Consider the following 110,042-nt stretch of genomic DNA (forward strand, 5'->3'; position numbering starts at 1 on the left):
GCTTCAACAAACTGAAAAACTGGCGCCGCTTGGCGACCCGCTACGACAAGACCGCCGAAAGCTACCGCGGCTTCGTCCTCATCGCCGCCGTCCGACTATGGATGAGGGTATTTGTCAACAGGACCTAGTTCAATTGAACTATTTAGGTGACATCAATCATCGCGCAGCCGCTTGATTTAATGGTGCTGCGAGACAGGATTGAACTGTCGACCTCTCCATTACCAATGGGGTTATTTAAAACGTGTATGTACTGGAAATATAACCATTATTCGGGCAAGAAATTTTTTGCGTGTCAGAAATCTGACGCAACTCAATCAAAATCGAAGGCAGACTGTCGTCGCGTTCGGATCTTTGAGACGATTAGCTCTGACGCCTTCTTTGCATCTCCCTCAGCCGCCGTATAAGTGACGCCGATCGCCTCCTGGTCGAAGGCCGCGAAGATCGCGCGCGTTTCCGGCGCGTCATTGATGGAGAGAATGAAGCCGCCGGCGATCGCCGCGAGCTGATCGGCGAGGCGGCGGAAATCGGCTTTCGTGAAGGCGTCCGCACCGTAAAAATCCTCGGTCCCGAAATAGGGCGGATCGAGATAGAACAGCGTCTCCGGCCGGTCATAGCGCGTAATGAAATCGCCATAGGGCAGGTTTTCGATCACGACGCCGGCGAGGCGCTCGCTAAGCGCCGTCAGGATCTCCCCCAGCTTCGTCACGTCGAATCGGCCGCTAACGCCCGGCGAGACGCCAAAGGAGCGCCCGGCGACCTTGCCGCCGAAGGCCGTGCGCTGGAGATAGAGGAACCGGGCCGCGCGCTCGAGGTCGGTCAGGGTGCGGACATCGGTCGCGATCAGACGCTCGAACTCCCGCCGGCTGGTCAGCTGGAATTTCAGCATATCCATGAACGGCGCATAATGGCGCTGCAGGATTCGAAAGAAGGTCGCGACGTCGCCGGAAAGATCATTGATGACCTCGGCCGCCGGAGCGAGCCGCCTGCGCAGGAAGACGCCGCCCATGCCGACGAAGGGCTCGGCATAAGTCTTGTGCGGCGCCGATTCGATCCGGGCGACGAGCGCGGCGGCGAGCTGCTTCTTGCCGCCGATATAGGCGGCCGCCGGCCGCGTCGGCTCGACGCGGCGAAAATCCGAAAAATCCATAATTTGGAAACCTGCGCGCGGGCATGGTCGCCGCGCGTGATTCGTCACGCCGGCGGCAAGCCTATTCGCAGTTGTGAAGGCTTCGCGGACTCGCTTTGCCGTGGAGACCGCGTTCGAAAGGCGCGTCAACGCCTTAGATGCCGTCGTCAACGGCTCTCTTGCTGCGACGACAAGGGGGGATCATTTGGGGAGTCCAATCAGGCAACGAGGTATCGTCTACCTAGGGCTCCTGGCCGTGCAGACTGCAGCAGCCACATTCATGGTCTGGGTCGCCTTTCCGCTTTTTCAGCAGGTGATCGCGCGACCGGGCGAATTGCAGGAAGCCGGCCTGCGCGACCAGGTCGCGATCATATCCGCCACGCTCGTCCTGCATTGCGCCTACTGGTCGAGGTATCGCTGGATCGCCGTACAAGCGCCTATTCACAGCGCCTTTGTCGGCCATGTCATCCAGTTTGCCGGCCGGGCAAGCTTCTTCTTCGGCGGCGCGGTGTTCTCGGCAATCTTTTTCAGGCATTTGCCCGAACTCGATGCGCTTCCAGCCCCGGGGCAGGCCGCAATCAAGGGCCTCATCTTGATGTGGGGCTTATTCTCGCTGTTCTGCTATTCGCTTGAGCTTGACCGACTCGGGAAGGCGATTGAGCAAGCGCGGGCAGCGAAGTGACCTTAGAGGCCGCCGTCAGGCTACTTTCTTGCCGCCGTCGACGACGCGCAGGCGGCGGCGCTGGCCTTCGGTCGGCAGGTCCGGCGGCGGCGGCGGCCAGTCGAGATCGACAAAAAAGGCGCCGCAGCGATGCGCGAAGGGCCGGCGCGGGTTGATCAGCTTGCAGTCGCCGACGAGCTGGCGCAGCAGATCGTCCATGCGGCAGTTCGCGCCATATTTGTCGGCGAGCCGGGCCAGCCGATAGCTGCCCTCCCGGCTGCATTTATGGCAGGCGAGGCGCACCCTCACATAGGGATAAGAGGCCAGCGTGTCCTCGTTCATGATGAGAACATAAACGGAACAAAAGACCCGGCGCAAGCCTTGACGGACGGCCGCCGAACCGCTCTGCTCGGGCTATGTGCAACCTCTATTCGATCACACGCGGCCAGGAAGCGATGCGGCGTCTCTTCCGGATCGGCCGCGACCTGACGGGCAATCTGGCTCCGATGCCCGGCGTCTTTCCCGATACGATGGCGCCCATTGTCCGGATCGCCCCCGATGGCGAGCGCGAGCTGACGATGATGCGCTGGGGCTTTCCGCCGCCGCCGAACCTCGGCAAGGTTCCGGTGACCAACGTGCGCAACACCGCCTCGCCCTATTGGCGCGCCTGGCTCAAGGCCGAATGGCGCTGCCTCGTGCCGGCGACGTCATTTTGCGAATGGACCGACAGCCGGCCGAAAGTCACGCATTGGTTTGCCCTCGACGAAAGCCGCCCGGTGTTCTGCTTTGCGGGGATCTGGCGGCTTTGGACCGGCGAGCGAAAAGGAGAGACGCGCGAGCATCGGCTGTTCTCGTTTCTGACGACGGAGGCCAATGACATCGTGCGGCCGATCCACGCCAAGGCGATGCCGGTCCTGTTGACGACGCCCGAGGAATGGGACGCCTGGCTGTCCGCGCCGGTGGCGGAGGCGCTGGCGCTGCAGCGGCCTTTGCCGAATGACTCGCTGAGAATCGTGGCGAAGGGCGAGAAAAGCGATAGCGACCTGGCTTGAAAAACTCATGCAACGCCAAGCGCCGGCAGAGACATGCCAGAGCGAGTTTTTCTGGGTCGAACCCTGCAACTAATGCTTAAGAAGCATGCGAGCCCACCTGCTTTTCTAGAGCCTAAGCTTAAATAGAATATATCAATCTGCCTCGCCGCGATTATTATAACCTTGACGTGCCTATATCAAATTCCTATATACAATCTATCGTTGAAATAAAAACGCACAATATACGATATACATACGCTAAATAAGCACAAAATATTACAACATAAGCGCACTTAATACTGCGCTTTAACGAACAGTGCTGCGTCTGCAGTCGTAATGTGTTCATAGAAAAACAACAATGGAGCTTAAATGTCTGATACTTTTGATAATACAATCAAAGCTGTACAAAATAAACTTGCAACGGTTGGCGCCCCAAATGTCATCTTAAATGAGAGCGTCCTCGCGATAGTCGCCGAAGTGACGGACTATTCGAAAAAGTCACTGGACGATCGTCGTGATTTCATCGGGAGCCTGTTCGAAGCCAAGTCGCTCAACAGTGTCTTTCAGATCCAGTCCGAATATGCCAAGACGGTTCTTGAGCGATCCCTCGCCGAGGCAATGAAGATTGGAGCGCTCTATTCCAATGTCGCCAAGGCGGCCTCGAGGCCAATTGAAGGGGCGATGCTCAAGCCCAAGGAATGAAGCAATCGGCTTCCCGTTCTCTTTCTGACAACGGAGGCGAACGACGCCATAGGGCCGATCCACGCCAAGGCATGCCGGTGCTGCTGACGACGCCCGAGCTGTGGGACGCTTGGCAGTCGGCGACGTCACCCGAAAGCGAAGGCCATTCGGGGGCGTTGCCCCCAGCGAGCTGATTTTAACGTCGGGGCGACGCAATTTGTCAGCGGAGAAAATCCCCTTCGTGGAAAATTTTTTCCTGATCGCCCCGAGGAGGTTGTAGAAGCTTTGCGGCAACTAGCCGCCTAGTGGGGTTTCCAGCCGGTCAGCCGGTGATAATGCGCATTTATCGCCGCGTAGCATTCGCAGCAGATCTCGCTTAGGCCGTCGCGATCGACGATATGAATTCGGCCGCGCCGATAGCTGATCAAGCCGGCCTCTCGTAGCGAGCGCGCAAGTGGCGTGACACTGCTTCGCTGAACCGCAAGGATCTGCGACAAGGCCTGTTGTGTCAAAGGCAAATGGTCGCTGTGCAGCAAATCACGCGTTTGCAGAAGCCATCGGCTGAGGCGCTCCTCAATCGTGTGTACGGCGTTGCAGGCCGCGACCTGCTGGATTTGCGCAACCATGATTTGCTGATATCCGGCGAGGGCTTCGCGAAGCGATTCACTTTGCTTGACCAGATGCTCCAGCGCTGCTGCGTCGCCGACAAGGCCGGCGCCCGACACCTGCGCAATGGCATGATGGATGGCGGTGGGGCCATCCAGTAACGCCCCGACGCCGATCACGCTATTTCTGCCGAACATGGCAACTTTGATGAATTGGCCGGAGCCAAGCTCGACAACGATCGAAACGACGCCGCTTTCCGGGAAATAGATTCGGCTGATCGTTTCCGCGGCGCTGAACAGGGCGGCGCCCATGGGAAGCTCCATCGGCCGCAGGTGCCGCGCAAATAACGCGCTGTCCTCACCCGAAAGCGAGGACAAAAAATGATTGCGAGAACGAGCAAGGGTTAGCACGGCTGCACCCAGCGACAATTATAGTAAAGCTTAGCAGTCGCAATTTCTCTTGTCCGTCGTGATCCCGACGCACGGGTCTAATAATCTGTGCCGATCCCGGAGTTTCTTTCCCAATACGCGATGATGAACGCTTCGAGGTCGCGAATGATTTCCCAATCTCGGTTGCAAATCCTGATGCTCGGCAACCGAGCGGTCGCAGGCTTGTTTCAAATCCCGAAGCCGCGCTGCGTCCGCGCGGCGGCGAGTTCCTTCGTAAGCGCTTCGACCTTGCCTTCCAGCGCCTCGATCTCCTCTTTTAGCTCCTTGATCTGCCGTGCCTGCGCGTCGATCAACAACTTCAACTGATCGTTGACCAGCGCCGCGAGCGGCGATTTGCGGCTGAGGATCGCGACGATGACGGCGCCGATGAGCGTGAGCCCCGCGCCGATCGACCCATCGCCGACTCGGCCAAGAATGTCCTGCGGATCGCTCAATGCCATCATCCGTCCAATCTGTAAGCTGGGTTTCGGGGCCGCGCGGGATGGCGCGGCCCCGGATGATGATCAGGCCGAAGGCGCGGCGGGCGTGGCGGCGGCGGCGGCCGCGGCGGGAACGACGGCGATGGCGGCCGCCGCTTTGGTCTGGATCGCCGTCAGGCTGTCGAGCATCGAGGTTTTGAACACGCCGATGTCGGCGACGATGGCGTCGAGCGCGGTCGCGTCGCTCGCGGAAGCCTCGAGGCCGGTGATCGCCGCGGCGACCTGCGCGGTGAGGGCCTGGACCTCGGTCGCGATGGCGGATTTGGCGTCGGCGAAAACGGCGGCGACGTCGGAAGCGGTAGCCATATTATCCATCCTTTGATTGAGGGCGGTGAGCCCGGTTTTGAGGTCTGCGACCTCGGAAAGGAGCACCTGCGCAGCGCGCAGCAGCTCCAAAAGCAGGTCTTTGGACATCACGCGCCTTTCCGACCGAGCCAGGCCGCCGTCGCCGAAATGATCGGCATGGCCGGCGCGACGATGAAAAAGGAAAGCGCGATCTGCATTTCGGCGCCGGCGTATTGACCGGGCAGCGCCGGAACAGCCCAGCCGAAGCGGAACGTCGAATCGAGAAAGACGGCGGACCAATGGAGCGCCGCCGGCAGTCCGAAGGCGAACACCATGATGCGGGCGCCCATCCATGAATTCGCCGAAGCGCGCAGCCTCGCGATCTCGATTTCCGCGTTGAGATGCGCCTGATAGGCGGCGGCGTCGATCCCGGCGGCTGTCTTGAAGCCGTCGAGGCTGACGTCCTCGCGCTTGCCGAGATAGCCGATCAGAGGGCCGGCAATGCCTGACACGATGCTCTGGATCGCGCCGAGGATCATGGAGAGCATCGCTCAGCCCTCCTTATCTTGCTTCGGCTTCGGCTCGATTTCGGCCGCCTTGGCGAGGCCGAGGATGTGCGTCACCGTCATCGCCAGCATGATCGCGCCGGAGATTTTCAGCGCGACCTCCGGAGCGAAGAAGGCCGAGAAGTCGACAAGATGCAGGCTTTCCAGCGCGCCGGGCGCGATATGGGCCAGCCCGTCGAGCAGCTGCGGCAGCGCGGCGACGCCAATTCCGGCGACGCCCAGAATCCACGTCTTGAGGCCGAGCACGCGCAGCTTGATCCGCGCCCAGCCGGCGAGCGCGTAATCGTCGAGCTCATCGATGATCCCCGTCGTCAGCCGAAATTGCTTCAGCTTCGGCCGGATGATCGAAAAATAGACGGCGAGCGTCGCCGCCGAAAACAGCGCGAACCAGAACATGGGATGGCTCCGAGATAGGGATCAGGATTTGACGGGCGTCTTTGCGACGGCCTGCGCGGCAGCGGCGGCGCGCGTCGCCTCGGTCGCGGCGGTTTGCTGCGCAAGATCGGCCGCGGCCTTGGCGAGCTCGTCCGCGCGCTGGCGCTGCCGCCAGGCGGCATAGGCGGCGACGCCGGCGGCGGCGAGGATCACCACGATGATCGCAACAGTGAGCCAGGCATGGCCGCCCGCGACATGCGCGCCGGCCGCGCTGGCGGGCACGGCGGCGGCTCCGCCCTTGGCGAGTTTGGCTTTCGCCTTGGCCTTCGATGCGGCGGCGTAAGCGCTCGGCTGGATCGGCAGGCCCGCCATCTTCAGGCTCGCTGCCTCGATCCGCGCGACGCGCGCGCCCCAGCCCTTGCCAAAAGCCGCCGAGGTCGAAAGCCCATGCAGAAACGAAAGCCGCAGATCTGCGATTTTCCCGATCGTGTCGCCGGTTGAGCCGCCGATCGCCTTGCGGAGGATCGCCATGGCCCGGGCCGGCCCGGAATTGACCGCGAGATCAAAGGCCGAGAGATCGACGCCGTCGGCGAGCGTCTCGGCGCCGACCATATCCCAATAGCCCGATCGATAGAGCGTCTGCAGCTCCGTCTCGCTCATCAGCCGAACGTCCCGCTTCGGGAGCCCGGCGCTCTTGCGAAACTGATCGTAGCGGGCCTGCGTCACGCCCTTGTAGGTCGATCCGCCGGGATCGCGCGGGTCGTTGGAATAGCCGCCTTCCTCGCGTAGGGTGTAGGGTAGGCAAGTGAGGAATTTTCCATTGGCCATGGTGAGCTCCGGGCATAAAAAAAGCCGCCCGGCCAGGGCGGCGGAATAGGTTGTGGGGCCACTTAAATCTGAACGCAGTCATCGATACTGGCTGACCAGCGCTACTCGGTGTGATTAACAGCCAAGAGCTTAGCGTTTTAGAAAAATGAGGCAACGAAACAGAATGAGTAACGCGGTAGAAATGTTACAATCATTGTGCGCGACAATATTCGCTTTTACTCAAACTCAGTATTGGCAGACTCTCAAGGATTTCTTTAACTCAAATTTCATTACTGCTGTCTGCGGCTCTCTTGCCGGAGCATATTTTGGCGCTACGGCCGCCCAGAAAATAGCCGAAAATAGTAAAACCAAAGATGACCTAGCAAAAGAGATCCGTGTAACCAATACATCGATCATGCTATCAGTTAACATTTGCGAAAGCGTAATAGGATTGAAAAGACAGCATTTCAAGGTGCTCAAGCACCAGTATGATGAAGAAAGAGGCCGGGTGTTAATGGAACAGCAAGAAACAAACAGAACTCTTATTGAGTGTAGCGCAAATCTTTCCAGTCTTCCTTGCCTTCTACTTCCATTTACAGTTCTTCGACCTCTTATCTTCGAGCAACTGACATTGCATGGGCGACCAATCGCAATGTTAAACGGCCTTGAGCAATCGGCAGATTCGCTAAATGTTTCTCTCGCAAACCGAAACAGTCTGATTGAGAAATTCAAGTCTGACCCCCCAGTTGATCCCTTATTTGTGGCCAAATACTTTGGGATCCCGATGCAGAACCGAACATATAACGAATATTTTGATATAATGAATTCGATCGAAGGTCAGATTGACGACTCAATATTTTTTGGAATGCAGCTGTATAATGCGCTTAATGAACACGGAAATACTTTGAAAACAAGATTTGAAAAATCATTTGGAAAAAGTCATTTTAATATTATTAGCGCGGATTTTTCTCACTTGGTGAGTGAGGGTGTTATTCCTAACGACGATAACTATCGCCAATGGTTTGATAATTTCGGTAAAGCCTAGATTAGATTTGTCCCATGAGACGCTTTTAGTTGTAGCCGGGTGCTGCAGCTTGCGATATCCAATTCTCGGCTCGTGACAACGGTATATCGCATTGAAAAAAGGCTGCTCGCGTAGTCGCTGATGAACACATTAAAACGCCTCGATCAACCCAATCTCCGGATGCGCAATCACATTGGCCTCGAGATCGAGCTTGCCCTCGCTGTCGCTGGTAAAGCGCATCGTCGTGACCGGGTTGACGAATTCGCACGCAACGCCGGCCGCGATCGCGCCACGCAGCCAGGGCAGAATGTTGACGGCATAGGCTCCGGCGCCGAGCGGCGTTGATTGCTGGATCTCATAGAGCCGGCCGGCGATCGAAAAGCGCATGCCGGCGGTGATTGCACCGCGGCCGCCGACCGTGAGCGTCAGGGCCGTGGCGTTGAGCGCCGCCGCCGCGGCCGTGACGCCTGTTGTGTTCTGGCGGTTTGATTCAAACGCCGGGATCAGCGCCGTCCCGTAGCGCCCGTTCATTCCCGCGACAAAGCCGCGCCAGGCGAGGATTTGCTTTGCGCTCATTGCCGGCAGCGCGATTTTGCCTTCCCAGCGCGCCGCAGGCGAGGTGACGATCATCTCGGCGCCGGAGATCGCCTGACCGCCGGACCGCGAGGAATTGTTGACGTTGAGCAGCACGCGCGCCGGGCGCAGATCGGCCGGCCAAGAAAGAGGGTAAGCCATCGGCACTCCTGTGGTCAATTTTCCTTCGAGCCAGAAGCCGGTCGGCCAGTTGCTCGAATCGCCCCATATGTCAGTGCTCAGAGACGAGAAGGTGGGATAGGGCCGCGCGTCCCAGTTCCACACCGAGCAAAAGGCTGCTTCAACCATGGCGACGCCGGCCGCCTCGTCATTGTGGCCGTCGACGAACCAATATTCGTAAATCGCCTCAAGCCCGATCGCGCGGATGCTCGGATCGGTGACCGGCACATAGGAAGCGATATCGTCGCGGTCGCCGATCGAGGCCCAGCGCGACCAATAGGCCGTGGCGCTGCCGCTCGATTTGACGTCGTAAAAGACATTCGGCTGATTGGTCGAACGGTCGATCGTCGCGAAGCCATATTCCGTAAATGTGGTCGACTTCGACCGCGCGGCCCATGTCGTCGGCGGCCCATGCGCGACCCAGCCCGCGCCGTCGCCGGCGTCATAGACCGCGTGATGCGGATTGCTCCACCACCAGCGCAGCTGCTTGTTGGCGAGGATCTCTTGACCGGCATAATAGCGTTGGCGCGTTTGCGTCAGGCGGTCGCCGGAGGGCAGCGAGACGGTATGGCCGGAGCCGTCCGGGTAGACGCCGGGCGCAGCATTGTCGCTGTCATAGTAAAACCAGTTGAATTTCTCGCCGCCCTCGATGTTCGCCTTGAGATAATCCTTGCGGTAGATCGACGGCGTTCCCGCGAGCCCGAAGCCGATCGAAGCCGGATCCTCGACGGGCCAGGCGGACGCTGCCCCGGCGCTCCAGTTGCGCGCGTCGAGCCCGCCGTCGCCCTGCGCCCAATCGCTGAGCGGCAGATAATTGTCGAAGCAGACGAGGTCGATATTCGCCCGGCTCCAGAGCTGGTCGAGGTGCGGCGTCTGGCCATTGGCGTCCGCATGCTGATAGCCCATCCACGTCGACCAGTCGGCGGCGTAGGAGACAAGGTTGTGCAGGCCAGCGAGGTCTTTCGTCAGGCCGGCGGCGTCGAACACGCCGCGGACGTCGTCGGCGAGCTTTCCCATCGCCGTGACGAAGGGATAATCCCAAACCGGATTGGCGCCGGCCGAGACCGTGACCGCGCTCGATGCGAGGCCGTAGTCGGCGCTGTCGACGATGGTCGCGCTGGCGAGGCCGAAATCCAGCGCGCCGATCGGCGCATCGGAGGCGAGGCCATAATCGCCGATGATCCCCATTTTCGACCAGGCCGGCCCGCGCAGCGTCTCGATCCCGCGCAGCTCGGAGCCGAGCAGGAACAGATCGACGCCGCCCGCGAGCACGCACAAATTGGCGTAATGCAGGATCATGCGCCGGTAGGTCCAATCCGTCGCCGCGCCGGAATAATTGACCGTCGAATTGACCGCGTCGCGGGAAAACTGCCCCGCCGAGGCCGAGCCGAGGAAGGCGGCGACGGCGCTCGCCGCCGCGCTGGAAACATCCGATCCCGAATAGGTGATGAGGCCGCGCCATGGAAAGCTGCCCGGAATGTCGCCGAGCAGGAACGGATAGAACACCGTGCGCAGACCGCGCGATTTCAGATATTGGATGCAGCGGACAAGCGAGCCGTCCGAAGGCGTGCCGCCGTAATTATAGGACGCGCCGTTCTTGGACAGCGGGATCAGGCCGGACGAGGCCTCGGTCAGGCCGGAGCAGCGCCAGTGATCGGCGACATAGGCTGCGCCGTTCCAATATTGGAAATCGCCGCCGATGTAGGTTGTCGACGGATAGATATTGGTTGAGCCGGCCGACGTCGAATTGAAGAACCAGGCGACGACGAGCGCGACGGTCGTGCATTCGGGATGCTGGTCGATCAGATGATCGATCGCCAGCTCCATGTCGGTCCGATGCGCGGCTTGCCCTGCATAAATATTGATGTCGCTCAGCACGCGCTCGGTCGCGCGCCGGCCGCGATGGGCGATCGTGTCGTAGGTAAACTCACCCGTCGAGGGGAGAAGGTTGACGCCCGGGATATAGCCCACTGCCGTGCCCTATGACGTCGGCGCGCTGATCAGAATGTAGTGGATCGCGAAATGCACCACGCCGCCGGTGAAACTCGCCGCGGCCGTGTCGCCGGCGTTGCGGCCGGTCAGGGTGATGGTCGAATTGGCGTACCAGGCGGTCGGGCCGATCACGCCCTTATTGTTCGAGCCGAGCGCCGCGCCGAGGCCGGTTCCGAACTGACCCGCCGTCGTGCCTGCGCTGCCGCCGGACGCCGTCGTCGCATCGACGCGAAAACTGCCGGCGCCGGTGATCGCCGTCGCGACATAGGTCGAGACGCCGAGGACGAGCGCGCCGTTCGGAATTTGCACTGTGGAAACGCTGGTCGCGCCCGCGCAGGCGATCGACCCTTCGAGGCAGCCGACTTCCACCTTCGCGCCATAGGACGCGCCCTTGGCGGCGATCATCAGCGCCGAGAGCGGCGAGACTTCGGAGAGTTTCGCGACCGGAAAGCCGCCGGCCGTCGCGCCGTCATGAACCTGCAGGCGCTTGTTGGTCGTGTCGAACAGCAACTCGCCGAGAGCGCCGACAAAGGTCGACAGAAAGCTCGCCGCCTCACGGCGGAGTTGGACTTGAACGCTCATGATGATCCTTTAGGAAGCGAGGCCGAGGTCGATCGACGCGATCGAGGCGACCGAGGCGAGGCCGAAGTCGTCGGAAATCGTGGCCGCCGCGCTGGCGAGGCCGTAATCCTGATTTGCGCCTTCCGATAGCGCCAGCGCTACCGGACCGAGACTTCCGCCCGGCGTCGTGATGCTGACCGGGGGGCAAAATGTCCCGATGTTGGATGCCGAGGCCTTGAACGCCGCCTGCACCTGACAGGCCGTCTCGGAGGCGATAATGCCGGAGTTCGCCGACCAGACGCCATCTGGCGACATGTCGGCCCAGGTCACGCCGCCGTCGAGACTGATCTGAAACAGCGCGCCGAAGGACGCGTCATCGGGCGCCGTGACGCTCGCCCCGATCTCGAAAGCAATGAGGTTCGAGCCCAGCTGCAGTTGGACGATGTGGAGCGCCAGCCCCGTCGGGACCGGGATGGTAAAACCGTCCTCCGCATCCGTCGCCGGCGGCGGGCTCCAATATTCCTCCGACGTGGTCCATTCATAGGCGTCGGAATTCAGCGACGCGAGCGTCATCGAACAGCTTTTCAGATCGCCGGCGATCTCGAATTTCTGCACGTAAAATGTGGCGTCGATGCCGAGGTCGTCGAGCTTGCAGCGGATGATGCGCTCGCCCAACGCATTGAGCCCGGCCATGCTGGTCGTGAGCGTCAGCAACCATTGCGGATTGCCCTTGTGCATGGCGATCTTGGCGAGCCGGCGCGCCTGCATATAGGAGGCGCACATCGTCCCGTCGAAATCCTGCGGGATGATTTGCCCCGACTCCGTCTGCGCCGCCGTATCGTTCCAGGCGCCGCCCTCCTGCACCTGATAATCATTGTTCTTCGCCGTGTAGCGAATGCGCAGCTGATTGAAGGCGCTAAGTTTGTCGCGGCCGGTCTGGACCTCATAGCCGAGGATCATGTCGTCTGTGATGGTGACGGTCGGGTCTTCCCAAACGCCGCCGCGAATGCCGATCGTCCCGTCCGGCAGCGGATAAATCTCGCCGTCGCAGGACGCCAGCAAGCGGCGCAGCACGTCGCTCGGCTGCTCATCCAGCGTGTAGGTCATCCAGACGCGATAGCGCTGCTCATGGCCGCCGGTCTCCTGCGTATTGGCGACGAGGATATCGCACATGGTCGCGAAGGCCATGAAGCTCGCGTCATTGATGCGCGAGGCCGGAATGTTGAAGCCGCGCGAAGACGTCAGATAATCGCGGATGCACAGCCCCGGATTGTCCGACCATTCTGTTGCGCCGCTGCGCGGATCATAAACCAGCGAGAGCCGCGCGACCACGCGCAGCGCCGGGACGCCGTTCTGGTAGGTTTTCGTGAAATTGGTTTCGGCGTTATTCGGCAAATAGCAGCGCATCACCGCATTGGCGAGGCCCTGATTTTGATGCGTCCCATCCCACCAATAATGATCGATATGATCGAAAGCCGGGTTGCGCGACTGGCCGACCGCGCCGATTTGCAGATCGACCATGACATAATTGGTCCAGCTCCATCCGGCGAAGCAGAAATTCGAGCCCTCCGTGTAGATGATTTTCTTGTCGGCGAGCCAGACTTCCTCATAGGCGTCGATCGGCCCCTCGCAGAAGATAAAGCCCTGCGCCAGCGTCCGCGTCGCGCCCATATAAAACATTGCGCCGCCCATCTTCGCCCGGCCATAGCCGCGCACGCGCGCCGTGATCGCCTGGCGCACCGTGATCTGCTGGTTTGACGTCGCCTTGCGCTTTTCGAGCGAGCGCAGAAGAAGATTGGCGCCCATCGTCGCGCCAAGCGAGACGCCATAGGCGGCGATGCTCGCAAATGAGACGATCGTCCCGCCGATCGCAATCCCGCCGGAGACGCCGGCGGCGACGAGAGCGGGCGCAATAACCATCGGCATCAGATCGACCATGCTCCGATGACCCGGAACGGCGATGCGCCGATGCCTTCGGGCGTTTTGCAGATCCAGCCGCGCCCGCCGCGGATCGCCGCCGTCGCGCCGGCCGTCGCCTCGACGACGCCGATATCGCCCGGGCGCGGCGTATCGGTCGGCGCAAGGCCGTGCGCCTGCATCCGCAGCGACATGAGGCGGACGAGGCCGCCGGACATGACAAGGGCGCGCCGCGCGCCGCGCTCATCGCTATAGGCGCCGCGCCAGCCATTGGCGACGTCGAACCCATGCACGGCCTTGATCCAGTCGGCGACAAAGAGGCAGCAATCGCATTCGCCCCAGCGAAACGGGCGCGCGGCGGCGGCGCGGAGATAATCTTCGAGCGTCACAGCCACGGCCAGCCCGTCGTCACATTTTGCATCGCCGACATGTAGTCGAGGCCGGCGTCGGACGGATAAAGCCCGCGCTGGCTCGACGAACTGAGGTAGCCCCAGGGCGCGACGCCGCGCCGCGTGAACAAAGTTTCCGACGTCAGCTCGACAATGCGCTGCGTCGGACTGTCCGCCTTGACTTTCATGACGTCCATCAACCCGAGATAGATCGCATAGGGGCAATCGAGCGGCTGCATCGCGGAATCGAAAAACTGCAAATACACCGTGACGTTGCGGCCCTTGACGTTGCCGGAATTGGCCAGCGCCTCGGCGATCAGCGAGGGATCGACGCCGGACAGGCTGAACGTGACTTGCGGCGCGACGTCGCCGATCGCGCTTTCGATGTTCGAGATCGAGCCGAGCTCGCCGATTCCCGACCAGGTCTCGCCGCCGGCGGCAAGATCGCCGAGGCCAGACCAGACGCGCACCGTCTGATCGGCGAACTCAAACGCGACAAGCAAGGCCGCCTGGACGATCTGGCCGCTGACATAGGCGGCGACCGTATTGACGAAAAAGGCCATCAGGCGTAGCGCCCATGCGCTGCGGCCACCCGCGTCGGCAGCGAGCGATTGAGCTGGGCGTCATAGGATTTCAGCGCGGCGACGATCTGATCCGAGACGCCCGCCTGCGCGCCGCGCGCGTCGATATGAAAGCTGCGGCGATTGTCGACGGCGGCGCCGCCCCGGCTCCCGCCGGCATTCAGCGCGGCGTTGATCTGTTTCATCGGCGTCACCGTCGCCGGGCCGTTGATAATCTCCGCGCCCGCCTCGCCGGCGATGCCCCAGCCGCCGGCCGGAATCGTCCCGCCGGCGGCGTGGAAGCCCGAAAACCCCTTGACGATCTGCCCGAAAATCCCGCCGACCGAATCGGCTCCCTTGGCGTCAGGCGAGGCCGCCGTGCCGAACAGGCTGGCGAGCGGCCCTTCGCCGAGGATCAGCGCCTTGAGCGAGGCCTGTTCCAACGATTGCACGACGCCCTTCAGCACGTCCTGCAATTTCGCGCCGGGCTCGATTGCCTTTTCGATCGCGCTTTCCAGCGACTGCCCGAAAAATTCGGCCGTCGCCTTGGCGTTTTCCTGCGCCCTGGCGTAATCGTCGATCTGCTTTTTGGCGTCGACATAGGCGTCGGCGAGCTGCTTGACCTTTTCCGCCTCCGCGGCGGTCAGGGGCGTCCCGCGAATCTTTGCCGCCTCCTGCGCCTTGGCAAGATCGACCGCCTCTTCTCTGGCCTTGTTGCCGAGGCCGAGCGTCTTTGCCTCCGCTTCCTCGGCCGCCGTCTGTTTCTTGAGGCTGTTGATGTAGGTTTCGACCTGATCGGTCTTTTCCGCCGGCGCTGCGAGTTTGGCCGGCGTCAGGCTCGGCAAGGCTTTCGACCGGTCGCCGCGCACCGTGATCGCCGGAAGCGAGGCCGGCTGATCGGGGCCGAAAACTTCGGTCCCGATGGAGCCGCCCTTTTCGATGAGGTCCATGAGCTGGCCGCTGGTCAGCCCGCCTTGTGCGCCAAACAGTCCGTTGCCGACGCGCGGACCAAGGCTCATGCTCGGCATGAGACTGCCGATCTTGCTCATCCAGTCCCACGCCGTGCCGAGCACGCCGACGATATCGGCCCATGCCGATTTCAATTGGATGACGTCGCCCAGAATTCCTTGCTGCCAGGCCGCAATATCGCGCAGGAAGGGCTCCGAGGCTTTGGACAGCCGATCATTGATGTCGTCGAGTTCGGCCTTCATCCGCGTCGCGTTGGCGATTTCCGCCTGCGGAATAATGCGCTCGCCGCCGGCCGTTTGCAGGCCGTCGAGCGCGGTTCGCATCTGCCCGATCATGTCGACGCCGTTGCGGAGCTGCGCCTCGAACTGGTCGCCGAAAAAAGTCTTGCCGAGATCGAAGGCGGCGAGCTGATCGCCCTTTTGCCGCAGCTGTTCGATCAACCCGAGCACGATTCGGATGCGGGCTTCCTGATCCCCGGCGCCATTGTAGGACGAGAGCGCCGAGGAGCCGAGATTGCCGGCGAGGACGTTCTGCTTGATCCGGTCGGCGCCGGGGCTTGACGACGTGCCGCCCTTGTCGCCGATGGTTTGGGTCGCCGCCGCGCGGGCGCGATCGAGCATCCCGACCAGCGTCGACGTCTCGACATTCAGCGCCTTGGCCTGGCCCGTCCAGCTTTGAAAAAAGGAAGCGCTCACGCCGGCGCCTTGCGAATCGGTTCCGATTTTCACCAGTCGCGCCAGACTGGCTTCGGCTTCCGTCGCGGCCGAGTTGAGCAGGTTGATCGACCCCCGGATAGCCTCAAAGCCAATAAAGCCGATCACGCCGACGGCGATTTTGCCCGAGAAGGAATTGAGAAAATCGAGCTGCTTTTTTGCCTCGATCGCCTTGTCGGCGATCGACAGCAGATTCACGGCGGCGTTCTTGGCGAACTCCGTCAGGCCACGTTGCGCCTGGCTGAGATCGGTCGAGAATTTGAGGACGAGCGGTTGGCCAGCCATGGGAGCCTCGTCTTAATCCGCCTTGGGCAGCGTATAGGCCTGCACGGTGACAGTCGTCACGGCCGAATAGGACACCTGCACCTGACCGTTGGCGCCGATGTAGTCGGCCGGGAATGGGCCCAAATAGGCGTCGCCCGCCGCCGCGATGGCGCTGCTCAGCGCCGGGACTGCAATCGAGCCGAGGCCGGGAACCTTTTCGGTCGCCGTCTGCGCCAGGATCGTCACCGTGATCGGCGAAGCCGAACCGTTCTTGACGTGCAAAAAGGTGCGCTGATCCGACGTCGACGGGAAGGAGTCGCCGGTAAGCGTCGCGGCGGCATAGGCGACGCTGGGCAGGCCAGCGCCAATGATCGTTTTGGGGGTGAGGACAGCCATGGGATTTTCCTTTCGAAGGTGTGGAGATCAGGCGCGGCCCTGGGCCATCGCGTCCGCGAGATCGCGATAAAAATCTTCGTCGGACGGGGCTTCGCCCTCATCCTTCGCGCCGTGGAATCGCGCGAAGCCGCGCGCGACGGCCTCGAATTCCGCAAGCGTCATGTCGTCGATTTGTCGGGGGCTGAATCCTGCGGCGCCGCCGAACTCATAGAAGGGGCTGAGGTCTCCGGGACGCCGCTCTGATCCGTCCCGTCCGGTTTTTTTGGGCGCACGCCCTCGAACATGGCTTTGATGATGGCCAGCGCGAGATCGAAATAGTCGTTGACCGGCCGCGCATCGATCGAAAAGCGAACGATCGCCTCGGCCTCCGGCTCGGGCGTCCCGCCGCCGATCAGGCCGAGCCGGATCGTCTCGCGAAGATCGTCGACCCTGAATTCGAGCATCGCCATGCGCCGCCAGATCGCGCCGATCCCCGCATTGCAAAGCCGCTCTAGCTCGCGCATCTCGCCGAGCCGGAGCTGGAAGCGATAATCGCGACCGCCGAGCGTGCGATAGACCGCCGTCGAGAGCGCCTCCTCACTCATGGATTGGCCGTCCATGTCGGATAGTCGCCCTGGCCGCGCAGCGTGCCGGAAAAGGTCACGAGGCCGTTCTCGTTGCTCTCGACCTTGAGCGTCTCGGGATAGGCCTGCCCCTGCCAATTTCCGCCGCCCTGCGCGCCGGAAAGGTTGATCCCGAGTTGATAGTTGTTCTTCTGGATCTGGACCTGATCCTGATAGAGCGATTGGAAGCGCGACGCATCCGCCTTGCCGGAAAAGCTGATCGACCAGTTTTTGCTTTTCGGCGTCGAGACGCGAACCGGCAACGCGCTGATCGAATCGCAGTCCTGCAGCTCCGCGTCGTCGAAATTATTGGTCATGTCGAGACCGCGCGTCGTCACGGTGCAAAGGAAAATGAAGTTTTCCGGCGAAGCGCCGTCGCCGCGCGCCAGCGTATATTTATATCCGGGGATCAGACTGGGGACAGCCATGGCTCAAACCTCACTGGAAAGGCGTGTTGCGGTAGATCGTGCATGTAAAATCGCAATAGGCGAGCCGCGGGCTCAAAGGATCGATGACGTCGCCGCTCTCGACGGCGCGCAAGGCCGACGCCATGGTGAAACCATTGGCGAGCGTCAGCGTCTTTTGATCCAGCGCCGCGTCGACGGCGTCGGCGAGGGCCCACACCGACTGCCGATCGAAATCCGTCGTCGCGCAATAGATCCGGACACGCGGCGCCCAGGCGCGGAGACATTCGTCTTCGCTGCGCGGCGCCGAGACCGGTCCGATATAGATCCACGGCGCCAGCGCATCGTCCGGCATGCCGCGCTTGTCGCCCGGCACGACGTCAAAAACCTTGGCGCCGACGATCGCCGCGACGCCGGCGTCGGCCTTCAACGCCGCGCGCAGGGCGATGACAAATTCCCCGATCGCGCTGCTCATTGCCAGCCGTCTTCCTGCGCCGATTGCGCAATGACGTCATCCATGGCGAGGCCGCGCTTTTGCAGGGCTTCCTCCGCGGAATTGAAGAAAAACGGCTGCGGCTCTACCTGCGTCTGGCCCTTCGTTGGCCGCGCGCGCGGCGCGCCGGCGCCGGAAAAGAAGGCGTCATCGGCGACAGCGGGAGCGGCGGCGCGGCGGGCGGCGGTCAGATGACCGAATTCGACGAAGCGCGCATAGTCGGCCCCCGGCTTTCCGCTGGCCTTCTCATGCACAGCCGAGGCGCGGAACTCGAAACCCTCATCCGTGACTTCGCCTGTGATGCCGTTGAGCAGGAGGCCCGTATCGACCGGGACGCGCGACCGCGCGAGGCTCACCATATCATCGAGCGCGTCATGATCGACCTTGGCTGATTTGGCGGCCATCTTTCGCGCGATCTTGGCGAGCGCCTGCACAACATCGGGCCAGCCGACGACGCCGGTTTTTTCATAGCTGTGATAAAGGCCATAGCCTTGCCAGGCGATGGTGAAAATCGGCAAGCTCATCTCAGTTTCCGATGCTTAGGCCGCAGGCGATTTCGATGTATCCGCCGCGACGTTCGGGCAGGCCGACGCTGCGGATGGCGTAATTGCGCCCGCCGATGTTGAGGCGATCTTCCGAGGTGATGGCGAGCGTCTGCGCCGTGATCGACACGCGCACAACAATGTCGATCTGATCTTCCGGCAGCCCCGCCTCGACCAGCTCTCGCCCTGTCGTCTGGCGCAGCGAGCCCATCAGTGTCTGCGCCTTGGCGAAAGCGCCGCGCACGGAATTGGCGTCGGTCGATCGCCGCATCACGTCGATCAGGACCGGGTTCGGGCCGTAGCGCATCAGAAGTTCGGCGTGCGGTTGGACGACAGGATGCGCTCGACGGCCGGATTGACGCCAGCATTGCCGGGGTTCATGGCGTCGCGATTTTCATAACCGTCTTGCGTCAGCAATAAGATGACGCGGATAATCTGCGCCGGCACGTCCGACGCCGCGCCATAGCCGGTCGTAAACGTGACGCGCCAGGCCGCATCGTCGACATCGGCGGTCGGCCATGTCGCGCCCGCCGCCGGCTTGACGCTCATGCGCGAGCGAGCAAGCCAGCGCCAGGCGTAGAGCGTCGGGCTAAGCGTCTGCCAGGAGCCGGAAACGAGGGCCTGCACCGATGGCGCGACATTCTGGATCGGTCCGCCCTCGATCGTGAAGCCGCCGCAGCTGTCGAGCCCGGAGGCCGTCATGGTCCATTGCTGCGTCAGCAGCCCGCGGCCGAGGACATCCTCGACCTCCTGCGTCGCGGCGGCGAGATAGAGCGCGATGGTCGCGTCCTCGGCCGTGTAGGCGTCGGCCGAGGCCGCGTCATAGCAGCCGCCGGCGCGCAGATGCAGCTTGGCGAGCTGCAGCGTGACGGGCGATCCCGCGCGCGCCGCCGGCGGCAGATAGGCGACGACCCTGCGGCGCTGCGGAAAGATGATCATCGGCCGGCGATCGCCGACCCGATGGCCGCCGCGTAGCGCAGGCCAAGATATTGATGGCCGATCGTCGGCGGATGCGCGCCGGAATTATCCCAGTAATAGTCCCGGTTGCCGTCGCCGATCGGCGCGGCCGAATTGCCGGTTCCGGTGATCCACGGCCCGTTGGGGTCGGTGATGATCGGGATGAAAATGATATTCGGATCATTCAGGCTGGCGATATAGGCGGCCTGCGCCGTCTCCCACGTGACGGCCGTCGCGACTGCGGAGCTCATCAGCACGCCGGTGACGAAAATGGGAATGGTCGCGGAATAGGCCCGCGCCTGCGCGATGCAGGACGCAAGACCCGGCTGGGCAAGACTAAAAGCGGACGCCTGGTCATTGACGCCGGCGGCCAGCGAAATCACATCTGGATTATAGTTGACCACATCGAACATATGCTCCTGCAACCGGTAATTGACGCCGCCGTTGTTGGCGTAATAGCCGGTGCCGCCGATGCCCGCCGCGCGATAATCGGATATGCCGAGATAATCGGCCATGACTTCGCTATAGCCGTCGCCGACCACGACGCCATTGCCGGAGGATTGCGTCAGACTGTCGCCCATCTGGATCCAGCGCAAATTGTCTCTGGACGGCGGCGCCCAGATCGTCTCGGTCGGTCCGACCCACGCGCCATAGAACGTCGTGGCGGTGATCATCTCGATCTCGATCTGTCGCACTTCCCGGCCGCCCACAGCGGTAAGGTCAACGAGCGAGTAGGACGGTGTCGTTCCGGACGGGGCGTAGGCCGCCAGGGAGACGTAGCGGCCGTTCACGATCAGCCGGTAGGTGCCGGTAACGCCGAGTACGAATTTCGGCGAGTCGGTCATGAATTTCACGCGGGGCGCGAGCGCCTGCAATGGCGGATTATTGCCGGCGTTGCCATTGCCCGTCGACCAGGTCGTGGCTGAAGGCAGGTTGAGATAGACGCTGGCGTTGATGTGGGGCCAGCCGCCGGCGCAATAATAGACCGGATTGGCGTTTCCGCCGACGATGGCGGCAAAGAGCTTGCTATAGCCTGCCGCCACAACAGCGGCCTGATTGGCGAAGAGGCTCGCCGTGGTCGTCACGGTCGGCGGGTTTGTCATGAGCTGCGGCAGGCCCGTCGCCGGGTCGATGAAATGAGGATTGGCGGCGCCCGTCGCCGCGCGATCGGCGAGCCGGCGCAGCGTTCCATAGATATCCGCCGAGCCGCCCGACGACGGCTCCGCATAGATTTCCGTAAGCGTGCTCGACGCCGCAATCGCATAGATGCTGGCCGACGCCCGCAACGTCAGGACGTCGCCCGCCGGCGCATAATCGCCCGTGCTTGTGCCGGAAGTAATGCTGGCGTCCGGAGGCGCGCTCGCCGCCAGCACGCGCGCAGGCCCGCCGATGGCGCGGATGTTGAGCGGCCCGCGGCCGAGGCTGACCCAGCTCTGCGGGTTGAGGACGTGGATCGCCATGGACCGCCCCTTATTGTTGCGCGGCCGCCGGGGCCGCAGTCGTCGTCGTGGCGGCGGGCGTGGCGGCAGCCTTCAGCGTCTCGATCTGCGCCAGCGCGTCGGCGAGCTGCTTGCCGAGCTCGTCGGCCTGCGTCTTGAAGTCGTCGCGCTCCTTGCTGACGGCGGCGAGATCGGTTGCGGTTTTCACCGCCGCATCGGAAGCTGCCTTCTGTGCGGCGGACAGGGCCGCCTGCGCATCATCGGCGGCTTTCTTTGTCAGCACCTTGTCCGCGATGGCGCCGGCCTTCTCAGCCTTCGCATTTGCAAGCTGGCCTTCGAGATCCGACTTGGCCTTGGCGAGGCCGTCGCGGGCGCCGGTTGCGTCCGCGAGCTGCGCCGTCAGCGTCTCGATTTGAGCCGCCGCCACCTCGCCGTCCGGCGCGGGCGTGGAGAGGCCTGCCTCCTGCCACGCTTGCGCAATGGCCTCGTCGAGATCGATGATGTCGCCGGGCGCGTAGGAATAATTGTCGCCGGCGATCGACGAAATGATTTTGACTTTGACTGTGGCCACTCCGGCCTCCCTTCAATTTGGAGAGTTGGCCGATCAGGTCGCCGAATTGGCGAGATAGGCCAGCGACGCATTGGAGGCGTCGATGAGGCGGCCGTCCGCGCGCGCCCAGCCCAAAAATCCGATCTGGCCCTTTGAGGTGTAGGCGCTGTCCGTGAAGCGCAGGATCTGCACTTCCATGACGTCGCGGATCATATATTTCGAGAAATCGCCGAACAGGACCGGCTTGGCGTTGGCCGCCATGTTCGGCATGTCCTGATTGATGACGAGGCGCTTGCCGTTGAGCGTGTCGAACCCGCCGTCGCCCGCGAAGGCCTCGACCGTCGACTGCGGCAGCCAAAGGGGACGATTGGAGGTGTCCTTGAGCTTCTTGACCGCCTTGAAGGTCGAATCATTCATCATGTAGGAGCAGTTCGGCGAGACGCGGTAGGCGGGATCGACGGCGTGATAGAGGTCCATCAGCCCGTCGAAGGTGATCGACGTCGTGTTGCCGGCGGCGAGCGTCACGCCCAACGCCGCCGCCGTCAACGCGCCCTGCGGCTGGCTCGTCCCGGTGCCGATCGTGAAATAAGTATTCTGGCCGCGGGCGATGCGGATTGCGATGGCGCCGAGGACGAAGGACTCGACGTCGACCGAACTGTCCTGCAGCACCTCGAACGAGACCGGGATGATCTTGCTCGAAAATTTATAGGCGTTGATGGTGACCTGGCCGAAGGTGGCGTCGCCCGTCGACGCCGCGACATTCTCGGCGACCAGCTCGCCGGCGTTGGCGGTTTCATCCGTCGTCGCCCAGGCGATCGGATAGCCGCCCGAGGTCGCCATGATCGTCGCCACATCGCGCATGCCGCCGAAATATTTGAGCTTCTGCAAAAGGTTCGGCATGAGGATGGTCGGGACGAGATAGCCGCCCGCCGTATTGGTTCCTTCGGCGATGTTGCGGATGCCGCGGCCATTGGCGTCGGCCGGCAGCACCAGGGCGCGCTCTTCCGGCGACAACACGCTCGGGCCGTTGCGGAGGAGCTTGACGAAGGCCTTGCGCGCCGCGACGATCTGATGCGCGTTTTCATCGGTCGAGCGGCCGTTCTCATCGCCAAGATTATGGGCGCGCTCTTCGAGATCGTCGGACATGGCGACGCTGCGCTCGATGCGGCTGATCTGGCCGTCGAGGACAGTCACCTCGGCATAAAGCCCATCGACCTCGATTTCGACTTCCTTCGTATATTTCGTCACCGCGGGATCGAGAAGGTTACGGATTTTTTTGGCAATGGCGGCGCGGGCTTCCCGCAAGGCCTGTAGGGATTTCATGATGCTTTCCTTCCGGGGTTAAAATCAGAGCGCCGCGTAAAGGCGCAGACGTTGCTCATGCCGCACGCGGGCGGCCTCAAGTTCGGCGAAGGCTTTTGCCTCATCGCTCGCGCGCTCGGCATAGGCTTTGGGCGCGTTGGCATAGGCGGAAAGATCAAAGGCGCGAGCCTGCGCCGCCGCCTTGGCGGGCTTCGGCATCAGCGAGGTCGCGAAGCCGCGCGCCACGGCGTCATTGGCCTCAAGCCAGGTCTCGTCATCCATCATCTTGGCGATGGTCAGATCGTCGAGGCCGGTTCGCGCCGAATAATCATTGCGGATCGAGGCCGTGACCTGATCGAGCAGCTGCGCCGTCGCGCGCATCTCGCGCGCATCGCCGATGGCGAGGCCCCAGGCGTTGTGAATCATCACGAAGGCGCCGGGCGCGATCTGGATTTCATCGCCCGCCAGCATCAGGAAAGACGCCGCCGAGGCCGCGAGGCCGTCGACATAGGCTGTTACTTGCGCCGGGTGTTGATCGAGCGCGGTCTTGATCGCCCGCGCCTCGAATACGTCGCCGCCGGGGCTGTTGATGCGAAGGTTGATGCGGCTTGCCTTGATCGCCGCGATGGCCTTGACCGCATCCGCGGCCTCGACGCCGCCATAGCCGATCGCGTCATAGACATAAATCGTCGCCGCGCCGTCGATATCCGGCGCGCCGGGTTGATCGCGGTCGCCGTCCTGATCCGGGTCGTAATCGACGACGCGCAGGCCGGCGCCGCGCCCGCGATTGGCGTTGAGAAGATTGAGCAGCGCGCGGGTCATGGGGTTCCTTTCGGCGCGGGCGCCGGTTTCGGTTCGGTCTCAGCGGACGGCGACGGCTTCGGCTCGGGCGCGTCGACGCTCGGATCGGCGTTGCCGCCGGCGTCAGGCTGTGTCGCGGTCGGGCTCGACGGCCATGTGATCAGCCGGTCGGCGTTCGGGTCTTTCGAGCGGCCGAGGTTCATTTTCTGGCGCACCTCATTCGCCGTCATCGAGCCAGGGCCTTGCGCGCCGCCCATGGCGATCTGAAAGGCTTCCATGCGGCTCTTGAGATCGCCGCGGACGAAGCCTTCGCGGTCGAATTCGGCGACCTTGGTCGACTGGCGAACGAGCTTGTAATTGACCTCATCCTCGATCGCCTTCAGATGCTGCCCAAGCGTGAAATCGACGAAGCTTTGCGTCAGCTCCTCGAGCCCTTTGCCGAAGCTGGTGGCCTTGTCGCTCATGTTGAGCATATGGTCCGGCACGCCCATGATGCGGCCGATGTCGGAGACGCCGATCTTGCGGGCGTCGATCAGCTGCGCGTCTGCCGCATTGATCGGCGAGACGGGCACATATTCGCCGCCATCATTCAGGATGGCCGGCCCGAGAAACCGGTTGCGGCCGCCGAAGCGCGCCATCCACGTCTGCCGGATTTCGTCGGCCTGATCCTTGCCGTGTTTGAATGACGCTGGATATTTGAGATAGCCGTCCGGCGACGAACCATTGTCGAAATAGGCTTTGGCGAAAGCGTCGGCGCTGATCGCGATGCCGACGCTCATCGCATAGGCTGTCAGCGGCGACATCGCCCGAAACAATTGCCAAACCGGCGAGCCAGGGATGTGCAGAACGTCGTCGCTATGCGCCAGCACATATTGTCCGCTGTCGCGCGTCAGCCCGTAGATCTGGACCGGCTCGCCGTCGATCGAATCGAGCCGGATCGCCGTGCGCAGCCAGGGGATATATTCGAGCGCGATCGGCGTTCCGTCGCGCTTGCGCTGAATCCAGACGATGCCATTGCCGTGGCGCAGCATGTCGGCGACGACGGAGCGCCAGAGCATCGTCGTGCTGTAGCGATCGTTCGGCCGCACCGAGATCAGCCGCGCCGCCGGAGAGGCGATATCGCGCTCGCGATGCCCGTCGTCAGGATTGACGCGGAAGGTGTTGAAATCCAGCATCGCGATCGAGCCGGCGATCAGCGAAATGCAGCGGTAAAACGCGCCATGCGCCATCGCCGATTCCGGCGAAATGCCGGGCTGTTGCTTGCCGAACAGAATGTCCCAGGCGTTCGGATCGCCGATCGGCACCGTCGCAGTCGCGGCCATCACCGGCGCCCGCATCGCCTCGAACTCGCGCGTGCTGAGCTGGCGCGGCGCGGCCAAAGCCGGGCGCTGTTTTTTCCGGGCGCCAAAACCAAACACTCAGTAGCATCCCTGTTTGATCGTTTCGTCGCCTTCGTCAGACAGGCGGCCAGCCAGCGCAATGATCGTCGCGACGATTCCGTCGATCTTTTCGCGCGACTTTTGCTTGTCGGGCGTGAAATTCATGTTGCGGTCGAAGCGGATCAGCGCATTGCCGATCATCCAGCGCAGCACCGGATGGCCGCCATGATCGAGCTGGCCGGCGAAGACGAGACGCTCGAATTCCTTCGAGGCCTCGCCCATGCTCTGCACGCCCTGGCGCACCTTCAAAAAACGTTCGCCGTCCGCGCCCTTGTTGACGAGATCCGTGTAGAGCTTGGTGGCGTTCCATGGATCGAAGCCGACGCGCTCGACGTCGAACAGCTCGAGCCCTTCCTCGATCGCCGCCTGCACATAGGACTGGTCGACATAGTCGCCCGGCGTCGGCTCGACGGCGCCGATCGTTGCCCAGCGGTCATAGGGCACGCGGTCGCGCTTTGAGCGGAGCTCGATGTTGACTTCCGGAACCCAGAAGCGCGCGAGGAGACGCCATTTTTCGCCCTCCTTTTCCGGCGGAAACAGCCAGACGAGCGCCGTGATGTCCTGCGTCGACGAGATGTCAAAGCCGGCATAGCAGCGCCGGCCCTTGAGCGCCTGGGCGCCCGTGCGCCAGGCTGTCTTCTCCGACGCGCAATCGTCCCATTTCTTGACCGGGATCCAGCGCGAAATCGCCTCGACCCATTGGTTGAGGTGATAGCGCCGGAAGTGGCTTTCCGCGCGCGGCGAGACCCTGGCGATCGCCGCCTCGCGCTTCAAAAAGTCCAGCGTCGGCGAGAGGCCGAGATTCGGATTGGCGGCGCGCCAGACCGCTTCATCGAGCCAGTCGTCATCCTCGCCGGCGGCGAACATGACGACGAGGCTCGAGGGATCATAGATGCCCTCGCCGCTGTCCTGCGCGTCTGGCGGCTCGATCGGCCCGGCGAGGATCTTGCGCGACTCGTCGAAGAGGCCGAAGCCGACTTGCGCCGATTTGAGGCCGGCCGTCGAGGCGAAGAGCTCGATCGGCTGCAGCCGCGCGCCCATGCCCTGGCGGATCGTGGTCGCGAGATCGAGCGTCGTCCATTCATGCATTTCGTCGCCGACAGAGACGGTCGGCGAGCGGCCATGCTTGCCCTCCGGCCGGCCCGAGAGGAGAGCAAAGGCGGCGCGCTTCTCGGCGATCCACAGGCTCTTGCCGAGCGCCCTGACGGCGCGCGCCAGCCGCTCGTCCTGCGCGACGATCGCCTTCATCTTGTCGAGGACGATCTTCGCCTGCTTTTCGTCGCGGGCGAAGACATAACCCTGGCCGCCGACGACGCCTTCGAGCGCAAAGAACAACAGCGCCAGCGCGGCGAGGAATTCGCTCTTGCCGTTCTTGCGGGGCACCCACAGGAGGAGCCGGCGGAACAGGCGCACATGGGCGACGCCGGTTTGCCCGGTCGCCGGATCGAGCACCTCGATCGGAACTTTCCAGCCGACGAGGAGACGGACGACGCACTCCTGCCAGAACGCGAGGTAAAAGGGCTGGCCGGCGAAGCGGTCTTCCGTAAGCCGGAAGATCGTCGGCCAGAGCGCCACAACGGCGTCGGCCTTGGCGGAATCGTACCAGGCGCCGGGGACGTTGGTGGCGCGCGACCAGGCGACGCGGACCCAGGACCAGCCGAGGGAGTCGGCGCGGGTGACGAAGGCTGGCTCGGGCTGCCGCATGCGTGCGGAAATGGCTGTGGAGATGTCCATGCGCCGACGAAAATAGTTAGGAGAGCGCATTGGCGTATGCCAAGCATCGAAAATGGCGCTTTCTATGCTCGCCTACGATGGCAAATCCACTTTGATGATCTGCGATGAAACTATCAGGATGTCCTTGGATCAGATTGCGACGGAGCAAATTGTGATATGATTGATGACTCCATATCTAATGGATCTCTACCTTTGGCGTTGCCCACCTTAGAGGAGAAAATATCAACTATTCTTGGGTTTCAATTTCATTTACCCTATCTTCCGCAAACGTTAAAGAATGCAGACAAGGCCGTCGCGCGACTGCTTCATGCTGGTAGTGAGTCTCTCAGCTCTCGCTTTGAGCGAGACACCGCCTTGCGCCGCGCAAAAACTAAATTTGATGAGAGATTATTGGAGGCGACCGGTGATTATGTCTCTACGGCAATTGTGTCCGGGCATCCAATCGTCGAGCGCGCCTTGGACTACACAATTCAAGAGAGTATTTTAAAGCAAAGCAATCGAGAAAGAATTACTCGGTTGGCCCTCGAACATGCCATGCAACAATCTACATCAACTGCAGGGGACGCTGAACAAGAAATTGATGACGACTGGCTTAACGCGTTCAGCAGCTTCGCCTCAACGAAAAGTAGCGAGGACATCCAGATTCTATGGTCGAAGATTCTCAGTGGTAAAATACGAGGGGCGAATAAATTTAGCGTCAAATCACTTAACCTTCTCGCATCTATTGACAGAGACGACGCACGGACAATCCATAAGGTCATATCATCGACAATCGCTGGAATGTTTATTTTTAAAAGGCCAGATCTAACAGATCTAAGAGAATTTATTACTTGTGATCATCTTGGCGTATTGTCGGGGTCAACGAGCAGCTTAGAATTTAACGCAGATTTATCACAGGGCATTGGTAATTTATTGACGTTGAGTAAATCCACTCTAAGGATCACGAGCTCAATCTCTACAATTGTCCCGATTCCATGCTTTTTTCTGACCCGCTTTGGACGGGAGCTATATTCATTTTCTGATGACCTCGAGTGCGATCAAATATACGAGCATAGTTTAATAGCATTTCTGAAGGCGCGCGGACTCCATGTCCAACGCGTGATGAGATCAAAAATATCTGCGCAACATGCTAATTCTATCCAATGGGAACAACTCTAAATTTTCAGATCCGCGCGCCGACTTTATTGAATGCGATTGGGGGGAAGCGAATCAAATTGATTAACGATCCCAACTACGTCGCATACCGCAGGTTGAGTCGCCGAGGCGCCGGGCGTCTCGCCAGCCGGACGCGGCGGTGGCCCGAAGAGCCCGCCAACGGGCAAATTTACCGAGGCTTGACGCCCGGTTAGAGAGAGATAATCGAGCGCGGTCAGACCGAAGCGCTTGGCCATTTCAAGGATGATCTTTTGCGCGTTATCGCGGCGATCAACGCTCGGATTGAGGCGCGGCATGAGATCGCCGGAGACGGTGCGGACATTGCGGCTATAGCCGTTGTCGAGGATATCCTGCTGGGCGGCTGTGAACTCTGCGCAGTAGACACAGAAGATCGCGAAGGTGTGGCGATCCAGCACGTCAAAGAAATTCAACTTCGCGAGGCGCGGGGTGTACTCGCGCCAAACCGCGAGCGCGTCGGCGCAGCGCGGGTCGACGAGGAGCGCGGGCGGCGCGAGGCGATCGCCCGACTCGGCGGGCGCGGCCGCGAGCAGCGCCGCCAGGCGCTCGGCCTGTTCGATCTGGCGCTGCGTCTTGGATTTCCGCTTTCCGGGGAAACCCTGCGCTTTCTGATCGTCCGCGTTGGCTGGCCGGCGTCCCATGGGGCAAAAAAAACTTTCTGAGAATATCGCGGGATTTTTCGGAATATTGAGTCACCGGTCCCAGGCGTCGTCGCCCCAGGGTTTTAGTACCCCCCGCCTCTCGGCGGATTGTTTGTCGCGGTCATGGCACGGCGCGCATAGCGACTGCCAATTCGCCTCATCCCAAAACAGCTGCAAATCGCCACGATGCGGGCGAACGTGGTCTACAACCTCAGCGGCTTCGATCTTGCCTTTAGCCTCGCACATCACACAAAGCGGATGAGCCGCGAGATAGGCGAGCCGCGCGGCGCGCCACCTTGCGCCGTACAGGCGTTGAGCAGCCGATCCTCTGCGCTGATCAGCATCGCGTCGCTGCTCATACCGGCTGGGCTGCTGGGCTGGTCGATAGGTTAAAGGACGCTTCATTCGGGCATGAAAAAGCCCGGATGCTGGATGCTCCGGGCTGTGCTGCGGGCAATAGAAACCCTTCGCGGCGATCAGCTTGCCCTACGGCTCCCCGTCGCCTGGATCGGCAGATGTCCTAAAGACACGTTAGCTACCGGTTGTCCTATTGCGGAAGATGGTCCGAGACTGATCAATCCGTCAAGCCTCATTTTCACAATCGTCGGCCGATTGAGGAGATCGACTAGTATATCGGCCCGCTTGTTGCCGTGCACCGCTTCGCAGATGCCTTCAAATCCAGCAAACGGACCGCCTTCAATCCGTACGCGCGCGCCAGCCTCAACTAGCGCAGGGGCGCGTTCGTTATACGCGCCTTCGCTCACCGCAGCTCGCAAATCATCGATAAGTGATTCGCTGATTGCCAAAGGCTTGCCTTCGTTCGCCAGCACCGCCTCAACACCGTCGGCATTGCGAAAATCGAACCAAGTGCAGATTGGCCGCATGCCGACGAACAGATAGCGGGGAAACAGCTTCCCACGCCGCTCAATGTATTTCCCCTGGCACCGCACGCGCCTAGCTACTTCCGGCAAAAACGTCTCAAACCCGACCCGCTGCAAGGCCGCAGCCGCTCGCTGCTCGCACTTCGGATTGGTGTAGGCCACATACCAGATCGTCGCACTCATCCGTCATTCCCCACAACCCGCCGCTGTCCGACCTGTCCGACCTTTTTTAATCAAATAAAAAGGTCGGACACGCTAATTCGCCTGCAATATCAATGCGCCGTCCGACCTGTCCGACCTGTCCGACCTTTTTTCGCCATCCGGCGCATGCCATTTTCAAAGAGCGAGAGCCCTTCGCTGATTTTGGCTATTCCGACTCCTCACGCGCGCGAAAAGGTCGGACAGGTCGGACAGGTCGGACGCAGCCTTGAAATCATTGGGCAATTCGCTTCGCCAATTTTTGTCCTTCATCCAAAAGGTCGGACAGGTCGGACAATTTCCTAAAACTCATCAGGCGGAACGGGTTCTTCGGACGCCGCGCCTTCATCGGCGACGCCATACAGCGACCAGTCGATCGGCTGTTTCACCGCATCGACAAAGGCCGTGCGGCAATCGGCGAGCGGCGGGAACAGCCAACAGGGGACGCGGCGCACGCCGGACGTTCCATCGCCGAGATCGATCGTTTCCGACGCCTTGCGATTGCCGAGGCCAGGCACGAGCTTTCGCAGCAACATGCCGAGGCTGGTCTTTTCCGATTTGCGCCGGACGCCGATCTTTTCGGCATGATGGACGTAATCGTCGAACAGCACGTCGACCGGAACCTGCCGGCGCCACGCGCTCCCGCGCCGCGTCGGCGCGCCATCGCACAGCCGCTCGAACCACCAGGCCGAGACGGTATCGAGCGAGCGCAGCTTTTGCTCGAGAAGCGCCTCGGTTTTCGGAATGACGCGCAGACTGGGTGCGTCCGGCGCATCGAGATCGGTCGCGAGCAAATCGGCGAGCAGCGCCTCGCGGCCGCCGGCGTCCATCTCCGCGTCCATTTCGGCGAAATACTGCCCGTTCTGGGCAACATGCGCGGCGACGTCGATGACGCAAAAGCGCCGTTCGTCCATGCCGGCCGGAACAACCCAACCCTCATTCGAGGAAAACAGCAGCCGCACGTAATTATCGAGGCGGATCGGATCGACGCCCTTGGCTTCGATCATCTGTTTCGGCGCGGTCACAAGCCCCTTGAGCCGGCCTTCGGCCGCTTTGTCGCCAGCCCAAAATCCCTCATCAACCTGCAGCAGCAGGCAGCTCGCCATATGGGCGTTGAACTGGCCGGTCACATAGCGTGGATCGTCGACGAGGAAATAATGCGAGGCGAACAGCGAGCCCATGATCTCGCCGATCTTGGTCTTGCCCGTGCCCATCTTGCCGCGCATGGCGATCGCGGTGCCGATGCGCTCGCGCGGCCGCTGCAAAATATGCGCGAACCAGTTCCACACCCAGCGGAACAGCTCGGGATTGCCGTCGCAGATGTTCGTGGCAAGATGGTCGTAAAAGGTCCTGTATTTGAGCCGGCGCCCTTCCGCCGGCGACGGGTCCGGCGTCACCGAATATCCCCGCCAGAGGTTGAAATAGCCTCGCGTGCCGGCCGCATCATCCTTGTCGGGAAAAAATTCGATCCCGTCATAGGTCCGGCGGCGTCTGGAATTGAGCCAGAGCGGCGCCAGCTTGAGGTGCCGCGTGACCGTTTTCCAGCTGCCGTCCGGCTGGCGCTCGCGGCCCTTGATGACGCAGGTCTGATTGGACAGATAGGCGCGGAAGGCGTCGATCGAAACGACACGCGTGCGATCCTCGACCGGGGCGTGCGGCATTTCCCGCATGATCACGGCCCGCGAGCCCATAAGCACCAGTGCCCATTCGCTGTTCATACCGCCGACAATCCCGTCGACGCCGTCGTCGTCGTCAAAACCATCTCCGTCCGGCGGCGGATCACCGGGCGGCGGCGCGCCGCTTCCGCCGCCATCTTCCGGCGAGCGAGAGGCCTTCGCTGGAAATGCGAGGATCTCGGCGCCAGCGGCGAAAGTCTCGCCGTCAAGGGGCGGCGCCTCTTCCGAGCTCACGCAACCTCTTTCTGGCGCGCGCGCCACATATCGTTGAAATCAAATCCCGGCGCGGCCATGTGCAGTCCGATCGTCAGCCAGGGATAGGCGCGCGAAAAGCGCTTGCCCGCGCGCTCCAGCGCGAGGCGCGTAAAAAGCGGTTCGCTGTCGCCATCGCCGAGGAGCACCAGTTCGTGGACAGCGGCCGGCACCGGAATGATCGCGAAATCGCCGTCGCCCGCCGGCTCATTGTCCGGCACAAAAACCGCCCGCTCGACGCCATTCTTGTCGGGCCGCTTCAGCGTCGGATGTTTTACCCGCCCGAGCGCCTTGCCTGCGAGATTGCCGAGCGAGACGGCCGCCCGGAATTCTGCGCCCTCAAGCAGCGGCGAATCGGCCGCCCTGAGCGCGCAAAAGACCGAAAGCACGGTCTCGACGCCTTCGCCCAGGAACAGTCGACCGGATTAGGCTGCCATTGCGCGCTCATGCTGGCGCGTCTCCGATCATCTCGGCCAGCGTGTCGGCCACGGCGTCAATCGCCGCGCCGGCGACGGAAGACGCCGCGCCGGCATGATCGCGCGTCATCGCCGCGCGCAGCTCCTCAAGGCTCGCGCCGTGCTGGAGCGCGAAGCTGGCGAGGATCAGGCTATCGCGCGCAATTCCCTCCACGGCCGCGCCGACCTTGCGGTCCAAAGTCAGGAAAATCTCGGCGACGCGCATGGTTTTCGGATAGACCGCGAAGGTCACCGAATAGAGCATCTGGCCGTAGAACAGGTCGAAGCTGATCGAGGTCCGGCGGTTGGGCAGCGTCTCGCGCGTCACTCCGCGGCCTCCGCCAGCAAGGGCAACGGGTCAAGCGTAAAGACATGCGTTGGATGGCTGCTGACGCGCAGGCCGAGCGGCGCGATTTGCTGGCGCAGATAAAACACCACAGTGTCGATAACCTTGCCCGCATTGTCCGGACCGCCGCCCGGATCCTCGCCCCACAGCGCCTCGATCAGATCGTCCTTCGTCAGCGCGCCGGCGCAGGCGAGCGCCGCGAGGATCGTGAAACCTTGCGGCCGGGGCCGCACCAGACCGCCATAGCGCGAGACGACGCCGAGGCGCGTCGACAACAGCACGTCGCCGAGCGGGCGACGCCGCGAGAGCGCGACAAGCTGGTCATGACCGAATGTGCCAAGAATGAACGTCGGGCGCGTCACGCGGCGACCGTCCGTTTGAAAAAGGCGTCGAGGTGCGTGACGAGAGTCGCCTCGAGCAAATCCGTCGTCCTGACCACTTTCCGGCGCGCGGCCTCAGCCTTGGCTTTCTCCAGCGCATCGAGCAAATTGATCGCCTCAAAAGCCGTGTAGAGCCGCGCGTCCCGCCGCCACTCCTTGCGATTGTCGAGAACATTCGCGGTCGCGACAATGATTTGGGCGAGCAGCGCGCTGCAATGAGTTCCTTCGGACGCGCGCACGGCCCGCAGATAGATCACGGTGCGTTCATGGCCGCATTTGGCGACGCATTGGCTGATCGTGCCGCAGGCCATTGTGTCGCCCGGCTTGAGTTGAATAGCCGTCTTCGCGCTGCGCACAATCACGACGCCAGCCTCGCGCGCCGCGCGGTCGGTCGCAACCGCATCAGGATGCCCCGCCGCCAGCGAGGCATGGTAGAGCTGTTGCCGGTTCATCTTGACGGTCTGACCGTTGATTGCCGAAAACGCCTTGGCTTGCTGCTGCGCGTCGGCCTGGATGATGAGACAGGGAACCTCGCCAATCCCGATCGAAGCAGCGCCCGTCGCTCGATGCTGCCCGTCAACGATCGCATAAACGCCGCCGGCGATCGGCGAGACAACTACCGGCGCAAATTTGAGCCAGGAAAATTCGCGGGCGATTTTTTGAATGAGGAACCGCCCCCTTCCGCCGATCAGGCGCTGGTAGGCGTCGTCGACGACGAGGCTGGCGATGGGCAGCCAGCGCAGCTCGGGAACCGGCCCCAGCGACGCCGGCGGCGCGATGTCTTTGATTGGCTCAATCGCACGCATTCTCTGCCTCCTCGATCCGCCACGGAGCCACAACCTCAAGCGCCGTCACCATCCAGAAAACGCCCCACACCAGGAGCGCGCCAATCAGCTCGCGCATCGTCCTCATCATCGCCTTGCTCCTTGCAGGATTTTTTGCGCCTCTTGGAGCGCAGCCCGCGCCTGATCGAGATCATCCTCAGCAGAAGTCGAACCGCCTCGATCAGCGATGGCGAGCTCATGGGAAAGCCTCAGATATTCCGCCCTGATGCATTTGATTTTGTGCTCATGGATTTTGTCGCGGATCAGCGACGAGAGGCTTTTGCGCCGTTGACGATCGATATTTTCGACGGTTCCGGGCGCGACGCCGATCGACTGCGCGACGCTGGCCCAGGCCTCCTCGCGGTTATCCGCCGACAGCTTCTCGATCTGGACGCGATCGCGCACCCATTTGAAAGCGTCGTCATCGGTGAAGGAAACGACCGACATCGGATAATTTATCCCGTCCCTGTGGATGATCATGTCTCACTTCCTGTGGTCTCTGGAGAGATCACGTAGGGAGCGAGGCATGGCCGCCACGCGAAAAAAAAGCATCGAACCAACTGAACCGCTCGGCGTTGGCGCGCTTGCGGCGACTCATCTGCTCAGCCGCATCGCGCGGCTGAGCCATCACGCGGAGGGCGAGTTGGCGCTCGCTCTCCAAAATCTCTCCCGCGCGATCCTCGGGTCGGGCGCGGGCCTAGAAACCCTCGCCTTCGTGGCGATCGATGCGCGGCTCCCGGTAACAGAGGAGGCAGCGCCGGCTCACAAAAATAAGTGCGAACACAACCAGAGCTATAGAGACTCGCAGCATGCGTGTTCTCTACACTGATAGAGCGCGAATTACCGCGCCAAGAGATGCTGCGAAGCACCCGGCGCGCGAAGCGACCATGGGCGCGCAACCCTCACGCGAAGCAATTGATTGGAGCCTACTAATGGGACTCGCCGTTGAGCTTGAAACCGCGCGCATGCGCGAGATGTGGGCCGAGATCGCCGCGGTCAAAGTTTTGGCGGAGGTCGCGCTCTCGGGCGTCTTCGCCATGACGCCGCGCGATGTGTTGCCGGACCTCGTTTCACAGATTCGTGCCGCGGCCGCGGGGACAGGCCATCTTCGCGCACCGAGCGATTTCGCCGCGGAGGAGATGGCCGACGTCACCGTGCTGGCCATCGAAAAAATCGAGACGTCGATCGACGTCGCGCTGGGGCTGGCGGGCGCGGCGCGCTGAAAGAAAAAGAGGCCGGCCGATCGCGCATGCGCCTGATCGTCACCGGCCTCAGGTGTGCGCCGGGAAGGAAGCGGCGCGAAGCGAGGTAAAGGGAAGGCGCTCATGCCGCGTCTCCAGCGGCATCGCGTGTGTCGGCGGAGATCGATGTCCGCGGCTCGAAGAAATCCGCAGGAATTAAATCAATCCCGGCTTCACGCGATTTATGAAGGAGCTCCTGCTGACGGTTCGCCGGCACGAGCCCATTAGTCCCCCCGCGCGAGGAGGGATAAGTCCATTTGTAAACGGAGGTTACGTCGAGGCCCAATAAGCCGGCTACGGCCCGGTGGCCTCCGCATTTTGCGATGACGTGGTCGGCGATCGTTCCCATGCCAATATAATTGCGTAAACCGCAATCAATCGTCAAGCCATAACTTGCGATTTTCGCGATATGAAAATTTGCGCTGTTCGCAATAATGAGGGATGGATTTGGTCGATTGGATCGAAGAGTCGCTAAAGCGTACCGGCAAGACGAGGGCCGGATTAGCCGGCGTTTTTGGCGTACATCCGTCTCAAATTACGCGGTTGCTAAAGGCCGGTCGTCGCCTCAAGGTCGATGAATTGAAAAAGATCGCCGATTATCTTGGCGAGCCGATCCCCGATTTCTGGAAAAATGAGCGGCCATTAGAGGCGCTCCCGGCAGAGCCCCGCTTCGCTGAACCGCCGTCGCCTCCCCTGACGCAAGAACCGCCTCCCGCGGTTGCGGCCCACAACGATGGCGAGATCATTGTCTACGACGGCGCTACGGCCGCCGGGAAAGACTATTCCTACGCCCTGGAGCGGGAAGCAGGCCGCGTTCCGCGCCCTCAAGGGCTAATGGGGCGCGCCGGCGTCTACGCCGTCAGGATTACCGACGATTCGATGGCTCCAGCCCATGCAAAAGACGATCTTGTTTTTATCGACGCGCGGGCGGAGGTTCGAGCCGGGGACGAGGTAACTGTCGAACTCTACCCGGATCCTCGCGAGATCGGCGCGCGCCGTTATTTCCGCCGCCTTGTGGATCGCGACCAGAAGCGCTATCTCTGCCGTCGTCTCCACCCTGCGGGCGATCAATCTTTTGCTGTCGAGGACGTCAAGGTCATCCAGCGAGTCATCCCCGCCCGCGAAGTGAACGGGCATTGACCTTTTTCCTATCTTAAGGGGTCAAATGAGGATCAGATTCGCGATCTAATTTAAGGGGCCAAATCGCCCCCGCTCTCCAGGTGATAGTGGGGTTGTGGATAGAGGAACTTTCCACGTTAAGTTGCGTTGCCATCTTATGATTATTGACGCGAAGAGAGGCGCAACGGCGCCGTCCCTATTCAGGATGCCTGGATCGAAGACCGTCTCGAGGCGGATATGAGGCCCCGCGGCCGCAAGCGCGGCCCCGGCGAGTTAAACGAACTCAGCCATTTGACGGGATACGAAATAGCGTGGTTGGACGATAAAGTCGTGCTGCGCTTGATATTCGCAACTTCCCCAAACCGCATCGAGACGCCCGACGGCTCTGTTCAGCTCGGAATATCACCCGATCAGGCTGTAGCGCTTGCGCTGGCCTTAAATCGAGCGGCCGAAGGGTTTTCTCCGGCTCCGCCGGGCACACAGCCGAACTAGCTTTCGTTTCTGCGCGCACCATCGCCGCTCCACCTGTATTGCGAATTATGCAATTTATGTTTGACATGAAATTGCGTTTAACGCAATTATCGCTTCATCGCATCCCCGATGGAGCACGCCGATGGCGCTTGAAATCCCTTCACCCGGCCGCCACGCGGCGGCCCTAGACGATGAACTCGCGATCGGCGCCATGCGCCGGGCGCTGCAGCCCCTTTCCCCGCAGCAGCTCGACCATCCGCCGGCGCGGCATTGCGCCTATCTCCGCGCAACTATCTCCTCCCGGAATATTTCGCGCTTCGATGCGGCGGCGCGAGAAATAGAGATCATCCGCCGCAAGGCGATGGCGATCCCGCTCGCGGATCGGCCGTCAGTTTCCGCCGCGGGAAAAATCCCGATGGTCAGCGATCATGGTGCGAATGTTGAATTTGGCCGCGCGAACGGACGCGTCGGTCTCCAGCGGCCGGGCGGCGTCGCCGCTGCGGTACTGATCAAGGGCTTCGAAGGCGCAACGCTCGATCCAGTCGAGAAGAGGCTCATTAATCAATTCGCCGCGCAATATCGCGGTCGTCAAATGGGCGTGGACGTCCTGATAGAAGGTCATGATGAGAAACATGACCATTCTCTGGTCGGGCTCGATGCTCATTCCATCGATCTCCTCTCTCACACCAAGGAAGCCGCGCGTCTCGACCATATTAAGGGAGACGCGGCATGAAGTCCTACGAGACGATGTATCGCGAGGCGCTCGGGCACAATGGCGAGCTGCTGCGCCAGCTCGCCGGCGCCAACGTCCGCATCCGCGAGCTTGAGGCCGCCGCCGGCAAGCGCCTCAACGACTATTGCCGCCTCGAGCAATTCACGCTCGATTTGCAGGCCAGCGCCGCGCAATTGCGCAAGCAACTCGCCGATCCAACCACACGCGAGGCCGCGGAATGACACGAGGATCCTATGCCCTCGGGCGGCGCTTGCGGCCCGTCGTGACCGAGGCCGACTGCAACGAGCTCATCGACATGATGAGCCTCTCGCTTTACGAGGCGCCGCCGCACGGAAAAGGCACAGCTCTAAAAGCGCTCGTCAATTTCAGCCGGGCGAAAATCGCCGTTCTCAACGGCGCGCAGCGCACGGCCCGCAAATGGATCGAACGCGGCGTCGCCGAACTTTTTGACGGAGCGGCGGCATGACGACGTCCCTCGCGCTTGAAGCGCGCGCCATCCGCCTCGACCAGATCGCCGGCGTCAGCGATCTCAATCCCCGCCTCGCCGACGAAAACGAGATCGCCGAACTTGCCGCCTCGATCTTCGCGGTCGGCCAGCTGCAGGATCTGATGGTCGAGCCGGCCGAGCTCAAAGGCCATTATCTGATCCTCGACGGGCAGCGGCGCTGGCGCGCCATGCATCATCTGGTCGAGAGCGGATCATGGCCGCCGGACGCGCCCATCAATGTCACTGTGGTCGATTACGGCGACGAGGCGCTGCGGCGCGAGAAGGCGCTCGCCGCCAACACGATGCGGCGGGCGCTGCATCCGGTCGACGAATATGAAGCCTTCGCCGAACTCGCCGCCGCCGGCGTTGTGGAAGAACGGATCGCCCGGGATTTCGGACTCGATGTCCGCCGCGTTCGCCAGCGCCTCGCCCTGGGACGCCTCAGCCCGAAAATACGCGCCGCGTGGCGCGAGGGAATTATCGACGCCACCATCGCCCAGGCCTATACCGCCGGCGCGACGCATGAGGCGCAGGACGCCGTCTTCGACGCCATGGGCACCGCGCCGTCCGTCTATGCGATCAAATCAAGTCTTCGCGCCGATACGCTGCGCGAGGACGCCGCGGAGACGACATATATCGGCGCCGACGCCTATCTCGCCGCTGGCGGCCGAATCGAGGAGCAGCTGTTCGACGACGGCGCGACCTGGCTCGACGGCGGCCTCGCGAAGCGTCTCGCGCGCGAAAAGCTCATGGCCGAGGCGGAGGCGATCGCCGCCGCGGAAGGCTGGGGCTTTGTCGTCTTTCAACCGGAACCCAACGCCGGCGAATACATAGTCTCGGACTATGAACTCGAATATTCGCCCGAGGAGCAAAAGCGCGTCGACGAGCTGGAGGAATGCGACGCAGCGACCACGGAGGAAATCGAAGCCGGCGAAGCGGAGAAAGAAGCGATCGACCTCCGGGCGCTGCTGCGCCAAATCCCGGCGGCGAAGCGCGGCTCGCTCGGCATAGTCGCCGACCTTTCTCACTACGGCGAACCTGTTTTCTATCGCGGCTGGAAGCAACAGCCGCCCGAAGACGCCGCGGTCGAAGACAATCATCATTCCGATTCCGCGCGCGCGGCGACGCGCGCGGAGAAAGGCGCGGCGGCCGCATCCTCCCCGGCCGCCGCGCCGCCCAAAAAGACGCCGAAGGCGCTGCGCGAAGTGCTCGACGCGTCGCTCGACGGCGCCTTCGCCGCCTGTATCGGGACGCGGCCCGATCTCGCCTTGATGCTGGCCGTCGCCAAATTCGGGCCGACCTATGAGGGCGGCGCAAGCGGCTGTATCCAACTCTCCGGCGGCCTGTCGGCCTATGCCGACGATCACGTCAGCGAGCTGCTCGGCAAGCTTACGGGCAAGGCGTTCGACAGGGCGTTGGCGCTCTGCGCCGACGCTCCGCTCGCCGATCTGACTGCGGCCTTTTGCGAGATCGTCGCGCGCTCGATCTCCGTCGCCAATCGGCCGCATGAGGATATGCCGATCGGCAAATGCGAGCCGATCGCCAAGGCGCTGGCCGCACGCGGCGCGCCGCTCGCCGAGCGCCTCAACGAGGCGCTCGATCGCGAGGCCTATTTCGCGGCCAGCAAGAAGACCTGCGTCGCCGTCGCGGAGCAACTCGAAACGCCGGCGATTAACAGCGTCGGCAAGAAGGCGCTCATCGCCAGCGCTGTGGCGGCCGACGCCGCCAAAAAGAAATGGCTGCCCGCGCCCTTGTCGGACTGGGCCGCGTTGACGGCGACCTCGCCCGAAGCGCCGCGCGCGGAGCCGCAGGACAAGCCGCTCGCGCAGGCAATGCTGGAGGCAATCGACGCCGACGAGCAGGCCCGGCGCGACAAGATCACGCGCGTCTGCGATTTTCAGGCGGGCGCGCCGCTCTTCGGCAAATTCATGATCGAACGGGTCGAGGTCAAGGACGGCGCCGAATGCAAGGCCTCCGATTTGCGCGCGGCCTTTCTCGCCACAGCCTCGCCTACGGCTACAGCCAGGCCTCTCAGTGCGCCCGAGATCGGCGCAATGCTCAAAAAATTGGGCGTCGCCTCGAAGCGCAAGAAGGACGGCGTCTTTTATCTCGGCCTCGCTCTCAAAGACGAGGCCGCCTGATGTCGGACAATTTGCAATCCCTCCGCAAGCGGCTCGCCCAGGTCAAATGGCGGCTCGGCCAATACGACCAGATGATCCGCGACGCGCATCTGTGGGGCGACTATGTCGAGATCGCCCACACGGAGCGCGCCCCGCTCATCATCGAGCGCGATCAGCTGGCCGCGCAAATCGAGCAGATCGAAGCCTTTGAATTTGCGCGCCGGCCGCGCGTGTTGTGCTGACGGGAGAACCACATGGCAGGAGTCAACAAGGTCATTCTCGTCGGCCATCTCGGCCGCGATCCCGAGGTCCGCACGCTCAATTCCGGCGGTCAGGTGGTGAGCTTTTCCATGGCGACATCGGAGAGCTGGCGCGACAAGGACACTGGCGACCGCAAGGACCGCACACAATGGCACAATGTCGTAATTTTCAATGAGGGGCTCGGCAAGATCGCCGAGGCCTATCTGAAAAAAGGCTCGCAAGTCTACATTGAGGGAAGTCTGCTGACGCGCACCTACACGGACCGCGACGGCCAGGAGCGCAAGACCACGGAGATTGTCCTCGCGCGCTACCGCGGCGAACTCTCGCTGATCAGCGGCCAGCGTTCCGGGCCGGGCGAGGACAGCTACGGGACGCCGTCGACGCGGCCGGCGCAACAGCTCGACGATCCGCGCGAGGCGATGGCCGCCAAGCCGCAGCGCACGGCAGATTTCATCGACGACGACATTCCGTTTTGAGGGGAGCGGCAAATGCATAGATTCCTGCCGGCGCTTTGCGCCGCGCTCATGAGCTGCGCGTCCTTCGCGCGCCCGGACCTCGGCCAGCTGCAGCCGGACGATCAACGGACCTGCCTTGCATGGGAAGCCAACGCGCGCGAGGCGCACAGAGAGACGATCCTCCGCAATTGCATTCGAAAGTTTCAACACATCTATGAGGTGCGGCGATGAGCGACGAGGATTTGAAGCCGCTCGCGGAGGCCGCGGCTATAACTCGCATCACAGATCCAGCGACAAGAGCGGCGGAGACGATGCGGCTTTTGACGGATCTCGGCTTGACCCACGATTCGGCCAAGGCCATCGCTGGTATTTTCAGCCTGCTCGAAGTCCACTACCTCGCCCGGATCGCCGAGCTCGAACAGGCTTTGGAAAGAAGCGTATGACCCTGAAGAAGGCCGCCGTCCTCGCCGGCGTCTCAATCGCTGCGCTCGCCCTCGCCTTCGGCGGCGGCGCCTATGTCGGCCGACGCTTGCCGGCAGGGACCGTGCTTGCCGGCGGCGCCGGCGCGACGACGATCCATTTTGCTCCGGCCGAAAACCTCGAGCGCGTCGACGTCGAGCTGATCAGGCAGGCGACGACGGCGATCGACTTCGCGGCCTATGTGCTGACCGACGTCGCCGTAACGCGCGCGCTCACGGAACGCGCCGACCATGGCGTCGTCGTCCGCCTTTATCTTTACGAGGATCAGCTGCCGCGCGGCGGCGCGCCATTGGCCGCGCTCCAGGAGCTGCGCGCGACGCCGGGCGTCGAAACCCGGATCAAGAGCGCCGGCGCGCTCATGCATCTCAAAGGCTACCAGATCGACGGCCGCCTGTTGCGCACGGGCAGCGCCAATTTCTCGGCCTCCGGCCTCAAGCGCCAGGACAATGACCTCATCGTCATCGAAGCACGCGCGGCGGCCGACGCGTTCAAGCGCAATTTCGAGGCGATCTGGGCGCGCGCCCAAGCCGCCGCCGTAAATTGAGGAGCCTTGACCGATGTCGGCCGAGCGACTCACAATCGAAGACGTGATCAGCCGGCTCAAAATCAGCCGGCGAACTCTTGAATCATGGCTCGCCGAGGATCTGCGCCGCGCCACGGACGAGCGGCGCTTCCACTTTCACGTCCGGCATGGGAGGCGGCGTCTTTGGACCGAGACGAGCTATCTGGCGCTGGAGCATGCGATCGAGCGGGAAAGCGAGCCGGGCGGCGTGCTCGCGGGCTCGCAGTCAAAGAACGCGACGGCTACTGGCACGTCGAGGGGACCGTTCGCGCCGCAGGCCGTTCAATCCGCGTTCGTCGCAGTCTTGGACTTCCCGCTGAGGCCAGGCTCTACGACGTTGCGTGGGACGAGGTCCGCGCCGTCGAAAAAGACATCCGCGCCGAGGCGGCAGGCGAAGGCGGCCGAGGTGATCCGGTTGCCGTAGCTGGCCACGCCTATCTCAGTCTGCCGCGTCAGAGGCCGGTGGCGCCGACTGTCATCCGCATTATCAAAGAAATCGTCGGGAAATTCGGGACAAGGCGCCTGAACGATATTCGTCCGGACGAATGGCGCGCCTGGGTGGCGCAGCGCCAGGCCGGCAATAAGGCGGCGACCCGCGAACGTTTCGTCAGCGGCGTCGCGGCGTTCCAGAACTTCTGCGTCGCCCACCATAAATTGAAAAAACCCACAAAGTTCGAGCGCGACAAAGCCGCCCGCAATCCGCGGCGCAGGGCGCGCCGGCGCGTCGCCGATCTCAGGCCGGACCTGATCAAACAGCTTTTTGACGCCGCGCATATCTCCTTGCGGGCGCAGCTGGCCGCGGAATGGTCGACCGGGGCGCGGGTCTCGTCCATCCTTTACGGCGCCCGCATCTGCGACGTGATGTTGGCGCCCGGAAGAGAAACCATCACCTTCCGGGAAACCAAAAACGGCGACGATGTCGCGGCCGCGCTGCATCCGACGGCTGCACGGATTCTGAGGGAGTATGTCGACTGGCGGGGCGGCCTCCACGATCGGGAAGCCCCGTTCTTTTTGACATACAAGAGGAAGCCATATGCGGACAACGGCCGCGGAGGCGGCGGCCAGAACAAGACGGCCTTTCTCGCGGCGAAGCGGCGGGCGCGCCGGGCAATATTGGGGCGCGCCTTCGACGAGGCGAAAGGTCTGAAAAGGCGCGGTCGACGCGAGGACGCGCTGAGTGTGCTCTTGAGGGCGCGCGACGACGCAAGACTGCTGCGCCGCCTAACCCAGCACTGGTTCCGGCACCTTCTCGCGACGCGAATGCGTCACGATTTGCGCGCGGCGATGGAGCAAGGCGGCTGGCGCGATGAGCGCAGCATCCTCGGCTATATCCACGATGTGCCAGAAGGGCGGCGCGCCATCGTCACGGCTTTCGAGGACATCGATGCGGAGCCGTCCGTCGCCAAAACGGCAGCAAAACCGGCCTGATCGCGCCAATTCCGGCCGGAACAGGCCGTAAACTCGCGTGTCAAAAACGTGCCAGAATACCTGCAAATTGGTGCGGCGTTCTGCATTCATTCACATAAGACCGCCGCCGCGATATCATGCGAACACTTTTTCAAAACAAAGTGTTAGATGGTGCTGCGAGACAGGATTGAACTGTCGACCTCTCCATTACCAATGGAGTGCTCTACCACTGAGCTACCGCAGCCGACGCTTCGTGGCGCGACGGCTGGCGTATTGCCACAGTCGCGCCGCGCAGGCAAGCCGATCCGTAAAGCCTTGTTTCCGCCAAGGCCGGGCTCTAAAGGTGTCAGCGGCGGCTTCGCCGGGCCTTTGGCCCGCGGCGGCCTCGAAGACGAAGTTCTCAATGCAAGGGCCTTCCGTATGAACAAGGTTCCGGCGCACGGGCCGGGCGAAAACCGCAAAGGCGCGGAGCGTCAGCGCCTTGCCGCGGCGTTGCGCGCAAATCTTGGCCGCCGCAAGGCTCAGGGCAGGGGGCGGCAGGCCGCTGAGGCCGGAAGCGAACAGCAAGACCGCGCGGGAGACGAGGGGGAAGCGATTTCGGAGGCGATTTCGAGAGAGAGCGTCTGCCATTCCGAAGGCGGCGGCGATTGTCCAGGGACAACGAGCTAACGCCTGACGCCGAAAGCGGATCTGCTTTCCTTCCATATTTTGCTAAGCATATTAATCGATCAATTTGATTTGGATCGGATGAAATCCGTAATCAAATGATCCAAGCGGCCGGAAAGACGGGGGATTATGGATCGTATTCGCATTGTCGGCGGCCGGGAGCTGAATGGAGTCATTCAGATTTCAGGCGCCAAGAACGCGGCCCTGCCGCTGATGATCGCCTCGCTCCTGACTGCTGAGACGCTTACGCTCGACAATTTGCCCAATCTCGCCGACGTCAACATGCTCCTGCGCATTCTGGGGCATCATGGCGTCGATCATTCGGTGGACGGCCGCCGCCTCGGCGCGGCGCCCAACGCCAGCCGTCCGGTGCATCTCACCGCGCGCGACATCGTCGACACGACGGCGCCCTATGAGCTTGTCTCGAAAATGCGCGCCAGTTTTTGGGTGATCGCCCCGCTGCTCGCCCGCATGGGCGAGGCGAAGGTCTCGCTCCCCGGCGGCTGCGCCATCGGCACGCGCCCGGTGGACCTCTTGATCATGGCGCTCGAAAAGCTTGGCGCGAGCATCGAAATCGAAGCCGGCTATGTTCACGCCAAGGCGCCGAAGGGATTGCGCGGGGCGGAGATCGCGTTCCCCAAGGTGACGGTCGGCGGCACCCATACGGCGCTGATGGCCGCCTCGCTCGCCCATGGCCACACCCGCATCGTCAATGCCGCGCGCGAGCCCGAGGTGGTCGATCTGGCGGATTGCCTCATCAAGATGGGCGCGCGGATCAAGGGCGCCGGCCAGTCCGTGATCGACATCGAGGGCGTCGCGCGGTTGAATGGGGCGAGCCATCGCGTGTTGCCGGACCGGATCGAGGCCGGCACCTATGCGATCGCGGCGGCCATGGCCGGCGGCGACGTCATGCTGGAGGGCGCGGAGGCGGGGCTGCTGCAAAGCGCGCTCGACGTGCTCGTCGAGGCGGGCGCCACGATCCACGTGGTCAATGAGGGCATCAGGGTGCAGCGAAACGGCGCCGGGCTGATGCCGGTCGATATCGTGACCGCGCCGTTTCCGGGTTTTCCGACGGATCTGCAGGCGCAGTTCATGGCGCTGATGACCAAAGCCAAAGGGCGGTCCCGAATCACGGAGACGATTTTTGAGAATCGTTTCATGCATGTGCAGGAACTGGCGCGGCTCGGCGCCCACATCAGGCTCGAGGGCGACGTCGCCTTAGTTGACGGGGTCGACCGCCTCGAAGGGGCGCCGGTGATGGCGACGGATCTGCGCGCCTCGGTGTCCCTCGTCATTGCGGCGCTGGCGGCCGAAGGCGAAACGATGGTCAACCGCGTCTATCATCTGGATCGCGGCTTCGAGCATCTCGAAACCAAGCTCAGCGGGTGCGGCGCGATCATTGAACGTCTGTCCGGATATAACTAAATCAGGAGTTTGGAGAACGGCGGGAGTGGCGCCATTCTCTCCGGGCCGCGGCGCGGCGCATTTTGATGGATGATGCCGATGAGCGAAATTTTGGCGCCGACGCCGCTTCGGCTGATCGCGCTCGACAAGGAAGACCTCGATATCGTCTCCGCGAATCTGCAGGATGCGCTGGTCCTGGTCGGCGAAATGGCCCTGCTGCCCGATACGCGGCAGTTCGCCTTTCTCGCCTCGCGTTTCGATTGGGTCATGGCGGCGTCGGGACCGCTTGAGCGCTGCCGCGCCGGCGTGCATTTCGACGGCGTCGTCGGCGCCGCCTATTCGGGTTTTTCGCTGAGCGACAAGGCGCGCATCCTCAATCTGCTGCGCGTCTCCTTCAGGGAGACGCAGGCTCCCGCCGGTGAAGTCGACCTTATCTTCTCGGGAGGCTGCGCCGTGCGACTCAAGGTGGAGCGGCTGGAGGCGAAGCTGGGTGATCGCGGCGAGCGTTGGAAAGCATGCGGCCTTCCTGGACATCCTTGCCAGGAGGACACGCAGGACGAGGCTCGCGGCGAGGGGCAAAACGCCCTGGGCTGAGCATTTTGCGCATGGCTCGGTTGCCGGGCGCGCGACTTGCTTCTAGTCTTGCGCTATGTTCGAGAGCGCATTTCAATCCTTTGATGACCTTGCCGACGCAACACAGGGGCCTCCACGCGTCGCCGCGCTGCGTCTGGAACTGCGGCGCCTCGGCCTCGACGGCTTCATCGTGCCGCGCGCCGATTGCCACCAAAATGAATATGTCGCGCCCTCAGAGGAGAGGCTGGCCTTTCTGTCCGGCTTTACCGGCTCGGCCGGAACGGCGATCGTGCTCCGCGATCACGCGGCGGTCTTTGTCGACGGGCGCTATGCGCTCGCGGTGAGAGATCAAGTCGATCTCAGCGTTTTCGAGCCGATTGAGATTGCGCAGACGACCCCCGCCGAATGGCTGGAGCAGACGGTTCGGCGCGGCGCCCGGATCGGCTACGATCCCTGGTTGCATACGCCGGGGCAGGTCGAGCGACTCGCCAAGGCGGTTGAGAGCGCGGGCGCCGTCCTCGTCGCCGTTGAGCCCAATCCGATCGATACGGTGTGGAGCGACCGGCCGACGCCCCCGCTCGGCAAGATTACGCTGCATCCGCGCAAATATGCGGGCGAAACGTCGGCGCGCAAAGTCAGCCGCGTCGCCGCGCTGCTTGCCGGCAATGACGCGCTTCTTGTCAGCGATCCGCATGCGGTCGCGTGGGTCTTCAACATCCGCGGCCAGGATGTGTCCTATACGCCGCTGCCGCTCGCCTTCGCCCTCGTCTTCAAAGCTAGCAAGCCGCGGCTATATATCGACCCGCGCAAGCTTGATGCGCCGCAACGCCGCAAGCTTGAGGCGGTCGCCGAATTGAAGGAGCCGGTCCAGCTCGAGCGCGATCTCGAAGAATTCGGACGCAATGGCAAGAAGCTGCTGTTCGACAGCGCGACGGCTCCGGCAAGGCTTGTTTGCGCTTCAAAGGAAGCGGGCGGCGTCTGCGACATCGGGGCCGATCCGATCGCTCTGATGAAGGCGCGCAAGAATGAGACGGAACTCGCCGGCGCGAGAGCTGCTCATTTTCGCGACGGCGCGGCCGTGACGCGCTTCCTCCACTGGTTCGCCGCACATGCGCGTCACGGCCGGCTAACCGAGATCGACGCAGCCAAGGCGCTGGAGAGTTTTCGACGCGAGACGGGCAAGCTCAAGGATCTTTCCTTTCCGTCGATCGCCGCGGCCGGACCTAACGCCGCCATTCCGCATTATCGTGTCACGAACAGGACCAACGCCCGCATCCGCAACGGGATTTTCCTGATCGATTCCGGCGGTCAGTATGAGGACGGCACCACCGACATCACCCGCACGCTCGCGGTCGGGCGCCCGACCGCGATGATGCGCGATCGCTTCACCCGCGTCCTCAAGGGCCACATCGCCATTGCGCGGGCGGTGTTCCCGAAGGGAACCTCTGGCGCGCAGATTGACGCGTTGGCGCGGCTTGCGCTTTGGCGGGCCGGGCTCGATTTCGATCACGGAACCGGCCATGGCGTCGGCTCCTATCTCTCGGTGCATGAAGGCCCGCAGCGGATTTCGAAAATTGGCTCGACGCCGCTACAGCCTGGCATGATTTTGTCCAACGAGCCGGGCTATTACAACGCCGGCCAATGGGGCATAAGGATCGAAAATCTCGTTATCGTCGAGCCGCGCGCGATCAAGGGCGCCGAGCGTGAAATGTATGGATTTGAAACCATTACGCTGGCGCCGATCGACGCTGCGCTGATCGAGCCGAAACTGCTCGACGCCGAGGAGACCGCCTGGCTCAACGCCTATCATATGCGTGTGCGTCGCCAGCTTTCGCCGCTGCTCGACCCCGAGCGTCGGCGCTGGCTCGCTGCTGCGACGGGGCCGATCTGACGCGCGGCGCATGCTGCGCGCCGTCGCCCGTAAACAGCCAGCGGCGGCCTTGCGCTGAGCCGATGGTTGCGCTTTTCCTGTGCCGCCGCGGGCAAAATGCTCTATGACGGCGGCGCAATCGGAATTTTACCCATCATGGCCGATCTCGAAGACCTGAAAACAGCGCTGTTAAGCGATATTGCGGCGGCTGCGGATGAATCCGCCCTTGAGGCGGTGCGCGTCGCGTCGCTCGGCAAGAAAGGTTCAATTTCCACGCTCCTTTCGGGCCTTGGAAAAATGTCGCCCGACGAACGCAAGACCGAGGGCGCGGCGATCAACACCCTCAAGGAGGCGGTCGCTGCAGCCCTTTCCGCGCGGCGTGGCGTGCTGAAGGACGCGGCGCTCGAAGCGCGGCTTGCCAATGAGACGCTCGACGTCACTTTGCCGGTTCGCCCCCACGGCGCCGCGGCCGGCCGCATTCATCCGATTTCCCAGGTGATGGATGAGCTTGCCGAGATTTTCGCCGATATGGGGTTCTCGATCGCCGAAGGCCCCGACATCGAGACCGACGACTATAATTTCACGAAGCTGAATTTTCCGCCGGATCATCCCGCGCGGGACATGCACGACACTTTCTTCTTTCACCCGGACAAGCAGGGCCGCCGCAAGGTTCTGCGCACGCATACGAGCCCGGTGCAGGTGCGAACCATGCTGGCGCAAAAGCCGCCGATCCGGGTGATCTGCCCCGGCCGAACCTATCGCTGCGATTCGGACCAGACCCACACGCCGATGTTTCATCAGGTCGAGGGGCTTGTCATCGACCGCTCGTCAAATCTCGGCCATCTCAAATGGATTCTCGAGGAATTCCTCAAGGCGTTCTTCGAGACGCCGACGGTCAATCTGCGCTTCCGGCCGAGCTATTTTCCCTTTACCGAGCCGTCGATGGAAGTCGATGTGCAATGCTCGCGCAAGGATGGCGAAATAAGATTCGGGGAGGGGAGCGACTGGCTCGAAATCCTCGGCTGCGGCATGGTGCATTCAAATGTGCTGCGCAATTGCGGCCTTGACCCCGAGATTTATCAAGGCTTCGCGTGGGGCATCGGCATCGACCGGCTGGCGATGCTGAAATATGGCATGCCGGATCTGCGCGCCTTCTTCGAGGCGGATGTGCGCTGGCTGAAGCATTACGGCTTTCGGCCGCTCGATTTTCCGAGCCTCGCGTCGGGCTTGAGCCCATAAGCTGATGGCTCAAAAATCGCTGGCGATGCCCTTGTTTTCCCAATCGCCGTAACGCACGGGCTCCGGCCCGTCGCGGCCGTTGATTTCCTTCGGACGCGGCGCGTCCGCCAGCGCCTTTGCGCGGCGGCGTTCCTCGGCTTCGGCGAGCGCGCGCTGCGCCGCAGGCGGCAGGGCGCGCTGGGGCGCCTCATCGGCCGTCGCCTGATTCGCATCGACGCGGCCTGGATCTGCGGGCCTCGGGGCGTCAGGGCCTGAATCGGGCTTCTCACTCATCGGGCGATCTCGTGTTCTTCATAAATAAGACGTCCCAACCTTCTAAAAGGTTTTGGATTACGGCAAAACCCCCGCGCGGAATCAGGCTGCACATGCTATAAACCGTCAGTCGAACTGCGGCGGTTGATGTTCGGCAATTCGTCTGCTTTGGACTTTGGCCGGCGGCGATTCTTCGCAGGATTGCCCGCAGCCGTCCAACAACGCAGCCATCCAATGGCGGAGCCATAAGTTTGAACGCACCTCCGCGCCGGCCCGACCCACAGCGCAGCCGCAAAGGAGCGCTCCATCGGCCGGGCCAGCCCATGTCCGCGGAAGCGTCGAGGATCGAGGCCGAACGTCACCCGGGGTTGCCCGCCCGTCTTGCCGCCGCGGCCATCCTCAACGATATCGTCGGCAAGGCGCATTCTCTCGAAGACTGCTTTTCGCCCGGCGCCATCCCGTCCCGGCTGCAAGGGCTCGATCCGCGCGACGTGGCGCTGACCCGTTCGATCGTGACCGCCGCTCTGCGCCGGCTCGGCACCATCCGCAAGACGCTTGGCGAATTCCTTGACAAGGGGCTGCCGCGTCCGGTCGCCCACCTCGAATGGACGCTGATCGCGGCTTCGGCGCAGATTCTGTTTCTGGACGTGCCCGATCATGCCGCCGTTGATCTCGCCGTTCGCGCAACCCGGCTCGAGACCAAGAGCGCGCCCTTCGCCGGCGTCATCAACGCCGTTCTGCGCAATATCGCGCGCAGCCGCGACAAGATCCTCGAAGATAGCGATCCGTTCGATCATGATACGCCGCCCTGGCTTGCGGCGCGCTGGCGCAAGACCTATGGCGAGGATCTGGCGCGCCAGATCGCGCGGGCCAATCGCGACGAGCCGACGCTGGATCTCACCGTCAAATCGGATCCCGCGCTCTGGGCGGAGCGGCTTGGCGGGCTTGTCCTGCCGACCGGGTCGGTGCGTCTCCTCACTCATGCGCCGATCGCCGAGCTGTCCGGTTATGCGGAAGGCGAATGGTGGGTGCAGGACGCCGCCGCCGCGCTGCCGGCGCGGCTGCTCGACGCCGCGCCCGGCGCCCGCGTCGCGGATTTTTGCGCGGCGCCCGGCGGCAAGGCCGCCCAGCTCGCCGCGGCCGGCGCGAAAGTTACGGCGATCGACCGCTCGGCGGAGCGCCTGAAGCGGCTTGCCGCCAATTTCTCGCGCCTCCATCTTCACGCGGACGTCGTCGTCGCCGACATTGTCGGCCTCAAGGCGCAGCCGTTCGACGCCATCCTGATCGACGCGCCATGCCTCGCGACGGGAACCATCCGCCGCCATCCCGACATCGCCTGGATCAAGAAGCCGACCGACATCGCCCCGCTCGCACAGGTTCAGGCGCGCATGCTGGACAAGGCGGTCGAGCTGGTCCGTCCGGGCGGCGTCATTGTCTATTGCACCTGCTCGCTGGAGCCGGAGGAGGGCGAATTTCAAATCGCGGCTCTGCTGCGCCGTAATCCGGACGTGCTGCGCTCGAAAATTTCCCCGCATGAGGTCGGCGCCATCGAGGGCGTCATCAACAATGAAGGCGAGCTTCGGACCTTGCCCTGCCATCTTCCCGCCGATGATCCGCGGCTTTCGGGCCTCGACGGATTTTTCGCGGCCCGTTTGGTCCGGCGTGGTTAATAAAGCCGAGAGCTTTTTCCCCCATATTTGATTTTCCGGGATAAGGAGCCGAAAAGTCCCAAGCTTTTCGGATGGGCCAACGCTGTCCCGTCGCAGGGCCGGCGCGTTAAGCCGTTCCCGCTTGGATCATCGTCGTCGAGGCCGCAGACGGCCGGGGGTAGGACTTGTGGCCGGCGCGATTTTGAAGGATCGGCTGCATGTCGCGGGCCTCGTTTTCACGCGGGGCGCCGCGGCGGCGTGGCGTCTTGCCGCGACCCCATGGCGCGCGCTTGCGGGGCTGCGGCAGCGGCCGCCCGAACGGCTGCTGATCGCGCCGCAGGACATCAGAACCAGCGACCCGACCCTCGCCGCCGATATTTACGCCGGCTATTTCGCCTTCGGCGGCAAGATCGTCAACGCGCATGGGCGCTCGCCCTTCGAGCTTGAGCCGCAATCGGATGCCTGGGCGCGCGCGCTCGCCAGTTTCAGCTGGATGCGCCATCTGCGCGCGGCCGATACGGCGATCGCCAAGGCGAATGCGCGGGCGCTGGTCGAGGATTTTCTCGCCGATTTCAGCAAGCCCGGCGCGAACGCCGCCTGGGAGCCGCGCGTCGCGGCGCGGCGGCTGCTCGTCTTTCTCTCGCAGTCGCCGATCATTCTGCATGGCGCCGATCGCGCTTTCTATCGGCGCTTCATGAAGGCGATCGGGCGCACGCAGCAGTTTCTCGAACGCAAGATGGCCGAAGGGCTCGCCGGCGAAGACCGTCTGCTTGTCGCCATCGCGCTGGTGGAGCTCAGCCTCTGCGCCGAAGACGCCGGGAAGTTGCGCCAGCGCGCCGGCAGGATGCTCGCGGAGGAGTTGCAGCGCCAGATTTTGCCCGACGGCGGCCATATCAGCCGCAACCCGCAGATCCTGATCGACCTGCTGCTCGATCTTCTGCCGCTGCGCCAGGCCTATGCCGCGCGCGGCGCCCAGCCGCCGCCGCAGCTTCTCAATGCGATCGACCGCATGATGCCGATGCTGCGGCTGTTCCGCCATGGCGACGGCGCGCTGGCGCTGTTCAATGGCATGGGCGTGACGCCGCCGGAGCAGCTTGCCACCGTGCTCGCCTATGACGACAGTCGGGCGCGGGCGCTGATTAATGCGCCGCATTCCGGCTATCAGCGGCTGGAGGGGCAGGACGCGGTGGTCGTCGTCGACGCCGGCCGGCCGCCGCCGCCAGTGTTTTCGACGCGCGCCCACGCCGGCTGCGCTTCCTTTGAATTTTCGGTCGGGGCGCAGCGTCTTGTGTTGAATTGCGGGGCGCCGGACGCGAACCGCGCCGCCGCGCGCGAGGCGGCGCGCATGACCGCCGCCCATTCGACTCTTGTCATCGACGATCTGTCGTCGTCGCGCTTTGCCTTTCATCTCGGCCTGCGCAAATGGCTCGGGGATGAAATCGTGTCGGGGCCGGAACAGGTCGAGATCGAGCGCCGCGACGAGGCGGCGGGCTCGACGCTCGTCGTCCAGCACGATGGCTATGCGTCGCGCTTCGGCGTCATTTGCCAGCGTCGCCTCGTGTTGCACAAGGACGGCAAATGGCTCGACGGCGCCGACCGCATGGTCGCCGCGACGCCGGGCGAGGCCATTGAGCGGCGCCCCTTCGCAGTGCGCTTCCACATCCATCCCAATGTGCGGCTGAAGCGCGTGCGCGAGGGCCATGCGGTGTTGTGCCTGCTTCCGAACGGGCGTCGCTGGCTGTTCGAGACGCCCTGGATCGCCGAGATCGAGGAAAGCATTTTCTTCGCCGCGCCCGACGGGCCAAGAGCCTGCGCGCAGATCGTGCTCGAGGGCGAGACGCGCGATGGGCTGGAGCTGACGTGGAGCTTTCGGCAGGCGGAGAAGAAGAAGCGGTAGTCCTTGTTTTTGTGCCGCCGCCGTCACGCCGATGCCGCCAGCCGTCCCCTTTTGTGCGTATGCCACAGATACCAGGCAAGCAGCGCCACCGGGACGCCGATCAATGACGTCATGACAAAAAACCACTCAAAGCTGATGCGCTCGATGATGAAGCCCGAGCCGCCGGCGAGGAAGCTGCCGGGCAGGGCGCAGAGCGATGTCAGCAGCGCATATTGGCTTGCCGCATAATCGGTCGAGGTCAGCGACGACATATAGGTGATGAGGACGATCGAGGCGAAGGCGTAGGCGAAACTGTCGATGCTGACAGTGGTCGCGAACAGCCAGAACTCGCCGCCGCCATGATCGCCATGCACGGCGAGATAAGCAAGGCTCAGATGCGAGGCGGAGGCGAAGACGGTCCCGGCGAGAAGGCTCGCCATCATGCCGATCCGCGGCACAACATAGCTCGCGCAAAAGGTGCCGGCCAGCGCAACCCCAAAGCCGAATATCTTCGTGACCGTCGCGATGTCGCTGTCCGAATAGTGCAGGCTCTTGAACAGCGGAATGGCCATCGCGTTCGAGATATAGCCAGGCATCCGAAACCCCGCCACCATCAGGAGGATGAGGATGGCCGGCGGCCCGAGCCGGCGCATCAGATCCTTGATCGGATTGACGATGGTCGCGACGATATCGAGCGGCTCGGAATGCGCAGTCTTGTCCGAGTCCGGTTCGGGCGCAAGCAAAGCGGCGATCATGCCGGGCGCCATCAATGCGGCCATGCAGAGATAGGAGACGCGCCAGCCGAAGGCTGCGGCAAGGTAGAGGGCGCCGGCGCCGGCGGCGAGATTGCCGAAACGCCAGCCGATCTCCGACCAGGACGACATCAACGCCTGCCGCTCTTGCGGCGCAACGGTGATGCGCCAGCCATCGATCGTGATGTCCTGCGTCGCGCCTGCAAAGCCGAGCGCGAGGCTGAAGCCGACCGTCCAGGCGAGCCAATGCGCCGGATCGCCGAAGGCGACGCCGATCAGCGACAACAAGATTCCGATCTGTGACAGCACGATCCAGCCGCGCCGTCGGCCGAGCAGGCGGCTGAACAGCGGCGCGTCGTAGCGGTCGAGAAAAGGCGCCCACAGAAACTTGAATTTATAGGCGAGCGTCAATTCGCTCATCAGGCCGAGCAGGGCGATCGGCACCTGCGCTTCGGAGAGCCACGCCGACTGGGTGATGTAGACGAGCAAAAAAGGGATGCCGGAGCTAAAGCCAAGGCCGAACATCGCGCCGACGGCTCGATCGGAGACGAGATGGCGCAGTCTTATCTTGTTATGCTCGCCAGCCGCTGCGACCTGATCCTGCATGACGGTGAAGCCTCATCTCCAGCGTGGAGGCCGGAGCTTAGCACTCTGATACGACGGGACAGAAATCAGCCCGCCGCCCAGATGGGCGTTGCCGACGTGCTTGAGAGGTTCGGATTTTAGCGAGACGCGCGCGTGCGAAGGAGCGCTTCAACGCGAGGAACCTGCAGATGCGCCGCCGCCGTCGGTCCCGCGCAGCGGTCCGCGCGCCATCGCGGCCCACGCCCGCGCCCGCGCCCGCGGGTCGGCGTTCAGCGTGATGTCGGTCACCACGGCCGCGCTATCGGCGCCGGCCGCGAGCACGCCTCGGGCGCGCTCCAGCGTGATCCCGCCGATGGCGACGAGGGGAATTTTGCCGATGCGCTTTTTCCATTCGCCTATGCGCGCGAGGCCTTGCGGCGCGAAGGGCATCTTCTTCAAAATGGTGGGATAGATTGGGCCAAGCGCGATATAGTCCGGCTCGGTTTCGAGCGCCCGCGCAAGCTCGGCCTCATCATGTGTCGAGACGCCGAGCTTGAGGCCTGCGCGGCGGATCGCTTTCAGATCGGCCGCGTCAAGATCCTCCTGCCCGAGGTGGACAAAGTCGCAGCCGAGGTCGATGGCATGACGCCAATAATCATTGACGACGAGCTGCGCGCCGGCGGCTTCGCACAAGCTTTTGGACCTGATAATTTCTGCGCGCAGAACGTCGTCGGCAAGATCTTTGGCGCGCAGCTGCACGAGTTTGACGCCGCAGGGCAGGAGGCGGGCGATCCAGTCCGAACTGTCGACGATCATATAAAAGCGGTCAAGCACGCTGCGCGTCCGAAAAGGCGCGGCCGATCACCGGCGTCGAGGGCGAGGCCATGTCGCGCGGCTGCATCGGATCGGCGAGGAAGCCGAGCCGCCCGGCCTCGACCGCCAGTGCAAAGGCGCGCGCCATCGCGACCGGATCGCCGGCCTTGGCGATCGCCGTGTTGAGTAAAATCGCGTCGACGCCGAGCTCCATCGCCGCCGCCGCATGGGAGGGGGCGCCAAGACCGGCGTCGACGATCAGCGGCGTAGCCGGAAAATGCGCGCGCAAGGCGCGAAGGCCATAAGGATTGTTGAGGCCGCGCCCGGTGCCGATCGGCGCGCCCCATGGCATCAACACCTCGCAGCCGGCGGAAAGGAGCTTTTCCGCGACGACGAGGTCTTCGGTCGTGTAGGGGAAAACCTGGAAGCCGTCGCGGGCCAGAATCTGCGCCGCCTCGACAAGGCCGAACACGTCGGGCTGCAGCGTATCTTCCTCGCCGATGACCTCGAGTTTGATCCAGCGCGTGTCGAACACCTCGCGCGCCATCTCGGCTGTGGTGACGGCCTCCTTCACGGTGCGGCAGCCGGCGGTGTTCGGCAGGACGCGCACGCCAAGTTCGCGGATCAGCGCCCAGAAATCCTCGCCGGCGCGGCTCGCCCCCGACTCGCGGCGCAGCGACACGGTCACGATCTCGGGCTGGCCCGACAGGATCGCGGCGGCGAGGATCGCGGGGGAGGGATATTGCGCCGTGCCGACAATGAGCCGCGACAACATCGAGACGCCATAGAGACTGAGCGTGTCCTGCGCCAACTTAGCCTCCTTGCCTCGGGCTCACAATTTCCACCGCGTCGCCTTCCTTGATCTTCGTTTGCGCGCGCTGGGTCTTGCGCACGAAATCGCGGTTGAGCGCCGTCGCGACATGACCTTCATCATAATCAAGCTCGTTCAGGAGCGCTGCGAGCGTCGTCGCGGCGACCTCAAGCGTCTTGCCGTTCACTTCGATCTTCATGCAATATCTCCGCAGCGTCGGCGCCGCGCAACGCGACGTCGACAGCCCGCATCGCCAGCGCTGGCGCCAGCAGAAAGCCGTGCCGGTAAAGGCCGTTCATATGGATGGTTCGATTGTCGAGTCTTATGCGCGGAAGGTTGTCGAAAAAGGCCGGCCGCACCCCAGCGCCTGTCTCGACGATCTCGGCTTCCCCGAAGGCGGGATGGACGGCATAGGCCGCGCCGAGCAGTTCGAGCATGGCGCGCGCGGTCACGCGGCCCGCCTCATGGTTTTCGATCATGGTCGCGCCGATCATGAAGCGCCCATCGCCGCGCGGCACGATATAGACCGGATTGCGCGGATGGATCAGCCGCACGGGGCGCGACAGCCGCACCTCTTTGGTGAAGAGGACGAGCATCTCGCCCTTGACGCCGCGCAGATCGGGCAGGGCGTCCTTCGCGTCAAAGCCGCGGCAATCGATCGTCCAGTCGACGTCATCTTCCGCCTGCGCGGCGTCGACGCCAAAACGAAGCGCCACATTGTCCATTGCCTTGAGACGATCAAACAGGGCGGCCACAGCCGCACGCGGATCAAGATGCGCCTCGCGCGGAAAGAACAGCGCGTCATCGAAACGGCCGGCAAGATCGGGCTCAAGCTCGGCGATCCGCGCCGCGCCGATCCGCTCGAATTCGCGCGTGCGCCGTGAAAAGCGCGTCAGCTCGGGCCGGTCGCGGGCAGGGGCGATCACGAGCGAGCCGCGCTTCAGCGCGACCGGGACAATTTGCGTCCAGTAATTGAGCGATTCGATCCCCAGATCGACGACGAGAGGCTCGGCGCTCTCGGCCTCGCACCAGGGGGCGATCATGCCGCCGGCCAGAAACGAGCAGCCAAGCCCGGGTCCTTCGCGGCGCTCGACGAGTTCGACGAAGCAGCCGGCGCGCGCAAATTCAAGCGCCGCGGTAAGGCCCGCAACGCCGGCGCCGATCACACGAATGCGCAGAGGCTTCATCGGCGCGCGCCCGTGGCGAAGGTGCGTCTGCCGAGATAACTGCGGAGCCAAAGGTTGGGAAAAAACATGGATCTCACCATCCCTACGCCAGTGCGAGCTGGATCAGGTTCGAAGGGTCGCGGGGCCGCTCTCATGAGCGTCGCCAGCCTCTCAGCCCCCTGACGGGGATCCCCTAGGTGTGGCTAGAGGTAGACCCGCGCGAGAGCGTCGTCAAGGCGCGCCGATTGCTCCTCCCGGCGGAGGGTCCACCGGCAAAGCGCTTGTGGATAAGCGGCGGCGGCCGGATAGGATGGCGGGCCGGCGCGCCTCATGATGGCGCACGCGCCGCGACCGGACGGACCTTTGACCAAAAAGAACGTCTTCACCATCGCGCCCGGAGCGCCATTTCTGAGAACCTTTGCCGGGGCGTTTCTGAATGGAGACGTCGTCGAAGGGTTTTGCTCCAGCGAAAATCCGCTGGAGTTGGCCGACGTGACGATCTATGTGCCGACGCGCCGCGCCGCCCGCGCGCTCACGGATGAATTTACGCGCGCGCTGCCGGCGAAGGCGGTGCTGCTGCCGCGCATTCTGCCGCTCGGCGCGCTCGATGAGAGCGAGACGGAGCTTCTTTTCGAGGATGGCGGGGCGAATGAGTTTTCGTCTCCCCTCGAACCGCCGCTCGCGATTGGCGAGATCGACCGGCGCATGCAGCTTGCCGAACTGTGTCTCTCCTGGTCACGACTCTTGCGCCACGCCATCGTGCGCGTCGGGGCCGACGGCGCCCGCGTCTTCGACGAGCGCGAATCGCTGCTCGTCGGCGCGACCGCCGCCGACGCCTGGGGGCTCTCCGGCGACCTCGCGCGGCTGATCGACGAGTTGATCATCGAGGATATCGACTGGGGGCGTCTCGATCCGCTCGGCTCCGAGGGGTTCGACGATTATTGGCGCATCACGCTTGATTTTCTCCAAATCGCGGTCACGCAATGGCCGCATATTCTGGAGCAGCGCGGCCTTGTCGACCGGGCGCGGCGTCAGGTCTCGCTGATCGAGCGGCAGAGCCTCGCCTTGCGCGAGGCGCCTCGGCGCGGTCCCGTGGTCGCGATCGGCTCGACGGGCTCCAACCGGGCGACCGCGCGGCTGCTTGACGCCATCGCCAGCGCGCCGCGCGGCGCGATCGTGCTGCCGGGTCTTGACCTCAAACTTGACGAGGCGGCCTTCGCCCTCGTCGCCCGGTCCGCTGACGAAGGCGAGCCGGCCTTCACCCATCCGCAGGCGGCGTTGTGCCGGCTTTTACGCGCCCTCAATATCAGCCGCGAAGAGGTGAGGCCCCTTGGCGCGCTGACGAAGGCGCAGGAGGCGCGCGAACGTTTCATCTCCGAGGCGCTGCGCCCGGCGGAGGCGACCGACGCCTGGATCGCCTACCGGCAGGCGATCGATCCTGCGCTGCTCGACGAAGCGCTGGCCGGCGTTGCTCTCATCGAGGCTTTGGACGAACGCGAGGAAGCGCTGGCCATCGCCATCGCCATGCGACACGCGCTGGAGCGCCGGGAGGGAACGGCGGCGCTGGTGACGCCGGACCGCGAACTGGCCCGACGCGTCGCCGCCGAACTGCTGCGCTGGGGCATCCGCGTCGAAGATTCGGCCGGAGAGCCGCTTGGCTCCAGCGAGGCCGGACTGCTGGCGCGGCTCGTCGCCGCCTGCGCCGCCGAAGACATGAGCGCGGCCAGCGTCGCCGCGCTGATGGCGCATGGCGCGCTTCGTCTTGGGTTTTCACGTGAGGAGATCGCGCGGCTCCGCCCGTTGCTCGAGATCGGCGTGCTCCGCTCGGCGGCGGGCGCGAAGCTGCGTGATCCCGCGCAGGCAATCGAACTGGCTGCGGCGCAGGCGGACGGCCCGCACGCCCATCCGGCGCAGAAGCGCATATTTCCACGTGAATCCGACGCATTGCGCGGGCTTCTTCAGCGGCTGGTGACCGCCTTGCGGACCATGCTCGACGCCGGAGGCGAGCGCGACCTCGGCTTCTGGGTCGAGGCGCACCGAACCGCGCTCGCGGCGATCCGCGGCGGCGAGTCCGAAGTGGAGGATTGGGGCGAAGACGATGCGTCTCTGGCCGCTTTGTTCGAGGAGCTTGCCCTCAGCGCGACGCCGGAAATGCGGTTTGACGCCGAGGCCTATCAGTTTTTTTTCGCCGCCGTGGCTGGCGAGGCGCGCCTCAACGCCCCCGGCCGGACGCATCCGCGCCTGAAAATCCTCGGCCTCCTCGAAGCGCGGCTGATGGATGCCGATGTGATGCTGCTCGGCGGCCTCGATGAGTCGGTCTGGCCGCCTCAGGCGCGCGCCGACGCGTTCTTGAACCGGCCGATGCGGGCGGCGCTCGGCCTCTCGCCGCCAGAACGCAAGCTTGGCCAGACCGCGCATGATTTCGTGCAGGCGATGGGCCGCGAAAAGGTCATTTTGAGCCGGGCCGCCAAGCGCGGCGGCGCGCCGACGGTCGCCTCGCGATTCATCCAGCGCCTGGCCGCGCTGGGAGGCGCAGCCTGGACCGCATGCGCCTTGCGCGGCAAAACCTATCTCGATCTGGCGCGGCTGATCGACCGGCCCGCCGACCCGCAAGAGCCGCTGCGGCGGCCGGAGCCAAGGCCGCCGGTTTCGCTGCGCCCGAGCCGGCTCAGCGTCACGAAAATCGAGACGCTGCGGCGCGACCCTTACGCAATCTACGCCGAGACAATTTTAAAGCTGCTTCCGCTCGATCCGATCGGGCGCACGCCGGGGCCGGCCGAAACCGGCAGCGCGATCCACGCCGCGATCGAAGCCTTCACCGTATCGTTTGGGCCGGGGCCGCTGCCTGCGGGCGCGCGGGAGACTTTGCGCGCTCTGCTGCTCAAGGCGCTGGAGGACAATCTGGCCGATCCCGGCTTTGCCGCCTTCTATGTCCCGCGACTGGAGCAGATGATCGATTTCTACATGGGTTTCGAGGCGTCGCGGCGGGGGGCGCTCGACGAGATCAGTACCGAGGCCGCCGGCAGACTCGATTTTTTCCTCGCCGACGGCTCGCCCTTCGCTTTGACCGCGCGCGCCGACCGCATCGAGCGGGCGGCGAGCGGCAAACTCAGCCTGATTGACTTCAAGACGGGAACGCCGCCGGGGATCAAGGAAATCGAGGTCGGCTTTGCGCCGCAGCTGACGCTTGAGGCGGCGATGGCCAAGCGCGGCGCCTTCGGTCCTGCGTCGATCGGCGAGATCGAAGCGCTTTACGTCAAGCTTAACGGACCCGGCGGCGGCAAAATCAAACCGGTCGCATTCAAACAAAGGACGCTTGCAGACGTCGCGGACGAGCACTTCGCCAATCTTCTCGAACTGCTGAGCCAATTCCGCGATCCGGATCGCTCCTATCCGCCGCGCCCCTTTCCGAAATTCGCAAAGGCCTACAACGCCTATGATCACCTCGCCCGCGTCAAGGAATGGTCGGCTGGCGGCGAGAGCGAGGACGGCTGATGGACCTCGCCGCGATCTCGCCGCAGACGCTGCAAAAGCAGCGCGAAGCCTCCGACCCCGCCGCCTCGGTTTGGGTCTCAGCCAACGCCGGTTCGGGCAAGACCCATGTGCTGGCGCAGCGCGTGGTGCGGCTGCTGCTGCAGGGAACGCCGCCCTCAAAAATTCTCTGCCTGACCTTCACCAAGGCGGCCGCAGCCAATATGTCGATGCGCGTCTTCAACACGCTCGCGCGATGGACGGCGCTCGAGGATCCGGACCTGAGGCGGGCGATCATCGCGACTGGCGCGCCAGTTCCGGACCGGCACGCGATGCGCGAGGCGCGAAAGCTGTTCGCGCGTACGGTGGAGACGCCGGGGGGCCTAAAAATCCAGACCATCCACGCCTTCTGCGAAAGGCTGCTGCATCTCTTTCCATTCGAGGCGAACGCGCCTTCGCGCTTCGAGGTCGCCGATGAGGAGCGCCAGGGCGAACTTCTCGCCCGCGCGCGCAACGACGTTCTCGGCGACGCCGCAGCGACCGATCACGAGCTTAAAGCGATCGTCGACAAAATTGCCGGGGAATGCTCCGAATATGGTTTTGCGGGGTTGCTCGAACAGGCGCTCAACCTTCGCGCGCGGCTGCGCGAGGCGTGGCCGAAGGATCACGAGACCGTTCTGCGCAAGGCGCTCGATGTCGCGCCGGGCCGCGACGTCGCGGCGATCAGGCGAGAGATGCTGGAGGGCGGGATCGCGCCTTCGCGCTGGAGCGAACTGGCGGCGTTTCTCGAAACAGGAAGCAAAGCCGATTGCGACAGGGCGGCGGATTTCCGCGACGCGGCGGCGCGTCACGCCGCTGGCGACAGCGAGGGGAGCCGCAACGTCTATTTTCAGATCTTTTTCACCGAAAAAGGTGAGAAAGCCAAAAGGCTGCTGACCAAGGGCCTCGCGGCGAAAAATCCTGCCATCGAGGCGGAGTTCTACGCCGAACAGGAGCGTCTCGATCGGCTGCGGGCCGAGGAAAAATCAGCCGCGACGCTGGAGCGCTCGGCCGCGCTCGGACGGCTCATTGATGCGATCTTCGCGCGCTATCAAAAACTCAAATATGAGCGCGTCATTCTCGACTTTGACGATCTCGTGGCCAAGACGCTGACGCTGCTGGAGCGCTCCGACGCGTCCTGGGTGCTCTACAAGCTCGACGCCGGCATCGACCATATTCTGATCGATGAGGCGCAGGATACGAGCGAGGCGCAATGGCGCATTCTTGACGGGTTGATGGCCGATTTCGCCGTCGGCCATGGCCGCAATCTTGCCCCCCGCACCTTCTTTGCGGTCGGCGACGAAAAGCAGTCGATCTTTTCGTTTCAGGGCGCCGCGCCGCATATGTTTCATGAGATGCAGCGCAAATTCGAAAGCAAATTCACAAGGGGCGGCGAGCGTTTCGAACATGTGCGGCTGACCCATTCGTTCCGCTCGGCGGCGGGCGTCCTCGGCGCCGTCGATAGCGTCTTTGGCCGGCCGGAGAGCCAGAGCGGGCTGGTCGCGCCGGCCGACGTCTGGATGGGGCATGAGCCCCTGAAGACCAGCCTTCCGAGCCTTGTCGAAATCTGGCCTTCGGTCGGCGCCGGCGCCAAGGCCGAAAACAGCGATTGGCGCCTGCCGCTCGATTTTCGCGATGAGAGCGATCCGCCGAGCCGCGTCGCCACGCGCGTCGCCGAAAAAATCGCGCAGCTGATCGCCCCTCGCTCAGGCGAGCGCGTCCATGACGACGAGAGCGGCGCCTTGCGGGCCGTCCGCGCCGGCGACATTCTCATTCTCGTGCGCACGCGCGGACCTTTCTTTGAGGCGGTGATCCGGGCGCTGAAGCAAAAGGGCGTTCCGGTCGCAGGCGCGGACCGGCTGAAACTTGGCGAACATATCGCCGTGCAGGACCTCGTCGCCGCCGGCCGCGCCGCCCTCCTGCCGGAGGACGACCTCAACCTCGCCGCGGTGCTGAAGTCGCCGCTGATCGGGCTCGACGACGACGATCTCATCGCCTTGGCGCCGGGGCGCCCCGGCAGCCTTTTTGCGGCCCTTCTCGCCTCACCCGATCCGCGCCTCAAGCCGGCGCGCGAGACGCTCGGCCGATGGCGCGCGCGCGCCGCCGCGCGGCCGTTCGCTTTCTACGCGAGCCTGCTTGGCGAGGATCAGGGCCGGCGCGCCATTGAGGGCCGGCTCGGCGTCGAGGCGGTCGACGCCGTGGACGAGTTTTTGCGGCTGGCGCTCGCTCATGAGGCCGAGCCAGCGCCCTCGCTCGCCGGATTCCTTGCCGATTTCGAGACCGTGCAGCGCCAGGTCCGGCGCGACATGGAGAGCGGCGGCGAAGTCGTCCGCGTCATGACGGTCCATGCCGCCAAGGGGCTTGAGGCCAAGATCGTTTTTTTGCCCGATACCTGCGGCGGCCTCTCCGCGCAACACGATCCGAGCGTCTTCGCGCTGGAGGAGACCCACCTTGGCGCAGCGCCAGTGGTCTGGTCGCCGCGGAAGGCCGAGGATTGCGAAAAGGCGGCGGCGGCGCGAAAGCGTCTGCGCAAGCTCGCCGAGGATGAATATCGCCGCCTGCTCTATGTCGCCCTGACGCGCGCCGAGGAGCGGATCTATATCTGCGGCTTTCACGGCGTCAAAAAGCCGCCGGAGCTTTGCTGGGCGAATATGATCGAGGCGACGCTCGCGCCGACCCTGCAGCGGGCGCCGGCGTTCTGGAACGCCGAGGAGTTTGTGCTTCGGGCTGTCGCGGCGGGCGCTGATCTGGCGGTTCATGAGTCCGCGGCCGCTGCGCCAACAGAGATCGTCGTCGCTCCGCAGTGGCTGTCGCGCCGGCTTGATCTGCTGGACGAGCCGGCGGCGCCGATCCGTCCGTCGAGCGCGCTCGCCGCCGCTGACCGCCGCGGGGACGCCGCGGGCCGCCGTGAGGCGCTGCAGCTTGGCTCGCTGACGCATACCTTGTTGCAATATCTCCCCGATCAGCCGGTCGAAGCGCGCGCGCGCGCGGGGCTGACCTATCTCGCCGCGCGGGCGCAGAGTCTCGACGAAGCCGCCCGTGAACGTCTCCTTGAGGCGGCTCTGGCGGTCATCGCGGCGCCGCGGCTTGCGCCTTTGTTCGGCCCGGGCTCGAAGGCCGAGGTTGCCGTCGCCGGCAAGATCGCGCTGCCGGGCGGCGCTTTGGTCGATGTCGTCGGCCGGATCGACCGGTTGGGACTGTCTGAGGGAGAGGTTTGGGTCGCCGATTTCAAGACCGGCGCGCCGCCGCCGCCGGGCGCGATCCCGCAATCCTATCTGACGCAGATGGCGCTCTACCGCGCGGCGTTGCGGCCGCTTTGGCCGGAGCGGCGAGTGCGCATGATCTTGATCTTTACGGAAGGGCCGCAAATCATCGAACTGACTGAGGCGGCCCTCGACGCGGCGCTGGCCGCTGTGGCTGCGGCGAAAGGCGCGGCTCCTTGACGGGGCGACGGCGTCTTCCTACGTTGAAGTCCGAATCTGGCGGGAACTGTCCCGCCGCAGGGCGGGCGCGCCTGTCGTCGCCCCAAACGAGAGTTGCCTATGTCGACGACCGTCAAAGTCACCGATGCGAATTTCAAGAGCGATGTGGTCGGCGCCGGCGGCCCGGTCGTGGTGGATTTCTGGGCCGAATGGTGTGGCCCCTGCAAGATGATCGGCCCGGCGCTCGAGGAGATCGCTGAAGAACTGAAGGGCAAGGTGACCATCGCCAAGCTTAACGTCGATGAGAATCCAGGCGTCGCCGGCGCTTATGGCATTCGCAGCATCCCGACCCTGATGCTGTTCAAGGACGGCAAGATGACCTCGACGAAAGTCGGCGCCGCGCCGAAGGGCGAGCTGAAAAGATGGATCTCCGAGGCGATCTGACCTTCGGGTCGCCAATGATCTTCGTCGCCGGATCGGGCGGTTGTTGAAGATCATGCTTTGAAAAGCGCGCTTCTTCCGTCAAAAGGACCTCGCGAGAGGTCCTTTTTGCGTTAAGGGCCGCGGTTGGGGACAAGCATGGGCCGCTATGCGGTGAAGGAGATTTTTCCGACCCTGCAGGGGGAGGGCGCCCAGGCCGGGCGCGCCGCCGTGTTCTGCCGCTTTGCCGGATGCAACCTCTGGTCGGGACGCGAGCAGGACCGCGCCGCCGCGTCCTGCCCCTTCTGCGACACCGATTTCATCGGGACCGACGGGACAGGCGGCGGCGTTTTCGCCGGCGCCGATGATCTCGCCGGCGTCATCGAGGCGGCCTGGCTTGGCGGTCCCGGCGGGCGCTATGTCGTCTTCACCGGGGGCGAGCCCTTGCTGCAGCTCGACGAGCCGCTGATCGCAGCCGTTCACGCCCGCGGCTTTGAAGCGGCGGTCGAGACCAATGGCACGCTTCAGCCGCCCGCCGGCGTCGATTGGCTCTGCGTCAGCCCCAAAGCCGGGGCGCCGATCGTCGTGACGGCCGGCTCCGAACTCAAGCTCGTCTATCCGCAGGATGATCTTTTGCCTGACGCTCTAAGCGGCCTCGATTTCGCGCATTTCTGGCTGCAGCCCATGGACGGCGCCAATGTCGAAGCCAACACCAAGGCGGCGGTCGCCTATTGCCTCGCCCATCCCGATTGGCGGCTCAGCCTGCAAACCCACAAGCTCATCGGCATCCCTTAAAATAGAGCGCGCCAGACAATCTCATGAAAATCACGCAAGCCTTCCATTTCGAGGCGGCGCACCGGCTGCCGCATGTCGCCGAGACGCATCGCTGCCACAGGCTGCATGGCCATTCCTATCGCGTCGAACTCGAGCTGCAGGGGCCGGTCGACCCTGTGACCGGCTTCGTCGTCGATTTCTTCGACATCGAGGCGGCGTTCGGTCCGCTTCTAGCGCGTCTCGATCACCATTATCTGAATGAGATCGAGGGTCTCGAAAACCCCACGGCCGAGCTGATCGCGATCTGGATCTTTGAGCGCATCCGAGGACCACTGCCGCAGCTTTCATGCGTGAAAGTGTTCGAGACGCCGGATTGCTGGGCTGAATATGAGGGCGTCTGAAGCCGCATGGCGGCGCGCGCGAGTTTTTTGTGATTGGCGCGCGCAGGCCTGATAAAACGAGGCGAAGCAGCCAAGCCGACGGGCCACGCGGCATCGTCGGCGAAAGCGCCGCGATGAGGGAGCCATGGCCCGAATCAATATCGTCCACACGACGGAATACAGCTACCGCAACCCTGTCGGCCTGACTCGCCATCGGCTGATGCTGCGGCCCCGCGACAGCCATGATCTGCGGCTCAACAGCGTGACGCTGGCGGTGCATCCGACGCCCGCAAAAATGCGCTATGCGCATGATGTGTTCGACAATTCGATCTGCTATCTCGAATGGGCCGAACCGCTGCGCACGAAAGAGCTCAGCATCGTCTCGACGCTCGACCTCACCCATTATCCGATCGGCGCGGCGCTCCCGGTCTACAGCCTCGATCCGGCGGCTGTGCTGTTTCCCTTCTCCTACGCCTCCGAGGAAGTCCCCGATCTCGGGCGCCTGACCGAGCGGCAGCAGCCGGACCCAAACCGCACGGTCGACGCCTTCGCGCGCCGCTTCGTCTCCGGACCCGGCGAAACGCGCACGCTGCAATTCCTGGAAGATATGACGCACGCCATAAAGGCGGAGCTGAGTTATGGCGCGCGCCATGAGGAAGGAACCCAAACGGCGGCGCAAACGCTTGAGCTTGGGACCGGAACCTGCCGCGATTTCGCCATGCTGATGATCGAGGCGATCCGCAGCCTTGGGCTCGCTGCGCGTTTCGTCAGCGGCTATCTCTATGACGATCTCACCGGAACGCAGCGCGGCGGCGGCTCAACCCATGCTTGGGTCAGCGTCTATCTGCCGGGCGCGGGCTGGGTCGAATATGATCCGACCAACGGGTTGATCGCCGGCGCCAATCTCGTGCGTGTCTGTGAAACCCGCACGCCGCAACAGGCGCTACCGATTGCGGGCGGCTATTTTGGCGAAGCGGCCGACTTCCTTGCTATGAATGTCTGCGTGTCGGTTAGCGCCGCGCCTGTGCCCGCAGCGGCGCAGCGCGCCGGATGAGCCGCGACTCGGACGACGCCGCGGCCGCCTTCGTTTCGACCGGCCGCCTGCCGCCCCCGGACCGCGTCGATGCTCTCGTTGAGGAAGCTCATCGCCTGTTCAAGGGCAACGCCGAGGGCGCGAACGCGGACGTCTACCCCTCGCTCGCGCGCATGCCGAGCGATCTTTTCGGCGTCGCGGTCGCTGGCGTCGATGGCGCGCTGCATGCGAGCGGCGACTCCGCGCATGAATTCGCGATCATGAGCGTGTCGAAGCCCTTCGTCTTCGCTCTTGTCTGCGATCATCTGGGATTCGAGGCGGCCCGCGAAAGGCTGGGGGTCAACGCCACCGGACTGCCGTTTAATTCGCTCGGCGCAGTGGAACAGAGCCGGACCGGCGCGACCAATCCGATGGTCAATGCGGGAGCCATCGCCGCGACGAGCCTCGTTCCCGGCGCGAACCTCGAAGAGAAATGGGCTTTCATCGGGGAAGGCCTGGCTCGCTTCGCCGGACGCAGCCTTATTCTCGACGATGACATCTATGCCTGCGCCCTTGCGAGCAACGCCCGCAACCGGGCGATTGCGCAATTGCTCGAGGCGCGCGGGCGCATCTATTGCGACCCAGCTGAGGCGATTGACCTCTATACGCGGCAATGTTGCCTGCAAGTCAGCGCCGGGGACCTTGCGCGGATGGCCGCTTGTCTTGCCGATGGCGGCGTCAATCCGCTGACGAAGCAGCGGGCGGCCAGCGCCGACGCCTGCAAACGAACGCTGGCGGTGATGGCCAGCGCCGGATTCTATGAGGCCTCTGGCGACTGGCTTTACGAGGTTGGCCTCCCTGGCAAAAGCGGGATTGCCGGGGGAGTCGTTGCGGTTGCGCCGGGCAAGGCGGGACTGGGCGTGTTCGCGCCGCGGCTCGATGATGCGGGCAACAGCGTCAAGGGGCGCCTCGTCTCCCGCTTTCTGTCGGAGCGGCTCGGATTGAGCCTGTTTGCCTCACAGCCTGAAGGGTGATCTCAATTGGCGTGGCCGAGCGCCCAGACATAGGCCGCGACCGCCCGAATCTGCGGCTCTGACAGGCTTACGCCGCCCATCGGCGGCATGGCGCCGCCATGTTGCTTCGGCTCCGGCACGCCATTCGTGATCGTTGTAATGAGCGACTCAAGGCTCCCGTCGCCCCAGAGCCAGGTTCCGCTCGTCAGATCGGCGCCGACCGGCGTGCCCTTGCCGTCGGTGCCGTGGCAGCCGCCGCAGGTCGCGCCGGCGACTTCGCCGGCGAAGATGCGCCGCCCGAGCGCGACGTCCTCCGGGCTTGCGCCGGGGGGAATCGGCAGCGCCGCTTCGGCGCTTGCGTCGGGATGCACGCCTTCGGGCGGCTCGGCCGCGGCCGCCGTCGCGGCGGCAGCAGCCGGCTCGGGCGCGGCCTCGATCGCGGTAATGTCCGGGCCGCCTTCGAAGGTTACGCGCCAGATGCGCCCGCCCTGATCGTCCGAGACATAGAGCGCGCCGTCGGGACCGACGGCGAGGCCTGAGGGCCGATGCTCGGCGCGGCCAGGCTCTTTATGCGCTCCGGCGAATCCATCGGCGAATATTACGTAAGGCTCCGAGGCCTTGCCGTCGGAGAGCGGCTGAAACACGACATTGTAGCCGCCTTGCGGTCCAGGCGCACGGTTCCAGGAACCGTGGAACGCGATAAAGGCGCCGCCGCGATAGGCGGCGGGAAACTGCGCGCCATGATAGATTTTCATGTCATTTGGCGCCCAATGGGCGGGGAAAAAGGCGACGGGCGGCGTCTTTTCCGCGCAAACGCCGATTTTCTGGCCGCCGTCTCCGCCATATTCCGGCGCGAGCACGAGCTTTTCCTGCTTGTCGTCGAAATAGCACTCGGGCCAGCCGTAGTCGGCGCCATGTTTCAGCTCGACCAGGATTTCGGCGGGAAGATTTTGGCCCTGTTCCGGCGTGTAGAGGCGCGGCCAATTCTCGGCGAACTGGTCGCGGCCATGTTGGGTCGCGAAGATCCGGCCCGAGGGGTCGACCGAAAGCCCTTCGGCGTTGCGCAGCCCGGAGGCAAAGCGCTCGGCCGGCGAAAAAAGCTGATTGCGTTTGTTGGCGTCGTAGCGCCAGACGCCGCCTCGCGTCTCCAGCTCGACGCAGGGGCTTCGTCCGGGCGATAGCGGCATGCGGTTCTTTTCCTCGCAGGCGTTGTCGGCCGAGCCGAGATCGACATAAAGATCGCCGGCGGGGCCGATCGCGAAGGGGTGCATCGGATGATCGCCCGTCACCGGCAGGCCCGAGACGATGGTTTCCGGCTCTTGCTCCGGCGCGCCGCCGTTGAGGGCGTAGCGGACGATGCGGTCGTTGATTTCCGCGTAAATCGCGCCCTTGTAGAGAGCAAGACCCGTCCCGCCATGCCCGCCAGAGGCGACCGTCTCGCCGAAGCGGACGATCTCGTCGGCGCGTCCGTCGCCGTCCTTATCCTTGATCGCGACGAGAAAGCCGCCTTCCGGCGGCTTGTCGTTCTTGTAGTAGACGCCGCTCCATGTGTTCACATAGACCGTGCCGTCTGGCGCGACGGCGAGCTGCCGGGCATGTCCGATATTGTCGGCGAAGATCGTCGCGCAGAAGCCGCGCGGCAGCGAGAGGCCGGCCGTATCGCACGCCTGTTTGCGACCGCTTTCGCCTGTGTCCTGTGCCTCGGCCCGCGGCGTACAGGCTGCGATCATCACGACCGCCAAGGGCGCTGCATAAAGACGGCTGAGGGTCGCGGCGCGGCGGTTCATCAGCATCATCCTCTTTGTTTTTGGGCGGGTTTGGACCGTCAGTCGGCGCGCGGCGGCGAGAGCGGCGCGGCGTAAATCCGGAAAGGCAATTTCGGACTCTCTCCGCTGCCCGAAAACAGCCCGGGAAGCTGGCCGTCCGTCACGAAAGCCGTATCGCCGACCTGCGTCACGCTGGTCGGAGCGCCGAACCCCACGGCGATTGTTTCGATCGTGGCGCTGTCGCCGGACACCGTCACGCGATCGAGCTTGCCGTCGCCCTCGATCATCAGAAAGTGGCTTTGATCGAGCCGCCGCAACGCGTCAGGCGTCGTCAGCGGCCGCGATGTCGTGAGCCGCGTGATCTTGACCGGCGCGCCGCCTTTGACGTCGATGCGGAACAACTCGCCCGGCGTAAATGTGTTGACGTAAAGATTGCCGTCGCCGTCGAAGGCGATCCCATCGAGGCCGCCGCCATTCTTGGGCGGCTCGAAGACGGGGTCGCGCAACCACACGTCGAGCCGATTCCGGGCGCGGTCGAGTTTCAGGATTTCGGGGGCGAAAGTGTTGGTCACATAGATCGCGCCGCCAGGTCCGATCGCGATGTCGTTGCAAAGCGTGTGCTCGCCGGGCAGCCGAGCGCTGCTCTTTGGCGCCCCGGTTGTGAGGTCGAAGCCTTTCAGGAAGCTGCCCTCGACCTTGCTCGGACCGGGCGTATTCAGCATCGAGGCGTCATTGGAGCAAACCCACAGGGTGTTCGATGCGTCGTCGGCGAGCACGCCGAAGATGGATCGGCTGCCAAAGGCTCCGGGCTCGATAAAGGGCTCGGCCTGGCCTGCCTCCTGGGGGATTCGCATGACGCCGCCCCTGGCGACGCTGCCCACGAAGAGCGTTCCATCGGATTTCGAGGTGATGCTCTCGGGATAAGCGTCGGCCCCGGGAAGGTCGATCGTCGCCGGCGCCGCGGGGGCGGGCAGGGGGCGGCCGATAATAAGAATGAAGGCTAGGGAGAGCGCGCGGCGGCTGGAATGCTTCTGGCCCATGTCAGCTCTCCTGCCGCCTTTGCGAAGCGTTGTGTATTAACGTTTCGCATGCCAGGAAAACGCGCTCAAGCGGGCGGCGTTCCGTTCAAGAGCAGCGCTTCGCCGGCGAGATAAAGGCTGCCGGCGATCAGGACGCGCGGCGGCTGCCGCCAGTTCTGGACGGCAAGGAAGCGCAGCGCGGCTTCGATGCTTTCGGCGGCGACGGCTGGCAGGCCAACTTCGCTTGCGGCGGCGGCGACGTCACGCGCGGGCTTGCCATAATGCTCGGCCTCGACGGGAACGGCGATGACCTGTTGGGCGAGCCCCTTGAAGGAGCGCAGAAACGCGCCGGTGTCCTTGGTCGTCAGCGTGCCGCAAATGATGACGAGCGGGCGTTCGCTCTTGTCGGCGAAATCGGCCATGGCTTCGGCGATGGCGCGTCCGCCGTCTTCATTGTGCCCGCCGTCAATCCAGATTTCGGCGCCCTTCGGGCCAAGCGCCGCGATCCGCCCCTTGACCAGATTTTGCAGGCGCGCCGGCCAATCGACCTCGATCAGGCCGCGCTCATAGACCTTCACGTCAAGCTCCGGTTCGATCAGCCGCGTGACGGCGATGGCGGTTGCCGCATTCTGATGCTGGTGCCGGCCGAGCAGCCGGGGCAGCGGCAGATCGAGCAGTCCGCGTCCATCTTCGAAGATGAAGCGGCCATGCTCCTCCTGGCCCTCGTAATCGCGCGAGGCCGCTGTCACCGGCGCGCCTTTTCGAGCCGCCTCCATGCGCAGCACGGCAAGCGCTCGTTCATCCTGCGCGCCGAGCACCGCCGGAACGCCCGGCTTGAAAATGCCGGCCTTCTCATAGGCGATCTTCTCGATTGTGGAGCCGAGAAATTCAGGATGATCGATTGAAATCGACGTCACCACCGTCGCCAGCGGATCGGCGATCACATTGGTGGCGTCGCCGCGCCCGCCGAGGCCGACTTCAAGCAGGAGATAGTCGGCCGGAGCTTCGCTGAAGATCTTGAAGGCGGCGGCGGTCGTGAATTCGAAGAAAGTGATCGGGGCGCCGGCGTTGACCTCCTCGCAATGGCTGAGGGCGTCATACAACTGGGCGTCGCCGACCAGCTTTCCCCCGCCAGCGGCGCCGAGACGGATCCGTTCATGAAATCGGACGAGATGCGGCGAGGTATAGACATGGACGCGGCGGCCCGCGGCCTCGAGGATCGCCCGCATGAAGGCGATCGTCGACCCCTTGCCATTGGTGCCGGCGACGTGGATGACCGGCGGCAGTTTCTTTTGCGGCGAACCCAGCGCGACGAGCAGGCGCTCCATTCGCCCGAGCGTCAGCTCGATGTCTTTCTTGTGCAGCAGGTAAAGCCGCGCTAGCAGGGCGTCGAGGGGTGTCATGGCGGCGCGCGTTCCGGACGGGTTCAGGCGGCCCCAGCGGCGCGCGGCGTGCGGGTCAGGATCGAGCAGAGGCGGGCGAGCGTCGCGCGCATGTCCTGACGCTGCACCACCATGTCGATCATTCCGTGCGATTCGAGATATTCGGCGCGCTGAAATCCTTCCGGCAGCCGCTCGCGGATCGTCTGTTCGATCACGCGCGGGCCGGCGAAGCCGATGACGGCGCCGGGTTCGGCGATGTGGATGTCGCCCAGCATGGCGTAGGAGGCGGTGACGCCGCCGGTCGTCGGATTGGTCAAAACGACGATATAGGGCAGGTTCGCCTCACGCAGGCGCTGCACGGCGATAGTCGTGCGCGGCATCTGCATCAGCGAGAAAATGCCCTCCTGCATGCGGGCGCCGCCCGAGGCGGTGAAGATGATGAAGGGCGCGCGGCGGTTCAACGCCGTGGTCATCCCAGTAATGATCGCCTCTCCGGCGGCCATGCCGAGCGATCCGGCGAGAAAATCGAAATCCTGGATCGCGGCGACAATCTCCATGCCCTCAAGCCGGCCGGCGGCAAGCTTGACGCAGTCCTGCGCCTCGGTCTTGGCGCGATATTCCTTGAGCCGGTCGGTGTAGCGCTTGACGTCGCGGAACTTCAGCGGATCGACGGGCGCGTCCGGCGTCGGCAGATCCTCGTAGATCCCTTCATCGAACAGATTGGCGAGCCGCGCCTTGGGGCTGAGCCGCATATGATAGCCGGAACCAGGCACCACGAAGAGATTGGCTTCGAGGTCCTTGTGGAACACGAGTTCGCCGCTCTCCGGGCATTTGACCCAGAGATTTTCCGGCGTCTCGCGGCGAAGGAACGACCTCACCTTGGGCGGCATGACGTTGGAGATCCAGTTCATTGACCATCCTGATACGGCGCCCGGCGCCGTCACACACTGCCTGCGACCCCGACTGGCGCGCCTGTGGAACGGAGCTTATCGGACCCTGGAGCTATTTTAGGGGCATAAGGCCCCGTTTGCGACAGAAATATAATGTCCCGATCAGGGCCGCTCAAGCCGGCGCCCGCGCGGCGGTTCGGACACCTTCCGCCAGATCTGCGACAAGCCGCGCCACCGCCGGCGTGGTGTCTCGCGTCGCACGGCCCTCGGCGTCGAGCGAGCCGCGCAGCACGTCGACGATTGCCGACCCCACCACGACCCCGTCGGCATGGGCTGCGATCGCCGCCGCGTCGGCGGCGGTCTTGACGCCGAATCCGACCGCGACCGGCAGGCCGGTATGGCGCTTGATTCGCTCGACGGCTCTCGCCGTCGCTGAGAAATCCGGCGTCGCCGCGCCGGTCGTGCCGGTGATCGAGACATAATAGACAAAGCCGGAAGTGTTCGTGAGCACGGCCGGCAGGCGGGCGTCGTCGGTCGTCGGCGTCGCGAGGCGAATGAAATTGAGCCCTGCCGCGAGCGCCGGGAGGCAAAGCTCGGAATCTTCCTCCGGCGGCAGATCGACCACGATCAGCCCATCGACGCCGGACTCTTTTGCGGCGTCGAGAAAGGCCGGAACGCCATAAACATAGATTGGATTGTAATAGCCCATCAGCACGATTGGCGTCGTCTGATCCTCGCGGCGAAAGTCGGCGACGAGCTTCAGGGTCTTTGCCAGAGTGGTTCCCGCCGCAAGAGCGCGTAGGCCCGCGGCCTGAATCGCCGGTCCGTCAGCCATCGGGTCAGTGAACGGCATCCCGACCTCGATCACATCGGCGCCGGCTTTTGGCAGCGCCTTCAGAATGTCGAGGCTCGCCGCGAGATCGGGATCGCCGGCCATGACGAAAGCGACGAGCGCCGCCCGGCCCTCGACAGCGAGATCCTTGAAGCGGCGGTCGATGCGGGTTGAAGAAGCGTTGGACATGGATTTAGCGTTCTGAGCCGTCAGGGCGCGCCCGAGGCGCATGGGAACGCAGGGCAATAGAGGATTTTTCGCATCCGGGAAAGTGTCGGGCGCCTTTGGCGCGGCCGAAGAGAAGATTCGCGTCTTTTTTTCAAAGCGTTAATCAATAATGTCCTGCAACTGAAGCGGGAGCGCCCGACAAGCCGCTTTGATCTTCACGGCCGCCCGATTGCAGAGCATCATGTGCGCTGCGCCTTATCGGAAGCCACCGCATGATCCCCCCGCCGCCCGTCACTCCGGTTCCCCTTCTTGCCAATCCCGACGGCTCGGTCAGGGATAAACGCTTTGCGATCAACCCGGACGCGACGCAGATCGTCTTCGAGCGCCCGGTTGAGGCGTGACCCGGAAATGGGCGGCATGCTCCAGATCCCATCGCCTGCCTCGTACTTTCGCCGCTGACCCATGCCGCAGCGCGCGCTTGCCCGTATCCTCGCCGCCGCCGCGACGCTTTTTGTCGTGATTGCGCTGTCGTTCTTTCTGATGCGGCTTGCGCCGGGCGGCCCGTTCGATTCCGAGCGTCCGCTCGATCCGAAAATCGCCGAGAATCTGCGCCGCATCTACCGCCTCGACCTGCCGCTCTGGCGCCAGTTTCTGTTCTATCTGCAAAGTCTCGCGCAGGGCGATTTCGGGCCGAGCCTGCACTGGCGCGATTTTTCGGTGAACGAGCTGTTCGCCCATGCGCTGCCGATCTCGATGCGGCTTGGCGCCGAAGCGTTGAGCGTCGCGCTGCTGGTCGGCGGCGCGCTCGGGGCGATTGGCGCCTCCACCGGCGCGGGGTTGCGCCAAAAGCTGGGCGCTTTCGCCGTGGACGCCGCGGCGCTGATCGGCGTCATCTTGCCGGCCTTCGTCATCGCGCCGCTGATGCAGCTTCTGTTCGGCCTGACATGGCGCATCCTGCCCGTCGGCGGCTGGGAGGACGGCGCCTGGCGCAATCAGATCCTCCCCGTCGCGACGCTTGCCTTGCCGCAGATCGCGATTGTCGCGCGGCTGATGCAAACCTCCTTGCGCGACGTTCTCGCCGAGCCGCATATCCGTACGCTGCGCGCCTTCGGATTGCCGCCCCGCCACATCTACGCCCACGCGCTGCGCGCCGCGATTCTGCCGACCCTGTCCTATCTCGGCCTTGCCGCCGCCAATTTGCTGACGGGTTCTGTGATCGTCGAAACCATCTTCGGCATTCCGGGCATGGGGCGCTATTTCGTCGATGGCGCGATCGGCCGCGACTATACGCTGGTGATGGGAACGGTAGTCGTCGTCGCCGCGCTCGTCATCGCCTTCAATCTTCTCGTCGACCTCGCCTATGCCTGGCTTGATCCGCGCATCGCGGAATCGGCGTCACGATGAGCAGATTTATTCTGCTTTCCCCGGCCCGCGCGGCGCTTTGGCGGCGTATTCCCGCCAGCGCCATGCTGCTCGTTTTGATCGCGCTCGCCTGTATCTTCGGCCCTTTATTCACATCGCATCCGTTCGACCGTGTTTATCCAGATTATGTGCTGGCGCCTCCCTCGCTGGAGCCGAGTCCGAACGCGAGCGAGGCGCGCGACGCGGTCGAGGAGCTCGCCGCGCGGCTCGGCGCCAAAATCGTGTCGATGGATTCAACGGGCGACAGCGTCGCCGCAAAATTCTCGAGCGACCGGACCATCGACGCGGCGGCTCTCGCCGCCCTGCCGCGCTCGGACAGGATCGGACCGCCCCGCATCAACTCAAGCGGCGACGGCGGCCAAAATGTCGGCCTCAACATTCCCTTGCTGCGAACCGTGTTTCCTTTTGGCGCCGACGCCAATGGCCGCGACCTCCTGACCCGGACGCTGATCGCCGGGCGCGTCTCTCTCGCCGTTGGTCTGCTCGCCTCGCTGGTGGCGCTCGTCATCGGCGTTCTCTATGGCGCGATCGCCGGCTATGCCGGCGGCGCCGTCGACGCTTTGATGATGCGCATCGTCGAGATCATCTACGCGCTGCCCTTCATCTTTTTTGTCATTGTGCTCGTGATGGTGTTTGGCAGGCATTTCGTCCTGATCTTCATCGCCATCGGCGCGGTCGAATGGCTCGACATGGCGCGCATTGCGCGTGGGCAGACGCTCGCCCTCAAGGAGAAGGATTATGTCGCCGCCGCGCGCGCGCTCGGGGCGAGCCCCGCGGCGATCATCCGGCGCCATATTCTGCCCAATGCGAGCGGCCCGATCATCGCCTATCTGACGCTGCTCCTGCCGCGCGTCATTCTGCTTGAAAGCTTCATTTCCTTCCTCGGTCTCGGCGTGCAGGAGCCTCTGGCGAGCTGGGGCGTGTTGATCGCGGACGGCGCCCGCAACATTCAGGGCGCGCTTCACCTGCTCTTCTTTCCGGCGCTGTTTCTTGGCGCCACACTCGGCGCCCTGCAGAGTTTTGGCCAATATCTCCAGGCGATCTTTGCCGACGCCCACGTTGGCCTCGAGAGCGAGCCGCGATGAGCGAACCGCCGCTGCTCGAATTCGCGAATCTCTGCGTCTCCTATGGCGGCCGGCGCATCGTCGACGAGGTCAGCTTCACTTTGGCGCGCGGCGAGACGGCGGCGCTCGTCGGCGCCTCCGGGTCTGGCAAAAGCCAGACAGCGCTCGCCGCCCTGCGCCTGCTGCCGCCGCAAGTGCGGACGTCGGGCCGCGTCGCCTTTGAAGGCGAAGATCTTCTGAGTCTGCCGGAGCGCCGGCTCAACGCCATTCGCGGCCGGCGCGTCGCCATGATTTTTCAAGAGCCGATGTCGGCGCTCGATCCCTTGTTTACCGTCGGCTCGCAGATCGCCGCCGTGCTTCGGCTGCAGGCCGGATTTTCGCGCGGTCAGGCGTTGACGCGGGCCGCCGAGCTCCTTGACCTTGTGGGCATCGACGCGCCGAAGGAACGGCTCAGCGCTTTTCCGCATCAACTGTCCGGTGGTCAGCGCCAGCGCGTTTCGATCGCGATGGCGATCGCCTGCGAGCCGGACGCGCTCATCGCCGACGAGCCGACGACGGCGCTCGATGTGACCGTCGCCGCCCGCATTCTCGATCTTCTGGGCGAGCTCCGCGCGCGGCTCGGGCTCGCCATGATCTTCATCAGCCATGATCTGCAACTCGTGCGCCGTCTTGCAAGCCGGGTGTATGTGATGGACGCCGGCCGCATCGTTGAGGCCGGCGCGACGGAAGCTGTTTTCTGCAACCCGCAGCACAGCGCAACGCAGGGGCTGATCGTCGCCGCGCCGTCGCCGCGCGCGCGCCGCCCCGATCCGGCGCCGGAAATTCTCAGGGCCGAGAACCTCAGCGTCGCCTACAGGCGCCGCGGCGGCTGGTTTGCCGGGCGCAGTGAGGTCAAGGTGCTGGACGCCGTCACCCTCAGTCTCAAGCGTGGACGCACGCTTGGCGTCGTCGGCGAATCGGGCGCCGGCAAATCCACGCTCGGCCGGGCGATTTTAAGGCTCGTCCCGGCCAGCGGCGCGATCTGTTTCGAGGGGCGGGACATTGGCGGCCTCGATGAAACCGGCATGCGTCCGCTGCGCCGCGCCATGCAGATGGTGTTCCAGGACCCCTATGGCGCGCTTTCGCCGCGCATGCGCATCGGCGACATCGTGTCGGAGGGCCTTCTGATTCACGAGCCCGCGCTGTCGCGCCGCGCGCGCGACGGGAGGGCTGCGCAGGCGCTCGAAGAAGTCTCGATCGACCCCGCCCGGCGTGATCGTCGGCCGCGCGAATTTTCGGGCGGGCAGCGCCAGCGCATCGCCATCGCGCGGGCGATGATCCTGCGGCCGCGCCTCGTCGTGCTCGATGAGCCGACTTCGGCGCTCGACCGCGCGACGCAAATGGATATTTTGCGGCTGCTGCGCGATCTGCAGGAGGCGCATGGCCTCGCCTATGTGCTGATCAGCCATGATCTGAAGACGATCGAGGCGATGGCCGACGATATCGCCGTGATGAAAAACGGCTGCATCGTCGAGCAGGGGCCGGCCGCGCAGATTCTGGGCAGCCCGCGCGACCCCTACACGCGCTCCTTAATGCAGGCCGCATTTGACACGCATGGCGGGCGTCAGGATTTTTCGTCCCGCCGCTGCTAAGACGAAGTCGTTATGGTATTGGACGTATGGACGATTGAGGCCACACACATTGCGGGTGCGACATGATTTTTGACGGCGAGACGATCCGGGTCGAAGAGCTGGGCGGGGGACTTTTCGAGCTGCGCTTTGATCGCAAGGGTGAGGCCGTCAACAAGCTCGACCGCCTCGCCTTCAGCGAACTGGCTCAGGCTGTTGAAGCGCTCGCCAAGACGCCGGGGCTCGCGGGGGCGCTTGTCACCAGCGCCAAGGACACCTTTATCGCTGGCGCGGATATTTTCGAGTTCGTCGAGGTTTTCGAGCGAAGCGAAGCGGAAATCGCCGAATTTGTCGCGGCCAATGCGAAAATCATCACGGCGCTGAGCAATCTGCCCGCGCCGACGGTCGCCGCCATCAACGGACTTGCGCTCGGCGGCGGCTTTGAGGTGGCGTTGGCGGCCGATTATCGAGTCATTGCCGACACGGCAAAAATCGGCTTTCCCGAGGTCACGCTCGGTATCTTCCCGGGCTATGGCGGCACGGTGCGGCTGCCGCGCCTGATCGGCCTCGTCGAAGGCGGCAAATGGATCATCTCCGGAACGCCGCGCCCCGCGGCCGCGGCGCTCGATCTGGGAGCCGTCGACGCCGTTGCCGCGCCGGAGTCCTTGTTCGCGACGGCGTTGGCGCTGTTGAAGCAGGCTGCCGCCAATCCGGGCGAATGGCCCAAGCGCCGTCGCGAGGCCGAACAAAGCCTCGGCCTCGAAGAGGAAACCGTCCGGGATTTTATCACCGGCCTGAAAGTCGAGGCGGCGCGCGCGCTGCCGCATTATCCGGCCGCGCATGATGCCGTAGCGCTGCTCGAAGCCGCGGCCGGGATCCCCTTCGACGAGGCGCTGGCGCTTGAGGCGAAAGGTTTTGCGCGGACAGCGCGGACGCAGGCCGCCGCCTCGCTTGTCGGCAATTTCGTCAACGAGCAGGCGCTGAAGAAAATCAGCAAGGGATACGCCAAGACCGCCGCGCCGGTGCGCAAGGCGGCGGTCCTCGGCGCTGGCGTCATGGGCGCGGGCGTCGCCTATCAGAGCGCCCTGCGCGGCGTGCCCGTCTTGCTGAAGGACGTGTCGCAGGCTGCGCTCGAATCCGGCATGGCGCATGCCGAACAGCTGCTCGACAAGCTGGTGGAGCAGGGCAGGCTGCCGCAGGATCGCGCCGACGCGGTGGCGCGCTCGATCAAGCCGACCGAAAGTTTCGACAATTTTTCCGACGTCGATGTCGTCGTTGAAGCGATCGTTGAAGATATCGCCATCAAAACGTCCGTCTTCAGACAGGTCGAGGCGGCCACCGACGCAAAGACGATCCTCGCCTCGAACACCTCATCGCTGCAGATCGCCGATCTGGCCGAGGGTCTCGGCCGGCCGCAGAATTTCATCGGCATGCATTTCTTCAATCCCGTGCCGAAAATGGCGCTGGTCGAGGTGGTGCGCGGGCCGAAAACCTCGGAAGCAGCGGTCGCGACCATCGTCGGCTATGCAACCGCAATGGGCAAGACGCCGGTCGTCGTCGGCGATTGCCCCGGCTTCGTCGTCAACCGCGTGCTGACGCCCTATCTCATCGCCTTTCTGCAGCTGGTGCGCGACGGCGTCGACTTCCGCCAGATCGACAGGGTGATGGAGGCCTTCGGCTGGCCGATGGGGCCGGCCTATCTCATCGACGTCATCGGCCTCGACATTTCGCATCACGTGGTCGAGATCGTTTCGGCCGGCTTCCCCGAGCGCATGGTCGCCGCGCACCCTTCCGCGATCGACGTTCTGAAGGCCGACGGGCGGCTCGGCCAGAAGAACGGGCGCGGCTTTTATCTTTATGCGAAAGACGCCAGGGGCCGCCCGCGCAAGGACGCCGATCCTGCGGTCGCAGCGCTGCTCGCCTCCGTCCAGCCGCAGGGCGAAAGCGCGCTGCCCGACGCGGACATCCTCGATCGCATGATGATTCCACTCATCCTCGAAGCGGCGCGCTGCTTCGAGGATGGCGTCGCGGCGAGCCCCGGCGAGACCGACATGTGCCTCATCCTCGGGCTCGGTCTGCCGCGCTATCTTGGCGGCGCGCTGCGCTATGCCGATTGGCGGGGGCTGAAGAAGATCGTCGAGACCGCCGCCAAATGGCAGAAGCTCGGCGAAATCTACCGGCCGAGCGAGAAATTTTCCGCGCGGGCGGCGAGCGGCAAGGGCTTTTATGGATAAGCAAGCGTCATGAGCCAGGATTTCGGCGCGCTGCCGGCTGAACTGACGCAAACGCATCCGGGCCTCGGCCTCATGCGTTATGCCGCCCTGCTTGGCGAAAACGGCGGCGAACTCGATGGCGAGGCGTGCGACGACATGCGCGCCGGCGTCGAGGCGGGCATGTTGATCGGGCTCAAGCCATCCAAGATGTGGCCGGAGCTGGCGCGCGGCCTGATGACCGGCGCGCCCTCTCGCATGATCGACGCCCTGCGCGCCTGCGGGGCGCTCGCCGTCGCGCTGCCGGAAGTGGACGCGCTGTTCGGCGTGCCGCAAATCGCCGACGATCCGCCGCAGGTCGATCTTGGCGCTCATCTCATGAAGGCGCTCGACGAGGCGGGCAGGCGCGGCGCGCCGCTCGCCGCGCGTTTCTCCCTGCTCGTCATGAATGTCGGGAAGTCGGATTCGCCGCGGGAGCACCTGCCGTCCCACTACCGCCATATCGAGCGCGGCGGTCCGCGCATCAAGGCGATTTCTGCGCGCTTTCAGGTTTCGGAGGATTGCCGCGCGCTCGCCCTGCTGGCGCTCGACGAATGCGAGCGCGTGCATCGCGCGTCCGAAGTGCGGGCCGGGCCTGTCGCCCTGATGCTGGAGCGGCTCGGCGCCTTCGACGCGCCGGAAAATTTTGCGCTGCTGATGAGCGTTTGCGCCTGCGACTATTGCGCTTATGGCGAGCGTTCAGGGCAGGCCTATCCGAAGGCCGAACTGTTGATCGCCGCGCTCGACGCCTGCGCCGGGATCGGACCGGAGCTTGGCGCGCCGGACCTCGTACGGGCCGCGCGGGCGGCGGCGATCGCCAAAGCCTTCGGTTCGCAGCGCTGGTCCGGCAGCGAGGGATAAAGGGAAGCCCCGCTTCTCACCGGCCTTTATCGGGGCGTTTTAGCGGGCAGGTTGGGTCACGGCACCACTCGATCGAGGCGAGCGCAGTGGCGGCGCCCGCCTGAATGATCAAGTCTCCCGCGGCGTTTTTGACCCGGATGCGCGCGCCGCTCCGGGTTCTGAGGTGAGTGGCCAAAAATTCGACGTAGCACCAAGCCGCTTTCTGGCTCGGCAATTCTTGCACAGTCACCGCGTCTGACCCGTCTTCGTATAAGATTTCAAAGGTGAAGAGCGCCATCGCGTCAGCCATCCGGGCGGGGAGCGTCGCGCGGCGCGCGCGGCGAGGCGCGTTCGATCTGCGCCACGACTGCCCCCTCAGCGTTTAGCACCGTGATCTCCACGCCGGGGCGATGCGCCAATTCCACCTTCAAAAGTTCGGCGTAACGAAGGGCCGCTTTGCGATTGGGCAGGTTCCGGACGCAGCGGCTGATCGCTCCCTCTCCGTCAAAAACCTCGAAGGTGTAAAGCGGCATCGGGACCCCACGACTTGTTCTTGTTTATGAGTCTGGCGCCGCAGCGGTTGAAATCACGCCCCGGTCATGGAAATGAGGGGCATCCCACAGTTCATTCAAAGCAACGGCCTTGATTCAAATCAAAGCTGCCAAAAATTCTATGAATTTAGCCGTTGTTTTAGCAGTTCTTGCCGCCGTTCAAGGGATTACTGTGCAGTGCAAAATGAAGCCGCGGCTCGCTTTATAGCTCAGCTAGTACCAATTCTCCGACGGTTTGACTGACGCGGCCAATTCCCGAATCAGCGATGTTCTGACTCAACACGGCAAACCTTTTTTGATGAATTTGCCCTGGCCGCGACCATCCTGCGTCGCCGAGGCTTCGACGCTGCTTTGCTTCGATGGCTCGCGCGTCAGATGTTCCAACTTATTGGATGTGGAGCGATTTCTTATCGATCACCTGTTTCCATGCGATCGGAAAGCGCTCAATGCGCCTCGTCCCAGTTCTGCGCCGCCTTGGCGTCGACCTGGAGCGGCACGGCGAGTTGCAGGATCGGATGCGGCGCTTCGACCATGACCTTGCGCACCACATCGATCGTCGCGTCGATCTCGTCGTCGGGCGCCTCGAACACCAATTCGTCATGCACCTGCAACAGCATCTGCGCCGATAGTCCGGCGCGCTCCAAAGCCTCGTCCATGCGGACCATGGCGCGCCTGATGATGTCCGCCGCCGAGCCCTGGATCGGCGCATTGATGGCGGCGCGCTCGTTGAAGGCGCGCTCGGAGGGGTTTGACGCCGTGATGCGCGGATAGTGGCATTTGCGGCCAAAAATGGTTGTCACATAGCCATTCTCGCGGGCAAAGGTTTTGGTGGCGTCCATGTAGGTGCGGATGCCCGGAAAGCGCTCGAAATAGCGCTTGATGTAGGCGCCCGCCTCCTCGCGCGGAATCGCCAGCTGGTTGGCGAGACCGAAGGCCGAAATACCGTAGATGATGCCGAAATTGATCGCCTTCGCGCGGCGGCGCACCTCGGCGGGCATGCCCTCGACCGGCACGCCGAACATCTCGGACGCCGTCATGGCGTGAATGTCGAGGTTCTGCGCAAAGGCGGCTTTCAGTTGCGGAATGTCGGCGATATGGGCGAGCAGGCGCAATTCGATCTGGCTGTAGTCGGCCGATATCAATTTTCGTCCCGGCGGCGCGATGAACGCCTTGCGGATCTTTCGCCCCGCTTCGTTGCGAACGGGAATGTTCTGAAGATTGGGCTCTGATGACGACAACCGTCCTGTTGTCGTCGCAGCCAGCGCATAGGAGGTATGCACGCGGCTCGTCTGCGGATTGACATAGGTGGGCAGCGCGTCGGTGTAGGTCGATTTCAGTTTCGACAGCTGGCGCCAGTCGAGAATGCGCGCGGCGAGGGGGACGCCCTGTTCGGCGAGATCATCGAGGACGCCAGCCGCCGTCGACCAGGCCCCCGTCGCGGTTTTGCGCGCGCCGGAAAGGCCCATTTTGCCGAACAGAATATCGCCGAGCTGCTTTGGCGAGCCGAGATTGAAGCTCTCGCCCGCGAGCTCGAAAATCAGCGCCTCCAGACGCGCCATGTCCTGCGCGAATTCCCCCGAAAGCCTTGAGAGGATCGCCCGGTCGATCGAGACGCCGCGCCGCTCCATGCGCGCCAGAACTTCGACCATCGGCCGCTCCAGCGTCTCATAGACGGAGCTCATGCGCTCGGCCGCAAGGCGCGGCTTCAAAACCCGCCAGAGCCGCAAGGTGACGTCGGCGTCCTCGGCGGAATATTCGCTCGCCTTGTCGAGCGCGACGCGGGCGAAGCCGATGAAGGTCCGGCCGGAACCCGCAACCGCGCCGAACTGGATCGGTTTATGGCCGAAATATTTTTCGGACAGAACGTCCATGCCGTGGTCGGTGCGGCCGGCGTCGAGCACATAGGACAGCAGCAGCGTGTCGTCGACGGGGGTAAGCCTTATGCCGCGCTGCGCCAACACCAGCCGGTCGAATTTGGCGTTTTGCAGGATTTTGAGAACGTCCGGCGCCTCCAGCATCGGCTTCAGCCGCGCCAGCGTCTCATCGGAGTCAAGCTGGCCGGGAACGAGATCGGCGCCGCCGAAGAGATCGCCCGCGCCCTCGCCCCGGTGGCGCAGCGGAACATAGGCGGCGCGGCCGGGGGCGAGGCAAAGCGACAGGCCGACGAGTTCGGCCTGCATCGGATCGAGCGAGGACGTTTCCGTGTCGATCGCGATGACGCCGGATTCGATCGCTTCCGCGATATAGGCATCGAGCCGCTCGAAGCTCAAAATCGTCTCATAAGCCCCGAGATCGAATTTTTCCGCACGCGCTTGCGCCGCCCGCGCAGCGGCGAGTTCGCCGGGCCCCGTCGCGATGGCCGGTTGCGGCGCCTCCGCGCCATAGCGCGCATTGCGCTTTGGACCTTGCGGCAGGTTTTCGGCCGATGGCGTATCGGCCTCGGTGGAGGCGGGCAGGGGCGCGCCGTTGCGGCCGCGCCAGCCGGCTGCGCCGGCGAAACCGGGGTCCGGCTCGATCAGCGCCGCCTCGACGGCGCAAGCTTCGGCTGCGCGTTTGGTGAGGGTCGTAAATTCAAGCGCCTTGCAGAAGGCGACGAGCGTCTTGCCCTCCGGCGCGGCGAGGCGCAGATCGTCGAGCGGCGTTTCGACCTCGACGTCGCAGACGAGCTCCACGAGCTTTCGCGAGGTGCGGATCAGCGCCACGCTGTCGGCGTCAGTCAGGATTTCGCGGCGCTTTGGCTGCTTGATCTCGCTGGCGCGCGCCAGCAGCGTGTCGAGATCGCCATATTCGCCGATAAGCTGCGCGGCGGTTTTGAGGCCGATCCCGCGCGCGCCGGGAACATTATCGGTCGAATCGCCGGCCAGCGCCTGCACGTCGACGACTCTTTCGGGCGGCACGCCGAAATAAGCCATTACCTCGTCGACGCCAATGCGGCGCTCCTCGCGCGATCCTTTCGCGCCGGCCTCGCCGGAAGCTGGATCATACATCGAGACGCCGGCCCCGATCAGCTGCATCAGATCCTTGTCGGCGGAGATGATCGTGACGTCGGCGCCGCGCTCGCGCGCCTGCCGCGCATAGGTGGCGATGAGATCGTCGGCCTCATAGCGGTCCTGCTCGACGGGAAGGAGGCCAAAGGCGCGCACAGCGGCGCGCATCAGCGGGAATTGTGGAATGAGATCCTCAGGCGGCTCGGAGCGGTTGCCCTTGTAAGGAGGGTAGATTTCCTTCCGGAACGAATTCTCGGATTTGTCGAAAATAATGGCGAGATGAGTCGGCTTTACGCCGGCCGCGCCCTCGCGCACGAACTGGAAGATTTTGGTGCAGAACAGCCGCACCGCCCCGGTCGGCAGGCCGTCGGAGCGGTAATTATATTTGGCGTCCTGACGGATCGACTGGAAATAGGCGCGAAACACGAAAGACGACCCGTCGACGAGAAAGACGTGGTCGCCGGACTGGACGGGCGCTTGGGAGAGTTGCGTCGGCATGGGGGTTCTTGAAAGGAGAATGATGGCGCCAGCATAGGCGCCAAGGCGGCGCGGCGCCACCTTTGGCGAAAATGGGCGCCGGGTAAAGGAGATCCACAGCGCAAATATATGCAACCAAACAGGGTTCTGCCCGTTGTCGTCGGCCCTTGTAGGGAAGTCGATGCCGGCCGACCTCGCGACATGAGGCGGCGGCGTCCATAAAAACTCTGAGAGGTCCAGGTCCCGTTCTTGTCGTAAGCCTCGCAGTATCGTAGTCGACGGCGTGCAGCATCAGAGGCGCGGCTTTTCTTTTTCGCCGAGGCTTCCTGTCAGCCAAGGTCCATTCTCGAAACCTTTGAATGAAGTTGGTCGATAGCATGGACTTCGAGGCTGTCTTCAATAGCCTTCCTACCCCCACCATGGTCATGGACGCCGATTTGAATATCGTTGCGGCCAATACCGCCTATCTCGACGTCACGGGGCGCGACATCGCCAGTCTCATCGGCGCGAACGTCTTCGCGGCGTTTCCGGGCGAGGGACAAAATCGCGCCAAATTGCAGAAATCTTTCGAGCGCGTGCGCGACGAGGGCGTCGCGGACGTGCTGCCGAGCCTCGACTATCCAATTGCCGGGGCCAGCGGCGTCGAGGCGCGGCGCTGGAGCTGCACGCATGTGCCGATCCGCGGCCCCGACGGCAAGGTCGCCTATATCGTTCAGAACACGCAGGATATTTCGGCGCTGGCGCTGTCCGCCGGGGCGCAGGCGGGGTCAGGCGGGACCGGCGCGCCCTCCGCGCAGCCTCTCGAGATGGTTCAGGTGCTGAACCAGACGCTGCTCACCACCGCCCATTATTTGCATCGGCTGTTCATGCAGGCGAGCAATTTCATGTGCGTCCTGCGCGGGCGCGACTACGTCTATGAGATGATCAACAAAGCCTACGCCGAATTTATCGGCGGACGCGACGTCGTCGGCCAGCGCATGCGCGACGCCATGCCCGAACTGGCGAGCCAGGGCTTCATGGATGTCCTCGACAAGGTCTTTAATTCGGGGGAAGCTTTCGCCGGCCGCAAGATGCGCGTCCTGTTGCAGGGCGGCGACGGGCAGATCAGGGAATATTTCATCGACCTGACGTGTCAGCCCATCCTTGGCGAGGATGGAGCGGTGAGCGGCATCTTTATCGAAGGGTCTGACGTCACCAACATCGTCCGGGCCGAACAGCGCCAGGCGTTGCTCATTCGGGAATTGCATCACCGCGTCCGCAACACGCTCGCCACGGTGCAGGGCGTGATGAACACCACGGCCAAGAGCACGGCGAGCATCGAGGAATTTCAGGAAGCCTTCGCCGGGCGCATCGGCTCGCTCGCCAAGACGCATGCGGTCATGACCGATGAGTTCGATCAATGCGTGTCCTTTGAGCATTTGCTCAATCAGGAGCTTGGCATCTACGCCGGCAATGGCCTCAATCGCGTCCATTTGAGCGGTCCGCCCGTCGAACTGCCGTCGCAGATCGCGGTGCCGCTCGGCATGGCGGTTCATGAGCTGACAACCAACGCCGCCAAATTCGGGTCGCTCGCTTTCGAGGCGGGCCACGTCGCTGTCGAGTGGAGCCTGGACGACGGCCCGTCCGGAGCCGCGCTGCGATGGGAGTGGAGCGAAACCGACGGGCCGCGGGTCGCGCCCCCCGGCCGGGAGGGATTCGGCTCGATGCTGCTAAAGCGCGTGCTCTCGCAGCAAATCGGCGCGGAGGTCAATGTCGCCTATGAGCCGGAAGGATTCCGGCTGCGCATGCTGGTGCCGCTGCGCGCCGAGCGCTAGATCATCAGCGTGATCGATTCCAAACTTTTCGATGAATGATGTCGGCAGCGGCGCGCCGCGTTGGTCAACAGGAGAGCGTGATGGCTGGGAAGGCGGATTTTACGGCCGACGAATGGAGCAAGATCATCATCGCGCCTGTGCTCGCCGGCATGGCGGTCACGTTGGCGGAGCCGAGTGGCCTGTTCGGCATGATGAAGGAGGGGCTCGCCAGCGGAAGCGCGCTCCTTGAGGCGAGAAGCGATCCGGGAGCGGCGGCGCTGGCCAAGGCGATCGTCGCCGAGATGGAAACCTCGGAAGGCCGGACCGCCTCACGCGCGGCGCTCGAGGCCGCGTTTACAGGGACGGACCCGGCCGCGCTCAAGGAAAAAGCGCTATCGACCCTCGCCGAGATCGGCGCCCTGGTTGATGCGAAGACGCCGCAGGATGCGCCGGGTTTCAAGGCCTGGCTGAAACATATCGCCGAGAAGACCGCCGACGCCTCCACCGAAGGCGGCTTTCTCGGATTCGGCGGCGTCAGGGTGACCGAGGCGGAAAAGGCGACGATTTCCGAAATTGCTTCGGCGCTCAAGCTTCCCGCCTGAACGACGCCTGAGGCGGCCTGCCATGGCGATCGCCACGGCAGGCGCCGATTTTATTCGTCGCCGTTATCATCCCCATCATGATCGCCATGGTCGTGATCGCCATGGTCGGGGCCCATCATCGGACCGCCAGCGTGCTCGTCATGCATCATCGGACCGCCATGGCCGCCCCACGGGCCAAAGCCATGCGGCCTGACGCCATGCAGCAGGAACGGCAGGCGACGCTTCTGGTCATCGCTCAGGGATTGATAGAGCGGCGCAGCCGCGTCGGCGAGCGCCTTCAAGGACGCGCCTTTGGCGAGGTCCTCTTCGCTCATCTTTTGCAGCCAGGCGATGGCGTTTGTCGGCGGCGGTTCGCTATGGGCTTTTTCGAAGCGATCGGAAGCGGCCTTAGCCCCCGATTTGAGAGCGGCCTCAACCGGCGGCCAGAGCTTCTCCTGATCCGGCGTCAATTTGAGGCCGGCATGCAGGCCGGCGAGCCGCGCCTCGAAGAAGGCTTCGCGGTCGGCGGCGGAAAACCGCGGATGCGGCGGTCCATGTTTTTCGGGCTTGTCGGCGCCGGCGACGGGCGGGGCCGGAGGTCCGCCACGCGGCGGCTCCTGCGCGAAGGCGGTGGCGGAAACAGCGAGGCCGCAGGCGAGTGCGGCGGCAGTTAACAAAGGCAGGCGCATTTTCATTTTTGTCTCCAATGGCTGCACGATAGCCGGCTTAGTTGGTGGGCATACTGCTTTCAAGTGACGCTTTTGTTATTCGCCGGCGACTCGCCGGAGCGCGATCCGCGCGCTGGGAGATTCGCAGCCCGGATTTAACGTAAATTCAACCGCTCTGGCTCACACTCAACCAAGGCTCCAATGCGTCCGGCAAGGGGCCGGCCAAATGGTCCGGCGAAGTGGGGTGGGTCGCGTCCATGGTGCAGGCGAAAAAATCGGGATCCGCCGCCTTCGTCGATATTCTGGCCGGTCTCAATGATCGCGGGCCCACCCAGGCAACGCCTGGCCGCGCGGCCGGACCTTCTCGCGACTCTCTCAAGGAGCCGGGCGATCGCGGCGCTGGCGTTGCCTCGACGATCGATGTGTCCTGGGTGAAATCCGCACAGGCGCGGGCAAGGGCCGCCTATATGGCGCAGCAGACCGCGCAGGCGGCGAACGAGACGGCCGCGCGGCGTCAGCCGCCGCGCGCCGAAAATTGCCGCGAAACCGGACCTTTTTCGTGGGATTGGGGCAGTTCCGCCAATCCGGCGCACAACAACGAGCCGGACGCCGCCGCGCCGCATGGCGACGCCCGCGCCGCGGCGTCCGAGGCGGCGCGGGGCCGCGTGACGGGAATGGCGTCGGCCGCCAACCCGGTTCACGCGCTGCGGCGGCTGCTCGAACAAATTTCTTTCGGATGGCGCCGGACGAAAACGCCGGAGTTCGCGAATGCCGCTGAGCATGCGCCAGCGCCGTCGCCCCGCGTCGCCGCGCCGCCGAAGGGTGAGGACGAGGCAATCGCCGAAGAACTCGGCCTTAGCGCGGACCTTGCGATCGTCGATCTGCGCCGCATCCGTCGCGATTTCGCCAAAAAGAACCATCCCGATCGTTTTGCTCCGGCGCAAAGGACGGGCGCGGCGCGGCGTATGACCATCGCCAATATGCTCATCGATGAACGCATGAAGCAGCGCCCGCCGCCAAAATAGGTCTTTGCAGGCGGCCTAGCCGACATCGGCCGCCACCGCTTCAGATTGTGGTTCATGGCGGAAAGACGCGCCGAGCCGGCGCCCGATTTTGGTCCATCCAGCCGACAAGACTATGCTCCGCCTCCGAAGCTGGAGCGATCGCTCCAGCCTTTCCGGATGAGAGGCGATGAGCGGACCGCAAGACGAAGACTCCAGTTATTCGGTCGACCTCAACTGCGATTGCGGCGAGGGCTTTGGCCCCTATGCGATGGGGGATGACGCCGCCATGCTGGAGATTGTGTCGAGCGCCAGCGTCGCCTGCGGTTTTCATGCGGGCGATCCGCACATCATGGCTGCCGTCTTCGCCGCCGCCAAAGCGAAAGGGGTCGCCATCGGCGCTCATCCCGGTTATCCCGATCTCTGGGGCTTTGGCCGGCGTCCCCAACAATTCAGCCTGGCGGAAATCGAACGCCTGATCGCCTATCAGCTTGGCGCGGCGCTCGGAGTCGCGGCCTTGGCCGGGTGCCGCATCTCTTATGTCAAGGTCCATGGCGCTTTGAGCAATCTCGCCATGGTCGAGCGCGACGTCGCGCGCGCCCTTGCCCGCGCAACGAAGGCCGTCGATCGCGACCTTTCATTTCTGGCGATCGCCGGAACGCCGCTTGAGACTGAGGGCGTCGCCGCCGGACTTGACGTCGCGCGCGAGATTTACGCTGACCGCGCCTATACCGATGAGGGCCTGCTCGCGCCGCGGGCGTCGGCGGGCGCCGTGCTGACCGACCCCCTCGCGATCGCCGCCCGCGTTCTCGCCATGATCGAGGAGGGGGCGCTTATCGCGCATTCGGGCAAGCGGGTCGCGGCGACCATCGATTCCATTTGCGTGCACGGCGATCATAATGGCGCCGTCGCGACAGCAAAGCAGGTGCGGATGCGCCTCGAGGCGAAAGGAATCCGCATCGCGCCCTTTGCGGCTTCAGCTCTAAAATGATGATTATCATATGACGGACGCCGTGGCCTATCCACGCTTCCTGCTCGCCGGCGAGCGCGCGCTGGTCGTTGAATTTGGCGAGACGATCGATCCCGCCGTCAACGCCCGCGTCGTCGCGCTCGACGCGGCGCTGGCGCGCGCCGGCCTTGACGGCGTCGTCGAGACGGTTCCGACCTATCGCTCGCTGATGATCCATTATGATCCGGCTCGGATCGCGCTCGGCGCGCTGCGCTGCGCCGTCGCCGTCTTGATCGTGCAGCCGGCGGCCGTCCGCGCGCCGCGCCGCTGGCGCGTGCCGGTGTGCTATGATCCGCCCTTCGCCGAAGATCTTGATGAGGTTGCCGAAAGCCTCGGGCTCTCAACCGGAGAAATCATCGCGCGGCAAAACGCGGCGGTCTATCGCGTCTATATGTATGGCTTTGCGCCGGGTTACATGTTCCTCGGCGGCCTGCCGCCCGCCCTCAACATCTCGCGCCGCCCGGCGCCGCGTCCGCCGGTTCCGCCAGGCTCGTTGCTGATCGCCGCGGGGCAGGCTTTGATCGCCAGCGTCGCCATGCCGACCGGCTGGCATCAGATCGGCCGGACGCCGGTCAATATTTTCGACGTCGACCGTCAGCCGATGGTCCTCGCCGAGATCGGCGACGAGATCGTTTTCGACCGGATTGACGCCGCGCGCTTTGTCGAACTTAGCCAATCCGACGCGGCAAACGCCTCAGCGTTGCAGGCGGACGGTGGCTAGAACCCTGCGCATCCTTGGCGCTGGTCCCGGGGCGACGATCCAGGATGCGGGCCGCATCGGCTATATGCGTTATGGCGTCACGCCGGCGGGGCCGATGGACCCGGCCGCCTTCGCCACGGTCGCGGCGGCGCTTGAGAACGAGCCGCACGCGGCGGCAATCGAGATTTCGGTAGGTGGTCTTAGCGTCGATGCGGAGGATGAGCCCCTCTGCGTCGCTTTCGCGGGTGGGGTCTTCGATTGGCGGCGCAATGGCGAGGCGCTGCCGGTCGCGGCGCGCATTCGCCTCGCGCCGGGCGAGACGCTGACCGCGCGGGCCGGGGCAATCGGAGCCTGGGCCTATCTCGGCGTCGTCGGCGGCTTTGAGACGCCGCTCCGGCTTGGCTCTCGCTCCACTCATTTGCGCTCGCAGATCGGTGGGTTTGAGGGGCGTATGCTGGGCGCGGGCGATGCGCTGCCCTGCGCCGCCGGCGCCTTATTGACGGAGGCCGCGCTTGACGCGCCCTGGCTCGCGGCGTCCATGGCGCCATTCCGCGTGCTGCCCGGCCCGCAGGACGATTATTTTGCGGCCGAGGCGCTCGACGCCTTCTTTGGGGAGGTCTTCACCCTGACCCCGCGCGCCGACCGCATGGCCTATGCCTTCAGCGGCCCGCCGATCGATCATGCGCGCGGCTATAATATCGTCTCCGACGGCGTCGCCCTTGGCGCCATTCAGATCGCCGGCGATCGCGCGCCGCTGATCCTGATGGCCGACCGTCAGCCGACCGGCGGTTATCCCAAGCTTGGCCATGTCATTGGAGCCGATATCGGCCGTCTCGCCCAATTGCGCCCGGGCGAGCGCTGCCGCTTCAAAGCGGTCAGCCTCGACGAGGCGCTGGCGGCTCAGGCGGCGCTGCAGGCGCAGATTTTGACGACGGCGCAGCGCCTGCAACCGCTGGTCAGGCGCGCGACAACCGAGGCGTTGCTGCGCGCCAATCTGATCGATGGCGCGACCGACGCCCTCGCCGATTGAGGGCGGGCCGCCGGTCTGCCGTCGGCCTATCTGTGGCCGCCGCCGTGGCCCCCTCCGCCATATCCGCCGCCACCGTGGCCTCCGCCGCCAGGCCGGCCCCCTCCGCCGCCGGGCCGGCCGCCGCCGTGCCAGTTGCCGCCGCCGCCTGGCCGGCCGCCGCCATGCCAGTTGCCGCCGCCGCCGTGCCAGCCGGGACGACCGCCCCCTTGCCAGCCGGGACGACCGCCGCCATGCCAGACGCCGCCGCCGTTCCAGCCGGGGCGATTGCCGTTCCAGCCAGGACGATAACCGCCGGGGACGCCCCAGCCGCGCCAGCCATAGCCGCCGCCCCAGCCATAGCCTGGCCTGAATGCATAGCCGCACCAGTACCAGCCGGGGCCTTGCCAGCCATTGGGATACCAGCAATAGTTGCGGCCGCCCCAGGCATATTGCGCCTCTTCAAGAGGCAGCGCGGCCGCGCCCTCGGCCAGCGCGCCAAGGTCCCCGCCGAACGCGGGCGCCGCTTGTGCGCCCTCGGCTGCGACGCAGGCTGAAAACGCGAGGCCTGCCGCCATACCGATCAATCGACGCATGATGCCACTCCCTGATGTTGTCGTTGTTATATTGGCCCGTGATCATGAACGCCGGATGATCGGCCGGCGCCTAAGCCTTTTGCGACGCGGCGATTTTTCGCGCCCGTTTCCCCAGCGTGCGCAGTCTCAAGGCGTTCAATTTGATAAAGCCGGCGGCGTCGCGGTGATCATAGGCGACGGCCCCCTCCTCGAAGGTCACGAGGTCTTGATCGTAAAGAGAGTAGGGGCTGGAGCGGCCGACGACCACCGCCGAGCCCTTGTAGAGTTTTACGCGGACGCGGCCAGCGACGAATTCCTGGCTTTTGTCGATCAGCGCCTGCAACATTTCGCGCTCTGGCGAGAACCAGAAGCCATTGTAGATCAGCTCGGAGTATTTCGGCGCGAGTTCATCCTTGAGATGCGCCGCGCCGCGGTCGAGCGTGATCGATTCGATGCCGCGATGGGCGACATAAAGGATCGTGCCGCCGGGCGTCTCATACATGCCGCGCGATTTCATGCCGACGAAGCGGTTCTCGACGAGATCGAGCCGCCCGACGCCATTTGCGCGCGCCAGCTCGTTGAGCCGGGTCAGCAAGTTTGCCGGCGACAGGGCCTCGCCGTCGATGGCGACGGGATCGCCGCGCTCGAAATCGATCTCGACATAGGTCGGCTTGTCCGGCGCGTCTTCCGGATTGACCGTGCGCGAATAGACATAGTCAGGAACCTCCTGCGCCGGGTCCTCCAGCACTTTTCCTTCGGAGGAGGCGTGCAGAAGATTGGCGTCGACGGAGAAGGGCGCGTCGCCGCGCTTGTCCTTGGCGATCGGAATCTGGTGCTGTTCGGCGAAGGCGATCAGCGCCGTGCGCGAAGTCAGATTCCATTCGCGCCAGGGCGCAATCACCTTGATGTCCGGCTCCAGCGCATAATAGGAGAGTTCGAACCGGACCTGATCATTGCCCTTGCCGGTCGCGCCATGCGCCACGGCGTCGGCGCCGGTTTTCTTGGCGATCTCGATCTGCTTCTTGGCGATGAGCGGCCGCGCGATCGAGGTCCCGAGCAGGTAAAGCCCCTCATATTGGGCATTGGCGCGGAACATCGGAAACACATAGTCGCGCACGAATTCCTCGCGCAGATCCTCGATGAAAATGTTTTCCGGCTTGACGCCGAGCAGAATGGCTTTCTGGCGCGCGGGCTCGATCTCCTCGCCCTGGCCGAGATCGGCGGTGAAGGTCACGACTTCGCAGCCATAGGTCGTCTCGAGCCATTTCAGAATGATCGAGGTATCGAGACCTCCCGAATAGGCGAGAACGACTTTTTTGATGTCTGATTGTTTGGAGGGCATTACGAACTCGCAGGCGTTGGCGGGGCGCGCAACTATAGGGCGGGACGGATCAGGCGCAAGGGAGCGCGAAGGGGGCGGAAAGTGGGCGGCGCTCCAAGCTCGCAGGCCAATGCGCAACCCCGCGCTTGGTTGCCGTTCGGCCCCCGGCGTGGGCTCTGTGACGGCGGCGCCGCAACTCGCGCCATTGATGGCGAAAAAAGGGCGACACAACGCCGCGCAGGTAGACCCGCCATCTTGACCTTAAACGGACTTCACCCTATTCAGATAAGCGGGACACCCTTCCCCAACGAAGGGCGCACATCTGGAAGGATGGCGAAATGCAAACGACGATTCCCGCGCTGAAACCTGCGCGGCCCTATTTTTCGTGCGGCCCTGCGTCAAAACGGCCAGGCTGGAGCTTTGAAGCCCTCAGCGGCTATGCCGCCGGACGCTCGCACCGCTCGGCCGGCAATCGCGCAAAACTCCGCCGCGCCATCGACCTCACCCGTGAAGTTCTGGAAGTTCCGGCGACGCACCGGATCGCCATCATTCCGGGCGGCGATACCGGCGCCGTCGAGGCGGCGATGTGGTCGCTTCTCGGCCAGCGCCCGGTCGAAGCGATCGCCTGGGAGGCCTTCAGCGAGCATTGGGCGATCGACCTCATCGAGCAGCTGCGCCTGCCGAACGCCCGCGCCCGCGTCGCTGATTACGGTGAGATCATCGATCTTGCGACGGTTGATTTCGACAATGACGTGATTTTCGCCTGGAACGGCACGACCTCCGGCGTCTGCGTCCAGAACGCCGATCTCATTCCCGCCGACCGCAAGGGTCTGACCATTTGCGACGCCACCTCGGCGGCTTTCGCGCAAAGGCTCGACTGGGACAAGCTCGATGTCGTGACCTATAGCTGGCAGAAGGTGCTGGGCGGCGAGGCCTCGCATGGCATGCTGATCCTCGGCCCGCGCGCGGCCGAGCGGCTTGAAACCTTCACGCCGTCCTGGCCGATCCCGAAACTGTTCCGGCTCGCCGAGAAGCAGCGCATCCTCGAAGCGGTGTTCGAGGGCGAGACGATCAACACGCCTTCCATGCTCTGCGTCGAGGATTATCTCGATGGGCTTGCCTGGGCGCAGTCGATCGGCGGCGTCGACGCGCTGATTGCGCGCGTCGACGCCAATGCCAGGGCGATGAGCGACTGGGTCGCGCGCACGCCCTGGATTGAATTCCTCGCCAGTGACCCGGCGATTCGCTCGACGACCGCGACTTGCCTGAAATTCACCGATCCCGCCATCACCTCCGGCGGGATTCAGGCGGAAGCCGCCTTTGCCGCCGAAGTGGTGAATTTCCTCGATGCCGAGGGCGTCGCCTTTGACGTGAACGCCTATCGCGACGCGCCTCCCGGCCTTCGCATCTGGTGCGGCGCGACGGTCGACACGGCTGATCTCGTGGCGCTGACGCAATGGATCGATTATGCCTATGCGCGGGCGAAGGCTACGGTGTTTGCTGAGGCGGCGTAAAACTCCGGCCGAGTAGATTTTTCGCGGGCGTCCACTCGGTGGGCGCCCGTTGCTTTTAAGGGCTCCCTCGCGTCCCGTCATTCATCAGGCCATATTCTACACTTGGCGAGTGGCCGAAGAGCTGCTTGTAGGCGCGGCTGAAGGCCGCCTCCGACTCGTAGCCGATGCGCAAGCCGATCTCGCCCACGCGCGCGTCCCGCTTTGCGAGCATGTCCCGCGCCAACGCCAAGCGCGATTCATTCTGGTAGCGGAGGGGCGAGCGTCCGACGAGAGCCGTGAACCGGTCGCAAAAGCTGGAACGGGACATGCCGACCAGGCTCGCCAGGGTATTGACGCTCCAACGCTGCATCGGCTTCTCGTGGATGGCTTTCAAGGATCGGGCGATGCGGGCATCGGTGAGCCCTCCGAGCCACCCCGCCTTCTGTCCTTTATGGACCCAACTGCGCAGAGCGCGGATGACGAGAAGGTCGATGATCCGGGAAATCATCAAGGCCGCTCCTGGCTGGGGGTCGTCTGTTTCGATCATCAAGAAACGCAGCATGCCGTCGATCCAACCTGCCGCATCGACGCGCGGAATATGAATGCGCTGAGGTAGAGCGAAGATCATGCCTCGAAGACTGTCGGGATCGAACCAGAAGCGGCAGACGACAACCATCACGCGTTGACGTGACGCTACCAGCCGCGATTCGCCACGGCCACGGGGCAGCAGCACCAGATCGCCAGTGTCGATAACGGCGGGCGTCTCATTATCGGCCTCGATCTGCACCGCGCCGGCCATGACCACGACGACATGGGCCTCAGCGGCGTCAATGTCCAACTGCTCCGCCTCGGCAAGCGTCCGCGAAAAGACCTGTTCCCCGGTAAGGCGGATTTGCGCCAGCACATGAGACAGCAGGTCGCTGGAGGTCGCGCCACGCGGTTCTCCGTCTGGATGAATCATCAAGTTTTCAAGCATTTCCATCATGGAAGATCCGCGCCTCAGCCTTTAGATTAAACAGCATAAGAGCACGGTTTTACAAGATAATAAGCCGCTAGGATAAAGCTCATCCTCGCGGCGTCCAGCATGTTTGGCGTATTGCCAATAAACCGGACCGATGAGGCGAGAGACCCGCGTGCGAGAGACCTGCGCGACGGTCGTCCGCTACGTCGGACACCATCTTTCAAGCAACAGGACAGGATGTTCCAGTGAGCAATCAGACTATCCAGACGACCCATTCCGGCTCTGCACCGCAATGGTTGAGATCTTATTATTTCGTCCGCGCCGCCTTTTCGGTCGGTTGGGTGGCGGCCGCCTTCACCGTTGCAAAGAGCTCGCCGCCGATCGCGGCGGCGCTTCTTGTCGCCTACCCAGCGTGGGACGCGATCGCCAATGTCGGCGACGCGCAGCGCAGCGGCGGCATGAAGGCCAATCCAAGCCAGGCGCTCAACGCAGCGGTCAGCACGGTCACGACAATCGCGGTCATCATCGCCCTTGGACAAAGCCTGTACTCGGTGCTGGCGGTGTTTGGCGCCTGGGCCATTCTCGCCGGACTGCTCCAGTCAGCTACCGCTGTGCGCCGCTGGAGGGCGGGCGCCCAGTGGGCGATGATTCTGAGCGGGGCGCAGTCGGCGCTTGCCGGCGCCTTCTTCGTCAAACTGGCGACCGGCGACGCTGCTCCCAGCATCACGGATATCGCGCCTTACGCCGCGTTCGGCGCCTTCTACTTCTTCGTTTCGGCCGTATGGTTGACCGTGGCGCAGACACGCAGGACCGCGATGAAACCCACCCCTTGATATTTTTCCCAACAGTCACGATCGGCGCGCAAATTAGCTGTTGGAGAAGTCTCGCGCGAACGTCCCGTTTGATTTTCTGGCGTGCTAAGAGGGCTGTCTGGTTTCGGCCCTTCTGCCCGCCATCAACGGGTCCAGCTTCGCCAAAGCCGAAATTCTGGGCGTCGAGATCATAGGCAAGATCTTGGGGCTGGTCGGTTGCGGCGGCGTTGGCTCGATCGTCGCCGATCGCACCATCGGCCTCGGCAGGGCGTCCGCCTTGCCGGCGCCCGCTGTATTTCAAACTACGCCGCGTGCCTGCGCCGCCCGCCGCAGGCCGGAACTGCGAATCGCCCACGCTGTCAGCACGATCCCGAGAATCGCCGGCAGGGTCACTGCCGGGAAATCGCGGGGAATGACCGCGGGCGAGCAGATGCCGACCGCAATCTCCCAAAAGTGAAACAGCGCATGCGCGCTGAGCCACAAGGTGGCCGCCGCCCACAGGCCGATCCGGCGTTCCGGCAAATACAGGCCGAGACCGAAGGCGACGCCGATGAACAGCTGGATCAGTCCGATATCGCGGATGAAATGCTGGTTGAAGAAGCCGGTATCGGTCACCCCCGGCACGAGCGCATACCACGCCAGCGGGTCGATCAGCATGAAAAGCCCGTTCGCGGAAAGAAACACCGCATTGAGCCCCGCCATTGCGATCACGGCGGCCGCAACAGCAGGCTTGTCCTGAATGATGATCATGGTCCACGCCCCTCGGCGGCTGTTTAATGCGACCCGACAAATTGTTCGCTGCGCTTTTCCTTTGCAGCCGACGCCTTGAGCCAATCGGCGAAGCGGATTGATCCAAGCCGCGGGCGGTCGCCGGGCGTCAGCGACTTGTCGTTCAGCTCGCCGCCGAAATAGCGGGCGTGCACGTCGGCGATCACCAGGCGTGTGTCCCCTTTGGCGGCCAGATACTGTCTTGCGATGGCGTCGAGCGTAATCGGCTCGGGGCCGGCGACTTCGACCGTCCCGTTCAGCGGCGCGCCGACCACAAGATCGGCCAGAGCGGCGGCGACATCGTCGGCGGCGATCGGCTGAAACAGCGCTGGAGACAGGCGGAAACTGTCGCCATCCGCGCCGGACTGGATGATGGCGGCGACAAATTCAAAGAACTGGGTTGCGCGCAGGATGGTGTAGGGGATCCCTGACGTCTTGATCAGCCTTTCCTGCGCGAGCTTGGCGCGCAGATAGCCGCTGTCCGGGTTGCGCTCGGCGCCGACCACCGACAGCGCGATATGATGCCGGACGCCGGCGGCGGCTTCAGCGGCGAACAGATTGCGGCCGGAAGTCTCAAAAAATTCGAGAACGGCCTTGTCCTCAAAGGACGGCGAATTGGCCACATCGACGACGATCTCTGCGCCGGAGAGCGCCTGCGACAGCCCCTCGCCGGTGATGGTGTTGACGCCCGAGTTGGGCGAGGCCGCAATCACGTCATGGCCGCCCTTGCGAAGCCTGTTCACGACATCGCTTCCGATCAGGCCGCTTCCGCCAATAACCACGATTTTCATGTCTCTCTCCTCTGTCAGGAACGCGTCAATCGCGATCCAGCGCGGCCAGAATGCCTGCGAGCCGGGCGGAAGACTTTGCAGGGATCCTGAATTTCGCTTGGATTTGCCTTGGATTTCCCTTGACGTGTCCTTTGGATTTTCGTGCAGGCGGACCGCCCCGAAAACGCCCCGCGTGCTATCAATGGCCCGCTGACAACGGACGGAGTTGTGGAGCGCCGAAGTGCAATTTCTGTTCGAAGACTTTGTGCTCGACCTCGATCGCAGGGAGCTGACGCGCGGCTCAGAGGCGATCGCGATCGGGCCGCAGGTCTTCGACCTGCTGGCGCATCTCGTGCAAAACCGTGAGCGCGTCGTCAGCAGGGATGATCTGCTCGACGCAGTGTGGAGCGGGCGGATCGTTTCCGAATCGACTCTCGCCAGCCATATCAATGCGGTGCGCAAGGCTATCGGCGACAGCGGCGCGGATCAGCGGCTGGTCAAGACGATCGCCCGCAAGGGGTTCCGCTTCGTCGCCGAAGTCAGGGAAGCGCCTTCGCTGAATGGCTCCTCAACGCCCGCCGAACCGCCTCCATCCGGCGAGACGCCGGCGCTGCCTCTGCCCGAAAAACCCTCGATCGCCGTGATGGCGTTCCAGAACCTGAGCGGCGACCCGGAGCAGGATTATTTCGCCGATGGCATTGTCGAAGACATCATCACGGCCTTGTCGCGCATTCGCTGGCTGTTTGTCATCGCGCGCAATTCGAGCTTTGCCTACAGGAGCCGGCAAGGGGATCTGAAACAGGCGGGCCGTGAGCTCGGCGTCGGTTACGTGCTGGAAGGCAGCGTGCGCAAGGCGGCGAACCGAGTGCGCATCACCGGCCAGCTCATTGACGCATCGACCGGCGCGCATCTCTGGGCGGAGCGTTTCGAGGGCGCTCTCGATGACATCTTCGCGTTGCAGGATCAGGTCGCAGCCAGCGTCGTCGGCGCGATGGCGCCAGAGCTGGAACGGGCGGAAATCGCGCGCGCGCAACGGGCGCCGACCACAAGCCTCAACGCCTATGATTGCTATTTGCGCGGAATCGCCAATCTGCACCGGGGCGACAGGGAGTCGATCAGCGACGCGCTAAGGCTTTTTGAACAGGCGATTGCGCTCGATCCGGGCTACGCCTCGGCCTATGGCATGGCTTCATGGTGTTATCTCTGGCGCAGGGTGAACGGCTGGACCGCCGACCGCGCGCGGGAGGCCGCTGAGGGCGCAAGACTGGCCGCAAGGGCTGTGGAGCTTGGCAGGGACGATGCGGTTGCGCTGACTCGGGGCGGCGATGCGCTCGGCCATCTCGCCGGCGATCTCGATGGCGGCGTCGCCATGCTCGACCGGGCGCTCGCGCTTAATCCGAACCTTGCGGCGGCCTGGTTTCTGGGCGGCTATCTGAGGGTCTGGCGCGGTGAAACAGAGGTGGCCATCTCGCATTTCGCGCGGGCCATGCGGCTCAGCCCATTGGATCCCGAGATGTATCGCATGCAGGCCGGAATGGCGGTCGCGCATCTATTTGCGCAGCGCTTTGACGCCGCATCCTCATGGGCGGAGGAAGCTATCTCCGCAACCTGCCGAGCTTTCTGATGGCGAATTGCATCAGCGCGGCAAGCCATGCTCTGGCCGGCCGGGCGGAGCCGGCGCAGCGGGCCATGGAGCATTTGCGCCGTCTCGATCCCGCGCTGTGCATTTCTGCAGTCAAGGACTGGCTCTCGATCCGCCGGCCGGAGGATCTGGCGATTTTCTGCGAGGGTCTGCGGCGGGCGGGGCTGCCGGAGTGAGCATTTGCTTTCGTGCAAAAGCGTATGCTTATGTTCACGCTGTCGTTCGCGGGACTGCGCGAGAAGTTGCGCGCCGCAGGGGATTCGGCTCAAGCTTCGCTATCGCGTGGGCATCATGTTAGCTTGGGAGTTTTAACTTGGTCCGCTTTGCTGAGAAAGCTGAATGGGAGAAGAGATACTTTATTCCGCGCAGTGCGTGGCCATTACTTGCATGGCAACTCTTTGACGATAATTACGAGGAGGGCTTGAGAAAACAAAAAGACCTCACTGATCCTGAAATAGTTGTTTATCGGCCGGACGAGCAGGACGATCAAAAGCCGTATACCTACAATGAGATATTAGCTCTGGTTGACGATGGCGTGTTGGATAATCTGGTTCATAATGACGGTGGCGCGATCGGTGTGAGTGATAATGATTTGCGGGCCTTGGGTGCATTTGTGGAAAAGTCAAGAGACGCGTGGATAGAACGCGTTAGCAGGCTTGAAATAATAGATTGATAGGAACCAAGAGACAAAAAACAATATTAATTTACGATATATTCAATACGCTGTAGATTATACAATCGCTATTGATCTCGATAAGCCAAGACGCTGGAGTCTAAGGCATGGATTATGAGGTTTTAGACCGCATTTTGTTAGCCCAAAATGTCGCTTTTCTACCTTGGATTGGTAAGAAATACGATGAAGGCTTCCACGGCCGCCGTCTGTTAATTCTAGGGGAAAGCCATTACGACGAATGGAATGGGGAGAAGCATGTCCTAGGGAATAGTTTCACGCGCGAGTGCATTTTAAAGATCATTGCTCGTGAGCATGGCGCTGTTTTCTGGCCAAGGCTTGAACAAGCCCTTTTGTGTGAAATGCGCTTCAAAGGGTGGGCCCCGAACGGTGGCCGTCCACTTTGGGATAAACTAGCCTTTTACAATTTCATCCAGTCGCCAATCTCCGGCGGCCCACGCGTCCGCCCGTCGTCGAAAGTTTTCCAAGAATCGCAGAAGCGATTCAGATTGGTTTTGGAACAGCTTCGTCCAGAAAGAGTTTTGGTATGCGGTAAGGGATTATGGAACGGGATGGAGCCCGTCACGCTCGGAGAAGATATATATCATCGTGACGTTAAATCATATCGTTTCGTAGACGGAACAAAGGTCTGTTGTCTCGCAACCGTGCACCCGTCGAGCGGTAGCTATAGTTGGTCCCGCTTGCACCGCATCATCATGGGGTTCGTTAAGGATCCGAGTGATGCAATAGCATTGTTGTAAAGTCGTTGACAGTTATGATGCTTTTCGCTCTGCGCTGACGCCCGTCATTGGTCCTTCCATTTTCCATCCGAAGCGGAACTCAACAGAAGCGCCTCTCCCTTGCGCGCGAGCCCCTCGCATCCCATAGATGCGACGACAGTCCAAAAACTGGAGCCTGAACCCGCTTGGCGCCGCGCGTCCTGATTTCCGATACGCTGTCTCCCGCCGCGCTCGCCATTTTCGAGGCGCGCGGCCTTGAGGTGGACTATCGACCCGATATCGGCCGCGACCGCGAAAAACTTGCCGAGATCATTGGCGATTATGACGGGCTCGCCATCCGCTCTTCGACCAAGGTCACCGCGAAACTTCTGGAGCGCGCGCCGCGACTCAAGATCATTGGCCGCGCCGGCCTCAGCGTCGACAATATCGACGTGCCGGCGGCGACCGCGCGGGGCGTAATCGTGATGAACACGCCCTTTGGCAATTCGATCACCACGGCCGAACATGCCATCGCCCTCCTGTTTGCGCTGGCGCGGCGCATTCCCGAGGCCGACGCCTCGACGCGTCAGGGCAAGTGGGAGAAATTTCTCGGCGTCGAGATCACCGGCAAGATTCTGGGGCTGATCGGCTGCGGCAGCGTCGGCTCGATCGTCGCTGATCGCGCCATCGGCCTGCGCATGCGCGTCATGGCCTATGATCCTTTTCTGTCGCCGGAGCGCGCCTTCGACCTTGGCGTCGAGAAAATGGAGCTCGACGAATTGCTCGCCCGCGCCGATTTCCTGTCGCTGCACACGCCGGTGACGCCGCATACGAAGAACATTCTTTCAAAGGAAAATCTCGCCAAGACCAAGCCGGGGGTGATGATCATCAACTCCTGCCGCGCTGCGCTGATCGACGAGGCGGCGCTGCTCGATCTGCTCCAATCCGGCCATGTCGCGGGCGTCGCCATCGATATTCTGGAAAAGGAGCGGCAGGAGGATCATCCGCTGTTTCGCCATCGATATGCAATCGTGACCCCGCATCTTGGCGCCTCGACGCGGGAGGCGCAGGAAAATGTCGCAAGGCAGATCGCCGAGCAGATGTCCGACTATCTGATGCGCGACGCGATTTCCAATGCGATCAATTACCCTTCGATCACCGCCGAAGAAGCGCCGAAGCTGAAACCCTTCATCGCGCTCGCCGACCGTCTCGGCTCGTTCGCCGGCCAGCTGATCGAAAGCAATATCGTCCGCGTCTCGATCACCTATGAGGGCGAGGTCGCCGATCTCAAGATCAAGGCGCTGTCGGCGACGATGATGGCGGCGCTGCTGCGCCCCTTGCTCGCCGAAGTCAATGTGGTGTCGGCGCCGACGGTCGCGCGCGAGCTTGGCGTCGTCATCGACGAGGTGACGCGCGCGGCGGAGGCGGACTTCGAATCGATCGTCACGCTCTGCGTCGAGGCCGGGGGGCAGGAGCGCAGCGTCTCCGGCACGGTCTTCAATGACGGCAAGCCGCGCATCATCATGATCAACGGGATCAAGGTCGACGCAGCGGTCGGACCCGCGATGGTCTATGTGACCAATGAGGATCGGCCCGGATTCATCGGCCGCTTCGCCAGCATTCTCGGCAATGCCGGAATCAATATCGCCACCTTCGCGCTCGGCCGCGATCGCGAGGGCGGATCGTCGATCGCCCTCGTCGAGGTCGATGAGTCTGTGCCCGAGAAAGTGCTGGATGCGGTGCGGCGGCTTGCCGGCGTCAAAGAGGCGAAGGCGCTGCGGTTTTAGGAAGATCTCGACCTCACAAGCAGGCCTTCCCCGCAGTTGTGAGCCCGAAGGCGGTCTTCGAGGCGTTGACGTGATCGGATGACGCCTATCATGCACGCAAAAGGCCGCCTCATGGGCGGCCTTTATTTTTGAAGCAAGGATTGCTTTGAAGAATGCTCAGGCCGCGGCGGCGGCCGGCTGCGCCTTCATGATCTCGGGATCGACGTGGGACGCAAATTTCACGAAATTGTCGCGGAACATGCCGACGAGCTTGCTCGCCTGTATGGCGAATTCTTCCTTCGAGGCCCAGGTCTCGACCGGATTCAAGATCGCCGATTCGATGCCCGGAACGGCGAGCGGAGTCGACAGGCCGAAATAAGGATCGACGCGATAGGCCGCTTTGGCGAGCGATCCATCGAGGGCGGCGGCGAGCAAAGCGCGCGTTACCTTGATCGGCATCCGCCGGCCGACGCCATATTTGCCGCCGGTCCAGCCGGTGTTGACGAGCCAGCAATTGACGCCGTGTTTGGCGACGAGATCACGCAGCAGATTGCCGTAGACGCTCGGGTGGCGCGACATGAAGGGCGCGCCGAAGCAGGTCGAGAAGGTCGCCTGCGGTTCGCTGACGCCCTTTTCCGTGCCGGCGACCTTGGCGGTGTAGCCGGACAGAAAATGATACATGGCCTGCGCCGATTCCAGCTTGGCGATCGGCGGCAGCACGCCGAAGGCGTCGCAGGTCAGCATGACGATATTGGTCGGATGGCCGGCGCGCCCCGTCTCAGACGCATTGGCGATGAAATACAGCGGGTAGGCGATGCGGGTGTTCTCGGTCTTCGACGCATCGTCGAAATCGGGCTTTCGCGTGCGCGGATCGAGCACGACATTTTCCATGATCGAGCCGAAGCGCTCGGTAGTCGCGAAAATTTCGGGCTCGGCCTCGCGCGACAGCTTGATCGCCTTGGCGTAGCAGCCGCCCTCGAAATTGAAGATCCCTTCCGGGCTCCAGCCATGTTCGTCGTCGCCGACGAGCGTGCGCGAGGCGTCGGCCGACAGCGTGGTCTTGCCCGTGCCGGAGAGGCCGAAGAACACGGTCGAGGCGCCCTCCTTGCTGACATTGGCGGAGCAATGCATCGGCATGACGCCGGCCGCGGGCAGCACGAAATTCAAATAGCTGAACACCGACTTCTTGATTTCGCCGGCGTAGCTCGTGCCGCCGATGAGCACGATCTTGCGCGTGAAATCGATGGCGACCACCGTTTGCGAGCGGCAGCCGTGGCGCGCAGGATCGGCCTCAAACGAAGGCAGATCGAGAATGGTGAGGTCGCTGACGAAAGATTGAACCTCTTCCGTCGTCGGGCGGATCAGCAGATTGCGGATGAAGAGCGAGTGCCAGGCATATTCGGTGAGGACGCGCGCCCTGACGCGGTTCGCTGGCTCGGCGCCGCCGAAGAGGTCCTGCACGAAAACGTCGCGCCCGGCCGTGTGGGCAAGCATGTCGGCGTAAAGAACGTCAAATTGAGCGGGGGTGATGGAATTGCTGTTGTCCCACCAGATCGAGCTTTCCGTCACGGCGTCGCGGACAATGAATTTGTCCTTGGGCGAGCGGCCGGTATGGACGCCGGTGTCGGCGACGAGCGGACCATTTTTCGCGAGCTTTGCCTCGCCACGGCGGATCGCTTCCTCATAAAGCTGCGGCGCCTCAAGATTATAAAAAATCGACTTCGCCTCGTTGAGGCCGAACTGGTCGACGCCGAAGGAAGGATTGAACAAACCGGTCTCGTTAGGCATAGTCTCTCCGCCAATAGGTCGGTGTCGCGGGCAGCTTGCGGCATAGCGCCAAGCTCCCGCGCATGAGCGAGGTAGAGGCGCAGAATAGCCGAATAATTTCCCGGCCAATATCCGACGTTTAGGCTATGCGGATTTGATGATTATTCTACCCGAACGCCGTCGTTCGCAGAGCAGGCGAGCGCTTGCGTTAGACTAAGCGCGCTCAAGCGTCATCAATGCTCGGCTTCAACTTGGCCCCGCCGAGCTTGTTTTGCTTGAGATCACGCGTCAGGTGAGGATGTTATAAGGCCAGGCGTCGAAAGCGCCCGGTTTCAAGACGGTTGCAGCAATTCGCGCGCCACTTTGGCCCGCTCTACCAGAATCGCACGCAACTCTCCTGGATTTTGCGCCCGCCGCGGGAACACGATCCTTGCCGCCTCATCACCGCGCATGAGGTCGAGACCTTCGGGATCAAGACCGGTCGCGAGCCAATCTGCGCCGTTCTTTCCAGCAAAGGCGGCCGCGTAAAGCGTGAGCGCGTCGGCGTGATCGGCGTTCATATGAGCCAGGGCGTCTCGTTCCGACGCCAGCAGCGCGTCTGCCTCGCCGAGCGGGGTCAGGATCGCTGCGGCGTTGAAATTGCCGGTGCGGCCAAAACCGCCGTTGAGATGAGCCAGCGCGACCTCGACCCGCCAGAATGAAAAATCGCCGAAATCAGCGTAAAGCGCCGACTTCGGATGACGCGCCAGAAAGCGCGCGCGCAGCCCGTCGCGGACGCGGGCGTCGTCCGCACGCGTGGCGAGCCCCGAAATCGTCAGGCGAGGATGGGCGAGCGGATCGCCGGCGCCGGTTTGAACGATCAGCAAAGACAGGCGCGGATCGCGCTCGAGCTGCCGGGTATGCGCCGCGAGGCGCGACATCAAAAGGATCGGCGCTCCGTCCGGCGCGGTCGCTATATTGACCAGGCTGGCAAAGGGGGCGCCGTCCGCCGTCAAGGTGGCGAGCGAGGCTGCGCGGCCGGCGCGCAGCAGCAGTTTTGCTTCGGCAAGCGGATCGTAATCATCTGGCGCGGGTTGCGCCGGGGCGACAGGCTCTTCAATCATCACGCAAGATTAAGCGACCTGCGGGGCAATTTCAAACCGCGACTAAATCCGCCGCCTCCACAAGATCCGGGCGCCAAGCGTACGCATTTCCAAAGGATTATATCTGGCCGCCGTCGATGCGCTCCAGTCGAAAGTCAATGCCACAGAAAATAGAGCAGCAGAATAACCGGTATCGGCACACCGACAAGCCAAAGTAGCACGCTGCGTCCCATGATCGCCTCCATGAAGGAACTGTATTGCGCGCCGAACGTCGTGGAATACTGGAAGGTTCCAAGTCTTTCGGCGCCCTAAGTCCCTGAAGGCTCAGGCAGGCGGTGTGCAGCGCGCCGAAGCCGCCGCGCTTACGTTAATGCAGGCTCACCATCTCGAGCTCATGCTCCATCGCATTGGCAAGGGCCGCGTCGCGCGATTGCGTGACCGCGATCGGCGAGCCGTCGGCGGCAAGCAGCGCGAACAGGCGCATTCCCGGCTGCATCACGGGGGCTTGCGGAAACAGCCTGTTCACCTCATCCGATTGCATCGTCCGCACATAGGCGACCTGACCGCCGCCAAGGCGCGCCAATTGCTCGTCGGTCAACCGACCAAAATTTTCAACCTCGCCATGCGAAACCATCGTCTGTCTCCTCTTGTCCATTGGGCGCGCCGCCCGGCTCAATCCGGCTTCGACGCGCGCGGCGTCAGCTCGACCGAAAGCAGGCCCCGATCGAGACTGGCATGCGCCACCTGCATGGCTTCGCCGAGTAGAAAAACGCGCTGAAACTGGCGCGTCGCAATGCCTCTGTGAAGATGGGAGCGCTCTCGCTCCTCGGTCTGACGGCCGCGAATGACGATTTGCTCCTGCTGCTCGACAACCTCGAGCTGGTCCGCGGTAAAACCCGCGACCGCGATGATGACCCGAAGCCGCGCCGGCGCCGCGCCGTCGCCAGGCACGCGCTCGATATTATAGGGCGGGTAACCGTCGGAGTTCGGTCTGACGCTCCGCGGAAAACTGCGCTCGATTGCGCCAAAGCCCAGCACAAAAGGGGAATGTGAGTTGGATCCGCGCGACATCAGCGAAGCTCTCGAAGCCTTCGACAAAGGGACCCTTCAGAGGCGTCCCGCGGCGTCTGCCGTCTTCTCCGATATGGCGCTGGGCGGCCCCGATTCAAGGGCGTTGGCGGGGGCGATGAGCCCGAGAACGCAAAAGGCCCGGCGTCGAACCGCCGGGCCTTTTGTCGTGAATGCGTCGCGTGGAAAGCGCGGCGAAGGCAAACCGTCAGGCGGCTTCCTCGATCTCCGATTCCGCATCGTCGACTTCGATCTCTTCCGCCTTGCCGCGGCGCGGACCTTTTTGCAGCTGCGCTTCAATCGCCTTCAGCGCTTCCGTCTCGGTCAATTTCTGCACGATGACAACTTCCCGCGCCATGCGGTCGAGCGCGGCCTCATAGAGCTGACGCTCGGAATAGGACTGCTCGGGCTGCGAATCCGAACGGTAAAGGTCGCGAACGACTTCCGCGATGGCGATCAAATCGCCTGAATTGATCTTCGCCTCATATTCCTGCGCCCGGCGCGACCACATGGTGCGCTTGATGCGCGCCCGGCCGGCCAAGGTGTCGAGGGAACGGCGGACGACGTCCGCCTCGGCGAGCTTGCGCATCCCGACGCTCGCCACCTTCGGCGTCGGCACCTTGAGAATCATTTTGTCCTTGACGAAGCTGATGACGAACAGTTCGAGCTTGAAGCCAGCCACTTCCTGTTCTTCGATCGCGACGATCTGACCGACCCCATGCGCCGGATAAACGATGAATTCATTCGGCTTGAATCCCCCCTGGCGCGCGCCGGCGGCCTTGGCCGGCTTCGCGAGCGCAGCCTTCGGGTCAATAGCCGCAACCGGGGCGACAACGGCTTCGGCCGCGCCGGCTTCGGCAGGAGCATCGACTTTGACCGCCACATCAAGGACGGCCGCTTTCTTTTCCACTTTCTTTGTCACTATATCTTGCTCGTCTGGGTCCGGGGGCGACAATGAAAACGCCGCGGCGCGAAGAGGCGCCGCTGCGTGGCTCGTAGTTTTTTGCTGCGCAGCCGCCGCAGCCGTCCTCACGGCTTGAAAGCGGGCGACCGAAACGGCCGAGACGCTCGGCGCAAATTCTGATCTCTTCTCGGCGCCTTCAACCGCAAGGGCCGGGTTCGCCGAAGTTTTCTTGGCCGGAGTTTTCTTGGCCGAAGCGTATTTCGTCGACAAGCTCCTGTCCGCAGCAGACGCCTTTACCGGAACGGCGACTTTCGCCTCGGGCGCGGTTTTCTCGACCGTCCCACGTCCCGTTTCTCTTCGTTCTGCGTTTCTTTTTTCTTTGGCCGTAGCGCTATCCTTGGTTACCGCCGCGGCGTCCGCGATGTTCTTGGCGGCGCTCCTTGGCGCGCTTTTGGCGCCGCCCTTTTCACGCGGCGCATCCGCCGCAGCCGAATGCTGTGACGGCGTCGCGCCGGCCGGCGCGCTGATCCTGGGCTCCTCCGCATCCGGGCCCGTCTCGGCCATAATCGGGGAGGAAGACGTCATGAATTGTTTCGATGCATTGGCAGGCGCCGCTGATTTGATTTTTGACGGCTGTAGGGTCTTCTTGACGGACCTCATCTGCGCTCCCTTATCTCGTTCCGCGTTGGAGACGGAACAAACCACAACGACGAACCGGGGAATTCGTCATTGACGAATATCGCGATGACCGGCGCAAGCCGCTCACGCAAAGCCCTTAGGGCGTTTCTGAACGAAGACCGTCCGTTATGCGCCGGAAAACCCCCGACCGAAGCGGGGGCGCAGCACCATAAACTATCGTCATTAGGTATTAGACGAACTAAGACGCGGACGATGGCGAATTGTTAAGATCCCGAAACTGCAACTGTCACATAAGTGTATAGCACAGAGGTTGAAAAGAATCAAAGGATTCGAGTCCGCGCGCCGCTGTTATCCTCTTAATGCGCAAAGCTCCGGTCAGACGTCAAGCGCTCGGCCAAGCTCACCCGTCTGCGAAAAGGTCCGGATGCGTCCAAAATGAACGCCCTTCAAACACATGGCGTCGATCGCTCATGACGCAAGGTTGATTGAAATCTAAATCATCACGAACTAGTCGCCCTTGCCAGGCTCGAGCGAGAAAAACTCCTTGAATTTGCCGGGTCTGCCATCGAACTGCTTGGCGTCGGCCGCGGCTTCCCGCTTCATGGTCACATTGGGCCAGGACTGCGCCATGTCGGCGTTGAGCGTGATCCACTGCTCGATGCCCGGCTCGGTGTCCGGCTTGATCGCCTCCGCCGGACATTCAGGCTCGCAAACGCCGCAGTCGATGCATTCATCCGGATGAATGACGAGCATGTTCTCGCCCTCGTAGAAACAGTCGACCGGACAGACTTCGACGCAGTCCATATATTTGCACTTGATACAGTTTTCGAGGACGACATAGGTCATCACAAACGCTCCCTTGCGGACAGGGTCCGCCGCCCCGACGGACCCGGGGATTATGCGGCGCGCAGCCGCTCCAGTTTGCTGATCGGCCGCCGCGCATCAAAATTCCAATGCGCGCAACGTCGCGAAAACGCCGCGACGCCCGGCGGAACCACTTCCTCTCCGGCGGGAGCGCCCCACTAGCGCCTTTGCGGCCTATAATCAAGGATTGGATTGCCGCCCGCCGTCGCGGTCTCTGTCTGGCGCAATCGCGTTTTCGCTCAATTCCTCAAACAGCAGCCGCGCTTCGCGAAAGGGGCCGCGGCGTGTTCCCGCTTGCAGCACCTTCAAGATTCGCACCTCACGCTCCAGCGCGACGGTCAGGACGTCGCCTTCTCCAACCTGCTTGGCCGGCGCGTCGATACGGCGCGCATTCAGTCGCACATGGCCGTCAAGGACCAGCCGCGTAGCCAGCGTCCGCGTCTTAGTGACGCGGGTGAACCAGAGCCATTTGTCGAGACGCTGCGTCGCCGCCATACCTTTCCCGATCTGCGGGTAAGTCGGTCAATTGATCATTGCGGGCCTGAATTCAAGGGAATGCGCCGGGATTGAGCAAAATTCAGCCGAGCAGGCCAGATCTGGCCGGCGCCAGCGGATTGTCCTGCAACGCGGCGGCGTCGGGACGGTCAAGCCCGGGAACATTGGCGAAAGCCTGCCACAGGCCCTCCACGAAAGCGGGCTCCATGTCGCGCAGGATGAACACGATCCGGGTCGCATGATCGGCGTCGGGCCAGGCCGCGAGCCGGACCGGCGGATGGAACACATGCTGGACGCCATGAATCACCACGGGCCGCAAAGGATCGTCGCCGAGCGCGACGATTCCCTTGACCCTGAGCAGGCTGGGACCATGGGCGTTGCGCAGCAATTCGAGAAAGAGATCGAACGCGGCCGGCGCGATCGGCCCTTCGAACCGCATGCAAAAGGCGCGGATGCGCGCATCATGGCGGTTTACGTCGGGCCTGGCGTGCTCATGGGGGCCGCCATCATGATGACCAT

General features: G+C 63.6%; 118 protein-coding genes, 1 tRNA gene, 1 pseudogene and 1 riboswitch (1 of these 121 running past the window's edge). Of the genes and pseudogenes, 53 read left to right on the forward strand and 67 right to left on the reverse strand.

Translation table 11 applies throughout. The features are described from left to right. Positions 1-128: pseudogene (locus tag CR492_RS04590) on the forward strand (IS5 family transposase); the annotation flags it as partial. 182 nt (positions 129-310) lie between these two features. On the opposite strand, the gene CR492_RS04600 reads toward CR492_RS04590, so the two are convergent. Next, positions 311-1,147: a DNA adenine methylase gene (locus tag CR492_RS04600; protein WP_102842576.1), complete on the reverse strand. Its 837-nt coding sequence runs from the start codon at positions 1,145-1,147 to the stop codon at positions 311-313. Between the two features lie 100 nt (positions 1,148-1,247). Here CR492_RS04600 and CR492_RS04605 point away from each other — a divergent pair, with 100 nt between their 5' ends. Further along, positions 1,248-1,808 (forward strand): hypothetical protein, encoded by a 561-nt coding sequence (locus CR492_RS04605; protein ID WP_245411964.1) that lies wholly within the window; start codon positions 1,248-1,250, stop codon positions 1,806-1,808. 15 nt (positions 1,809-1,823) lie between these two features. On the opposite strand, the gene CR492_RS04610 is transcribed toward CR492_RS04605, so the two are convergent. After that, entirely contained in the window at positions 1,824-2,129 is a 306-nt protein-coding gene (locus CR492_RS04610) for a hypothetical protein (RefSeq protein WP_102842577.1), read from the reverse strand. Positions 2,130-2,203: 74 nt separating this feature from the next. Between CR492_RS04610 and CR492_RS04615 the strand changes: the two genes are divergently transcribed. Together CR492_RS04615 and CR492_RS04620 are read left to right on the forward strand one after the other, a co-directional pair. Further along, entirely contained in the window at positions 2,204-2,839 is a 636-nt protein-coding gene (locus CR492_RS04615) for an SOS response-associated peptidase (protein ID WP_102842578.1), read from the forward strand. Between the two features lie 348 nt (positions 2,840-3,187). Beyond that, complete coding sequence (locus CR492_RS04620; protein WP_102842579.1) at positions 3,188-3,520, forward strand: phasin family protein; 333 nt, start codon at positions 3,188-3,190, stop codon at positions 3,518-3,520. Between the two features lie 281 nt (positions 3,521-3,801). Here the strand turns inward: CR492_RS04620 and CR492_RS04625 are convergent, their stop codons facing one another. The 6 genes from CR492_RS04625 to CR492_RS04650 form a co-directional block, all read right to left on the reverse strand. Next, a complete protein-coding gene (locus CR492_RS04625; protein WP_245411965.1) occupies positions 3,802-4,416 on the reverse strand; it encodes a Crp/Fnr family transcriptional regulator in 615 nt (204 codons plus the stop codon). Between the two features lie 305 nt (positions 4,417-4,721). Further along, entirely contained in the window at positions 4,722-4,988 is a 267-nt protein-coding gene (locus CR492_RS04630) for a hypothetical protein (RefSeq protein WP_146030166.1), read from the reverse strand. A 69-nt stretch (positions 4,989-5,057) separates the two neighbouring features. Next, positions 5,058-5,447, reverse strand: coding sequence for a hypothetical protein (locus CR492_RS04635; protein ID WP_102842581.1), 390 nt, complete (start codon positions 5,445-5,447; stop codon positions 5,058-5,060). Then, a complete protein-coding gene (locus CR492_RS04640; protein ID WP_102842582.1) occupies positions 5,447-5,866 on the reverse strand; it encodes a hypothetical protein in 420 nt (139 codons plus the stop codon). Before CR492_RS04640 ends, CR492_RS04635 begins: the two co-directional genes overlap by 1 nt. A gap of 3 nt (positions 5,867-5,869) precedes the next feature. Continuing rightward, positions 5,870-6,280 carry a hypothetical protein gene (locus tag CR492_RS04645; RefSeq protein ID WP_102842583.1) on the reverse strand — a complete coding sequence of 137 codons (411 nt, stop codon included), beginning with the start codon at positions 6,278-6,280 and terminating at the stop codon, positions 5,870-5,872. A gap of 21 nt (positions 6,281-6,301) precedes the next feature. Next, positions 6,302-7,087 (reverse strand): glycoside hydrolase family 108 protein, encoded by a 786-nt coding sequence (locus tag CR492_RS04650; RefSeq protein ID WP_102842584.1) that lies wholly within the window; start codon positions 7,085-7,087, stop codon positions 6,302-6,304. Between the two features lie 163 nt (positions 7,088-7,250). Between CR492_RS04650 and CR492_RS20405 the strand changes: the two genes are divergently transcribed. Next, on the forward strand, positions 7,251-8,111 hold the full coding sequence (locus CR492_RS20405; RefSeq protein ID WP_146030167.1) for a hypothetical protein: 861 nt from the start codon (positions 7,251-7,253) through the stop codon (positions 8,109-8,111). Between the two features lie 129 nt (positions 8,112-8,240). Here CR492_RS20405 and CR492_RS04655 read toward each other — a convergent pair whose 3' ends face one another. From CR492_RS04655 to CR492_RS04745, 20 genes are read right to left on the reverse strand one after another with little or no spacing between them, the layout of a single operon-like run. Then, entirely contained in the window at positions 8,241-10,814 is a 2,574-nt protein-coding gene (locus CR492_RS04655; RefSeq protein WP_102842585.1) for a baseplate megatron protein TIM-barrel domain-containing protein, read from the reverse strand. 9 nt (positions 10,815-10,823) lie between these two features. Further along, the gene (locus CR492_RS04660; RefSeq protein WP_102842586.1) at positions 10,824-11,417 is read right to left on the reverse strand and encodes a hypothetical protein; all 594 of its coding nucleotides are present in this window, start codon (positions 11,415-11,417) and stop codon (positions 10,824-10,826) included. Positions 11,418-11,426: 9 nt separating this feature from the next. Further along, positions 11,427-13,334, reverse strand: coding sequence for a hypothetical protein (locus CR492_RS04665; protein WP_102842587.1), 1,908 nt, complete (start codon positions 13,332-13,334; stop codon positions 11,427-11,429). Next, on the reverse strand, positions 13,322-13,708 hold the full coding sequence (locus CR492_RS04670) for a DUF6950 family protein (RefSeq protein ID WP_146030168.1): 387 nt from the start codon (positions 13,706-13,708) through the stop codon (positions 13,322-13,324). The genes CR492_RS04665 and CR492_RS04670 overlap by 13 nt, the downstream gene beginning before the upstream one ends. Continuing rightward, positions 13,699-14,265 carry a hypothetical protein gene (locus tag CR492_RS04675; protein ID WP_102842589.1) on the reverse strand — a complete coding sequence of 189 codons (567 nt, stop codon included), beginning with the start codon at positions 14,263-14,265 and terminating at the stop codon, positions 13,699-13,701. The genes CR492_RS04670 and CR492_RS04675 overlap by 10 nt, the downstream gene beginning before the upstream one ends. After that, positions 14,265-16,229: a cell envelope integrity protein TolA gene (locus CR492_RS04680; RefSeq protein WP_102842590.1), complete on the reverse strand. Its 1,965-nt coding sequence runs from the start codon at positions 16,227-16,229 to the stop codon at positions 14,265-14,267. The genes CR492_RS04675 and CR492_RS04680 overlap by 1 nt, the downstream gene beginning before the upstream one ends. Before the next feature lie 12 nt (positions 16,230-16,241). Continuing rightward, on the reverse strand, positions 16,242-16,604 hold the full coding sequence (locus CR492_RS04685; protein WP_102842591.1) for a hypothetical protein: 363 nt from the start codon (positions 16,602-16,604) through the stop codon (positions 16,242-16,244). Positions 16,605-16,631: 27 nt separating this feature from the next. Next, positions 16,632-16,766, reverse strand: a complete 135-nt coding sequence (locus CR492_RS21335; RefSeq protein WP_280951517.1) for a hypothetical protein — start codon at positions 16,764-16,766, stop codon at positions 16,632-16,634. After that, complete coding sequence (locus tag CR492_RS04690) at positions 16,763-17,188, reverse strand: gene transfer agent family protein (RefSeq protein ID WP_180982422.1); 426 nt, start codon at positions 17,186-17,188, stop codon at positions 16,763-16,765. Before CR492_RS04690 ends, CR492_RS21335 begins: the two co-directional genes overlap by 4 nt. Next, a complete protein-coding gene (locus CR492_RS04695) occupies positions 17,185-17,634 on the reverse strand; it encodes a phage tail tube protein (RefSeq protein WP_102842593.1) in 450 nt (149 codons plus the stop codon). Before CR492_RS04695 ends, CR492_RS04690 begins: the two co-directional genes overlap by 4 nt. Positions 17,635-17,644: 10 nt before the next feature. Continuing rightward, the gene (locus CR492_RS04700) at positions 17,645-18,085 is read right to left on the reverse strand and encodes a DUF3168 domain-containing protein (protein WP_102842594.1); all 441 of its coding nucleotides are present in this window, start codon (positions 18,083-18,085) and stop codon (positions 17,645-17,647) included. Next, the gene (locus tag CR492_RS04705; protein ID WP_102842595.1) at positions 18,082-18,627 is read right to left on the reverse strand and encodes an HK97 gp10 family phage protein; all 546 of its coding nucleotides are present in this window, start codon (positions 18,625-18,627) and stop codon (positions 18,082-18,084) included. Before CR492_RS04705 ends, CR492_RS04700 begins: the two co-directional genes overlap by 4 nt. A 1-nt stretch (position 18,628) precedes the next feature. Continuing rightward, positions 18,629-18,952, reverse strand: coding sequence for a phage head completion protein (locus CR492_RS04710; protein ID WP_102842596.1), 324 nt, complete (start codon positions 18,950-18,952; stop codon positions 18,629-18,631). Beyond that, positions 18,952-19,584, reverse strand: coding sequence for a head-tail connector protein (locus CR492_RS04715; RefSeq protein ID WP_102842597.1), 633 nt, complete (start codon positions 19,582-19,584; stop codon positions 18,952-18,954). Before CR492_RS04715 ends, CR492_RS04710 begins: the two co-directional genes overlap by 1 nt. Further along, positions 19,581-21,062: an SGNH/GDSL hydrolase family protein gene (locus tag CR492_RS04720; protein ID WP_102842598.1), complete on the reverse strand. Its 1,482-nt coding sequence runs from the start codon at positions 21,060-21,062 to the stop codon at positions 19,581-19,583. Before CR492_RS04720 ends, CR492_RS04715 begins: the two co-directional genes overlap by 4 nt. Positions 21,063-21,072: 10 nt before the next feature. Beyond that, positions 21,073-21,612 carry a hypothetical protein gene (locus CR492_RS04725; RefSeq protein ID WP_102842599.1) on the reverse strand — a complete coding sequence of 180 codons (540 nt, stop codon included), beginning with the start codon at positions 21,610-21,612 and terminating at the stop codon, positions 21,073-21,075. A gap of 33 nt (positions 21,613-21,645) precedes the next feature. Further along, positions 21,646-22,914 (reverse strand): phage major capsid protein, encoded by a 1,269-nt coding sequence (locus CR492_RS04730; RefSeq protein WP_245411966.1) that lies wholly within the window; start codon positions 22,912-22,914, stop codon positions 21,646-21,648. A gap of 24 nt (positions 22,915-22,938) precedes the next feature. Next, entirely contained in the window at positions 22,939-23,715 is a 777-nt protein-coding gene (locus CR492_RS04735) for a head maturation protease, ClpP-related (protein WP_102842601.1), read from the reverse strand. Further along, entirely contained in the window at positions 23,712-25,112 is a 1,401-nt protein-coding gene (locus tag CR492_RS04740; RefSeq protein ID WP_102842602.1) for a phage portal protein, read from the reverse strand. The genes CR492_RS04735 and CR492_RS04740 overlap by 4 nt, the downstream gene beginning before the upstream one ends. Next, the gene (locus CR492_RS04745) at positions 25,113-26,867 is read right to left on the reverse strand and encodes a terminase large subunit (protein WP_180982423.1); all 1,755 of its coding nucleotides are present in this window, start codon (positions 26,865-26,867) and stop codon (positions 25,113-25,115) included. Positions 26,868-27,023: 156 nt separating this feature from the next. On the opposite strand from CR492_RS04745, the gene CR492_RS04750 reads away from it, so the two are divergent. Further along, positions 27,024-28,025: a DUF2806 domain-containing protein gene (locus CR492_RS04750; protein ID WP_102842604.1), complete on the forward strand. Its 1,002-nt coding sequence runs from the start codon at positions 27,024-27,026 to the stop codon at positions 28,023-28,025. Between the two features lie 23 nt (positions 28,026-28,048). Here CR492_RS04750 and CR492_RS21060 read toward each other — a convergent pair whose 3' ends face one another. Further along, complete coding sequence (locus CR492_RS21060) at positions 28,049-28,453, reverse strand: P27 family phage terminase small subunit (RefSeq protein ID WP_245411967.1); 405 nt, start codon at positions 28,451-28,453, stop codon at positions 28,049-28,051. Between CR492_RS21060 and CR492_RS21065 the strand changes: the two genes are divergently transcribed. After that, positions 28,424-28,702: a hypothetical protein gene (locus CR492_RS21065; RefSeq protein WP_245411968.1), complete on the forward strand. Its 279-nt coding sequence runs from the start codon at positions 28,424-28,426 to the stop codon at positions 28,700-28,702. The two genes, CR492_RS21060 and CR492_RS21065, sit on opposite strands and share 30 nt — an antisense overlap. Before the next feature lie 30 nt (positions 28,703-28,732). Here the strand turns inward: CR492_RS21065 and CR492_RS21420 are convergent, their stop codons facing one another. The 9 genes from CR492_RS21420 to CR492_RS04795 all read right to left on the reverse strand — a co-directional run bounded on the left by CR492_RS21420 (position 28,733) and on the right by CR492_RS04795 (position 34,173). After that, entirely contained in the window at positions 28,733-29,086 is a 354-nt protein-coding gene (locus CR492_RS21420; RefSeq protein ID WP_102842606.1) for an HNH endonuclease, read from the reverse strand. A gap of 71 nt (positions 29,087-29,157) precedes the next feature. Continuing rightward, complete coding sequence (nusG, locus tag CR492_RS04765; RefSeq protein WP_102842607.1) at positions 29,158-29,745, reverse strand: transcription termination/antitermination protein NusG; 588 nt, start codon at positions 29,743-29,745, stop codon at positions 29,158-29,160. 317 nt (positions 29,746-30,062) lie between these two features. Further along, entirely contained in the window at positions 30,063-31,670 is a 1,608-nt protein-coding gene (locus tag CR492_RS04770) for a primase-helicase family protein (RefSeq protein ID WP_102842608.1), read from the reverse strand. Next, entirely contained in the window at positions 31,667-32,077 is a 411-nt protein-coding gene (locus tag CR492_RS04775) for a hypothetical protein (protein ID WP_102842609.1), read from the reverse strand. The genes CR492_RS04770 and CR492_RS04775 overlap by 4 nt, the downstream gene beginning before the upstream one ends. Positions 32,078-32,132: 55 nt before the next feature. Next, positions 32,133-32,471: a hypothetical protein gene (locus CR492_RS04780; protein WP_102842610.1), complete on the reverse strand. Its 339-nt coding sequence runs from the start codon at positions 32,469-32,471 to the stop codon at positions 32,133-32,135. Then, positions 32,468-32,851 (reverse strand): hypothetical protein, encoded by a 384-nt coding sequence (locus CR492_RS04785; RefSeq protein WP_102842611.1) that lies wholly within the window; start codon positions 32,849-32,851, stop codon positions 32,468-32,470. The genes CR492_RS04780 and CR492_RS04785 overlap by 4 nt, the downstream gene beginning before the upstream one ends. After that, positions 32,848-33,675, reverse strand: a complete 828-nt coding sequence (locus tag CR492_RS04790; RefSeq protein WP_102842612.1) for a ParB N-terminal domain-containing protein — start codon at positions 33,673-33,675, stop codon at positions 32,848-32,850. The genes CR492_RS04785 and CR492_RS04790 overlap by 4 nt, the downstream gene beginning before the upstream one ends. Then, on the reverse strand, positions 33,662-33,784 hold the full coding sequence (locus CR492_RS21340) for a hypothetical protein (RefSeq protein WP_280951518.1): 123 nt from the start codon (positions 33,782-33,784) through the stop codon (positions 33,662-33,664). The genes CR492_RS04790 and CR492_RS21340 overlap by 14 nt, the downstream gene beginning before the upstream one ends. After that, a complete protein-coding gene (locus tag CR492_RS04795; RefSeq protein ID WP_146030169.1) occupies positions 33,781-34,173 on the reverse strand; it encodes a hypothetical protein in 393 nt (130 codons plus the stop codon). The genes CR492_RS21340 and CR492_RS04795 overlap by 4 nt, the downstream gene beginning before the upstream one ends. A gap of 46 nt (positions 34,174-34,219) precedes the next feature. Between CR492_RS04795 and CR492_RS04800 the strand changes: the two genes are divergently transcribed. From CR492_RS04800 to CR492_RS04860, 13 genes are all read left to right on the forward strand, one after another. Next, positions 34,220-34,522: a hypothetical protein gene (locus CR492_RS04800; RefSeq protein WP_102842614.1), complete on the forward strand. Its 303-nt coding sequence runs from the start codon at positions 34,220-34,222 to the stop codon at positions 34,520-34,522. 103 nt (positions 34,523-34,625) lie between these two features. Continuing rightward, positions 34,626-34,916: a hypothetical protein gene (locus tag CR492_RS04805; protein WP_102842615.1), complete on the forward strand. Its 291-nt coding sequence runs from the start codon at positions 34,626-34,628 to the stop codon at positions 34,914-34,916. Between the two features lie 459 nt (positions 34,917-35,375). Beyond that, entirely contained in the window at positions 35,376-36,074 is a 699-nt protein-coding gene (locus CR492_RS04815) for a LexA family transcriptional regulator (RefSeq protein ID WP_102842617.1), read from the forward strand. A 661-nt stretch (positions 36,075-36,735) separates the two neighbouring features. After that, positions 36,736-37,257 carry a hypothetical protein gene (locus tag CR492_RS20410; protein WP_180982424.1) on the forward strand — a complete coding sequence of 174 codons (522 nt, stop codon included), beginning with the start codon at positions 36,736-36,738 and terminating at the stop codon, positions 37,255-37,257. Beyond that, the gene (locus CR492_RS04825; protein ID WP_102842619.1) at positions 37,254-37,478 is read left to right on the forward strand and encodes a hypothetical protein; all 225 of its coding nucleotides are present in this window, start codon (positions 37,254-37,256) and stop codon (positions 37,476-37,478) included. The genes CR492_RS20410 and CR492_RS04825 overlap by 4 nt, the downstream gene beginning before the upstream one ends. Beyond that, positions 37,475-37,723 carry a hypothetical protein gene (locus tag CR492_RS04830; RefSeq protein WP_146030171.1) on the forward strand — a complete coding sequence of 83 codons (249 nt, stop codon included), beginning with the start codon at positions 37,475-37,477 and terminating at the stop codon, positions 37,721-37,723. The genes CR492_RS04825 and CR492_RS04830 overlap by 4 nt, the downstream gene beginning before the upstream one ends. Beyond that, positions 37,720-39,885, forward strand: coding sequence for a ParB/RepB/Spo0J family partition protein (locus tag CR492_RS04835; RefSeq protein ID WP_102842621.1), 2,166 nt, complete (start codon positions 37,720-37,722; stop codon positions 39,883-39,885). The genes CR492_RS04830 and CR492_RS04835 overlap by 4 nt, the downstream gene beginning before the upstream one ends. Beyond that, positions 39,885-40,106, forward strand: a complete 222-nt coding sequence (locus CR492_RS04840) for a hypothetical protein (protein WP_102842622.1) — start codon at positions 39,885-39,887, stop codon at positions 40,104-40,106. The genes CR492_RS04835 and CR492_RS04840 overlap by 1 nt, the downstream gene beginning before the upstream one ends. Before the next feature lie 12 nt (positions 40,107-40,118). Continuing rightward, positions 40,119-40,601, forward strand: a complete 483-nt coding sequence (gene ssb / locus CR492_RS04845; protein ID WP_102842623.1) for a single-stranded DNA-binding protein — start codon at positions 40,119-40,121, stop codon at positions 40,599-40,601. Between the two features lie 206 nt (positions 40,602-40,807). Continuing rightward, the gene (locus tag CR492_RS20695; RefSeq protein ID WP_180982425.1) at positions 40,808-41,023 is read left to right on the forward strand and encodes a hypothetical protein; all 216 of its coding nucleotides are present in this window, start codon (positions 40,808-40,810) and stop codon (positions 41,021-41,023) included. Further along, the gene (locus CR492_RS04855) at positions 41,020-41,604 is read left to right on the forward strand and encodes a phospholipase D-like domain-containing protein (RefSeq protein WP_180982426.1); all 585 of its coding nucleotides are present in this window, start codon (positions 41,020-41,022) and stop codon (positions 41,602-41,604) included. The genes CR492_RS20695 and CR492_RS04855 overlap by 4 nt, the downstream gene beginning before the upstream one ends. A 13-nt stretch (positions 41,605-41,617) precedes the next feature. Further along, positions 41,618-42,046, forward strand: coding sequence for a hypothetical protein (locus CR492_RS20700; RefSeq protein WP_180982427.1), 429 nt, complete (start codon positions 41,618-41,620; stop codon positions 42,044-42,046). A gap of 38 nt (positions 42,047-42,084) precedes the next feature. Beyond that, positions 42,085-43,050 (forward strand): tyrosine-type recombinase/integrase, encoded by a 966-nt coding sequence (locus tag CR492_RS04860; RefSeq protein WP_180982428.1) that lies wholly within the window; start codon positions 42,085-42,087, stop codon positions 43,048-43,050. Between the two features lie 148 nt (positions 43,051-43,198). Here the strand turns inward: CR492_RS04860 and CR492_RS04865 are convergent. Further along, positions 43,199-43,273 (reverse strand) — tRNA-Thr (locus tag CR492_RS04865). Between the two features lie 551 nt (positions 43,274-43,824). Between CR492_RS04865 and murA the strand changes: the two genes are divergently transcribed. The 4 genes from murA to pheS all read left to right on the forward strand — a co-directional run bounded on the left by murA (position 43,825) and on the right by pheS (position 48,781). Continuing rightward, on the forward strand, positions 43,825-45,120 hold the full coding sequence (murA, locus tag CR492_RS04875) for a UDP-N-acetylglucosamine 1-carboxyvinyltransferase (protein ID WP_102842628.1): 1,296 nt from the start codon (positions 43,825-43,827) through the stop codon (positions 45,118-45,120). Between the two features lie 78 nt (positions 45,121-45,198). Beyond that, entirely contained in the window at positions 45,199-45,693 is a 495-nt protein-coding gene (locus CR492_RS04880) for a DUF2948 family protein (protein WP_102842745.1), read from the forward strand. A gap of 55 nt (positions 45,694-45,748) precedes the next feature. Next, a complete protein-coding gene (locus CR492_RS04885; protein ID WP_102842629.1) occupies positions 45,749-47,563 on the forward strand; it encodes an aminopeptidase P family protein in 1,815 nt (604 codons plus the stop codon). Between the two features lie 135 nt (positions 47,564-47,698). Continuing rightward, the gene (pheS, locus tag CR492_RS04890; RefSeq protein WP_102842746.1) at positions 47,699-48,781 is read left to right on the forward strand and encodes a phenylalanine--tRNA ligase subunit alpha; all 1,083 of its coding nucleotides are present in this window, start codon (positions 47,699-47,701) and stop codon (positions 48,779-48,781) included. A gap of 9 nt (positions 48,782-48,790) precedes the next feature. On the opposite strand, the gene CR492_RS21480 is transcribed toward pheS, so the two are convergent. Next, entirely contained in the window at positions 48,791-49,054 is a 264-nt protein-coding gene (locus CR492_RS21480) for a DUF1674 domain-containing protein (RefSeq protein WP_102842630.1), read from the reverse strand. A gap of 302 nt (positions 49,055-49,356) precedes the next feature. Here CR492_RS21480 and CR492_RS04900 point away from each other — a divergent pair, with 302 nt between their 5' ends. Together CR492_RS04900 and CR492_RS04905 are read left to right on the forward strand one after the other, a co-directional pair. After that, complete coding sequence (locus CR492_RS04900) at positions 49,357-50,703, forward strand: RsmB/NOP family class I SAM-dependent RNA methyltransferase (RefSeq protein WP_102842631.1); 1,347 nt, start codon at positions 49,357-49,359, stop codon at positions 50,701-50,703. A gap of 166 nt (positions 50,704-50,869) precedes the next feature. Then, positions 50,870-52,579, forward strand: a complete 1,710-nt coding sequence (locus tag CR492_RS04905) for a heparinase II/III family protein (RefSeq protein WP_102842632.1) — start codon at positions 50,870-50,872, stop codon at positions 52,577-52,579. Between the two features lie 23 nt (positions 52,580-52,602). On the opposite strand, the gene CR492_RS04910 is transcribed toward CR492_RS04905, so the two are convergent. The 5 genes from CR492_RS04910 to CR492_RS04930 all read right to left on the reverse strand — a co-directional run bounded on the left by CR492_RS04910 (position 52,603) and on the right by CR492_RS04930 (position 56,676). Beyond that, positions 52,603-53,916, reverse strand: a complete 1,314-nt coding sequence (locus tag CR492_RS04910; protein ID WP_102842633.1) for an AmpG family muropeptide MFS transporter — start codon at positions 53,914-53,916, stop codon at positions 52,603-52,605. A 147-nt stretch (positions 53,917-54,063) separates the two neighbouring features. Then, entirely contained in the window at positions 54,064-54,690 is a 627-nt protein-coding gene (locus CR492_RS04915; RefSeq protein WP_102842747.1) for a thiamine phosphate synthase, read from the reverse strand. Positions 54,691-54,700: 10 nt separating this feature from the next. Continuing rightward, on the reverse strand, positions 54,701-55,498 hold the full coding sequence (locus CR492_RS04920) for a thiazole synthase (RefSeq protein WP_102842634.1): 798 nt from the start codon (positions 55,496-55,498) through the stop codon (positions 54,701-54,703). Between the two features lies 1 nt (position 55,499). Next, positions 55,500-55,697 (reverse strand): sulfur carrier protein ThiS, encoded by a 198-nt coding sequence (thiS, locus tag CR492_RS04925; RefSeq protein WP_102842635.1) that lies wholly within the window; start codon positions 55,695-55,697, stop codon positions 55,500-55,502. Then, positions 55,666-56,676 (reverse strand): FAD-dependent oxidoreductase, encoded by a 1,011-nt coding sequence (locus CR492_RS04930; protein WP_102842748.1) that lies wholly within the window; start codon positions 56,674-56,676, stop codon positions 55,666-55,668. Before CR492_RS04930 ends, thiS begins: the two co-directional genes overlap by 32 nt. 71 nt (positions 56,677-56,747) lie before the next feature. Further along, positions 56,748-56,869: riboswitch (TPP riboswitch) on the reverse strand. A gap of 158 nt (positions 56,870-57,027) precedes the next feature. On the opposite strand from CR492_RS04930, the gene addB reads away from it, so the two are divergent. The 7 genes from addB (at position 57,028) to glsA (ending at position 67,216) form a co-directional block, all read left to right on the forward strand. Beyond that, the gene (gene addB / locus CR492_RS04935) at positions 57,028-60,159 is read left to right on the forward strand and encodes a double-strand break repair protein AddB (RefSeq protein WP_102842749.1); all 3,132 of its coding nucleotides are present in this window, start codon (positions 57,028-57,030) and stop codon (positions 60,157-60,159) included. After that, positions 60,159-63,617, forward strand: a complete 3,459-nt coding sequence (addA, locus tag CR492_RS04940; RefSeq protein ID WP_102842636.1) for a double-strand break repair helicase AddA — start codon at positions 60,159-60,161, stop codon at positions 63,615-63,617. The genes addB and addA overlap by 1 nt, the downstream gene beginning before the upstream one ends. Positions 63,618-63,716: 99 nt before the next feature. Continuing rightward, complete coding sequence (gene trxA, locus CR492_RS04945) at positions 63,717-64,040, forward strand: thioredoxin TrxA (protein ID WP_102842637.1); 324 nt, start codon at positions 63,717-63,719, stop codon at positions 64,038-64,040. A gap of 135 nt (positions 64,041-64,175) precedes the next feature. Further along, positions 64,176-64,811, forward strand: coding sequence for a 7-carboxy-7-deazaguanine synthase (gene queE, locus CR492_RS04950; RefSeq protein WP_102842638.1), 636 nt, complete (start codon positions 64,176-64,178; stop codon positions 64,809-64,811). 23 nt (positions 64,812-64,834) lie between these two features. Further along, positions 64,835-65,191, forward strand: coding sequence for a 6-carboxytetrahydropterin synthase QueD (gene queD / locus CR492_RS04955; protein ID WP_102842639.1), 357 nt, complete (start codon positions 64,835-64,837; stop codon positions 65,189-65,191). A gap of 124 nt (positions 65,192-65,315) precedes the next feature. Further along, positions 65,316-66,224, forward strand: coding sequence for a transglutaminase family protein (locus tag CR492_RS04960; protein WP_102842640.1), 909 nt, complete (start codon positions 65,316-65,318; stop codon positions 66,222-66,224). Then, positions 66,221-67,216, forward strand: a complete 996-nt coding sequence (gene glsA / locus CR492_RS04965; protein WP_102842641.1) for a glutaminase A — start codon at positions 66,221-66,223, stop codon at positions 67,214-67,216. The genes CR492_RS04960 and glsA overlap by 4 nt, the downstream gene beginning before the upstream one ends. A gap of 2 nt (positions 67,217-67,218) precedes the next feature. Here the strand turns inward: glsA and CR492_RS04970 are convergent, their stop codons facing one another. From CR492_RS04970 to trpA, 5 genes are all read right to left on the reverse strand, one after another. Further along, on the reverse strand, positions 67,219-68,982 hold the full coding sequence (locus CR492_RS04970; protein WP_102842750.1) for a PQQ-dependent sugar dehydrogenase: 1,764 nt from the start codon (positions 68,980-68,982) through the stop codon (positions 67,219-67,221). A 38-nt stretch (positions 68,983-69,020) separates the two neighbouring features. Further along, complete coding sequence (locus CR492_RS04975; protein ID WP_102842642.1) at positions 69,021-70,001, reverse strand: hypothetical protein; 981 nt, start codon at positions 69,999-70,001, stop codon at positions 69,021-69,023. A gap of 65 nt (positions 70,002-70,066) precedes the next feature. Then, the gene (locus tag CR492_RS04980) at positions 70,067-71,383 is read right to left on the reverse strand and encodes a bifunctional folylpolyglutamate synthase/dihydrofolate synthase (protein ID WP_102842643.1); all 1,317 of its coding nucleotides are present in this window, start codon (positions 71,381-71,383) and stop codon (positions 70,067-70,069) included. A gap of 23 nt (positions 71,384-71,406) precedes the next feature. After that, positions 71,407-72,273, reverse strand: a complete 867-nt coding sequence (gene accD / locus CR492_RS04985; RefSeq protein ID WP_102842644.1) for an acetyl-CoA carboxylase, carboxyltransferase subunit beta — start codon at positions 72,271-72,273, stop codon at positions 71,407-71,409. Positions 72,274-72,424: 151 nt separating this feature from the next. Next, positions 72,425-73,273: a tryptophan synthase subunit alpha gene (gene trpA / locus CR492_RS04990; protein WP_102842751.1), complete on the reverse strand. Its 849-nt coding sequence runs from the start codon at positions 73,271-73,273 to the stop codon at positions 72,425-72,427. 251 nt (positions 73,274-73,524) lie between these two features. On the opposite strand from trpA, the gene CR492_RS21345 reads away from it, so the two are divergent. From CR492_RS21345 to CR492_RS05015, 6 genes are all read left to right on the forward strand, one after another. Continuing rightward, complete coding sequence (locus CR492_RS21345; RefSeq protein WP_280951519.1) at positions 73,525-73,653, forward strand: hypothetical protein; 129 nt, start codon at positions 73,525-73,527, stop codon at positions 73,651-73,653. 61 nt (positions 73,654-73,714) lie between these two features. Next, positions 73,715-74,656, forward strand: a complete 942-nt coding sequence (locus tag CR492_RS04995; protein ID WP_102842645.1) for an ABC transporter permease subunit — start codon at positions 73,715-73,717, stop codon at positions 74,654-74,656. After that, positions 74,653-75,759 carry an ABC transporter permease gene (locus CR492_RS05000; RefSeq protein ID WP_102842646.1) on the forward strand — a complete coding sequence of 369 codons (1,107 nt, stop codon included), beginning with the start codon at positions 74,653-74,655 and terminating at the stop codon, positions 75,757-75,759. Before CR492_RS04995 ends, CR492_RS05000 begins: the two co-directional genes overlap by 4 nt. Then, entirely contained in the window at positions 75,756-77,369 is a 1,614-nt protein-coding gene (locus CR492_RS05005; protein WP_102842647.1) for an ABC transporter ATP-binding protein, read from the forward strand. The genes CR492_RS05000 and CR492_RS05005 overlap by 4 nt, the downstream gene beginning before the upstream one ends. 62 nt (positions 77,370-77,431) lie before the next feature. Next, entirely contained in the window at positions 77,432-79,579 is a 2,148-nt protein-coding gene (gene fadB / locus CR492_RS05010; protein WP_102842648.1) for a fatty acid oxidation complex subunit alpha FadB, read from the forward strand. 9 nt (positions 79,580-79,588) lie between these two features. After that, on the forward strand, positions 79,589-80,455 hold the full coding sequence (locus CR492_RS05015) for a tRNA nucleotidyltransferase (RefSeq protein WP_102842649.1): 867 nt from the start codon (positions 79,589-79,591) through the stop codon (positions 80,453-80,455). Positions 80,456-80,471: 16 nt separating this feature from the next. On the opposite strand, the gene CR492_RS05020 is transcribed toward CR492_RS05015, so the two are convergent. The 3 genes from CR492_RS05020 to polA form a co-directional block, all read right to left on the reverse strand. Continuing rightward, a complete protein-coding gene (locus tag CR492_RS05020; protein WP_146030173.1) occupies positions 80,472-80,732 on the reverse strand; it encodes a hypothetical protein in 261 nt (86 codons plus the stop codon). A gap of 4 nt (positions 80,733-80,736) precedes the next feature. Further along, entirely contained in the window at positions 80,737-80,967 is a 231-nt protein-coding gene (locus tag CR492_RS05025; protein WP_102842651.1) for a hypothetical protein, read from the reverse strand. 461 nt (positions 80,968-81,428) lie between these two features. Further along, positions 81,429-84,470: a DNA polymerase I gene (gene polA, locus CR492_RS05030; protein WP_102842752.1), complete on the reverse strand. Its 3,042-nt coding sequence runs from the start codon at positions 84,468-84,470 to the stop codon at positions 81,429-81,431. Between the two features lie 338 nt (positions 84,471-84,808). On the opposite strand from polA, the gene CR492_RS05035 reads away from it, so the two are divergent. After that, the gene (locus CR492_RS05035; protein WP_102842652.1) at positions 84,809-86,263 is read left to right on the forward strand and encodes a sensor histidine kinase; all 1,455 of its coding nucleotides are present in this window, start codon (positions 84,809-84,811) and stop codon (positions 86,261-86,263) included. Between the two features lie 80 nt (positions 86,264-86,343). Continuing rightward, positions 86,344-86,844: a hypothetical protein gene (locus CR492_RS05040; protein WP_102842653.1), complete on the forward strand. Its 501-nt coding sequence runs from the start codon at positions 86,344-86,346 to the stop codon at positions 86,842-86,844. A 50-nt stretch (positions 86,845-86,894) separates the two neighbouring features. Here the strand turns inward: CR492_RS05040 and CR492_RS05045 are convergent, their stop codons facing one another. After that, a complete protein-coding gene (locus CR492_RS05045) occupies positions 86,895-87,518 on the reverse strand; it encodes a Spy/CpxP family protein refolding chaperone (RefSeq protein WP_102842654.1) in 624 nt (207 codons plus the stop codon). A gap of 230 nt (positions 87,519-87,748) precedes the next feature. Between CR492_RS05045 and CR492_RS20705 the strand changes: the two genes are divergently transcribed. The 4 genes from CR492_RS20705 (at position 87,749) to CR492_RS05065 (ending at position 91,231) form a co-directional block, all read left to right on the forward strand. Beyond that, positions 87,749-88,516 (forward strand): hypothetical protein, encoded by a 768-nt coding sequence (locus tag CR492_RS20705; protein ID WP_180982429.1) that lies wholly within the window; start codon positions 87,749-87,751, stop codon positions 88,514-88,516. 166 nt (positions 88,517-88,682) lie between these two features. Beyond that, positions 88,683-89,483 carry a LamB/YcsF family protein gene (locus CR492_RS05055; protein WP_102842655.1) on the forward strand — a complete coding sequence of 267 codons (801 nt, stop codon included), beginning with the start codon at positions 88,683-88,685 and terminating at the stop codon, positions 89,481-89,483. Between the two features lie 10 nt (positions 89,484-89,493). Then, positions 89,494-90,222: a 5-oxoprolinase subunit B family protein gene (locus tag CR492_RS05060; RefSeq protein WP_102842656.1), complete on the forward strand. Its 729-nt coding sequence runs from the start codon at positions 89,494-89,496 to the stop codon at positions 90,220-90,222. After that, positions 90,215-91,231, forward strand: a complete 1,017-nt coding sequence (locus CR492_RS05065; RefSeq protein ID WP_102842657.1) for a biotin-dependent carboxyltransferase family protein — start codon at positions 90,215-90,217, stop codon at positions 91,229-91,231. The genes CR492_RS05060 and CR492_RS05065 overlap by 8 nt, the downstream gene beginning before the upstream one ends. 26 nt (positions 91,232-91,257) lie before the next feature. On the opposite strand, the gene CR492_RS20710 is transcribed toward CR492_RS05065, so the two are convergent. Both CR492_RS20710 and CR492_RS05075 read right to left on the reverse strand, forming a co-directional pair. Then, positions 91,258-91,803 (reverse strand): hypothetical protein, encoded by a 546-nt coding sequence (locus CR492_RS20710; RefSeq protein ID WP_102842658.1) that lies wholly within the window; start codon positions 91,801-91,803, stop codon positions 91,258-91,260. Between the two features lie 70 nt (positions 91,804-91,873). After that, positions 91,874-93,124, reverse strand: coding sequence for an argininosuccinate synthase (locus CR492_RS05075; RefSeq protein ID WP_102842659.1), 1,251 nt, complete (start codon positions 93,122-93,124; stop codon positions 91,874-91,876). 317 nt (positions 93,125-93,441) lie between these two features. Here CR492_RS05075 and CR492_RS05080 point away from each other — a divergent pair, with 317 nt between their 5' ends. Further along, the gene (locus tag CR492_RS05080; RefSeq protein WP_102842660.1) at positions 93,442-94,617 is read left to right on the forward strand and encodes a phosphoserine transaminase; all 1,176 of its coding nucleotides are present in this window, start codon (positions 93,442-93,444) and stop codon (positions 94,615-94,617) included. Positions 94,618-94,672: 55 nt separating this feature from the next. On the opposite strand, the gene CR492_RS05085 is transcribed toward CR492_RS05080, so the two are convergent. Beyond that, positions 94,673-95,581 carry an AraC family transcriptional regulator gene (locus CR492_RS05085; protein ID WP_102842661.1) on the reverse strand — a complete coding sequence of 303 codons (909 nt, stop codon included), beginning with the start codon at positions 95,579-95,581 and terminating at the stop codon, positions 94,673-94,675. A 221-nt stretch (positions 95,582-95,802) separates the two neighbouring features. Here CR492_RS05085 and CR492_RS05090 point away from each other — a divergent pair, with 221 nt between their 5' ends. Then, on the forward strand, positions 95,803-96,390 hold the full coding sequence (locus tag CR492_RS05090) for a DUF308 domain-containing protein (protein WP_180982430.1): 588 nt from the start codon (positions 95,803-95,805) through the stop codon (positions 96,388-96,390). Between the two features lie 276 nt (positions 96,391-96,666). Here the strand turns inward: CR492_RS05090 and CR492_RS05095 are convergent, their stop codons facing one another. Then, positions 96,667-97,119 (reverse strand): hypothetical protein, encoded by a 453-nt coding sequence (locus CR492_RS05095; RefSeq protein ID WP_348626702.1) that lies wholly within the window; start codon positions 97,117-97,119, stop codon positions 96,667-96,669. A gap of 23 nt (positions 97,120-97,142) precedes the next feature. After that, positions 97,143-97,928, reverse strand: a complete 786-nt coding sequence (locus tag CR492_RS05100) for an SDR family oxidoreductase (protein WP_102842662.1) — start codon at positions 97,926-97,928, stop codon at positions 97,143-97,145. Positions 97,929-98,148: 220 nt separating this feature from the next. Here CR492_RS05100 and CR492_RS05105 point away from each other — a divergent pair, with 220 nt between their 5' ends. The 5 genes from CR492_RS05105 (at position 98,149) to serA (ending at position 102,725) form a co-directional block, all read left to right on the forward strand. Then, entirely contained in the window at positions 98,149-99,531 is a 1,383-nt protein-coding gene (locus CR492_RS05105) for a winged helix-turn-helix domain-containing tetratricopeptide repeat protein (protein ID WP_432431195.1), read from the forward strand. Then, positions 99,531-99,725 carry a hypothetical protein gene (locus CR492_RS21485; protein WP_432431196.1) on the forward strand — a complete coding sequence of 65 codons (195 nt, stop codon included), beginning with the start codon at positions 99,531-99,533 and terminating at the stop codon, positions 99,723-99,725. Before CR492_RS05105 ends, CR492_RS21485 begins: the two co-directional genes overlap by 1 nt. A gap of 137 nt (positions 99,726-99,862) precedes the next feature. Then, positions 99,863-100,222, forward strand: a complete 360-nt coding sequence (locus CR492_RS05110) for a hypothetical protein (protein WP_102842663.1) — start codon at positions 99,863-99,865, stop codon at positions 100,220-100,222. Between the two features lie 107 nt (positions 100,223-100,329). Then, on the forward strand, positions 100,330-100,980 hold the full coding sequence (locus tag CR492_RS20420; protein WP_146030174.1) for a hypothetical protein: 651 nt from the start codon (positions 100,330-100,332) through the stop codon (positions 100,978-100,980). A gap of 164 nt (positions 100,981-101,144) precedes the next feature. Further along, on the forward strand, positions 101,145-102,725 hold the full coding sequence (gene serA / locus CR492_RS05115; protein ID WP_102842664.1) for a phosphoglycerate dehydrogenase: 1,581 nt from the start codon (positions 101,145-101,147) through the stop codon (positions 102,723-102,725). 156 nt (positions 102,726-102,881) lie between these two features. Here serA and CR492_RS05120 read toward each other — a convergent pair whose 3' ends face one another. The 5 genes from CR492_RS05120 to CR492_RS05140 form a co-directional block, all read right to left on the reverse strand. Then, positions 102,882-104,492, reverse strand: a complete 1,611-nt coding sequence (locus CR492_RS05120; RefSeq protein ID WP_102842665.1) for a phosphoenolpyruvate carboxykinase — start codon at positions 104,490-104,492, stop codon at positions 102,882-102,884. A 311-nt stretch (positions 104,493-104,803) separates the two neighbouring features. Further along, positions 104,804-105,574 carry a HugZ family protein gene (locus CR492_RS05125; protein WP_102842666.1) on the reverse strand — a complete coding sequence of 257 codons (771 nt, stop codon included), beginning with the start codon at positions 105,572-105,574 and terminating at the stop codon, positions 104,804-104,806. A 346-nt stretch (positions 105,575-105,920) separates the two neighbouring features. Next, positions 105,921-106,187 carry a DUF1150 family protein gene (locus tag CR492_RS05130; RefSeq protein ID WP_102842667.1) on the reverse strand — a complete coding sequence of 89 codons (267 nt, stop codon included), beginning with the start codon at positions 106,185-106,187 and terminating at the stop codon, positions 105,921-105,923. 38 nt (positions 106,188-106,225) lie between these two features. Then, positions 106,226-106,624, reverse strand: a complete 399-nt coding sequence (locus CR492_RS05135; RefSeq protein WP_102842755.1) for an Hsp20 family protein — start codon at positions 106,622-106,624, stop codon at positions 106,226-106,228. Positions 106,625-106,829: 205 nt separating this feature from the next. After that, positions 106,830-107,543, reverse strand: a complete 714-nt coding sequence (locus CR492_RS05140) for a CarD family transcriptional regulator (protein ID WP_348626703.1) — start codon at positions 107,541-107,543, stop codon at positions 106,830-106,832. 226 nt (positions 107,544-107,769) lie between these two features. Between CR492_RS05140 and CR492_RS21080 the strand changes: the two genes are divergently transcribed. Beyond that, entirely contained in the window at positions 107,770-108,258 is a 489-nt protein-coding gene (locus CR492_RS21080; protein ID WP_245411970.1) for a hypothetical protein, read from the forward strand. 413 nt (positions 108,259-108,671) lie between these two features. On the opposite strand, the gene fdxA is transcribed toward CR492_RS21080, so the two are convergent. From fdxA to CR492_RS05155, 3 genes are all read right to left on the reverse strand, one after another. After that, the gene (fdxA, locus tag CR492_RS05145; protein ID WP_102842668.1) at positions 108,672-109,010 is read right to left on the reverse strand and encodes a ferredoxin FdxA; all 339 of its coding nucleotides are present in this window, start codon (positions 109,008-109,010) and stop codon (positions 108,672-108,674) included. Between the two features lie 198 nt (positions 109,011-109,208). After that, the gene (locus CR492_RS05150) at positions 109,209-109,523 is read right to left on the reverse strand and encodes an RNA-binding S4 domain-containing protein (protein WP_102842669.1); all 315 of its coding nucleotides are present in this window, start codon (positions 109,521-109,523) and stop codon (positions 109,209-109,211) included. Between the two features lie 82 nt (positions 109,524-109,605). Continuing rightward, a protein-coding gene (locus CR492_RS05155) for a CobW family GTP-binding protein (protein ID WP_102842670.1) crosses the window boundary here: on the reverse strand, positions 109,606-110,042 show its 3' end. The gene runs 790 nt beyond the window's last position; the window shows 437 of its 1,227 coding nt (coding positions 791-1,227); its start codon lies off the right edge, out of view — the gene reads right to left on this strand; its stop codon occupies positions 109,606-109,608.

The sequence above is a fragment of the Methylocella silvestris genome (genome assembly GCF_002891535.1).
Classification (GTDB): Bacteria; Pseudomonadota; Alphaproteobacteria; order Rhizobiales; family Beijerinckiaceae; genus Methylocapsa; species Methylocapsa silvestris_A.

Coding starts and splice junctions, on each gene's coding strand:
- CR492_RS04600 (WP_102842576.1), bottom strand. CDS start 1,147: ATGGATTTTTCGGATTTTCGCCGCGTCGAGCCGACGCGGCCGGCGGCC.
- CR492_RS04610 (WP_102842577.1), bottom strand. CDS start 2,129: ATGAACGAGGACACGCTGGCCTCTTATCCCTATGTGAGGGTGCGCCTC.
- CR492_RS04615 (WP_102842578.1), top strand. CDS start 2,204: ATGTGCAACCTCTATTCGATCACACGCGGCCAGGAAGCGATGCGGCGT.
- CR492_RS04620 (WP_102842579.1), top strand. CDS start 3,188: ATGTCTGATACTTTTGATAATACAATCAAAGCTGTACAAAATAAACTT.
- CR492_RS04625 (WP_245411965.1), bottom strand. CDS start 4,416: ATGGGCGCCGCCCTGTTCAGCGCCGCGGAAACGATCAGCCGAATCTAT.
- CR492_RS04635 (WP_102842581.1), bottom strand. CDS start 5,447: ATGTCCAAAGACCTGCTTTTGGAGCTGCTGCGCGCTGCGCAGGTGCTC.
- CR492_RS04640 (WP_102842582.1), bottom strand. CDS start 5,866: ATGCTCTCCATGATCCTCGGCGCGATCCAGAGCATCGTGTCAGGCATT.
- CR492_RS04645 (WP_102842583.1), bottom strand. CDS start 6,280: ATGTTCTGGTTCGCGCTGTTTTCGGCGGCGACGCTCGCCGTCTATTTT.
- CR492_RS04650 (WP_102842584.1), bottom strand. CDS start 7,087: ATGGCCAATGGAAAATTCCTCACTTGCCTACCCTACACCCTACGCGAG.
- CR492_RS20405 (WP_146030167.1), top strand. CDS start 7,251: ATGAGTAACGCGGTAGAAATGTTACAATCATTGTGCGCGACAATATTC.
- CR492_RS04660 (WP_102842586.1), bottom strand. CDS start 11,417: ATGAGCGTTCAAGTCCAACTCCGCCGTGAGGCGGCGAGCTTTCTGTCG.
- CR492_RS04665 (WP_102842587.1), bottom strand. CDS start 13,334: ATGGTCGATCTGATGCCGATGGTTATTGCGCCCGCTCTCGTCGCCGCC.
- CR492_RS04675 (WP_102842589.1), bottom strand. CDS start 14,265: ATGGCCTTTTTCGTCAATACGGTCGCCGCCTATGTCAGCGGCCAGATC.
- CR492_RS04680 (WP_102842590.1), bottom strand. CDS start 16,229: ATGGCTGGCCAACCGCTCGTCCTCAAATTCTCGACCGATCTCAGCCAG.
- CR492_RS04685 (WP_102842591.1), bottom strand. CDS start 16,604: ATGGCTGTCCTCACCCCCAAAACGATCATTGGCGCTGGCCTGCCCAGC.
- CR492_RS21335 (WP_280951517.1), bottom strand. CDS start 16,766: ATGACGCTTGCGGAATTCGAGGCCGTCGCGCGCGGCTTCGCGCGATTC.
- CR492_RS04690 (WP_180982422.1), bottom strand. CDS start 17,188: ATGAGTGAGGAGGCGCTCTCGACGGCGGTCTATCGCACGCTCGGCGGT.
- CR492_RS04695 (WP_102842593.1), bottom strand. CDS start 17,634: ATGGCTGTCCCCAGTCTGATCCCCGGATATAAATATACGCTGGCGCGC.
- CR492_RS04700 (WP_102842594.1), bottom strand. CDS start 18,085: ATGAGCAGCGCGATCGGGGAATTTGTCATCGCCCTGCGCGCGGCGTTG.
- CR492_RS04705 (WP_102842595.1), bottom strand. CDS start 18,627: ATGAGCTTGCCGATTTTCACCATCGCCTGGCAAGGCTATGGCCTTTAT.
- CR492_RS04710 (WP_102842596.1), bottom strand. CDS start 18,952: ATGCGCTACGGCCCGAACCCGGTCCTGATCGACGTGATGCGGCGATCG.
- CR492_RS04715 (WP_102842597.1), bottom strand. CDS start 19,584: ATGATCATCTTTCCGCAGCGCCGCAGGGTCGTCGCCTATCTGCCGCCG.
- CR492_RS04720 (WP_102842598.1), bottom strand. CDS start 21,062: ATGGCGATCCACGTCCTCAACCCGCAGAGCTGGGTCAGCCTCGGCCGC.
- CR492_RS04730 (WP_245411966.1), bottom strand. CDS start 22,914: ATGAAATCCCTACAGGCCTTGCGGGAAGCCCGCGCCGCCATTGCCAAA.
- CR492_RS04735 (WP_102842601.1), bottom strand. CDS start 23,715: ATGACCCGCGCGCTGCTCAATCTTCTCAACGCCAATCGCGGGCGCGGC.
- CR492_RS04745 (WP_180982423.1), bottom strand. CDS start 26,867: ATGGACATCTCCACAGCCATTTCCGCACGCATGCGGCAGCCCGAGCCA.
- CR492_RS04750 (WP_102842604.1), top strand. CDS start 27,024: ATGATTGATGACTCCATATCTAATGGATCTCTACCTTTGGCGTTGCCC.
- CR492_RS21420 (WP_102842606.1), bottom strand. CDS start 29,086: ATGAAGCGTCCTTTAACCTATCGACCAGCCCAGCAGCCCAGCCGGTAT.
- nusG (WP_102842607.1), bottom strand. CDS start 29,745: ATGAGTGCGACGATCTGGTATGTGGCCTACACCAATCCGAAGTGCGAG.
- CR492_RS04790 (WP_102842612.1), bottom strand. CDS start 33,675: ATGCGTGCGATTGAGCCAATCAAAGACATCGCGCCGCCGGCGTCGCTG.
- CR492_RS21340 (WP_280951518.1), bottom strand. CDS start 33,784: ATGATGAGGACGATGCGCGAGCTGATTGGCGCGCTCCTGGTGTGGGGC.
- CR492_RS04795 (WP_146030169.1), bottom strand. CDS start 34,173: ATGATCATCCACAGGGACGGGATAAATTATCCGATGTCGGTCGTTTCC.
- CR492_RS04800 (WP_102842614.1), top strand. CDS start 34,220: ATGGCCGCCACGCGAAAAAAAAGCATCGAACCAACTGAACCGCTCGGC.
- CR492_RS04805 (WP_102842615.1), top strand. CDS start 34,626: ATGGGACTCGCCGTTGAGCTTGAAACCGCGCGCATGCGCGAGATGTGG.
- CR492_RS04815 (WP_102842617.1), top strand. CDS start 35,376: ATGGATTTGGTCGATTGGATCGAAGAGTCGCTAAAGCGTACCGGCAAG.
- CR492_RS20410 (WP_180982424.1), top strand. CDS start 36,736: ATGCGCCGGGCGCTGCAGCCCCTTTCCCCGCAGCAGCTCGACCATCCG.
- CR492_RS04825 (WP_102842619.1), top strand. CDS start 37,254: ATGAAGTCCTACGAGACGATGTATCGCGAGGCGCTCGGGCACAATGGC.
- CR492_RS04830 (WP_146030171.1), top strand. CDS start 37,475: ATGACACGAGGATCCTATGCCCTCGGGCGGCGCTTGCGGCCCGTCGTG.
- CR492_RS04835 (WP_102842621.1), top strand. CDS start 37,720: ATGACGACGTCCCTCGCGCTTGAAGCGCGCGCCATCCGCCTCGACCAG.
- CR492_RS04840 (WP_102842622.1), top strand. CDS start 39,885: ATGTCGGACAATTTGCAATCCCTCCGCAAGCGGCTCGCCCAGGTCAAA.
- ssb (WP_102842623.1), top strand. CDS start 40,119: ATGGCAGGAGTCAACAAGGTCATTCTCGTCGGCCATCTCGGCCGCGAT.
- CR492_RS20695 (WP_180982425.1), top strand. CDS start 40,808: ATGAGCGACGAGGATTTGAAGCCGCTCGCGGAGGCCGCGGCTATAACT.
- CR492_RS04855 (WP_180982426.1), top strand. CDS start 41,020: ATGACCCTGAAGAAGGCCGCCGTCCTCGCCGGCGTCTCAATCGCTGCG.
- CR492_RS20700 (WP_180982427.1), top strand. CDS start 41,618: ATGTCGGCCGAGCGACTCACAATCGAAGACGTGATCAGCCGGCTCAAA.
- murA (WP_102842628.1), top strand. CDS start 43,825: ATGGATCGTATTCGCATTGTCGGCGGCCGGGAGCTGAATGGAGTCATT.
- CR492_RS04880 (WP_102842745.1), top strand. CDS start 45,199: ATGAGCGAAATTTTGGCGCCGACGCCGCTTCGGCTGATCGCGCTCGAC.
- CR492_RS04885 (WP_102842629.1), top strand. CDS start 45,749: ATGTTCGAGAGCGCATTTCAATCCTTTGATGACCTTGCCGACGCAACA.
- pheS (WP_102842746.1), top strand. CDS start 47,699: ATGGCCGATCTCGAAGACCTGAAAACAGCGCTGTTAAGCGATATTGCG.
- CR492_RS21480 (WP_102842630.1), bottom strand. CDS start 49,054: ATGAGTGAGAAGCCCGATTCAGGCCCTGACGCCCCGAGGCCCGCAGAT.
- CR492_RS04900 (WP_102842631.1), top strand. CDS start 49,357: ATGTCCGCGGAAGCGTCGAGGATCGAGGCCGAACGTCACCCGGGGTTG.
- CR492_RS04910 (WP_102842633.1), bottom strand. CDS start 53,916: ATGCAGGATCAGGTCGCAGCGGCTGGCGAGCATAACAAGATAAGACTG.
- CR492_RS04915 (WP_102842747.1), bottom strand. CDS start 54,690: ATGATCGTCGACAGTTCGGACTGGATCGCCCGCCTCCTGCCCTGCGGC.
- thiS (WP_102842635.1), bottom strand. CDS start 55,697: ATGAAGATCGAAGTGAACGGCAAGACGCTTGAGGTCGCCGCGACGACG.
- addA (WP_102842636.1), top strand. CDS start 60,159: ATGGACCTCGCCGCGATCTCGCCGCAGACGCTGCAAAAGCAGCGCGAA.
- trxA (WP_102842637.1), top strand. CDS start 63,717: ATGTCGACGACCGTCAAAGTCACCGATGCGAATTTCAAGAGCGATGTG.
- queE (WP_102842638.1), top strand. CDS start 64,176: ATGGGCCGCTATGCGGTGAAGGAGATTTTTCCGACCCTGCAGGGGGAG.
- queD (WP_102842639.1), top strand. CDS start 64,835: ATGAAAATCACGCAAGCCTTCCATTTCGAGGCGGCGCACCGGCTGCCG.
- CR492_RS04960 (WP_102842640.1), top strand. CDS start 65,316: ATGGCCCGAATCAATATCGTCCACACGACGGAATACAGCTACCGCAAC.
- glsA (WP_102842641.1), top strand. CDS start 66,221: ATGAGCCGCGACTCGGACGACGCCGCGGCCGCCTTCGTTTCGACCGGC.
- CR492_RS04970 (WP_102842750.1), bottom strand. CDS start 68,982: ATGAACCGCCGCGCCGCGACCCTCAGCCGTCTTTATGCAGCGCCCTTG.
- CR492_RS04975 (WP_102842642.1), bottom strand. CDS start 70,001: ATGGGCCAGAAGCATTCCAGCCGCCGCGCGCTCTCCCTAGCCTTCATT.
- CR492_RS04980 (WP_102842643.1), bottom strand. CDS start 71,383: ATGACACCCCTCGACGCCCTGCTAGCGCGGCTTTACCTGCTGCACAAG.
- accD (WP_102842644.1), bottom strand. CDS start 72,273: ATGAACTGGATCTCCAACGTCATGCCGCCCAAGGTGAGGTCGTTCCTT.
- trpA (WP_102842751.1), bottom strand. CDS start 73,273: ATGTCCAACGCTTCTTCAACCCGCATCGACCGCCGCTTCAAGGATCTC.
- CR492_RS21345 (WP_280951519.1), top strand. CDS start 73,525: ATGATCCCCCCGCCGCCCGTCACTCCGGTTCCCCTTCTTGCCAATCCC.
- CR492_RS04995 (WP_102842645.1), top strand. CDS start 73,715: ATGCCGCAGCGCGCGCTTGCCCGTATCCTCGCCGCCGCCGCGACGCTT.
- CR492_RS05000 (WP_102842646.1), top strand. CDS start 74,653: ATGAGCAGATTTATTCTGCTTTCCCCGGCCCGCGCGGCGCTTTGGCGG.
- CR492_RS05005 (WP_102842647.1), top strand. CDS start 75,756: ATGAGCGAACCGCCGCTGCTCGAATTCGCGAATCTCTGCGTCTCCTAT.
- fadB (WP_102842648.1), top strand. CDS start 77,432: ATGATTTTTGACGGCGAGACGATCCGGGTCGAAGAGCTGGGCGGGGGA.
- CR492_RS05015 (WP_102842649.1), top strand. CDS start 79,589: ATGAGCCAGGATTTCGGCGCGCTGCCGGCTGAACTGACGCAAACGCAT.
- CR492_RS05020 (WP_146030173.1), bottom strand. CDS start 80,732: ATGGCGCTCTTCACCTTTGAAATCTTATACGAAGACGGGTCAGACGCG.
- CR492_RS05025 (WP_102842651.1), bottom strand. CDS start 80,967: ATGCCGCTTTACACCTTCGAGGTTTTTGACGGAGAGGGAGCGATCAGC.
- polA (WP_102842752.1), bottom strand. CDS start 84,470: ATGCCGACGCAACTCTCCCAAGCGCCCGTCCAGTCCGGCGACCACGTC.
- CR492_RS05035 (WP_102842652.1), top strand. CDS start 84,809: ATGAAGTTGGTCGATAGCATGGACTTCGAGGCTGTCTTCAATAGCCTT.
- CR492_RS05040 (WP_102842653.1), top strand. CDS start 86,344: ATGGCTGGGAAGGCGGATTTTACGGCCGACGAATGGAGCAAGATCATC.
- CR492_RS05045 (WP_102842654.1), bottom strand. CDS start 87,518: ATGAAAATGCGCCTGCCTTTGTTAACTGCCGCCGCACTCGCCTGCGGC.
- CR492_RS20705 (WP_180982429.1), top strand. CDS start 87,749: ATGGTGCAGGCGAAAAAATCGGGATCCGCCGCCTTCGTCGATATTCTG.
- CR492_RS05055 (WP_102842655.1), top strand. CDS start 88,683: ATGAGCGGACCGCAAGACGAAGACTCCAGTTATTCGGTCGACCTCAAC.
- CR492_RS05060 (WP_102842656.1), top strand. CDS start 89,494: ATGACGGACGCCGTGGCCTATCCACGCTTCCTGCTCGCCGGCGAGCGC.
- CR492_RS20710 (WP_102842658.1), bottom strand. CDS start 91,803: ATGCGTCGATTGATCGGTATGGCGGCAGGCCTCGCGTTTTCAGCCTGC.
- CR492_RS05075 (WP_102842659.1), bottom strand. CDS start 93,124: ATGCCCTCCAAACAATCAGACATCAAAAAAGTCGTTCTCGCCTATTCG.
- CR492_RS05080 (WP_102842660.1), top strand. CDS start 93,442: ATGCAAACGACGATTCCCGCGCTGAAACCTGCGCGGCCCTATTTTTCG.
- CR492_RS05085 (WP_102842661.1), bottom strand. CDS start 95,581: ATGATGGAAATGCTTGAAAACTTGATGATTCATCCAGACGGAGAACCG.
- CR492_RS05095 (WP_348626702.1), bottom strand. CDS start 97,119: ATGATCATCATTCAGGACAAGCCTGCTGTTGCGGCCGCCGTGATCGCA.
- CR492_RS05100 (WP_102842662.1), bottom strand. CDS start 97,928: ATGAAAATCGTGGTTATTGGCGGAAGCGGCCTGATCGGAAGCGATGTC.
- CR492_RS21485 (WP_432431196.1), top strand. CDS start 99,531: ATGGCGAATTGCATCAGCGCGGCAAGCCATGCTCTGGCCGGCCGGGCG.
- CR492_RS20420 (WP_146030174.1), top strand. CDS start 100,330: ATGGATTATGAGGTTTTAGACCGCATTTTGTTAGCCCAAAATGTCGCT.
- CR492_RS05120 (WP_102842665.1), bottom strand. CDS start 104,492: ATGCCTAACGAGACCGGTTTGTTCAATCCTTCCTTCGGCGTCGACCAG.
- CR492_RS05125 (WP_102842666.1), bottom strand. CDS start 105,574: ATGATTGAAGAGCCTGTCGCCCCGGCGCAACCCGCGCCAGATGATTAC.
- CR492_RS05130 (WP_102842667.1), bottom strand. CDS start 106,187: ATGGTTTCGCATGGCGAGGTTGAAAATTTTGGTCGGTTGACCGACGAG.
- CR492_RS05135 (WP_102842755.1), bottom strand. CDS start 106,624: ATGTCGCGCGGATCCAACTCACATTCCCCTTTTGTGCTGGGCTTTGGC.
- fdxA (WP_102842668.1), bottom strand. CDS start 109,010: ATGACCTATGTCGTCCTCGAAAACTGTATCAAGTGCAAATATATGGAC.
- CR492_RS05150 (WP_102842669.1), bottom strand. CDS start 109,523: ATGGCGGCGACGCAGCGTCTCGACAAATGGCTCTGGTTCACCCGCGTC.